Source organism: Fibrobacter sp. UWB11, from assembly GCF_900143015.1.
In the GTDB taxonomy this organism is placed as follows: domain Bacteria; phylum Fibrobacterota; class Fibrobacteria; order Fibrobacterales; family Fibrobacteraceae; genus Fibrobacter.
In genome coordinates, this window is the sequence record NZ_FSRT01000003.1 from 230,686 (window position 1) to 346,028 (window position 115,343).

General features: G+C 46.9%; 85 protein-coding genes and 1 tRNA gene (2 of these 86 only partly in view). 24 read left to right on the forward strand and 62 right to left on the reverse strand.

The annotated features are described in order from the left end of the window. Positions 1-287, reverse strand: the start of a protein-coding gene (locus BUQ91_RS13160) for a DMT family transporter (protein ID WP_074209602.1). The gene continues 640 nt to the left of window position 1, outside the view; 287 of the gene's 927 nt are visible here — the first part of the coding sequence; it begins with the start codon at positions 285-287; its stop codon lies off the left edge, out of view. A 226-nt stretch (positions 288-513) separates the two neighbouring features. On the opposite strand from BUQ91_RS13160, the gene BUQ91_RS13165 reads away from it, so the two are divergent. Both BUQ91_RS13165 and BUQ91_RS13170 read left to right on the forward strand, forming a co-directional pair. Continuing rightward, positions 514-1,791 carry an O-acetylhomoserine aminocarboxypropyltransferase/cysteine synthase family protein gene (locus BUQ91_RS13165; RefSeq protein WP_074209603.1) on the forward strand — a complete coding sequence of 426 codons (1,278 nt, stop codon included), beginning with the start codon at positions 514-516 and terminating at the stop codon, positions 1,789-1,791. A 121-nt stretch (positions 1,792-1,912) separates the two neighbouring features. Further along, on the forward strand, positions 1,913-2,911 hold the full coding sequence (locus BUQ91_RS13170; protein WP_074209604.1) for a bile acid:sodium symporter family protein: 999 nt from the start codon (positions 1,913-1,915) through the stop codon (positions 2,909-2,911). A gap of 163 nt (positions 2,912-3,074) precedes the next feature. On the opposite strand, the gene BUQ91_RS13175 is transcribed toward BUQ91_RS13170, so the two are convergent. Next, positions 3,075-4,739 carry a putative transporter gene (locus BUQ91_RS13175; RefSeq protein WP_072829494.1) on the reverse strand — a complete coding sequence of 555 codons (1,665 nt, stop codon included), beginning with the start codon at positions 4,737-4,739 and terminating at the stop codon, positions 3,075-3,077. Positions 4,740-5,018: 279 nt separating this feature from the next. Here BUQ91_RS13175 and BUQ91_RS13180 point away from each other — a divergent pair, with 279 nt between their 5' ends. From BUQ91_RS13180 to BUQ91_RS13200, 5 genes are all read left to right on the forward strand, one after another. Beyond that, complete coding sequence (locus BUQ91_RS13180) at positions 5,019-5,567, forward strand: NUDIX hydrolase (RefSeq protein ID WP_074209605.1); 549 nt, start codon at positions 5,019-5,021, stop codon at positions 5,565-5,567. Between the two features lie 91 nt (positions 5,568-5,658). Further along, entirely contained in the window at positions 5,659-6,525 is an 867-nt protein-coding gene (locus BUQ91_RS16005; RefSeq protein ID WP_074209735.1) for a patatin-like phospholipase family protein, read from the forward strand. A 152-nt stretch (positions 6,526-6,677) separates the two neighbouring features. Continuing rightward, positions 6,678-7,544, forward strand: coding sequence for a TIGR02147 family protein (locus BUQ91_RS13190; protein ID WP_072829498.1), 867 nt, complete (start codon positions 6,678-6,680; stop codon positions 7,542-7,544). Then, positions 7,541-8,872, forward strand: a complete 1,332-nt coding sequence (locus BUQ91_RS13195; protein ID WP_074209606.1) for a carboxypeptidase-like regulatory domain-containing protein — start codon at positions 7,541-7,543, stop codon at positions 8,870-8,872. Before BUQ91_RS13190 ends, BUQ91_RS13195 begins: the two co-directional genes overlap by 4 nt. A gap of 2 nt (positions 8,873-8,874) precedes the next feature. Further along, complete coding sequence (locus tag BUQ91_RS13200; protein WP_074209607.1) at positions 8,875-9,693, forward strand: class I SAM-dependent methyltransferase; 819 nt, start codon at positions 8,875-8,877, stop codon at positions 9,691-9,693. Positions 9,694-9,793: 100 nt separating this feature from the next. On the opposite strand, the gene BUQ91_RS13205 is transcribed toward BUQ91_RS13200, so the two are convergent. Then, complete coding sequence (locus tag BUQ91_RS13205) at positions 9,794-11,005, reverse strand: hypothetical protein (RefSeq protein ID WP_074209608.1); 1,212 nt, start codon at positions 11,003-11,005, stop codon at positions 9,794-9,796. 82 nt (positions 11,006-11,087) lie between these two features. Beyond that, positions 11,088-12,644, reverse strand: a complete 1,557-nt coding sequence (locus BUQ91_RS13210) for a zinc metalloprotease (RefSeq protein ID WP_254842360.1) — start codon at positions 12,642-12,644, stop codon at positions 11,088-11,090. Between the two features lie 299 nt (positions 12,645-12,943). On the opposite strand from BUQ91_RS13210, the gene hisE reads away from it, so the two are divergent. From hisE to BUQ91_RS13255, 9 genes are all read left to right on the forward strand, one after another. Beyond that, the gene (hisE, locus tag BUQ91_RS13215; protein WP_014545870.1) at positions 12,944-13,204 is read left to right on the forward strand and encodes a phosphoribosyl-ATP diphosphatase; all 261 of its coding nucleotides are present in this window, start codon (positions 12,944-12,946) and stop codon (positions 13,202-13,204) included. Next, positions 13,201-14,040: an ATP phosphoribosyltransferase gene (gene hisG / locus BUQ91_RS13220; protein ID WP_014545871.1), complete on the forward strand. Its 840-nt coding sequence runs from the start codon at positions 13,201-13,203 to the stop codon at positions 14,038-14,040. The genes hisE and hisG overlap by 4 nt, the downstream gene beginning before the upstream one ends. Beyond that, the gene (locus BUQ91_RS13225; RefSeq protein ID WP_072829505.1) at positions 14,041-14,904 is read left to right on the forward strand and encodes an EAL and HDOD domain-containing protein; all 864 of its coding nucleotides are present in this window, start codon (positions 14,041-14,043) and stop codon (positions 14,902-14,904) included. After that, entirely contained in the window at positions 14,859-15,497 is a 639-nt protein-coding gene (recR, locus tag BUQ91_RS13230; protein WP_254794437.1) for a recombination mediator RecR, read from the forward strand. Before BUQ91_RS13225 ends, recR begins: the two co-directional genes overlap by 46 nt. Next, positions 15,494-16,141 carry a ribosome biogenesis GTP-binding protein YihA/YsxC gene (gene yihA / locus BUQ91_RS13235; RefSeq protein ID WP_072829509.1) on the forward strand — a complete coding sequence of 216 codons (648 nt, stop codon included), beginning with the start codon at positions 15,494-15,496 and terminating at the stop codon, positions 16,139-16,141. The genes recR and yihA overlap by 4 nt, the downstream gene beginning before the upstream one ends. Next, on the forward strand, positions 16,122-17,030 hold the full coding sequence (locus BUQ91_RS13240) for an MlaE family ABC transporter permease (protein WP_083579775.1): 909 nt from the start codon (positions 16,122-16,124) through the stop codon (positions 17,028-17,030). Before yihA ends, BUQ91_RS13240 begins: the two co-directional genes overlap by 20 nt. 3 nt (positions 17,031-17,033) lie before the next feature. Continuing rightward, positions 17,034-17,858 (forward strand): ABC transporter ATP-binding protein, encoded by an 825-nt coding sequence (locus tag BUQ91_RS13245; protein ID WP_072829511.1) that lies wholly within the window; start codon positions 17,034-17,036, stop codon positions 17,856-17,858. Between the two features lie 44 nt (positions 17,859-17,902). Continuing rightward, on the forward strand, positions 17,903-18,934 hold the full coding sequence (gene pyrC, locus BUQ91_RS13250; protein ID WP_074209609.1) for a dihydroorotase: 1,032 nt from the start codon (positions 17,903-17,905) through the stop codon (positions 18,932-18,934). A gap of 172 nt (positions 18,935-19,106) precedes the next feature. Beyond that, positions 19,107-19,721: an OmpA family protein gene (locus tag BUQ91_RS13255; protein WP_072829515.1), complete on the forward strand. Its 615-nt coding sequence runs from the start codon at positions 19,107-19,109 to the stop codon at positions 19,719-19,721. An 87-nt stretch (positions 19,722-19,808) separates the two neighbouring features. On the opposite strand, the gene BUQ91_RS13260 is transcribed toward BUQ91_RS13255, so the two are convergent. From BUQ91_RS13260 to BUQ91_RS13280, 5 genes are read right to left on the reverse strand one after another with little or no spacing between them, the layout of a single operon-like run. Then, on the reverse strand, positions 19,809-21,839 hold the full coding sequence (locus BUQ91_RS13260; protein ID WP_074209610.1) for a tetratricopeptide repeat protein: 2,031 nt from the start codon (positions 21,837-21,839) through the stop codon (positions 19,809-19,811). Positions 21,840-21,857: 18 nt separating this feature from the next. After that, a complete protein-coding gene (locus tag BUQ91_RS13265; protein ID WP_074209611.1) occupies positions 21,858-23,504 on the reverse strand; it encodes a potassium channel family protein in 1,647 nt (548 codons plus the stop codon). Between the two features lie 59 nt (positions 23,505-23,563). After that, on the reverse strand, positions 23,564-27,091 hold the full coding sequence (locus tag BUQ91_RS13270) for an AAA family ATPase (RefSeq protein ID WP_074209612.1): 3,528 nt from the start codon (positions 27,089-27,091) through the stop codon (positions 23,564-23,566). A 9-nt stretch (positions 27,092-27,100) separates the two neighbouring features. Further along, positions 27,101-28,372 carry an exonuclease subunit SbcD gene (gene sbcD, locus BUQ91_RS13275; protein WP_074209613.1) on the reverse strand — a complete coding sequence of 424 codons (1,272 nt, stop codon included), beginning with the start codon at positions 28,370-28,372 and terminating at the stop codon, positions 27,101-27,103. Positions 28,373-28,409: 37 nt separating this feature from the next. Then, a complete protein-coding gene (locus tag BUQ91_RS13280; RefSeq protein ID WP_074209614.1) occupies positions 28,410-29,546 on the reverse strand; it encodes a DNA recombination protein RmuC in 1,137 nt (378 codons plus the stop codon). A 110-nt stretch (positions 29,547-29,656) separates the two neighbouring features. On the opposite strand from BUQ91_RS13280, the gene BUQ91_RS13285 reads away from it, so the two are divergent. Further along, entirely contained in the window at positions 29,657-30,034 is a 378-nt protein-coding gene (locus BUQ91_RS13285; protein ID WP_074209615.1) for a hypothetical protein, read from the forward strand. On the opposite strand, the gene BUQ91_RS13290 is transcribed toward BUQ91_RS13285, so the two are convergent. The 11 genes from BUQ91_RS13290 to BUQ91_RS13345 form a co-directional block, all read right to left on the reverse strand. Then, positions 30,031-34,524: an ATP-binding response regulator gene (locus tag BUQ91_RS13290; protein WP_074209616.1), complete on the reverse strand. Its 4,494-nt coding sequence runs from the start codon at positions 34,522-34,524 to the stop codon at positions 30,031-30,033. The genes BUQ91_RS13285 and BUQ91_RS13290 overlap by 4 nt on opposite strands. Before the next feature lie 106 nt (positions 34,525-34,630). Then, on the reverse strand, positions 34,631-34,843 hold the full coding sequence (locus BUQ91_RS13295; protein ID WP_074209617.1) for a Rho GTPase-activating protein: 213 nt from the start codon (positions 34,841-34,843) through the stop codon (positions 34,631-34,633). Further along, positions 34,840-36,240, reverse strand: coding sequence for a Y-family DNA polymerase (locus tag BUQ91_RS13300; RefSeq protein WP_074209618.1), 1,401 nt, complete (start codon positions 36,238-36,240; stop codon positions 34,840-34,842). Before BUQ91_RS13300 ends, BUQ91_RS13295 begins: the two co-directional genes overlap by 4 nt. Positions 36,241-36,326: 86 nt before the next feature. Beyond that, a complete protein-coding gene (locus BUQ91_RS13305) occupies positions 36,327-37,298 on the reverse strand; it encodes a UbiA family prenyltransferase (protein ID WP_074209619.1) in 972 nt (323 codons plus the stop codon). A 24-nt stretch (positions 37,299-37,322) separates the two neighbouring features. Beyond that, positions 37,323-38,699 carry a diguanylate cyclase domain-containing protein gene (locus BUQ91_RS13310; RefSeq protein ID WP_074209620.1) on the reverse strand — a complete coding sequence of 459 codons (1,377 nt, stop codon included), beginning with the start codon at positions 38,697-38,699 and terminating at the stop codon, positions 37,323-37,325. A 468-nt stretch (positions 38,700-39,167) separates the two neighbouring features. After that, positions 39,168-40,073 (reverse strand): hypothetical protein, encoded by a 906-nt coding sequence (locus BUQ91_RS13320; RefSeq protein WP_074209621.1) that lies wholly within the window; start codon positions 40,071-40,073, stop codon positions 39,168-39,170. Between the two features lie 264 nt (positions 40,074-40,337). After that, a complete protein-coding gene (locus tag BUQ91_RS13325) occupies positions 40,338-41,051 on the reverse strand; it encodes a hypothetical protein (RefSeq protein ID WP_139299750.1) in 714 nt (237 codons plus the stop codon). After that, positions 41,051-41,800 (reverse strand): tetratricopeptide repeat protein, encoded by a 750-nt coding sequence (locus BUQ91_RS13330; RefSeq protein ID WP_074209623.1) that lies wholly within the window; start codon positions 41,798-41,800, stop codon positions 41,051-41,053. The genes BUQ91_RS13325 and BUQ91_RS13330 overlap by 1 nt, the downstream gene beginning before the upstream one ends. A 51-nt stretch (positions 41,801-41,851) precedes the next feature. Continuing rightward, entirely contained in the window at positions 41,852-43,441 is a 1,590-nt protein-coding gene (locus BUQ91_RS13335; protein WP_074209624.1) for an ArnT family glycosyltransferase, read from the reverse strand. Next, positions 43,441-45,174, reverse strand: a complete 1,734-nt coding sequence (locus tag BUQ91_RS13340) for an NPCBM/NEW2 domain-containing protein (protein WP_072829558.1) — start codon at positions 45,172-45,174, stop codon at positions 43,441-43,443. Before BUQ91_RS13340 ends, BUQ91_RS13335 begins: the two co-directional genes overlap by 1 nt. Further along, positions 45,164-46,327, reverse strand: coding sequence for an acyltransferase family protein (locus BUQ91_RS13345; protein WP_072829560.1), 1,164 nt, complete (start codon positions 46,325-46,327; stop codon positions 45,164-45,166). The genes BUQ91_RS13340 and BUQ91_RS13345 overlap by 11 nt, the downstream gene beginning before the upstream one ends. A gap of 115 nt (positions 46,328-46,442) precedes the next feature. Between BUQ91_RS13345 and BUQ91_RS13350 the strand changes: the two genes are divergently transcribed. After that, positions 46,443-47,567: an acyltransferase gene (locus tag BUQ91_RS13350; protein WP_074209625.1), complete on the forward strand. Its 1,125-nt coding sequence runs from the start codon at positions 46,443-46,445 to the stop codon at positions 47,565-47,567. On the opposite strand, the gene BUQ91_RS13355 is transcribed toward BUQ91_RS13350, so the two are convergent. Further along, a complete protein-coding gene (locus tag BUQ91_RS13355) occupies positions 47,539-48,843 on the reverse strand; it encodes a M18 family aminopeptidase (RefSeq protein WP_074209626.1) in 1,305 nt (434 codons plus the stop codon). The genes BUQ91_RS13350 and BUQ91_RS13355 overlap by 29 nt on opposite strands. Positions 48,844-48,909: 66 nt before the next feature. Here BUQ91_RS13355 and BUQ91_RS13360 point away from each other — a divergent pair, with 66 nt between their 5' ends. Together BUQ91_RS13360 and BUQ91_RS13365 are read left to right on the forward strand one after the other, a co-directional pair. Further along, entirely contained in the window at positions 48,910-49,899 is a 990-nt protein-coding gene (locus BUQ91_RS13360) for an MlaD family protein (protein WP_074209627.1), read from the forward strand. Next, positions 49,893-50,672: a hypothetical protein gene (locus BUQ91_RS13365; protein WP_074209628.1), complete on the forward strand. Its 780-nt coding sequence runs from the start codon at positions 49,893-49,895 to the stop codon at positions 50,670-50,672. Before BUQ91_RS13360 ends, BUQ91_RS13365 begins: the two co-directional genes overlap by 7 nt. 1 nt (position 50,673) lies before the next feature. Here the strand turns inward: BUQ91_RS13365 and BUQ91_RS13370 are convergent, their stop codons facing one another. The 25 genes from BUQ91_RS13370 to BUQ91_RS13485 all read right to left on the reverse strand — a co-directional run bounded on the left by BUQ91_RS13370 (position 50,674) and on the right by BUQ91_RS13485 (position 82,336). Next, on the reverse strand, positions 50,674-51,519 hold the full coding sequence (locus tag BUQ91_RS13370) for a hypothetical protein (RefSeq protein ID WP_074209629.1): 846 nt from the start codon (positions 51,517-51,519) through the stop codon (positions 50,674-50,676). A gap of 131 nt (positions 51,520-51,650) precedes the next feature. Then, positions 51,651-52,523, reverse strand: a complete 873-nt coding sequence (pyrF, locus tag BUQ91_RS13375; RefSeq protein WP_074209630.1) for an orotidine-5'-phosphate decarboxylase — start codon at positions 52,521-52,523, stop codon at positions 51,651-51,653. Further along, entirely contained in the window at positions 52,523-53,764 is a 1,242-nt protein-coding gene (locus tag BUQ91_RS13380; RefSeq protein WP_074209631.1) for a TrmH family RNA methyltransferase, read from the reverse strand. Before BUQ91_RS13380 ends, pyrF begins: the two co-directional genes overlap by 1 nt. Beyond that, positions 53,761-55,629, reverse strand: coding sequence for a 1-deoxy-D-xylulose-5-phosphate synthase (gene dxs, locus BUQ91_RS13385; protein WP_074209632.1), 1,869 nt, complete (start codon positions 55,627-55,629; stop codon positions 53,761-53,763). The genes BUQ91_RS13380 and dxs overlap by 4 nt, the downstream gene beginning before the upstream one ends. Further along, complete coding sequence (locus BUQ91_RS13390) at positions 55,630-56,517, reverse strand: polyprenyl synthetase family protein (protein WP_074209633.1); 888 nt, start codon at positions 56,515-56,517, stop codon at positions 55,630-55,632. 68 nt (positions 56,518-56,585) lie between these two features. Next, positions 56,586-58,202, reverse strand: coding sequence for a carboxypeptidase-like regulatory domain-containing protein (locus BUQ91_RS13395; protein WP_074209634.1), 1,617 nt, complete (start codon positions 58,200-58,202; stop codon positions 56,586-56,588). Continuing rightward, positions 58,199-59,035: a TIGR02147 family protein gene (locus tag BUQ91_RS13400; protein ID WP_072829582.1), complete on the reverse strand. Its 837-nt coding sequence runs from the start codon at positions 59,033-59,035 to the stop codon at positions 58,199-58,201. Before BUQ91_RS13400 ends, BUQ91_RS13395 begins: the two co-directional genes overlap by 4 nt. Positions 59,036-59,171: 136 nt before the next feature. Further along, entirely contained in the window at positions 59,172-59,540 is a 369-nt protein-coding gene (locus BUQ91_RS13405) for a hypothetical protein (RefSeq protein ID WP_074209635.1), read from the reverse strand. Positions 59,541-59,551: 11 nt separating this feature from the next. Continuing rightward, complete coding sequence (locus BUQ91_RS15925; RefSeq protein WP_254842361.1) at positions 59,552-59,794, reverse strand: GGDEF domain-containing protein; 243 nt, start codon at positions 59,792-59,794, stop codon at positions 59,552-59,554. Further along, positions 59,781-60,842 carry a GGDEF domain-containing protein gene (locus tag BUQ91_RS13410; protein WP_254842362.1) on the reverse strand — a complete coding sequence of 354 codons (1,062 nt, stop codon included), beginning with the start codon at positions 60,840-60,842 and terminating at the stop codon, positions 59,781-59,783. The genes BUQ91_RS15925 and BUQ91_RS13410 overlap by 14 nt, the downstream gene beginning before the upstream one ends. A 107-nt stretch (positions 60,843-60,949) precedes the next feature. Further along, positions 60,950-61,999, reverse strand: a complete 1,050-nt coding sequence (locus BUQ91_RS13415; protein ID WP_074209636.1) for an SGNH/GDSL hydrolase family protein — start codon at positions 61,997-61,999, stop codon at positions 60,950-60,952. Positions 62,000-62,268: 269 nt separating this feature from the next. Continuing rightward, positions 62,269-64,164, reverse strand: a complete 1,896-nt coding sequence (locus BUQ91_RS13420) for a hypothetical protein (protein ID WP_074209637.1) — start codon at positions 64,162-64,164, stop codon at positions 62,269-62,271. Between the two features lie 113 nt (positions 64,165-64,277). Beyond that, a complete protein-coding gene (locus BUQ91_RS13425) occupies positions 64,278-64,967 on the reverse strand; it encodes a hypothetical protein (protein ID WP_072829592.1) in 690 nt (229 codons plus the stop codon). Between the two features lie 301 nt (positions 64,968-65,268). Continuing rightward, a complete protein-coding gene (locus BUQ91_RS13430) occupies positions 65,269-67,989 on the reverse strand; it encodes a helicase C-terminal domain-containing protein (protein WP_254842363.1) in 2,721 nt (906 codons plus the stop codon). Between the two features lie 7 nt (positions 67,990-67,996). After that, entirely contained in the window at positions 67,997-69,724 is a 1,728-nt protein-coding gene (locus BUQ91_RS13435) for an Ig-like domain-containing domain (RefSeq protein ID WP_254842364.1), read from the reverse strand. A gap of 44 nt (positions 69,725-69,768) precedes the next feature. Next, positions 69,769-71,121 carry a signal peptidase I gene (gene lepB, locus BUQ91_RS13440; protein WP_072829596.1) on the reverse strand — a complete coding sequence of 451 codons (1,353 nt, stop codon included), beginning with the start codon at positions 71,119-71,121 and terminating at the stop codon, positions 69,769-69,771. 12 nt (positions 71,122-71,133) lie between these two features. Continuing rightward, positions 71,134-71,898 (reverse strand): LytR/AlgR family response regulator transcription factor, encoded by a 765-nt coding sequence (locus BUQ91_RS13445; RefSeq protein WP_074209639.1) that lies wholly within the window; start codon positions 71,896-71,898, stop codon positions 71,134-71,136. Positions 71,899-71,910: 12 nt separating this feature from the next. Then, positions 71,911-72,294, reverse strand: coding sequence for a copper resistance protein NlpE N-terminal domain-containing protein (locus tag BUQ91_RS13450; RefSeq protein ID WP_254794443.1), 384 nt, complete (start codon positions 72,292-72,294; stop codon positions 71,911-71,913). A 91-nt stretch (positions 72,295-72,385) separates the two neighbouring features. Further along, positions 72,386-73,285 (reverse strand): formylglycine-generating enzyme family protein, encoded by a 900-nt coding sequence (locus BUQ91_RS13455; RefSeq protein ID WP_074209640.1) that lies wholly within the window; start codon positions 73,283-73,285, stop codon positions 72,386-72,388. A gap of 21 nt (positions 73,286-73,306) precedes the next feature. Further along, a complete protein-coding gene (locus BUQ91_RS13460; RefSeq protein WP_254842365.1) occupies positions 73,307-76,675 on the reverse strand; it encodes a hypothetical protein in 3,369 nt (1,122 codons plus the stop codon). Positions 76,676-76,817: 142 nt separating this feature from the next. Next, positions 76,818-77,597, reverse strand: coding sequence for a hypothetical protein (locus BUQ91_RS13465; RefSeq protein ID WP_074209642.1), 780 nt, complete (start codon positions 77,595-77,597; stop codon positions 76,818-76,820). 6 nt (positions 77,598-77,603) lie between these two features. Continuing rightward, positions 77,604-79,520 (reverse strand): tetratricopeptide repeat protein, encoded by a 1,917-nt coding sequence (locus BUQ91_RS13470; protein WP_074209643.1) that lies wholly within the window; start codon positions 79,518-79,520, stop codon positions 77,604-77,606. Positions 79,521-79,540: 20 nt separating this feature from the next. Beyond that, positions 79,541-80,302, reverse strand: coding sequence for a PASTA domain-containing protein (locus BUQ91_RS13475; RefSeq protein WP_072829611.1), 762 nt, complete (start codon positions 80,300-80,302; stop codon positions 79,541-79,543). Positions 80,303-80,319: 17 nt separating this feature from the next. Continuing rightward, a complete protein-coding gene (locus tag BUQ91_RS13480) occupies positions 80,320-81,030 on the reverse strand; it encodes a Crp/Fnr family transcriptional regulator (protein WP_074209644.1) in 711 nt (236 codons plus the stop codon). Positions 81,031-81,052: 22 nt separating this feature from the next. Continuing rightward, a complete protein-coding gene (locus BUQ91_RS13485; RefSeq protein ID WP_072829615.1) occupies positions 81,053-82,336 on the reverse strand; it encodes an adenylosuccinate synthase in 1,284 nt (427 codons plus the stop codon). Positions 82,337-82,545: 209 nt separating this feature from the next. On the opposite strand from BUQ91_RS13485, the gene BUQ91_RS13490 reads away from it, so the two are divergent. After that, the gene (locus BUQ91_RS13490) at positions 82,546-82,980 is read left to right on the forward strand and encodes a hypothetical protein (protein ID WP_074209645.1); all 435 of its coding nucleotides are present in this window, start codon (positions 82,546-82,548) and stop codon (positions 82,978-82,980) included. Here BUQ91_RS13490 and dacB read toward each other — a convergent pair. From dacB to aroA, 3 genes are read right to left on the reverse strand one after another with little or no spacing between them, the layout of a single operon-like run. Then, positions 82,977-85,118, reverse strand: coding sequence for a D-alanyl-D-alanine carboxypeptidase/D-alanyl-D-alanine endopeptidase (gene dacB, locus BUQ91_RS13495; RefSeq protein ID WP_074209646.1), 2,142 nt, complete (start codon positions 85,116-85,118; stop codon positions 82,977-82,979). The genes BUQ91_RS13490 and dacB overlap by 4 nt on opposite strands. Beyond that, positions 85,118-86,722, reverse strand: coding sequence for an extracellular solute-binding protein (locus tag BUQ91_RS13500; RefSeq protein ID WP_074209647.1), 1,605 nt, complete (start codon positions 86,720-86,722; stop codon positions 85,118-85,120). Before BUQ91_RS13500 ends, dacB begins: the two co-directional genes overlap by 1 nt. Further along, entirely contained in the window at positions 86,719-88,026 is a 1,308-nt protein-coding gene (aroA, locus tag BUQ91_RS13505) for a 3-phosphoshikimate 1-carboxyvinyltransferase (protein WP_074209738.1), read from the reverse strand. Before aroA ends, BUQ91_RS13500 begins: the two co-directional genes overlap by 4 nt. 89 nt (positions 88,027-88,115) lie before the next feature. Here aroA and BUQ91_RS13510 point away from each other — a divergent pair, with 89 nt between their 5' ends. Continuing rightward, the gene (locus tag BUQ91_RS13510; protein ID WP_074209648.1) at positions 88,116-88,862 is read left to right on the forward strand and encodes an acyl-[acyl-carrier-protein] thioesterase; all 747 of its coding nucleotides are present in this window, start codon (positions 88,116-88,118) and stop codon (positions 88,860-88,862) included. Between the two features lie 90 nt (positions 88,863-88,952). Here the strand turns inward: BUQ91_RS13510 and BUQ91_RS13515 are convergent, their stop codons facing one another. The 3 genes from BUQ91_RS13515 to BUQ91_RS13530 all read right to left on the reverse strand — a co-directional run bounded on the left by BUQ91_RS13515 (position 88,953) and on the right by BUQ91_RS13530 (position 92,992). Further along, the gene (locus tag BUQ91_RS13515) at positions 88,953-89,723 is read right to left on the reverse strand and encodes a hypothetical protein (RefSeq protein WP_074209649.1); all 771 of its coding nucleotides are present in this window, start codon (positions 89,721-89,723) and stop codon (positions 88,953-88,955) included. A gap of 326 nt (positions 89,724-90,049) precedes the next feature. Continuing rightward, complete coding sequence (locus BUQ91_RS13525) at positions 90,050-91,921, reverse strand: nitronate monooxygenase family protein (RefSeq protein ID WP_074209650.1); 1,872 nt, start codon at positions 91,919-91,921, stop codon at positions 90,050-90,052. Positions 91,922-92,086: 165 nt separating this feature from the next. Continuing rightward, positions 92,087-92,992: a ComEC/Rec2 family competence protein gene (locus BUQ91_RS13530; RefSeq protein WP_074209651.1), complete on the reverse strand. Its 906-nt coding sequence runs from the start codon at positions 92,990-92,992 to the stop codon at positions 92,087-92,089. A gap of 135 nt (positions 92,993-93,127) precedes the next feature. Here BUQ91_RS13530 and BUQ91_RS13535 point away from each other — a divergent pair, with 135 nt between their 5' ends. Further along, positions 93,128-93,484 (forward strand): hypothetical protein, encoded by a 357-nt coding sequence (locus tag BUQ91_RS13535; protein WP_072829633.1) that lies wholly within the window; start codon positions 93,128-93,130, stop codon positions 93,482-93,484. Positions 93,485-93,576: 92 nt separating this feature from the next. Continuing rightward, positions 93,577-93,650 (forward strand) — tRNA-His (locus BUQ91_RS13540). Between the two features lie 306 nt (positions 93,651-93,956). On the opposite strand, the gene BUQ91_RS13545 is transcribed toward BUQ91_RS13540, so the two are convergent. From BUQ91_RS13545 to BUQ91_RS13590, 10 genes are all read right to left on the reverse strand, one after another. Then, positions 93,957-99,107, reverse strand: a complete 5,151-nt coding sequence (locus BUQ91_RS13545) for a M26 family metallopeptidase (RefSeq protein WP_074209652.1) — start codon at positions 99,105-99,107, stop codon at positions 93,957-93,959. 146 nt (positions 99,108-99,253) lie between these two features. After that, entirely contained in the window at positions 99,254-100,198 is a 945-nt protein-coding gene (locus BUQ91_RS13550) for a fibrobacter succinogenes major paralogous domain-containing protein (protein ID WP_074209653.1), read from the reverse strand. Between the two features lie 48 nt (positions 100,199-100,246). Further along, on the reverse strand, positions 100,247-102,292 hold the full coding sequence (locus tag BUQ91_RS13555; protein WP_254842367.1) for a fibrobacter succinogenes major paralogous domain-containing protein: 2,046 nt from the start codon (positions 102,290-102,292) through the stop codon (positions 100,247-100,249). A 40-nt stretch (positions 102,293-102,332) separates the two neighbouring features. Then, the gene (locus tag BUQ91_RS13560) at positions 102,333-104,669 is read right to left on the reverse strand and encodes a fibrobacter succinogenes major paralogous domain-containing protein (protein WP_074209655.1); all 2,337 of its coding nucleotides are present in this window, start codon (positions 104,667-104,669) and stop codon (positions 102,333-102,335) included. A gap of 50 nt (positions 104,670-104,719) precedes the next feature. Next, positions 104,720-107,038, reverse strand: coding sequence for an FISUMP domain-containing protein (locus BUQ91_RS13565; RefSeq protein WP_074209656.1), 2,319 nt, complete (start codon positions 107,036-107,038; stop codon positions 104,720-104,722). Between the two features lie 4 nt (positions 107,039-107,042). Further along, complete coding sequence (locus tag BUQ91_RS13570) at positions 107,043-107,930, reverse strand: TIGR02147 family protein (protein ID WP_074209657.1); 888 nt, start codon at positions 107,928-107,930, stop codon at positions 107,043-107,045. Between the two features lie 186 nt (positions 107,931-108,116). Beyond that, positions 108,117-110,531: a hypothetical protein gene (locus BUQ91_RS13575; protein WP_139299752.1), complete on the reverse strand. Its 2,415-nt coding sequence runs from the start codon at positions 110,529-110,531 to the stop codon at positions 108,117-108,119. A gap of 47 nt (positions 110,532-110,578) precedes the next feature. Continuing rightward, the gene (locus BUQ91_RS13580) at positions 110,579-112,573 is read right to left on the reverse strand and encodes a fibrobacter succinogenes major paralogous domain-containing protein (protein ID WP_074209659.1); all 1,995 of its coding nucleotides are present in this window, start codon (positions 112,571-112,573) and stop codon (positions 110,579-110,581) included. Continuing rightward, positions 112,570-113,424: a TIGR02147 family protein gene (locus tag BUQ91_RS13585; RefSeq protein ID WP_074209660.1), complete on the reverse strand. Its 855-nt coding sequence runs from the start codon at positions 113,422-113,424 to the stop codon at positions 112,570-112,572. The genes BUQ91_RS13580 and BUQ91_RS13585 overlap by 4 nt, the downstream gene beginning before the upstream one ends. Before the next feature lie 234 nt (positions 113,425-113,658). Beyond that, positions 113,659-115,343, reverse strand: partial view of a fibrobacter succinogenes major paralogous domain-containing protein gene (locus BUQ91_RS13590; RefSeq protein WP_074209661.1) — the 3' portion only. 652 nt of this gene lie beyond the right edge of the window; only the last 1,685 of its 2,337 coding nucleotides appear in the window; the start codon falls outside the window, past its right edge; it ends in the stop codon at positions 113,659-113,661.

Below are 115,343 nucleotides of genomic sequence, written 5' to 3' on the forward strand. Positions count from 1 at the left end.
AGTGCCGTATTTTCGGCCCAAAAGTAAAGCGTACAGCCCGTGAGCCCGCACACAAACAAAATCAATTCGTGCTTCCAGTTTTCGCAACGGAACTTTTTATGGGAGGCAGCGAGGAGCAACAAGTACGTCACCACGAACCGCAACGTGAAAATCTGCACCGCCGAAAAGCCGTGATTCAAGAGCACCTTCGTGCTCACGAAGCTCGTCCCCCAAAAGAGGATAGTCACGACAGCGAGAATGTGCCAAAGGGCAAGGCCGCGGGAAAATGTTGCAGAAATCTTTTTCATCGAAACAAAAGATAGAAAATACAAGCATCATTTCCTCTAACGAGCGAGAAATCCCAATTTTCCACCTTTGCTATAACTTTTTTCTATCACTATCTATAATTTTTGACTAATTATGCTTTATTTTTTTCAACCAACCCGCCTAGAGATTCACTTTACCCATAGACTCAGCTATAGAAAGCAACTATATTTCACACCATAAAAAATTTATTAGAAAAAGGAATTTCACATGTCCAAGATCGAAACTCTTTGTATTCAGGGCGGTTGGCAGCCGAAAAACGGCGAACCGCGCGTTCTCCCCATCTACCAGAGCACCACGTTCAAGTACGAAACGACCAATGACATGGCCGACTTGTTCGACCTGAAGGCATCCGGCTACTTCTACACCCGTTTGCAGAACCCGACCAACGACGCTGTTGCCAACAAGATTGCCGCTCTCGAAGGTGGTGTTGCCGCTATGCTCACGAGTTCCGGTCAGGCAGCAAACTTCTACGCAGTCTTCAACATCTGCGAAGCTGGCGACCATTTCATCAGCACTTCTGCTATTTATGGCGGTACGAGCAACCTCTTCTCCGTGACGATGAAGAAGCTCGGCATCGAATGCACATTCGTTGACCAGGATGCCTCTGACGAAGAAATTGAAAAGGCTTTCCGCCCGAACACCAAGTGCTTCTTCGGTGAAACCGTTGCAAACCCGGCCGGCAAGGTGCTTGACCTCAAACGCTTCGCTGACATCGCCCACAAGCACGGCGTTCCGATGATTGTGGATAACACGTTCCCGACCCCGATTCTCTGCCGCCCGATTGAATTCGGCGTGGACATCGTGACCCACTCCACGACCAAGTACATGGATGGCCACGCCATGGCAGTCGGTGGCTGCATCGTCGATAGCGGCAACTTCGACTGGGAAGCAAACCACGACCGTTTCAAGGGCCTCACCGAACCGGATCCGAGCTACCACGGTCTCGCCTATACGAAGGCTTTCGGCAAGGGCGCTTACATCACGAAGGCTACCGCACAGCTCATGCGCGACTTCGGTTCTATCCAGTCTCCGCAGAACGCATTCCTTCTGAACGTCGGTCTCGAAACTTTACACCTCCGCATGCCGCGTCACTGTGAAAACGCTCTCGCCTGCGCCAAGTTCCTCAAGAACCACCCGAAGGTCGCTTGGGTCAACTACGCAGGCCTCGAAGGCGATAAGTACTACGAACTCGCCCAGAAGCAGTTCAAGGGCGGCCTTCCGTGCGGCGTTCTTACGTTCGGCATCAAGGGCGGTCGTGAAAAGTCCATCCAGTTCATGGATAGCCTCAAGATGATTTGCATCGTGACCCACGTGGCCGACGCCCGCAGCTGTGTGCTGCACCCGGCAAGCCACACGCACCGCCAGCTCAGTGACGAACAGCTCATCGAAGCAGGCGTTGCACCGGACCTGATCCGTTTCAGCGTCGGTATCGAAAATGTCGAAGACATCGTCGCCGACCTCACGCAGGCTTTGGACAAGGTCTAAACAATCGTATTACACCTCAATACATCAAAAACGGCGCTGACCAATCAGCGCCGTTTTCTTATTCTCTAGCCACGCCCAGTGTATATGCCTATATTTAGGGTACTAAAAAGAAGGATACACAATGCTTAACTTAATAAGGGCTGTCAGCCGCTTTTTATCGACATACACATCGCTTTTCGTCATCGCATGTGCAGTCATCGCGTTTTTCATCCCCACGCTTTTCGGCTGGGTTCACGGCAACACGAGCTCGATTATTCTCGGCATCATCATGCTCAGCATGGGTCTCACCATCACCATGGACGATGTCCGCAACTTGATGAAACGACCCGGTGACATTTTCCTCGGCGCCGTCGCACAGTACACCATCATGCCGCTCGTTGCTTTTACGCTCACAAAGATTTTCGGACTTGATCCGTATTTGGCAATCGGTATTGTCCTTGTCGGTTGCTGCCCGGGCGGTGTTTCAAGCAACGTCATGAGCTTTTTGGCTAAAGGCGACGTGACCTATTCCGTGAGCATGACGATGGCAAGCACACTTCTCGCTCCGCTTATGACTCCGCTTTTGGTCCTTTGGCTTGCCGACACGAGCATCGAAGTAAACGCAGTCGGCATGTTCCTCAACATCCTTTACGTGACCGTCTTCCCGATTGCAATCGGCTTCACTTGCAACTACTTCTTCGGCAAGCGCGCTGGCTTCAAGGAATTCCAGGCAAACATGCCCGCCGTGAGCGTTATCGGCCTTGCGTTAATCGTCGGTGGCGTTATCGTGACCGTGCGTCCGCAGCTCTTAACGAACGGCATGGGGCTTATCGCGCTCATCCTCGCTGTGGTGTTTTTGCATAACGGCCTCGGTTACGTGCTCGGCTACAGCGTCGGTCGTTTGTTCAAATTCAACACCGCCAAGAAGCGCACCATTTCCATTGAAGTCGGCGTGCAGAATGCAGGCATGGCAACAGTCCTCGCCGGCGCATTCTTCGCCAACCCAGAAAATCTCGCACTTCACCCGGAAGCAGCCCTCTGCGTTGTTCCATGCGCCATCAGCTGCGCCTACCATTCCATCAGCGGCACAATCCTCGCCGGCATCTACGCGCACATGGACAAGAAGAAAACCAACGCTTAATAGCGTTCGAGGATGACAAAGCATTTGAAAAGGGCGGCCCTTTCGGGTCGCCCTTTGTTATGACCAGGAAAACGTATGTCAATACAACAAAACCAAAAATCCTCAAATGCACTCGCGGCACTTTACGAACATTCATCAAGAAGCCGCGCCACAAACCGTTCCGTCAAGATATCAGCAATATCGCTAACACCTGACCACTCAAGATTCTGAGCAACATCGTAAGCGGGTAAACAGATGCGTAACCGATATTTGTTGCTTCGGAATTGCTGAGTCCGTTTGCGAAAGCAAGTGCCGGAGGGTCCGTTGTTGCACCAGCAAGCACACCGCAAAGCGAGAGGTAATTGACCTTGAACACCGCCTTGCCCACAATCGCCACCGTCATTAACGGCACGAACGTGATGATTGCCGAGAGCGCCATGTAGTAAAAGCCATCGCCATTCAAAAGAACATCGAAGAACTTGATACCTGCATTGAGACCCACACAGCTGAGGAAAATCGTAATGCCAAGCTCGCGCAGCATAAGGTTTGCACTATTCGCCATAAAGAAGTTGAGCGGCCCCATCTTACGCTTACGGCTAAGGATAATTGCCACAATCAACGGACCGCCAGCAAGGCCGAGCTTGAGCGGAGTCGGCATGCCAGGAATCGCCACCGGAATGCTTCCGACAATCACGCCAAGGAAAATACCAAGGAATGCCGGCAGAATTTCTGGATGGTCCAGCGCCGTGAGGGAGTCACCCAGTTCCTTTGCTGCAGCCGTAATCGCATCCGGCGTACCCACCACTAACAACTTATCCGCAAATTTCACACGAATATCGAGGCGCCCCGTAAACTTGAACCCGCCACGCGTCACACGGCTTACTGTCACACCGAAACGGTCGTTCAAAGCAAGCTGCTGGATGCTCTTTCCAAGAATTTTCTTGTTCGTCACGAGAATCGTCTTGACAGCCAAATTCGACTTCTGGAGCGTAATCGGTGTTGCCTGCTTTTCGCCAATAATCTTTTCCAAGCCCTCAATCGCCTCGGGCATTCCGACCACATGCACCAAGTCACCAAGTTCCAGCGTCAAGTCACCCTTCGGCATATTGATCACCTGGTCGCGAGCATGGCGCGTCACCACGGCACCCGTCGAAATAAGTCCCGGAATGTCCTTGATTTTGCAACCCACAAGATTTGCGTTATCTACTCGAAGCGTGCAAGACATGATTTCCTTGGACTGTTCCGCAATTTCCTTCTGGTATTCAGCAGCAGCGGTGTCCGGTTTTTGCTTAAAGAACACACGCACAAGAATCATCACGAGGATAATACCGATTACACCGAACGGATAAGCGACTGCATATCCCACACCCGTCAAAGAAGCATCTACACCCGCAGCCGTGAGTGCCGAATTTGCAGCACCCAGCGAAGGAGTGTTCGTCACAGCGCCGCAAAGCATCCCGATCAACACAGGAACGTTGTCATGCATACTCGTCGTAAAGTAGATGAGGACGGTAGCAAGTACGCCCAGAAGGACAATGCTCACTGCGAGAATATTGAGCACCAACCCGTGTCGCTTTAGGGAGTCTATAAAGCCCGGGCCTACCTGCATACCGATTGTATAAACAAACAAAATAAGACCAAATTCTTGCATAAAGTGGAGTACGCTGGGCTCAATCCGCATTCCGATATGACCGAGCAGGATTCCCACGAACAGAGCACCAGCTCCTCCAAGGCTAACGCCTTTAACTTTGATTTTCCCCACCATGATACCAATGGCAGCAGTAAGGGAAATAACCAAAACTTGTTGTCCGACGGAAGGTTTAACGAGTAAGTCAATAAGCCAATCCATATACCATCCTTATTTTGCGCCCCAAATGTAGCATTGGAGATTGATAATGACTAATAGATTATTTATATTGTATTAATAACTAAAAATGATAGATAACGCACTTACGCCATCTGCGCCCCCAACAATGTTATTTACTAATATAATTTAGCCCTACAAAAACGGCAAATTCCATCCACTTTACTTTTAGCAATTCGCCCCTAAGAACGCGAAATAAACGCTACATTTCTATATTGTTTTGCAATTAAACCCGGTACTTTCGGTAAAATCAAGGCGGCACAAATGGCAGAAGAAATGATCGACATTCTGAACAGCGACGGGACTCCAGCAGGATATGCACGCGGTAGAACAGAGGTCCACGCCAAGGGGCTTTGGCACCGCACGGTCCATATTTGGGCATTTGACACCCACGGCAGAATCGTTTTCCAGCTCCGTAGCCACCTCAAGGAAAACAATCCGAACTTGCTCGACACAAGCTGTGCAGGGCACATTACCGCAGGCGATGACAGCCGCAACGCCGCCATTCGTGAACTCCGCGAAGAGATGGGCGTCGAAAAACGTCTGGACGATCTCGAATATCTTTTTGAAGCAACCCACGAGAACGTTCTGAACAACGGAACGTATTTCGACAACGAGTATTACGATACTTTTAAGATTATTTTGTCCGACGAAGAAGCCGCGCATTTAGTTCCGCAACCGGGTGAAGTTGACGATTTCGTTTGGATGACACCGGCCGAATTCCTTGAAAATTACGCTAAAAACCCCGAAAAATTTGTAGACCACCCCAAAGATTATGCTTGGATTCGTTCCATTTTAAATACGCAAAAATAAGCATTAAATAGTTAAAACAAGTCCACATTTTATATACATTTTTTAATGGGTTCGGGTTGATATGTTAGGATTTTTACGGGGGATGGCATCCATGAAGTACAAAAATACAGCCATCGTTGTAGAGGGCGGCGGTTTACGCGGCGCGTATTCCGGTGGCATTCTTGACATTCTTGCAGACAAAGAAATTAAATTTGGAGGTGCAGCCGGCACGTCCGCAGGCGCCATTCATTTGTGCAGTTTTTTATCAGGGCAAATTGGCCGCAACTTTCGCGTCGACACAATTCACTCTAAAAGTCCACGTTACATGAGCTTTAGAAACCTGTTATTCACAGGTGATTACTTTGCGTTCGACTATTGCTACAAACAAATTCCTTACAAGATCGATCCGTTTGAATTTGACAAGTTCACCGAGCAATGCCAAGAGACCGAATTTCATGTTTGCATGACAAACGTGGAAACAGGCCTAGCCGAATACCCACGCATCACCGACTACCGCAACGAAGACGAGATGAACAGCATCCGCGCGTCAGCAAGTCTACCGATTCTGAGCAAAATGGTTGAAATTCACGGGAAAAAATACCTGGACGGAGGTGTTGCCGACAGCATCCCGTTCGAGTGCATGTTCAAGAATGGTTTTGAACGCGTCGTCGTAATCCTTACACGCCCGCTCGGCTACCGCAAAAAAATCAACAAGGCGCTCCCGCTTGTAAAACTCGCCTACCGCCATTACCCGAAATTCGTCAATGCGATTGCCACGCGCCACATCCGCTACAACCAGGCACTGGACAAACTCGCGAAGCTCGAAGCCGAAGGAAAGGCGTTCATCTTCCGCCCGAGCAAGCTCATCAAGATTTCGGATATTGAATCCAACAAGAAGAAAATTGCAGAACTCTACGAGCTTGGGAAACAGGACGCACACGCAAAAATGCCGGAACTGTTGAAATTTTTGGAAGACTAGGGGATTTTTCAGCCCCGGTCCGAGACAAAAGTTCCCATTTTTTGCACTTATTTCGGCATTTTTCTCCATTTGTTGAACATTTTGCAACAAAAAACAACGTTTTCACAACACCAATTCACAACATTCAGGCATTACTATGGTAAATTTATAGTATGCCCGAAGTATTAGACTATCTGGAATACCGCGAGTACCTGAAGGACTGGTTTGTCGAGACTAAAAAAGACAACCCGTTCACCTCGTACCGCTATCTCGGCCAGAAAACCGGCGTGGATCCGGCCTGGCTTGTCCGCGTTTTCCAAAAAGAAGGCCACCTGAACGAGAGCACGCTGCCCGTGTTCATCAGAATTTGCGGCCTCGACGACAGACGGGCAGAGTATTTCAAGACACTTTACAGGTTCAACAAGACCAAGGCAAAGCAGACGCTTTCCGAGCTTTACTACAAGCTTTTGGAACTCCGCTCGCTTGAAACACGCGTGCTTTCTGAACCGGAACTCGCGTATTTTGGCAGCTGGGCATGTGCAGCGCTCCGCGCCCTCATCGGCATTACGAAGGACACGAGCGACATCGCAAGCCTCGGCAAGCACTTGAACCCGCCTATTTCGCAGGATGATGCCCGTAATGCGCTCGGCATCTTGAAGCAACTTGGGCTCGTTGTGCCGGACGGCACCGGCGGTTGGAACATCACCGACCAAATTATCAGTACCGGCGGAGAAGTAAAAAGTTCCGCAGTCCGCAGTTTCCACAGACACACGATGGAACTTGCACAGGAATCGCTGGACCGCCACAAGCCCGAAGAACGCGACATTTCGAGCGTGGTATTCACCGCTGATGAATCCGACTTGCCCGAAATCAAGCACAAAATTGAAGAATTTCGCCGCGGACTTTTGCAGTTTGCCCGCAAGAGCGAACGCGCCGACCGCGTTTATGCACTGAATATCGCTATGTACCCCCTCTCCGACAAGGTAGCCGACCCGGCAACAGGCCCTACCTCGCCAGAAAACAACGGAGGTGCAAAATGATTTTCAAAAAGAAATTATATATTAAGGGTATGGACTTGAAGCAGAACAATAACAGACGCATGATTTCGCTGATTGCACCGCTTGCAATCGGGTTTTCACTTTGCGCCTGCGGTTCTGACAATGTTGCTGGTGGCGGCCCGAGCGGCACAGAAGCCGGAAACGCCATAACTGCACAGATCCTTATTGCAGATGCACCGGCCGCCAATGCCCGCATCAAGCTCGTCGAACATAATAGCCTTGACGGTCAAGGCTACACGGCAACCACAGACTCGAACGGTTTTGTCTCTATCGAGCACGTCGCCATCGGCAACTACACGATGGAAGCATCCCTCAACGAATCCGCACTTGCACTCCAGATTCCTGTGGATGTCAAGGACACCGTAAGCGATGTCGCATTGGGCCAGCAGAATCTGCAGAAGTCTGTCTTTATCGGCGGTTCCATTGCCGACTTTATCGACGACACGACTGAAAGCCTGAAGAACATGAACGGTTTTGTCAAGTTCCGTGGTCTCGACCATTCTACCGCCATTACAAACGGCAAGTTCCAGGTATTCGGCCTCCCGGCAGGACACCTGAACATGGTGTTTATCCCGGCTGAAACCGTCGACACGGTAAAAGTCGCTGTCGAAACGGACGCAGGGGATTCCATCACTACGCTCAAGCCGAAAACTCCGGAACCGGAAAAAGAAACTCTCGTCATAGATGATTTCGAAGATGGGGACTTCTACCACAATCTGGCCAAAGAATACACAAATTTCATGTTCGGCGGTGGCCAATGGGCGATAATGAACGATCCAGCGGTAGTAAACGTCGATTCAGTGCCAGGCTCATTCAAAATTACCCCAGTTGCAACATACACCCCGTTCGGCGGTTCTCCTTTTACCGCAATCATTCAAGATGATGGAAACGGAGGCAAGGAAGTCCACTGTACAATAGAATTTCCAGACACATCCGTGTACAAACAGGCCAGCATGATCATGAAAGTGGATATCGGAAATGCGGGCACAGCCTATGACCTAAGCCCGGTCGATACGATCGCTTTTGATACATGGGGTCAGGGTACTGTGTATTTTGCAATACTTGATATCACTCAAACAGATATAGATCCAACACTTGGCGGTGCCGCATATACAATCGGCAAAGCCCCGATTGAACTCACTGAAGAAAAGAAGAAATACAAGTTCGCTCTCGCCGACATTCTCCCCGACGAAGAAAAACGCAAGAAAGTATCGACAATTGGAATTTCATTCCGCTACAATACGGAAATCCATTTTGACAATCTTGAATTCATCGGCAATAACTTGCTGAACATCTGGAAGCGGCAGTAACAATGCCGGGTGCAAATTCAGTAACATCGAATCAAGAGACTCTACACAAAGATCTTGAAGAAGTTGTCCGCAAATATGCGCGGACAACTTTTTTGCGTCCTATCGCAGACCACACACGCGAGGCATTTGCAGAAGTCGAGACTTTTGTAGAGAAATTTTACGGGAAAAATGGTGACCCCGGAACAGCGTCCGGGGTGACAAATGCAATACGCGATGGCGCCCCCGGTGCAAATGCGGAGACTGCGCCGCAAGCTGTAATTTTAGATTCTGGTTGCGGCACGGGTGAAAGTACGATTCATATCGCACGTCGCTTTCCAGGCATTCCCGTCATCGGGATAGACAAGTCCTGCGTGCGTCTCAACAAAGCAGGTAATCCATCGCAGACAGCAGGCGAAGAAGTCCCTGCAAACGCATTCTGGATTCGAGCAGAGCTTTTGGATTTCTGGCGGCTCGCATTGGAGCACGTCAAGGCCGACAAGTGGACAATTCCGTACCATGCGGTTTATTACCCGAACCCGTGGCCCAAGCAGAGCGAAGCCACGAGGCGTTTTCACATGCACCCGATTTTTCCGACACTCCTTGCGCTCGGAGAAACGATTGAACTCCGCACGAACTGGGAAATCTACGCCCGTGAATTCGCGGAAGCCGCAAGAATTGTGTTTGAAGAAAACGCTATCAACGAGACTGCCGCACATCTAGAGGTCCAACCGCAAATCACCTGCGAATCGTTCGACCCAAGCGCCCCCGAAACAGCCTTCGAGCGCAAATACAAAGAAGCCCGCCAAGAGTTATGGCGGGTGCTCGTGGCGTTGCCACAGTAGTTGGCAGAACTGAGAAAAAAGGCGATTCCGGCTTACTTCGACTTCGCTCAGCACAGGCTCCGGCCGGAATGACAATGCAACGTTTTCTAAGCTCTAAGTTCTACTTTCTATCCTTCATCCAGTTGGCGATGAACTTCAAGTTTCTCGTGAACTTGACATCCATTTCAGCACCGGGCACCACGATAAATTCGGTAAGCCCATACTTTTCACCCCTGCTCCCCCAGTCATACGTATAACCCAGGCGCGTCCACGGGCGGGCATCTGGCCCTTCATAGCATTTTGACGCATGAGCATCAAACCAGTTCTTGAACCACATTACACGTTCAGTAACTTCGGCATCGTTTCCGTATTCACCTTCAAACGCTGTACGCATGTCATAAGCCTTCACATCGGGCACATACGCCGGTCGCATCAAGTCGTTCGGGCTCACCCACAAGAATGCCATGTGCGTATAGTTCGATGTCCTCGGTTCACCAAACAACTGCTTGAACCTCAAATCCCAATTGCGTACACCTTCCTGATGGTCATGGAACCAAAGCAAAAGTTCCTTTTCGTTCACAACCCAGACTACGCTATCGGACTTGACTAGTTCACCATCTTTGTAGGTCTCGGCATCAGACGTAAGCGTTACCACGAGGAGTTTTGATTTGTCAGCATTCCATGTAACCTTATCGCTGTATTCATCAAGCGTCACAACCGTGAACTTTTCTTCTTCAAGAGCTTCGGATGCATCTTTTACGGCTGCAGCAAATTTCACATCCAAAATAGAATCTCGATTGACCATAGCGATCTTTTGGCCCTTGTTGTCAAGGATATCGCAATAAGGGATGCTATCGGTATTTACAGCGACTTCGGCCTTGGCAAACTGTTCTCTCAAAAGTTCACCATTATAGGTGAACAAAGTATCGCCATCCATAAACGAAATCACAACCTTGCAGAATCCCTTATCCGGAATCACGACTGAAGTCGGGAAACGTTCATTTCCGGCACCAGCCGTATCGAGAGACATCGTATTTTCGTTTTCACCGCAAGTGTATTTGTATTCCGTAAGCGTTGCAACACCCGGTTTCATTTCGCTAAAGAACACGTTTTCTTGTTCACTGCTGAAAGCGGGCTTTACCACGATGGACGTACCGCCAAGCATAACCGTGTGCGGAATGCCCTCGCCACAATAATAGGCAGGCTGGCGGAACACACCAATGATACCCGTTTTTCCTTGAAAGTTTTCAACCTTGGAAACACCGCTCTTTGTAAGCGAACAACCAAACAATGCAAGAGCAATAGCGCTCCCCAGTATATAAATGTTCTTCATCCTATTCCTCATCCTGATATAACAACGTCAAGCGTATTTCAATCGAAATATAGTTAACTCGTTTCTTTTTTCAGGAAAACGTCTAGCGGAACTGCACGCGTTTTGCAAGCAACATTCGACCATTTACGTCAAGTTGGACAAAGACGGAACGATTTTCCCCAAAAATATCCACCGATGCAAACGAGCCTTCGAACGTATGCAAACCGAGAATGTTTCCCAAAGCATCGTAGAATCGGAGAGACTTTTTACCCGACACAGGAACTTCAACATTCAACATTCCGCGAGATACATTCATTTGCACTCGATGTCTTTCCTTTTGCACAATCGAAGTGATGCCACTGCTAGACGATACAGAACTCGACGAAGCAATTGAACTTGAAGATGCGATAACTTTTTCAGGGCATTTGTCAAGTGATTTGGAACTTTTCACCGTAAAGCAAACACGGTCATCGCCATCAAACACGAGATTGAAAATTCCATCAATCTTTGCCTTGCCACTTTTGTTCACAAACTCAAAATTTGCAAAAGAATCCTGATTTTTGCTGAGCACCGTACGCACTTCGACTCGCTGGTGATTTAAATCGCCATTCGGGTCATTACTAAAGAACACATCGTAATCATAATCGATGTACCAAATCAAAACCCCGTTCTTGCCTTGTTTTCCGCTATAAGATGAACTTCCTATCTTGGAATCAAATCCCACTGCCGGACGATACTCGATTAAAAAATACTCATCGCGTTTATTCGGGTTTGATACCGCATACGCTTGCATTCCCGAAAGATTTTTCAGTTCGTAGACGCTATCCGTATTTGTAATTTCAGTCGGTTTGAGCCACCCGACCGCTTCACGTTCAAATGATGAAAATGTCGGCGGATAACCGCCATTTCCATTACGCAACCCTAAAGCCATCACGTCATACGGAAGCGGGCCAATTGTTGCATATCCCTGTTCATCAGCGCTATATGTATCTTGAAGTCCAATCACGTGGCTAAATTCATGGACGAAGGTGCCAAGCATATTAACATCTTTTGAACTCGTCGATGAAGCCTTACCTTCGGCTTTCTGCGATATAAACGCGTAGTTGTTAAACGTGTAGCCGTTCTTTGTGTAAGCTCGCTTGGCGCTATATTGCAACTTGTACTGGTGATTAAAAAAACTACTGTTTTGCGCAATCGCCTTTTCTCTCGAAAGCGGATGCAAAATGATAAACGGAATTTCTTTTTCGTATTTGCTTGCGCGAGCCTTAAAATCAGAACGTTCGACAAGGATATCGATTGCAGGTAAAATAAATTCGCTATCGCTATTGTAACTGCTAAATTTTTTCGGAAGCGTTATAGGATAAATATCAAATGTCGGTTTAAATTGTCCGGCGGAGCTTTCAACAAAGTAATCATAAGCACTACCGTAATTACCATTGTCCTTGAAGCCCTTTTCATTGAACATCCTGTGCATAAAAGCAGAATCCAAGGCCTTGTAATCTGATGTTGAAACAAGCATCACCGGGAAATAGCGTTCACCAGAAGAATAGACTTCGGCATCGTTGCTGGAACGGATTTTTGACATCCCGTTCGGAGTGCGAGCAGGGAGCATATCATCGGTGTAGATGATTTTTTCCATCACAATGTTGTCTTCGGACACAACCGACTGCGCCCACGCCAAAGACGTGGAAAACAAGCAAATCCCAAACAAACCCATCCCAAATGTCGAACGTACATACCAACTCATAGTAATGAATATAAAATTAAATTCATCAAAAGGAGAAGCCCACACATCAGCGGGCATGACAAATCAACGATATTCTCATCATTTTCACTAAAAGCATCGGCCACGGGCCACGCCCGCATGATATACATTTTGGCGTTCAAAAAGCAGAGTTTCACAAGCGAAGCTAATTAAAATTTTTATCTTTGGGCTTGTAAAACTAAAGAGGTCTAATTATGACGTTTGAAGAAATGTACGCACTGGCCTGCCAGCGCAAGAAAGACATGCCGGAAGGCAAGGGCACCACGGAACTCTTCAAGAAGGGTCCGCACGGTATCGGCAAGAAGCTCGTCGAAGAAGCTGCCGAAAGCTGGATGGCCGCTCGCTTTGAATCGCGCGACGCTCAGTGCCTCGAACTTTCTCAAGTGCTCTACTATGTTGCCGTCATGATGGCAGAAAAAGGTCTCACCCTCGAAGAAGTGTACGCTAAACTATGATTAAGGTAGCTCTCCCCAACAAGGGCATGCTCTTTGAACCGACCCAGGAACTCCTCAAGGCCTGCGGTTACAAGGCATCCAAGCCCTACAAGACTTTGACCCAGATCGATTCCAAGAACGGTATCGAATTCTTCTTCCTCCGTCCGAGCGACATCCCGATGTACGTGGGTCGCGGCATCATCGACGCTGGCATCACGGGCATCGACTTCAACGCCGAAGCGAAGAGCCCGGCAGTGAAGGTTTTGGACCTCCCGTTTGGCGCTTCCAAGCTCTGCGCTGCAGTCCCGAACGAAAGCCCGATCCAGAGCCTCGCTGACCTCAAGGATGCAACAATCGCAACAAGCTTCCCGAACATCGTGGAAAGCTACTACAAGAAGAAGATGGACTTCGTGGTGCTTGAAGGCGCTGTCGAAATTTCCGTGAGCCTCGGTGTTGCAAACGCCATCGTAGACGTTGTCGAAACGGGTACGACGCTCAAGCAGGCCGGCCTCCGTATTATCGGCGAACCGCTCTTCCGCTCTAACGCTGCCATTTTCTGTAACCCGCAGAAGACGGAACTCGAAGAAGTCAACACGCTCATCCGCCGCATCCAGGGCAAGCTCGTCGCCCAGACGTACATGATGATCGAGTACGACTGCCCTTCCGAACTCCTCTCGAAGGCTTGCGAAATGACTCCGGGTCTCGACGCCCCGACAGTGACGAAGCTCCACGGTCGCGAATGGTACTCCGTGAAGGCCATGGTGCCGCGCGAAGAAGCCAACGCCATCATGGACAAGCTCTGGGACGCAGGCGCAAGGAGCATCCTCCTGTTCGGCATCGAAAGCGCACGTATCTAAATGCAATCTCTCGCTTACTTGGCACGTCAACCGATTCTTGACCGCGAGGGCAAAATCTTCGCGTACGAGTTGCTTTTCCGCGACTCGCCAAGTAGCGATACCGCAATAATCGCAAGCGACTTGCAGGCGACCGCCCAGGTGCTCGAGAACATCTTGAACAGCATCGGGCTTACACGCCTCGTCGGTGAAAGCAAGGCGTTCATCAACTGCAGTCGCGAGATTCTTCTCGACAACTTGTTCGGGCTTTTAAACCCCGACCGATTCGTTCTCGAAATTCTTGAAGACGTTACAGTAGACGAGACACTCATCCAAGCCATTCAGCGTCACAAGTCGCTCGGCTTCGAACTTGCGCTCGACGACTTTATCATGAACGACGAATACATTCGCCGTTTCGAACCGTTGTTCGGACACGTCTCTTACGTCAAGATGGACCTCGTCGACAATTCATCCGAAGACATCGCCAGGGCGGCACAGTTTTTCAAAGCAAAAAACATCAAGTTGCTCGCCGAAAAAGTTGAAGACGAACCGACATACAAACGCTGCAAAGATATTGGCTACGATTACTTCCAGGGATTCTATTTTGCAAAACCCGAAATCGTAACAGGCCAAAAGATAGACGCCACCTCGGCGGCCATCCTTGAAATCATCAAGCTATTGCGCACGCGCCCGACACTCGAAGTCCTCTGCGATGAATTCGACAAGCACCCGGACATTTCAGCGAACCTTTTGCAGTTCGTCAATTCCGACGTACGCAACAAACCTGTCATCGAAAGCGTCAAAGGCGCCATCGCCTGGGTAGGCATGAAGCACACTCAGGAATGGCTGACGATCATGCTGTACGCGCATTTGGACACACGCTCATGAACGTTGAACCACAAAGTCTGGAAAACCTGATTTCAGAATTCGCTTCCCTCCCGGGAATCGGCTTAAAGACGGCTCGCCGCCTCGCCTACCACATGCTCTCGCGCCGCAAGAGCGATGTCGAACGCTTTGCCGACAGCTTAATGCAAGCCGCCGAAAAAGTTCACCCGTGCCCACGTTGCCATGCATTCACAGATGAAGAAATCTGCCCCACCTGCAGGGCCCGCGAAGGCGCCAAGTCTATTTGCGTTGTCGAAAAGAATTCCGATATTTTACCATTTGAACGTTCGTCTGTTCACAAAGGTCTTTACTTTGTCCTCGGCGGCGTGATTTCCCCGCTCGACGGCATCGGCCCCGAAGCACTCCACCTGCCACAGCTCGTGGAACGCATCAAGCAAGAAAACATCGAAGAACTCGTTCTTGCCTTGGGCTCCAGCCCCGAAGCCGATAGCACAGCCCTCATGATTGACCGCATGCTCGACGGCGTAAACGTCAAGCGTACCCGCCTCGCCCGTGGAATTCCGATGGGCAGTGACCTAGAATTCATCGACGAAGTTACCATGCTTCGCGCATTCGAAGGGAGAGTTTCCTTATGAGTACAAAAGAAAACATTCACCAGGCTCCCGTAGAAGTGGGTGGCTACACCATCCGCTCGGCAACGTTTGTCAAGGCCGCAGTGAACCTCAAGGGTCTCCCCCAAGACCGCCTCCCGCAAATCGCTTTCCTCGGACGCTCCAACGTGGGCAAGTCTTCGCTCATGAATGCACTCATGGGGCAAAAAAAACTCGTGAAAGTGAGCTCTACCCCCGGAAAAACGCGTGAAATTAATTTTTTTAAAGTCAATGACGAATTTTTTCTTGTAGATTTACCAGGTGTAGGGTTCGCCAAAGTCAACAATGCAAAGCGCGACCAGATGTCCGACTTTATTCGTGAATACGTCGAAAAGTGCAAGGACCTCAAAGGGCTCATCTACCTCGTAGACATCCGCCACGGAGGGACACCTATCGACATCGAAACCGTCGAAAGCATCCGTGCAACAGGTTGCCCCGTCTTGATTGTCGCAAGCAAGCGTGACAAGGTGAACCAATCAGAACTTGCCAAAGGGCTCAAGGACATCCAGCAGCGACTGGATCTGGACCACAAGCCACTTTGCGTAAGTGCTCTGAAAAAATTTGGACTTGACGAACTCTGGACGGAAATTCTAGAAGCAATTCACAGTGATGCAAGAGAAGCAACTTAAAAACTGGCAAAAGATGACTCCCATCGGGCGTTTGTTCCACACGCTCGGGATATTCATCTTGAAACGGAAAATCGGGCAACTCATCGCCTTGTTTTTTCGTACAGTTGCATCTCTCTTCGACAAAAGCCACAACTTCAAGAGCGATTCTCGCAATATCATTATGCAGACGTTCTTTACCGGCGTCGAGATATTCGTCCCGCTCTTTACCGTAGCTACGTTGTTTGGAACAATCGTCATTATCTACGTGATCTCCCTTATGGGCAGGGTGGGTTTTTCGGACATCGTCGGGGACCTCATGGTGGTGGTTATCATCCGCGAAATGAGCCCGATTATCACGGCGTTCCTGATTGCAGGCCGTACCGGTTCCTCGCTTACCACCTACATCGGCAGCATGGTTATTGATTCCGAAGTCGACGCCCTTGCCACCATGGGCATAAACCCCATCCGTTACCTTGTGATGCCAAGCGTTATCGGCGGTGCCATAGCAACCGTCATCATGAACATCATCTTTTGCACAAGCGCCATTGGAGCCGGATTCCTCGTCACGAAGGGGCTTATCTTTGTTACCGGTTTTACATCCAAATTGCAGATGATCAACATAAATGCGTCAGACTTGCAGATTACCTGGAGTTACCTATCCAATGAAATCTTAAAGGCACTGACCTTATCGGACTTTGTCTTTGTCATCTTAAAGCCTTTCGTCTTTGGAATCATCATCACGACCAACGCTTGCTACCAGGCATTGAACATTAAGCGTGATATCCGACAGGTTCCGAAGGCAACCTCCCGTTCGGTCATTACATCCTTCCTCTACATCGTTCTTGCTGACGTCGTATTCTTGATGTATTTCCTTTCTACTTACATGCAAAACCTTTCAACGATCATCTAGAATATGTTAGACGAAGCCTTGAAACTTGAAGATGTGTACCTCTCGACAAGCGAAATGTCGGGAACGCCATTCTCGGTACCAAGCGCAGTAAAATATTTTGAAAATATAAGGGCTAGCGAAAGTAACGAAGACCAATCGCTCATTGCAGGGGCAAACCTTACCTTGAAACTGGGCGAAACGATTTGTATTGGCGGCCCTTCCGGAAAAGGGAAAAGCGCTATTCTTCGTCTGATTGCAGGGCTCGCACGTCCACTCAAAGGGCACATCTATTACTTTGGCGAATACATTCCGGCAGAACGCCTCACAGCACTTGAAGTGGCAAAACGTCAAGTGGGTTACGTACTCCAGAACGCAGCGCTGATTTCAAACCTGAGAGTCATAGATAATATCGCCCTCCCGCTCCGTTACCACAAAATAGGAACCGAGGCCGAAATCAACAAGAAAGTCAACATGGCAATGGACTTGATGCGTGTCCGTAATTTTGCGACCATGTTCCCGCACGAACTCAGCGTAGGCATGCAAAAACGTGTCGCCATTGCTAGATCCTGGGTGAGAGACCCGAAGCTCCTTCTTATGGACGAACCGACCGCAGGGCTCGACAACTACAACCGCAGAAATCTCATGCCGTTGATCGACAACATGCGAACCATGTTCAAGACGTCCATCATCATCGTCACGCACGACCTTACAATTGCGAAGGAACTGGATTGCAACCTCGTATTTTTGCACAAGAAAAAGCTTACCGAACCGCACTCTTTTGATTACTGGCTCCACTCGGATAGCGAAATTTCCAAAGACCAGTTCCGCGACCTTCAATCCAATGTTTAGTTCTGAATTCAGATTTCAGAACGGACATTTTTTAGAGAAACCAAATGAATTCTTCGACTACAAACAACACCGAACTTACCCTTCCTTTACCAGACGATTTCCATGCGCATTTGCGCCAGGGCGAACTGATGCCCGGTTATGTCCGTGATCTCGTAAGCCAGTTTGGCCGCGCCATCATTATGCCGAACACCGTCCCCGCCATGACAAGCGCAGCGGCAATTGCAGATTACAAAAAGCAAATTCTCGAAGCCGCAGCCCCTGTGCGCCCGGATTTCGAACCGCTCATGACATTCAAGCTGAACCCGAACTACACGGAACAGGACTTGAAAGACATGATGGCCATAGGTGTTGTCGCCGGCAAATACTACCCCGCAGGAGTCACTACCAACAGTGCCGACGGTATCAGCGATTTTGAAGCAGTATTCCCCGTTGTCGCCATGATGGAAAAACTCGGACTCGTCCTTTGCGTTCATGGCGAAGAACCAGGTGAATTCTGCCTTGACCGCGAACCCGCATTCATCAAGCGCGTCGAAACGCTTGCCGAAAAGTTCCCGAAACTCCGCATTGTATTCGAGCATTTGAGCAGTGCAAAGTCTGTCGAAGCCGTCAAGCGCCTCCCCGCAAATGTTGCCGCCACATTCACGGTGCATCACTTGATGATGACCTTGGACGATATCGTCGGCGATGCACTGCGCCCGCACCACTTCTGCAAACCGCTACCCAAGCGCCCCGAAGACCGCAAGGCAATCCGCGAAGCGGCCTTCAGCGGCAATCCAAAATTCTTCCTCGGCACCGATTCCGCCCCCCACCAGCAGGGCAAAAAGGAATGTCCGTGCGGAGCCGCCGGGGTCTATAGCGCCCCCGTCGCCATCCCGCTCTTGGTACAGGAATTTGACCGCGCAGGCGCTCTCGACAAACTCCCGAATTTCATCGCGGGATTCGGCGCCGACTTTTACGGTCTACCGCGCACAACAAAGCAAATCAAGGTTGTCAAGGAATCATGGACTGTTCCTGCAATCGTGAACGGAGTTGTGCCGCTCGCCGCCGGACAAACGCTCGAATGGAAACTGAAATAATGACTTAAACCGCATTTTTCATGCAAAATGCGCAAATTTCATACAAAAATTCGTCTGAAAAGGCGAATTTTTTTTGTACATATAAAAAAATTTTTCCTTATTTGCTTTTTTTACTTATATTAGAAAAGCTAATCCAAAGGAATCATACCATATTTCAATCGGAGGTTTCATAATGAATTTGGTAAAAACAATTGGTCGTTTTCTTCCGGTAGCCCTCTCCCTCGCAGTGCTCGTAGCCTGCGGCGATAAGAAATCTGAAAAGCCAGCTCCAGTCAAGCAGCCCGAACCAGCAAAGGTCGAAGCTCCGGCACCGGAACCAGAACAGCCGGCTCCGTTTGACTTCTCCAAGTTTGCAGCCATCAAGAACAACTCTCAGGTATACTTGACCACCCGTGGCGAAGTTGAAGCATTCCTCAACGACGCATTTGCCAAGGTCGAAAATGGTCAGGCTTCTGCAATCGAATTCCCGAACGTCAGCAGCCTCTTTGAACTTGCTAGCGCAGAACTCAGCAGCGAAGGCCGCGCCATCATCGCTGAACTTGCACCGAAGTTCGCAAAGACCAACATGGAAGCCTCCATTCTCGTTGAAGGCTACACCTGCGACCTCGGCGGAGTTGCTTACAACGATGAACTTTCTCAGCGCCGCGCCGAAACTGTCAAGGCAGAAATTGCCAAGTACATTCCGGCATCCAAGATCACTGCTAAGTGGTATGGCAAGCGCATGTTCAAGAAGTTCAAGTACGGTTCTAGAGAAGAATACCGCCGCGTGAACATCCGCATCCAGTAATTCTTCTTTACGGATAAACATCACAGTTTGAAAAAGTCCCGCTCATTGGCGGGACTTTTTCGTTATAGAAATTAAAGGAAATTGCCATCAATATTTAAGCGATGACATCTTGGTGATATTTCCATCAGCATCGAATGTTATATTGAAATAACCTTTACCTTCAAGAGTGCTTATAAAAAGCGGAACTGTCTTCGATGCAAAAGAGGATTGCTTTTCAAAAGAGACATCAATGTTTTCGCCATTTAAAACAACCGACGACGCAAGCACCGCATCTTTGCTATTCAGTTCCCCGAACGAGAAGAACGGATTTAGCGCCACCAAGAATCTCGGGAAATGGAATACCATTTTCTTTGAACCAACGACACTACTCAACAGACCTTCTTTTTCTTTCATTTCGTAAGAACAGCCCGTAGTCAACTGAAAGAGCGTTGCCTTGCTAAAGCGCTTACCGCTCATCTTTTTCGAAATATTCGTACGCTTAATTTTGTCTTCATCGACCCAGATAATCAAGCTATCCGTCATGATAATCGCTCTTGCAGAAACAATATCTTCAACGCTGTTCTTTTGCTTTCCGTACAATTCGTAATTCAATTGGAGTTTTCCGAAATTTGCCTTAGAATAAGGTTCGATGTTATTGATTGTTGTTTCCATCTTTTTGACCAAATAATCATCGGCATACATATCGGTCAGGTGCAAGCAAATAAACAGGCGGACATTGGAAAGGCGCTTATCGGAGCGGTTTTCAATTTCAATAGCAAGTTTATCCGAGAACGAAAGTGTCGGATTGTACGTTTGCAAATCCAAGAAAGAATGTTCCTCGAAAATCATGTCCAAGATTTTGGGCATATACTGTTCGACAAACTTCATGTCAGAAATCAAGTAATCATACACTTCCTGATTTCCACGACGGAAAAAGTGCTTTAAAATTTCTTCTTTGGCAGCGGAGTAATTTTCTTTGTTGTAGGCGACCATTGCCTTTTGGAAGTTCGGTGAATAGAATCCAAAGCCTTCCATCATGGACTTGTAATGCTTCAACACGACATGGCCTTCTTTAGACTTCAGAATATAATTGCGGTAATTGTAGGAATTGTACATGTCCAATAATTTTTCCGCTTCACGAGGATATTCTACAGAAGACTGGTCAAACAAAGTAGCAGCTTTCGCGTTATCGCCTTGCTGCGTGTAATAAGTACCAAGCAAAAGTAAAGCCGGTGCAGCTTTATCAGGATGTTCTTTTATGTATTGGTTCAGAATGTCGCGGGCGTTATCCGCATTATGCACATCACCGGAAACGTCTAGACCCTTTTCTGCTTTATAAAGCAAGCAAAAAGATTTAAGCAGTTGCGATTCTGAATCGGTAGGATACTTCTGCAGCACAGCATTGAGCGATTCAAGTGCACCATCGATATCGCCATTGTTAATTGCAAGATACGCCTTGTCACGCAACAAGCACATTTCATTCCACATCGCCAAATACTTCAAATAAAGTACAGAGTATTCACTCAAGTAATTCAAATACGCATCTTTATTTTCTTCCAGCGCTTTTTTGGCGCTCTTTTCTATTTCATCATTCTTCAAAATCTCGTTATAAAAATTTGCACCCGAAGATACACCTACCGTTGCAAGCGATAAAAATGCAGTAGGATCAAATCCTCCCGTTGCAGCAATTTGAGCAATCGGAGATGTCACATTCTTAAGATCTACAGATTTTTTTATGGCGTTCCAATAACGTTTCTTTTGCGTTTCGTTCAAATCATATTCTGCCGAACGGATTCCCTTGTACAACGGGAGCAGTTTCTTTTCTGCTTCAAGGACTTCATCCGGGATTCCGCTGTAATCTTGAGTTGCCAAAAATTGCAAATACTCAAACATGCTCTCGGTCGTCGAATAGCCATCGTTCAAAATATGGAACAAGCGAATTGTCTTTTCGAGATCAAGCGGTTTATCATCACGCTTTTGAGGAATACTTTGTTCCTCTTTTTCTGCATTTTCAAAAACAGTCTCTACAGAATCAATTTCTTTTTGAATTTCAACTTTTTTAGAATGATGCGACACCAAAAGATACGCGACAGGAATCGCGATAACGATAACCAAGAATAACAAGCAACCTTTTTTCATTTTTAGCCTTTCGAAATATTATCCGTTCATAATGTATTCAGCATTTTCAAGGATATAAGAATCCTTCATCTTCATGTCTTCAGGCAAGCGATCAAAAGGAATGATATCGTGACGAGTAAATGTTCTTTCGTCGGTCGGACCAGAGCGATACCCCATCAAAAGCATGGACATCATCCAACGGCGATGTTCAGCATCGCGTAATAGGGAATCGTCATCCGTGATTTCAAAGCAGCGTTTGCGAAGGGGCAATGCGTTTGCACAATAAATCGATGCGGTCTTATCGGCTTCACTCAAACGATACCACAATTTTTCTTCGGTATCGCGCGTATCGGGATTCAGATGGCGTTCGCGAACATAGTTAGCACGTTGCCCGCGTTCTACACGCCTAGAATGTACAAACTCCTTCATTTCGTCAATGTCGCCCATAATGCGCACATAGCCGTACATTCCACTTTCGTTGATGTTCTTGATGATTTCGTCATTGGCTTCACGCCAGTAAACGGCGATGTCGGCATTGTCATAAACAGCACGCGGCAAATGCACAAGTGTCGAAATCGCCTTGGATGCATCTTCCTTACAAATGCACACCACAAGACGTTCCTTGGGGCTTGCCGCTACGGCCGCAATAAAATTACGAGCCAAATCCGCTTCGCAGTATGCATCTACAAAATTCCACTCCACATCAAGATAGTCGCCACGCGATGTTTCGGGATCATGAGTGACTTTGTTACCATTCGCGTCGACATAGGTGTATTTGGAGAGTCTAAAAAGTCCCATGCGAGAAACAACTAGACGGTCTACCCACTTTTCACAATCTTCATCGACAAAGGTTATGCACGTTTTTAAATTTGTTCGTTTAAAATTAGGATAATGGCACACGTTTGCAACAGCAAAAGCAACCGCCTGAGCAATGGGACCCGTGCCAATCAGCACCACATGCAAACGTTCATTTTCGGCTTCGCGGATGGTCGGCAAAAAATCCGTTCCGACAAGCAACTGTTCCGACATGAATTCGTATTCATTAAATACGTCGACCAGCAAATGACCTTTATTCTGTTCCGGCGCCTTCAAGTACCACAGCACTTCCGAAGTCGAAGGTTCGCACAAAAGCAAATGGCAATGGATATCGCGCATCGCCTTTTCGCTAATGGTGCGCAACACCTCAATGCAATGCAAGTTACGGGAATCACGTTCCGGGCCATCTTCGCCAATCACAAGAATCATATCGGCCAGAAGCGCACCCGCATAAAGCAAATCTTCTTCGCTTTCGTAATCTTTTTTATAATGGATAAAATGGCCATCAATATCGCGGCGGCTCATGACAACAATCGGACGCTTATCGCCTTTAAGTGCCCGCAGAATACTTTTGAGCTGGTGACCCGCGCCAAGCACAAGCACATGACCGCGAACATCGACATGCTTTTTGCCTTCACGCATCGATTCCGACGTATTCTTGAAAACATTAATCATGACGCTGATAAACAGCACCGCAAAAACAACATAGCCCGATAAAAAGCCCTTCCAGCCAAGTGACTTTTCGCCAAGCACCCAAGAGCCAAGCATCACACCGGCAACAAAAATAATCAGCGACAAGCCCAGCAAAATCAAAAGTTTCTTGGCGATTCCATTCGACCATGCGCCTTTTATTAGACCTTTAAAATTCATGATACGCCCCTGATAAATCCAATAATATTATTATAGCTAATTTTTTCGAGCACAACGCTTTAGCACTTGACGCCAGCACCACTGAGGACGCTACGGCCACCGCACGGAGTAACTTCTATATGCGTAGGAAGTTCGCTCTTGACCAAATCCACATGCGTGATGACTCCTAGAAGTTTGCCTTTTTCCTGCTGCATTTTCTGAAGCACAATGACCGTCTCCTGGAGCATCTTGGAATCAAGCGTTCCAAAGCCTTCATCGAGAAACATCGAATCAATGCGCACATTTCTGCTTGCAAGCGTCGAGATTCCAAGCGCAAGCGAGAGACTTACAAGGAATCCTTCGCCACCAGAAATATTGTCAATCGGGCGCACAGCATCGCTGTTGTCATGATCGACAAGCTGAATATTAAGTGTATTCGGTTCAGTAATCATTTCATAACGCGGGAACATATCGCGCAGATAGCTATTTGCAATTTTCAGCAAATTACGCAGCGTAATCGTCTGGATAAAGCGAACAAATACATCGCCATTGCCCGTATCAAGCCTATTGCCGTTAAACCAGCGTTGCATCTGTTCCCAGTCAGCGCGTTTCGACTTGAGTTTTGCAAGTTCCGCCTGCATGTCATTGAACCTTTGACGAAGCTGAGCGTCATTTTCCTTTTGCGCAGCCCAAGTGGCAAGATTTACAGTGCACTCATTCAGTTTAGCCTTAGCCGATTCGCTATTGTGCTTTGCCAAATCTTCGGATTCTTCGAAGTTTCGCTTCTCTAAATGTTTGGCGAGCTGATCATTAAAATTCTTGACCGAAGTCTGTGCAGTTGTTAAATTGTCTTCAACATTCTTTTGTATTTGCTGAAGCGACTTGCGTTCGGCTTCGGGAAGTTTTGCAGCAATAAACTCTTGTTCATCCGCAAAGGATTTTGACGATAGATTTTCAAGGAACAGTGTTTGCGTTTGTGCAAGTTTCTGTTTTGCATCAGCAATACGACGTTCCAATTCCACAATAGAATTGTCTAGCGCAATTTTAGCTTCACGCATTTGCTGTTCTTTACGGAGCGATTCACTGGCCAAGGCTTCTGCAGACTCACGTAAAGTTCGCGCCTTATTACGTTCTACTTCAACTGATTTCTCGCCAAAAATTTCCTTGCGTTTTGCATCAAGCGTATTCAGATTTTGCTGAATTTCATTTTGCTTGGCAGAAGCTTCTTCCAACCGCACCTTTGCGCGAGCAAAATTGTCTTGATGTTGGACTTTAGCAGAATGGTCCATATTCAAATCATTCTCAACTTTGACCTTTTTCTCCTGCGCTTTTTTCCACCAAGAATTTTTCTTTTCCAACTCAGCAACCAAAGTGTCAATATCTTCCATGCGGACATTCGAAAACCATTCTGCAAAAGCAGTTTCAACATCCTGAGAAATTTTCTGCAATTTGGATTGAGACTTTTTAAGCGATTCTTCTACGGCATTTGCTTCGCTAACAATATTTGCACGATTTACTGCAGCTTGATTTACTTCGTTCTGCAAAGATTCGAACTTTTCTTTTTTCTGCAGATAAACATTCTTCAGTTCAGAAACCTTTTGTAGAATTTCGCGTGCTGTTTCAATTGATGCCGACAACTTCCACGATTCGAGTTTTACATTCAATTGTTCAAGCGAACGCGATTCATCATCCGCGCTTTCGTTCTTTTTGCGCAGACATTCATCAAGCACTTCTTCAAAATATTTCTGCTGCGTTGCAAAGCCATCGAGCGCACGCTGGACCAGTTCCATTTCACCATTGATTTTGCGCAATTCATCTGCAAAATCATTCAAGCGGTCAGCTCCATTTTCAACCTTTTCGGCATTTTCACAAGAAACGTGCTCTCGAGAGCCACAGACAGGGCAAGGCTCGCCTGACTTTAAGTGATGACGCAATTCTGCAACAACAACAGGAATATCGTCCTGAATAATCCTTTCTTTCTCTTTTTGCAAAGACGATATTTTTTCAAAAGACTGAGCACTCTCCGCCTTTACATTATCAAGTTGTTTTTGTTTTGCATCTATTTCGACTTGCAAACGTTCAAGTTCCTTTCGCTGACGTTCCGCATCATCTGCAAGGCGATTCATTTCAGGAAGTATATTTACAAGTTCTGCATCGACTTGATGTTCCGTCAAATACTCCTGCAATATTTGCAATTCCCTTTTCTGCGTTTCAAAATCAGCATCAAAATTTTGCAGGGATTTTTTAAGATTTTCAAGTTTCTGGATTTCATCAGATACATTTTCGCTTTCAGATTTCCATTCTGCAATCTGCGATTTCAAAAGCGAAATTTGTCCATCAATCAATTCATCTTTCGAATTTTCTGCAATGTACTTCGTAACTTTTTCCAAAGCCTGTTCATTATCAGAAATCCGTTTATCTGTTTCACCAATTTTCTTTTGAGCGTCCTCGGATTCGGCCACAGACTTTGCAACAGAATCGTTTACATTTTGGAGTTGACCTCGAGCATTTCGAATATCAACATCTAGCGACGAAACTTGTTCCCACACCGTTTCATTTGCAGAGTAATCCGCTTTGCACTTTTCAAAAGCAGCCTGTGCTTCGCGATTTTTCACAGAAGCCTGTTCAAGATCAGATACAGCAGCCGGAAGCTTTCCCTTATTTTCTACAAGTTGCGATTCAATGCGTGCAAGATTTTCACGTACAGAATTAAATTCGACAAAAGACGATTCCACTTCTTGAGCATGCAAAGCGCGTTCTAACTTATTGCGATTCGGTTCAAATTCTGCTTTTGCACGTTCCGCATTTTCAAGCTGTATTTTTGCATCCGACAAAAGCTTTTCAAAGCCATGCAGATTTTCAAACCATGTGCAAATATAAAGGAGACGTTCTGCATCTTTTGCAAGCGTTTGCTTTTGCAACTCCGCCGCAGAAATTTTCGTATTCAAATCCGTGAGTTCTTCTTCGCTCAATAAACTCACATCACCCATTTTACGTTCAACATCTTCGACAGCTTTATCGGCGCTTGCATACAAATCATGAACAGCCACTGCAATTTTTCTATAGATACCATCACCCGTAAGCTTTTCGAGAATCGCGGCGCGTTCATTTTCATTACACTTCAAGAACTTATTAAATTCGCCCTGCGCAAGCATCATCGACTTTGTAAATTGGCCAAAATCAAGACCAATCACGCGAGTCATTGTAGCTTCAATTTCAGACTGTTTCGAGAACGAACATTCTACCGTTTGTGCGGTCTCGTCCGTCAGCACCCAAGAATACTTTTGAAGTTTATTCGTTCTTGCAGAACGGTGTTGTTCCCAACGGGCAGAATAAATAGTATTGCCACATTCAAAAAACACCTTTGCATAGCAATTCTTGGCGCCATAAGTCATCACTTCATTGGATTCGCCCACAATGGCACCCAAGCGAGGCGTTTTACCATACAAGCCAAGGCAAATAGCATCAAGGATAGAAGTCTTTCCAGAACCGGTCGGACCCGAAATGCAAAACATACCGCTTTTTGCAAAATCCGGGGACTCAAAATCAATCGTCCATTCGTGAGCAAGGGAGTTAATATTGCAAAATTCAATTTTCTTAATTTTCATCGTACACCCCTATGCTTCGTGCGCCTTGCTTACCGCTTCATTAAACAAACTAATGAACTTATCGTACTGATTTTTTACTTCTTCGGATTCGTCATTTTCTTGAAGATTCGTGGCAATCAACATTCTAAAGTAGTCTTCTTTCGTGTACTGTTTTGTTGACTCCACACAATCATCAAAGCCTTTTACACCGCGTAAAACATCTCGCGAAATGCGATGACGCTTGACCACAAAATGCTTGCCCGATTCTTCGGCTTCCAGGGCGTCATTCAAGCTCACAAAATCACCCGATGTCAAAAGCAAATCGACATAGGTTTCCATCGGCTTGGCAACAAGTTCTTTTTCCAAGTTGCGCAATTTCAACTTGAGCGTTTCGATATCGCCTTTGAACTGTTCAAAGCGAACCGCTTTCGGGACTTCTATTTTTTCGACAACAGGAACCATACCTTGAGCAACATCAACAGTAAGCACATAGCGTTTGCAATTCGCTTCATCGAAGCCCATCACGAACGGAGAACCGGAATAACGCACTTTCGGATTTTTTGCAACCATCGATGTGTAGTGAATATGCCCTAAAGCAACATAATCAAGTTCACTCGGGAACGTAGTAACATCCACATTTCCAAGCGTACCTACAACTTCTCGAACACCATCATCCACGGAAGTTTCAGGAATCACTTCATTTTCGCCAGCAACTTCAGCATCGCGACCAGAAAGATTGGCCGCATACAAATGACCTGTTGCTATAATAGGAATGTTACGATTACCGCGCAATTCAACAGCATGGCTATACACATCTGCATAAAGGCGCTTTAACAAATCTTCGTCTGAACTGGCACCTTTATAAAACTGTTCCAGTTCCAAATTGCGCATGAACGGCACGGCGCAACAGATACCGATAACATGACCTTCACCATCTTTCAATTCAATAACCAAATCATCAACTTTACGATTATTGATAGAACCGATGACTCTGATATTCAAAGCATCAAGAATCCCCGCAGGTGCATCAAGCAGCGTTCCCGAATCGTGATTACCCCCCACCACAATAACATTGGAGCACTTTGTCGTAAGGAGTGAAGCTAAAAATTTATAATACTGCGTCTTTGCAATATTCGAAGGATTTACCACATCGAAAATATCACCCGCAATAACAAGCGCCTGTGCACCAATCGTTTCAATTTCGGCTTTCAGCCATTCTAAAAACGCACCCGTTTCTCGCGTGCGATCAATATCATGCATTGTATTACCAAGATGCCAGTCTGCGGTATGGATAAACTTCATTCTAAAACACCTCTATTCTACACAATAATAGTTTTTTCTACTTTAACTTTTCGTTGACCGTCTTTGCGCTTGCAATCCCAAGCTGTTTCATGGTTTCAAAACGGCTAAGGATATTTCCCTTGCCATCTTTCAATTGTCCAAGCGCATCGGCATAAGTCGTTTGCACCACATTCAGCTGGCGTCCCATCTTCACAAAGTTATCCGTAAAGCCGCAGAATTTTTCATAAAGTCCTTCGGCCGTTTTCATAATATTCACGCAATTTTCTTCTTGGCGCGTATTCTGCCATGTCAGCAAAATGAGATTCAACGCAAGCATCAAATTCGTCGGATTGATAATCAACACGCCCTTACGATAAGCCTTTTGTGCAATGGCCGGATCCTTATTCACCGCCAAGATGTAGCTACCTTCATTCGGCACAAACATAAGCACATACGGAACCGCATGCGGAACGACCTTCGGGTAATTCTTATCTGCAAGTTCATCGACATGTTTTACGATGCTTGCCAAATTTTCCTTGCACGCGATTTCTCGCGCTTCGTCATTTTCTGCAGAAACATAATCCGTATAAGCTGTAAGTGAGACTTTCGAATCGACAATCACGTTAGAGCCATCCGAACATTTCACAATAACATCTGGGCGTAATTCATGACCGTTTTCATCCGTGTAGCTTTTCTGCGTAAAGTATTCCATATTTTCGCGCAGGCCGCTATCGCTCAAAATATTCGAAAGCACTACTTCGCCCCAGTCGCCCTGCACTTTGCCTCGATTCTTGAGGGCATCGGCAAGATTTTCCGCATCCATCCCGAGTTTGCGCGATTGTTCGACCATCGTTTTGATAGCGCCATTCAGTTCCGCAATATTCTTGTCGTTCCCTTCTTTTGCACGTCCAAGCATTTCGCGCATATTATCGAGTTCTTTGAGCAAAGGCTTCGTAAAAGTTTCCATGTGCTCACGGTTTTCGCCCTTGAATTCCTCACTGCGTTCCTTAAGCAATCGCGCAGAAACAGCCTCGAATTGAGATTTCATTGCCGAAAGTTCCGCATTGAATAAAGCCTCGTGATTTGCATGAGCAGAACGCCCCAATTTATGCACCACAAGAGCCCCCACCAAAACACCAATAGCAAAAGCCACAACAGCAACCGCCGAAATAATCAAAGAAGTCATGTCCATCATTTCACCTCAGTCCAAATATATAAATAGTTAATGTCTAATTCTGACAATTTTGATAGTCAAAAGAGCATAGTCAGTAAAACTTTCGAACTAAATTAACTATCTTTATTGCAATGGATTACGAATACAGTGTCATAGGTTCTATTTTCTGCAAAGCAGATATTCTTTCTGCCGCCGCCGAGAATTCTGTTTTTACGTATAACGGCTACAATTTCGCGCTCCGAAAGTTCAGTGACTGTATAAGCGTAAGTCTCCACGGCACCACCGATGACACATCCAGCAACATCAGTGAAATTTGCCACAACATCTCCGAAAAAGATGTTTCAGATGTTTGCAAGTTCCTTTCCGAAAAATACGCCTGCAAAGTTTCCATGCGCAAAGGTTACGAAGTTTACGGCAATGCCAATGTTTTCAACGGAGGCTCCGATTACGAAGTCATCGAAGAGAAATGGTTTAAGGTCCAATTCGAAAACGGAATTCAAGTGGTCTAACGAAAGAATTTTGCGAGGGTAGCGCAAAGGACTTCAACGTCAACAGGCTTTGCCACGTGATCGTTCATTCCCGCATCCATTGCAGCACGCTTATCTTCATCGAACGCGTTTGCCGTCATTGCAATAATTGGCACGTTCGAAATATCCTTATCCTTCATCGCACGAATTTGACGCGTCGCCTCATAGCCATCAATTCCCGGCATCTGGATATCCATCAAAATAGCATCATACTTGACCGATGAATACTTGAGCTTTTCTACAGCAAGGTCACCTCGTTCCATTGCAGTTACTTCAACGCCACGATCCTCAAGGATTTCCGTAGAAATTTCACGATTGAGCGCATTATCCTCAACAAGCATCACCTTTCGGCCAATAAAATCATATTTCTTAGGTTCACTCAAGTGCGTTTCAAAATCAATCTTCGAACCCGATGAACCACAGAACTTCTGCAAGATGCAATGCAAATCCGACAAGAACAACGGTTTTGCAAAGAACGATGTCACGCCCGCTTCAAACGCTTCCTTTTCAATATCAATCCAATCATACGATGTCAGCACGACTATCGGCACAGCCGTTCCGACAACCTTACGGATTTGTCGCGTAATCTGGATTCCCTTCATTTCGGGCATATTCCAGTCAATCAAGAACAAGCGATAATCGTCGTTTGCTTTGTGCGATTTTTTGATACACGCAAGGGCTTCATCACCCGACATGCACAAATCATAGCGCAAGTTTTCCTTCTTTAACGCAGCGGCTACAGTTTTACAAATATCCGGTCGATCATTTACAATCAAGCAATGCAGCCCTGCAAATTGTTCACTTGCAACAGAAACAGGCGATTCTTCACCAAGTTTGAACTTGAATGTCATGAGGACTTCAGTCCCCACTTGTTCCTGGCTCTTAATATTGATTGTCCCGCCCATCATATCCACGATATTCTTCGTGATGGACATACCAAGGCCAGTTCCCTGAATACCGCTCACCGTCGAAGAATTCACGCGAGTAAACGGAGCAAAAATTTGCTTCAAGAATTCTTCATTCATGCCGATACCATTGTCTTTCACCAAGAATTCATAAATGGCATAGCCCGGTTCAGCAGAAACTTCCTTAATGTTCATCGAGACAGCACCCTTTTCAGGAGTGTACTTGATGGCATTAGAAACAACATTCAACAAGACTTGATTCAAGCGCAATTTATCGCACATGATCATTTCGTTGTGAACATTTTCAAGTTCAACAACAAACTGCTGCTTACGAGAGCGAACATCCGAAAGAACAATTCCCTTTAAGGTATGGATAATATCCGAAAGGCTTTCCAACCGATTCGTAATATTCATCTTTCCCGACTCAATGCGGCTCATATCAAGAACGTCATTGATGAGCGAAAGCAGATGCTCCGAAGATTGGCTGATTTTCGAAAGGTAGTCAGCCACCTGTTCCTTGTTGTCGATATGTTCTGTGGCAAGGCCCGTAAAGCCGATAATTGCATTCATCGGCGTACGAATATCATGGCTCATGTTGTTAAGGAATGTCGTCTTTGCACGGCTTGCAGAATTTGCCATCAAGAGCGCTTGTTCCAAAGCCTCTTTATCTTTTTTCTGCTTACGCGTTTCTTCGTCAACGCTATGGAAACCAGCAACAATTTGCACCGGATTTGTCGCCGTCAACACAAATTTAATTTGCCAATATTCAACATGTCCAAAGACATCCGCCTTGAAATTCACATAATAAGCATTCTTGTTTTTGAGATTTTCAAGAATGACATCTCTACGAGTAGATTTCAAAAACAGTTCGTAGTCTTCTTTGCTTACAAACTTTTCAACAATTACGCCAAGGCGTTCGTTAAAGCCCTTGATTTGCGGCCACTCCGGGAATAAACGCGGGAATAAATCCGTACAGCGATAAACATTTTCTCGCATGGAAACCGCATCGATATAGCACACCAAATCGAAGTCTTCGGCAAGGCCCTGAATCACGGCTTGCTGTTGAATTTCCTTGCGTAAAATATCGTCCTTGTCGGCAAAACCAAGTGCTGCAAATTTCGGATGGTTCGAATCGCCCACCTTCACGAATTTCATCTCGCAATAGCGATTCAAGAAATTCACGTACATGGTTTCAAAACTCTTTCGAGTCGAAAGTTGCTCACGGATATTCTTGATAGAACCGGCCTGCAACATACGATTCTTGTAAATGCCACTAACAAACTTATCTACATAAACAGAGTACGCCGTAGAATATTTGACATTACGTTTAAACGTTTCACCAAACGAATTCGCAGTTGTCTTGTTCATGGAATAAGGCGTCATTTCTTCCGTTTCAAGATCGATGTAATAAACCGACGTGTATTCCGCAGAAAGCGCTTCGATAATGGAAATATTGCGTTCCAGTTCTTCTTTCTGTTCCGCAATTTTCTTGTTCAACTGGATTTTTTCGGCACGCTTTTTATCGATTGTTGCAAACGTCATAATGACAAGAGTTGCAACGCCGTTTCTGCGTTCCACTACCTGCATTATAAAGCTCAACCATGGATTCCTGAAGCACGAAGCCTTGAAAATCAATTCACGGCGATCATCATGGGCAAGCAATCTTTGAATATACTGCGGACTTGCAAGACGAATCCATTCATCCTTGTATTCGCTATCGACAAGCTGCACCATTCTAAAGGCGCGATAAGAACAAGTGCTACGTTGCCTTTTATCGCCAAAATCAACCGCCTTTGATGGTAAAATTTCACGAGCCGAATCGTTTGACAAATCGCAAAGAAGAACAGCCTCGTATTCCGCCATAATCTTGTCATAAACAAAGCGGGCGCTGACTTCATCGTCGCGGTCAGCAAAGGCTACAACCATGGCGGTTGGCTCTTCGGTTTCAGCATCAACCTTCACGAACTTCATTTCGCTGTAGCGCACTTGCCCAGCAAAATTCGAACGGAAAAGAATCACATAAGTCTTATTGTTTCTAAGGTAAGCCTTGATATTATTGATATCACCGGCTTCAAGCATTTTTTCTTTATCGGCATCATAAACAAAGTCATTTACAAATCGCAAATACGCGTCATTGTACTTCGATCCAGATTTTATCATGACATCGTAATAATGCTGCGACATGTCGTTCATGGAATACGGAATCACTTCATCGGTCAAAAGGTTGATATACATAACCGATGAATATTCTGAAGCAAGCACATCGATAATCGAGAGGTTGACTTCCAGTTCCTTCTTTTGCTGGGCGAGTTTTTCACTCAGGCACAGCCTTTCGGACTGGTCCCTATCCACAGCGGCTGCGGTCATGACGAGCATTGCTGGGACACCGTCAATCCTATCCAGAACACGAAATACGTTGCGACACCAAAAATACGAGCCATCTTCTGTCAAATGCTTAAAGACTATTTCTCGTCTATCCGTTTTCGCAAAAATCCGTTTTAATTTTTCGACACTCCCAAATTCATTCCACTGTTCACGAAATTCTTCATGAACAAATGCAGACGCATTTTTGAAGCCGACTTCAAAAGGAAGAATATCCTTTTCCTTGACATCGTTGTAATACTTCGACCTACGAACAACCTGTATTATGTTTTCTTCCAAGTTGATAAGGTCTATGTTTGAAAATTCTTCACCGACTTTTTCGTTGATTTTTTTGTTAATTACTTCATCGTTTTTATTGACAAAGCCCACCAAAAATTCATTATCGTCACCGATATCAAAACGCATCACGCGCACTTCGTACCAGCGGGCATATCCAAGGGCAATGTCGCGGAACAGGTAGCGGAAGCTATGTTCACGGGAAAGGCGACTGATGATGTTGTCCATCTCTAGACCTTTCAGCATCATCTCCCGATCAGCAGGGTGGATGATATCCATGGCCACAAGGCCCCTCGCGCCATCCATCTTGCCTTCGAACGGGAAAAATCCCTTCAGTTCTTCTTTGCAGTAAAGCGTCCTGAACGTGTTCTTTGTCGGATTGAATACAAAAACGGATTCCACCTTTTCGCCGAACTTCATAACGATGCTCTCGTTCAGGTGGCGTTCGAGTTCGTAACGTTGCTTGGAACGGATATCACGGTCCACATTGCGCAAGCGGAGTACAAAGCCCTTAAGCCCTTGTTCCCCGCGGTCGGCAAAAAAGCTCATTTGGAAATAGACTTCCGTACCGTCGAAAAGGCACCTGAAAGGCACTACATACTGCGAATTTTTCTGGAGATTCTGGACAATGACATCGCGAAGAGTACTCTTATAAAAAATATCGCGGTCTTCATCACAAACAAAATTATCACGGATTAAAACAAGGCGCTTACGGAGGTTGCATTCTCCACGAAGTGCTGGGACACGAGCCACAAGAAATTGGCTAGCATGGAAAATTTCAACATCTTCGTCTTCTGGAGTTTTCGTCAAATCCACATAGCAAACACAATCGAATTCATCAGCAATGGAATCAATAATCGCATTGCTTTTTTCGATCCGAGACTGTTGATTTGCATTGTTTTTTATCATTTGTGCCCCACCCTACAAAATATATGAAAAAATGCAAAAATGTTATTTTTTCATGTCAGAACATGAGATAAACATCACAAATATGCGCATGTCGGATTTTTATTTCTTAACAATCCATATTTTCTAACATTTTTTCGTCACTATTCTCTTCTAAATGACGTTCTGCAGTCTCTGCAATTTTGGCACTATGGCCACGCAATGCAGCAAACGGGCTAAAAATTTTCGCCCGGTTAGCAACGGACATCCGCGGGTGTTTCATCAAGAAATTCCAATCATCCCTCGGATAGGGCAAATCAATTATGTCTTTGTAATCGTTCACGCTTTGTGCCCTCCGATTTGTTCATTGCGTTCGCGGGTGGTAGCGCCTTCCTGCATATCCATTCCCTTGAAAATTGCATTTTTCCCAAAGCGCTTTTTTATTGCAATTTGCGCAAGCATCATTTTCTTTTCACGTTCTACTTTTTTCACATCCGTGAACAGGTCATAACTTTCTTGCGTTGCGCTTAACACATTATTCGCAGTCAAGTTCAAGCGCTTTACCGTAAGCAACGGATTCATGATGCGGTCTGCAAGTTTCATCACCGCATCGGCAATCGTCGACACCGAAGACGTATAATTTAACAATGGTGCAGTCCCGTGCGCAGGTTTTGGAATCGTGCGTCCATAACCATCCACTACGGTTTCGCCATGATAAATTCCTTTATCCACATTTTCACGGTCATAGCCCACATGGAGCGTAAGCCCGTTCGTCACAAGACCTTTTTCCACAAGGTCGAGCGCAAGCGTTTCGACCATTTCGCGAATGACAATTTTCGCCTTGGCACACTCATACGCACAGCTCAAAACTTGTCCGCCGCCAATACTGTGCGTCTTGGATTTATAACGCTTGATTTCGGCAATGCCGCATGGCTCATAGCCCCACGCATGGTCAATCAGGATTTCCGCATTCACACCGAACATCTTGTACAGCGCATCAGGCTTCTTGACGCTAGCACGCGCAAGATCGCCCATCGTATAAATACCACGGCCATTGTTCAAATAGCAATGTTCCAAGCGCTCCGCAATTCCACGCCCCAATTGCCAAAAACTCGTCAACGGTCTGTGATTCCAAAGTTCCTTGCGGTATGTCATTTCGTCAAGTTCCGCAATGCGAACGCCATCTGCATCTGGCGCCACATGCTTTGCCATCACATCCATCGCGATTTTGCAAAGGTAAAGGTTCGTCCCGATGCCCGCCGTTGCCGTAATTCCCGTCGTTTCAAGCACATCGCGAATCATGTCCTTCGCCAATTCACGCGCCGACTTTTTGTACATCGAAAGATAATGCGTCAAGTCAATAAAACATTCGTCAATCGAGTAAACGTGAATATCCTCTTCGCTTACGTATTTTAAATAAACTTTATAAATGCGGGTAGAATATTCCACATACTTCGCCATTTGCGGAGGCGCAATGATAAACTGGACATCTTCCCCCGTTCGGCATTTCACCTCTCGCAACTTCTGGTTGACTTCGAACAAACGTGCTCGTCCAGGAATTCCGTACGCCTTAAGGCTCGGCGTTACGGCCAAACAAATAGTCTTCTCCGTACGGCTCGCATCGGCAACCACCAGATTCGTCTTCAATGGGTCAAGACCGCGAAGTACGCACTCCACAGATGCAAAAAACGACTTCAAGTCAATGGCAACGTAAGTACGGGTTTCGCGGGGCAGTCTCATATTCTAAATATACGAAATTCACTGCTCATAATTTCACTTAATCTTTAAATGCTGGCATCAAAGGTGCCGCAATAAAACACAAGATTCTACAAGCTTGCGAGAAGCGCAATCAACCCCAAGAACATCCCGATTTTCACGGCAGTTTGGGCACGCCTGTAATTTTTCTTGTGCGCCTGATAAAGCACATAGGCAAAGCAAGGCGTGAGCATTATAGCTGTAATATACAAGAACAGCGGTTGCATGCCCAAGAAGAACACCGGGATAGGTAGAGAAATCCAAGTAAAGAGGACAATCGCTCCAGCAAGACGCCTTGCAGTTGCGGCACCTGCTATAAGCGGGAACGTCATAATGCCCGCCTTGAGGTCGCCGGTTTCGTCTTCCAAATCCTTATAAATTTCACGAGCCAACGTCAGCAGGAAAGCAAAACCAATTGCAGGGAAAATACCGGAAACAAAATTCTCGGGAAACGGGTGCAAAAAGCTGTAGAAATACAGTAGAGCAAAGAACAAAGGAGTGGTGCAGAGAATCGCAACCGTCATATTCTTTATAAGCGGAATATGCTTGAGCCACCTGTTGTAAGCAATCAGGAGCGCACCGAGAAGCACGAAAAACCAAAGTGGAGATGTAGCGGCAACAAAGCCGTTCAAAACTTTATCGGAATTGTAGATAACATTTAATTTATCAATCTGAATCTCGATTGTTCCGAGATTCTGCAAAATAGCATTAAGGAGTCCACAGAATAACATCAACGCAAGCATGGCAATCCAAGCCCTGCGCGCAGCCTTTACCGAAACTTTCCCAGTTACAAGCGGACGTTCCGGACGGTTCATCTTGTCACTTTCCAAATCCAGAATGTCGTTCTGGATATTCGCAAAGCCAATGGCAAAAGCAAAACCAAGCGCCTGCACTACCCATCCAAGGCGAAATTCGGATTCGCCATACGAAACCATTACAAAGTAAGGATAACTCGCCCCAAGCAATTCATAACCGATAAGCAACGTAATCACGGCAATTACGATATTTACAGGGCGGGTCATTTTGAGAAGGGCTGCAAGCATCACCTACAAATATACAAATATTGCTTATCTGTACTTCAATTCAGGGTGCGCTTCGTAGTACGCATTCTTAAAGGCATACATGCGCTCATCGGCAAGTCGCATCGCCTTGCGAATGTCCTTCTTGCCATAACAAGAGCCTATCGAGAAACGGACATCTTCTGTTTTTCCCGACAAGAAATGGACTCGAGCAAGACGGTTCTGCAATTCGTCTTCTTCAATTGCGGGGATAAGAATCATAAATTCGTCACCACCCGCACGGTACACATCGCCATCATGGAATACTGCCTGCAAAATCGAGGCCGCCGAGCACAACATTGTATCGCCAGCACTATGGCCTTGGTCGTCGTTCACACGCTTAAGCCCATTCAAATCTGCAAAAAGCACAGCCACCGGCACAGGTTCGTGACCTGCGACAATTTCGTCAACACGGTTGTTCATCACATTTCTGTTCTTAACGCCCGTCAACGAGTCTATTGTACTCATAATTTCAAGTTTGTTCAAAAGCTGATAACTTGCAATTTCAGAAGCAAGGAAGAACGTCGTCACTTCGAGAGTTTCCTTAATCTTCATTACATCGTCAACATTGAAATTGATGACCCACATGTAACCGAGATGTTGTTTACCATGCCGGAGCGAGAAAAGCACCACACTATGGACTCCGGCCTGTTTGAGCGATTCTGCCCAAATCGGGTTTTGCTCACGCAGCTTTTCCATATCGCGTTCATCTTTTATGATAATACACGTGCTACCCGCAAGCGTATCCGGCCACGTTTTAGCCACATTGTAAAAGTCATTGATGTAGCGCGACATCGGGAACAAGCCCCTCCCTTCGCGAAGCGATTCCGCAAAGTTCGTACAGCTACGCTTTTCATCATCCACCAGCAAAATGCAGCAATGGCCGGCACCACAAATATCGCAAATGTCCCCCACAACTTCCTGGAACGCACTCCTCACGTCTTCCGAGCCACGCAGTTTGATGCAAGACTTCAACACATTAGAGGCCGTTTCCGCAGACAGGTCCGCCATTGCAGAAGAATCCGCCTTGGGGGCGACATCATAACAATAAAAGCAATAACCAATATTTTCTTGGTCAGAATCCAGCGGCAACAGGAACATATTGAGCCACAGATTCATCATGTAGAGATTGACATAAGCATGAAGCGGTCTGTTTTCACGAATACAGCAGCAGCAATGCTCTTCAAAATTCGGATTTTTCGGGAAACATGCTTCATACGGACAGCCAGGCACAAAAGGATGATGTGTCAAGGCTTCGATATCTTCACAATGCGCCTTGTTGCCAGCAACAACGCGGATATTCCCATAGGAACCGTCTGGGAAAAACTCGACCGAAACGACACAGGCCTTCCCTCTGTGGTGCGATAATAAGCTATCAAAATCCATGTGGATGTCCCCTCTTTAATCGACAGGTATTTACTAATATATATCTTTTTATTTAGAATATACCGCCTCGCAGACGCCCCTAAGCCCAAAACACGCAATTTTGGCCATATTTTCGGTGTTTTTTCGACAACACATCCTTTTCAAACAGGCAAAAACTATATTCTGCACATGAAATTTGCGGCAATCCTCGTATTAAGCCTCTCGCTACTGATCACAAGCACATTTGCCGTGTCGCTTACACCTCCGCAGGTTTATGCCGTAAAAGAAGACCGCTCGATGGCATCGAATATAGACACATCAAACACATTCTCCCCTTTAAAAGCTTTAGTTGCAGGAACCTCTATTGGACTTACTATAGGCGGACTCGGGATGATGGGCCTAGGAATTACCGGCATGGTATGGTCATTCTAACAAAAAAAGCACTCCGCAATTGCGAAGCGCTTTTTTACATTACTTGTTTGTTGGAGATTATTTGTTGCCGCTACGGAGTTTAGAACCAACAGCGCGGAGAATATCCTTGACCTGTTTTTCGCTAATCGTAGAAGTTTCGCCACTCTTAGCAAGGCCCGTTGCGTTGTGGAAATTCTTCAGCACATCAACGCACTCTGCCGATGCAAGAATATCTTGGTCGTAAAGTTCGAAGTTAAAGAAGTCATCCGTTTCGCCACTATCAAATTCGTCTTGATAATTCTTGAACGCCTTAGAGCAATCGGCCTTATTATAAGCATAAAGGAAATCATGCTTGACAGTGCAAGTCTTGCCCGCATAAGAAAGCGTGTAATTAATGGATGTTTCCGAATGGGAGACATAAGCCATTTCAAGACCTTGGATGCTAATCTTATCGCATTCCATCTTCACAGAAGACTTCGGGACCTTGGCGATTTGAGACATCGTTTCTTGCATTTCGCCAAAATTCTGGAATAGACACGGCGTGTTGATATAAATAACTTCATTATAATAAGGATCTTCGAGCACAACGCCTTCGATGAGCGCATTGTTCACAGTCGAGGCCTTATAGAAGTTTCCATTCGGGAACGATTCCCCTGCAATAGTCTTAAAAGCATAAACGTTTGAACCAGCACCATCGCCCAAATCAATTTGCGCCTTATCATCATCGGACTTTGTTATAGAACCACGCTGAGTCGTCGTTTTCCATACAGGCTCATTTGCATATGCCGTGCAAGACGCTTTAACAATATCCAAAGTTCCATCGGCAGCATAATTAAATTCGCCCATTTGAGTTACAATGAAACCTGTCGGGAGAGTCGGTGTCGGAGGGCCCGGGACTGCCGCCGTAGCGCTATTATCAGAAGATGATAAACAACCTGTCAATGCTAAAGTTGCGGCGGGAAGGAGAGCCAAGAGCTTTTTCATATAATCCTCTTTATTAAATTGTCTTTACCAATGTATATTAATTTTATGATTCCCGTATCAGTTTGATTGTATTTATTCTCAAAATACAATCTTTGTCTGAAACAGACCATCTTTTGCCAAAAATTTTTGCATAAAAAGTAAAACCCGCACTAAGGCGGGTTTTAAAGTTTGTTTTCGCGACATTCGCCTTACCAGCTTTGCGCAGGCGCAAGACTCTGCGCCTCGGTCATGCCGGCAAGCAAGCTTGCCGTCGCGACTCTCGGCTTACCAGTCTTTGGCAGGGCGGACTTGGCCGCGGACGGGTTTCCAAGGCTTGCGTTCGCCGTTTTGTTCGTCAAAGTCCTTGAGGAGCTGGGCAGCTTCTTCAGGAGTCAACTCACCAGGCGCAAGCGGCTGCGGTTGTTCTTGATCGGAACCGTTGCTATCGCTGGAATTGCCTTCGGACTGTTCGGGCTGTTGCTGTTCACCAGAACCGCCATTGCTATCGGAACTTTGCTGTTGGCTGTCGCTAGATTGACCATTCTGACCTTGATTCTGTTGATCCTGATTTTGGTCATTCTGGGCGCTAGAAGAACTCTGGTCACCATTTTGATTCTGGTTCTGATCCTGATTTTGGTCCTGATTATTTTGGTCTTGATTCTGGTCGTTCTTAGGATCGTTTTTCTTATTTTCGTTCTTCTGCTCATCCTTCGCTTCGTGAATGCGATCGAGGAGCATCTGCAATTTTTGATCGTTCGGATAATATTGCAAGCCTTCGTTACAAGTAATTTCTGCAGTAGGCAAACGATTTTCAATATACTGGAACGCAGCATCGCCATAGTATGCAGAAGCCGACTTCGGAGCCGCGAATGCAACCACCGCAAAAAGCAATACAAAGCCCAACGCTACAGAGATCCTTCGACTCCGCCTAACGGCTCCGCTCAGGATGACACAATTCTCTCGTCTCTCGTCTTTCGTCTTTCGTCTCAGCATAGCCATTAGATCACCTCCAAATCGTTGTCGGTGTTGCTAGCGTCAATCTTGGCCTTGGGCTTACGACCGGCCTTGATTTCAATAATGTCATCAATGCGTTGCACGTGACCGCTCAACTGGCTTGCAGTTTCATCTTCAGCAATCAAGTTCTCGAGCATTTGCTTGCCTTCGGCATACTTGCCATCCTTGCAAAGCTGGAGAGCACGAGCCAAAACTTGTTTTGCCTTATCGCTCAGCGGAGGTTGTTTCTGGTCGTTCTGATTCTGGTTCTGGTCCTTGTTTTCTTTTTGCTTGTCGAGTTCTTCCTTGAGCTTGCGCTGGACAATTTCGACGTTCTTCTTTGCATTTTCAAAATCGTTGTCGAGGTCAATCGCCTTTTTCAAGTAAGCGACAGATTCACGCCAAGCGGCAATGCGGGCACTCGGTTCTTGAGCTTTTTCGCCAACACGGAAATGCGTATTCGCCAAATTGTAGGCAGCCTTGGCGGCCATTGCCTTATCGGGCATGCGCACGGCACTTTCGAGTTCCTTCTTGGCCTCTTCGAAATTCCCGAGCTTGTACTGGCACGTCCCAATGTTATAAAAGAGCAATGGATTTGCAGGTTCCTCTTGCCTAGCTTTCATATATTTTTCAAGCGCACCGGCATAATCACCAGCGGCATAAAGCTTATTGCCATCGTTGATAGGTCTTGCAAAACCCACCACGACCATAAGCATCATCAAAGAACATGTCTTAAAAACAGTAGAAATTCGCATATTCAACTTCTTCGGCTTTTTTCGAACACCAATATATCAAATTTCAACTTCTCAGAGTAATTTTGCAGGGGCCGCAACAATATATTTTCCAAAATTACGTACAGTAAACCCTTGCTGTTCAAACATTGAAAGTCTGGAATCCTTATTTTCCAAGAGATAAATCGCATGACTATCCACTCTGTTCATATCAAATGTAAAGACATAGCGATCAAATTCGTGCACGTAGAGGAACGCACTCGGGAAATTGATATAGCGAACCGTCGATAGGTACGAATTTAAATCCACCTTGCCATAAAAAAGCACACGGGGATAGCTCACGTTCGGGTCTACATAAATTTTGCCACCGGGTCTCACCAAAGATTGAGCAAAGTCCATTGCATCGCCAACGCCTTCGCAGAAATTCGAAGCAATTTGATCTTTGTACTTTGTAAAATACTCCCTTTCGAAATTTGCAAAGCTCAAGAGGTACGCCACCAGCGGCACGTAAATCATCTTGGGATGGATATAGCTAAACGCCAAAATAATCCCCTGTGCAGCCATTACAATTATCGGGATGAAAATCAGGTTTACGCGGTTCACATTGACACTGATTAAAATGCCAATAGCAAATGCGGCAAGCAACCAAGCGAGCATAAAAACAGATAGTCCCAACTTGCGCGCACAAACATCACGGACCGCCTGCCAAATGTTTTCCACAAGTCCGACAAAGAAAAACGCAAGCGTTACCGGATAGAAAAGCCCGAAATTTCTTATATAATTCCAAGGAAGTCCATCCGATTGATTTTTCAAGATGTTCCAGAGATTCATGAAATTTTCGGGAATCTTTTGGAACGAAATTTCGCTTGCTCTGAAATAGACCAGCTTGGGAATACTAATGAACGGCAAACGAATTTCGGCAATGACGCCCTTGTTCACAAGCATGAAAAGTATGAGCGGTAGCGCAAGCATGGCGAGCACGCCAAGCGAAATCCACGTGTAACGATTATTGTTTATTGACTTTGTCCAAAGCCCATAAAGTACGTTTACCAAAACAATAAACGGAACTGCAATCCAGATAGTCGCATACGCATAAAGTGAAAGTCCATAAAACACAGCCGATGCAATCAGGAACTTTGGCTTTTCAAGACCTTTCACAAAAAAGAAAAGTCCGAACAGCACAAATCCCGGAGCCAAATTTGATTCAAGCGCCCAACGCGAAAGCATCACATGCCATGGAGAAATAGCAAGCAAGAATGTAGCCGCCAAAGCAATGCGAACGTTCGTAAAGCGGCGCATCAAATAGAAAACAGCCACAAGCGATAACAGCCCCACCAAGAGCATCGGCATGCGAATCACCCAGACATGCATGCCGAAAAGCGCAACAAACGGAATCATCAAATACGATTCAAGCGCATTCATGCCGGAACCCCAGGCAGTCAAATAAACCGGCAAGCGGTAGCCGTAAGAATCCGCCGCATGGTGCAAGAGCGTGTAGGCGTTATAAGCGGCAAAAGCCTCGTCTTGGTTGATATCGCCTGGCACAGAGCCAAACATATAGACTCGAGCAAAAATGCCAAGCAGCAAAACAATCGCCAAAACAATTTGCACAACCGTAACTTTGGCAACGTCGAACGATTTCAGCCAACCAAGAACTTTGTTCATCACTTCCTCTTTGTCACGATGATGTTCAGCCAATCCGCATGGTCATAAGCGTTATCGCCATCAGCATCGGCCTTGAGGATAATCGTCTGCTTGCCGCCAATATAGACCTTACCCGATTGCGGCTTTTTATTGCCAAAGACCACATCACCTTTCCAAAGCGTTTCTTCGGGAGTTGCAACAATAAAGCGAACAGAACCACCGCCACCTGCTTCATCATCAACGGCAACAACAAATTCCAACGAATCAGCATCGGCCGGCATCTTAAAGAACAATTCAGAATTGGCGTGCGTGCCAATACCATTCTTGTATTGCTGACCACGAACCGTAAGCGTTGCACCGTCGACCGAACGTCCCTTTTTCGGGCTACCGTACTGTTGCGTGTAATGGTCAATCGGCAAATCCGTAAGGTAGAACTGGTTATCACGGAGTTCCACATTCACCGGCATGAGTCCCACAATTTCAGCGATGAGCATCGGGAAGAGGAACAGCGCAAGCACTACGTATGGTGTAAAGCGCGGGAACGGAATACGGGCAAGTTTTTCAATCAACGCAGGGAACGCCTTCGGTGCAAAATTATGCACAATGCCGGCCACAAAAACAAGTATCGCAATCCCCGAAACTGGGACCCACAAATCAGCGCCCTTGAAGCCGTTGACCATGGAAATGTTCATGGCACAAACGGCAGTCACAAGCAAAGTCCAAATCCAAGCCTTCTTTGTTTCGAGAACCATCCACACGCAAGCAAACGGAACTGCGTAAATCAAGTAACGTTCATGCATGCCCGGCAGCACAAGGAAGAACGCGAACGCTTCCCAAGTTGCAAGTTCAAACGTGCGGCGGAGCGTCTTTGCAAAAAGAGCACACTTCAAAATATATGCCGAGACAATCACGAATAAAATCTTTCCAATCCACGACGGCGAAAGCAAAAAGCCGATTCCTTCTGGAGAAAGTCCAAAAAGCGGATTTGCATCGCGACTCGTATTGCCGACAAAGAACATCCAAATGTTAGCAGCATTGTAAGTCGAGAACGGGTACTGTTCCGTCGTATTCAAGTAAGCGTGAGTCAAAAGCCCCGACAAATTCCCTGCCACAAAGAACGGCAAGAGCACAAGTACAATTGCAACCGCCATGAGCGGGAGACCGCGCCAGGATTGCTTATAGCGACGGAGGAAAATGCCGCCGAAAATCGGCAAAAGCAAAATCATCTGGAACTTTGCCAAGAGCGCAAGCGCAAAGAACATCGAAGCGTATTTGAGCAAGCCGCGGAAATTGATGCAATAAAGAGCCGCGATTCCAAAAATGCAAGGGAACAAATCTACCTGTCCCCAAATCGGGCCATCGAGCAAAAGCGCCGGATTCAAAGCCACAAAGGCGAGAGCCAAATGCGCAGAAAGTTTCGGCAAATTATAACGCGCCACCAAACGGCTCGCCAAATCTACAAGCCCCACATGGCCAAAGAAAACAGGCCAAAGGCAGAAGAACTTGATGAGCGTTCCCTTTTCTATCGGGATGTTCGCCAAGTTATGAACTTGCGCCACGATCCACAGCCAAAAAACGTAAAGCGGAGGATAGTTGCCGTTAAAGCGCTCAAGCCCATTTTTTGATAATTGCTTGACCCAATCTACCCAATAATTCTGGTCGCCACCAAAAGCGGCCGCATTCGAGCAGAACAAGTTCGCAAGGAGACAGATAACACCCCATATCAAAAAATATTGAATAGCCTTATTTTTCACTGGACACTCCCGAACGTTTAAAACTGATCTTTATAGAATTGCCTTTTTGGTAAAGAATACCAACTCCTTTCCAGAAATATCCCAAAAGAATCGAAGCGATATACGTCATCACAATAAGGGTCACAAGGGACGGAATAGCCAATCCCGTTGCTGTGACAATCTTTGCCGGCAATCCAAAGTAGTAGCAGAAGAACGAATGGATAAGCCACATATAAGTGCTTTGACGGCCAATATACCAGATTCCCTTTTTCAAGAGTTTGGTGCGATTCAACAAGTCCATGCTTGCAACAGTCAAGACTGGAATAAAGAAGATATCAAAGATATCGCCCACTTCATTTTGACGCATGGCAATAACAAGGCACCAAATAGCAATATCCGTCAAAGGAGTCAAAAGTCCATGTTGCTTTGCAGAATTATTCAAACGATCAAGAAGTCCGTTTCTCGCAACAATTGCCCCCATCCAGAAGCAAGCGGCATAAGGAGCAATCTGGCAGAAGAATCGAAGGTACATGTGGCTATTTCCGAGAACGCCAAGAGCAGTCACCGTTTTCAAGCCAGGGAAAATATGAGCAAACAGCAAAGCAACGACAACCGCTAGGAAAATATTGACTCGTGCAGAGAATCGGTCGATAATAGCCCTGATAAACGGGAAAGTCACCAAAGCGAATACATAACTTATCAGGAACCACCATTCCCTGTTATAGGTCGATGTAAAACCTAAAAAGTTCGAAATCACCTCCCTATGTACAAACCTACTATATCGCGTATAAATAAACGGATCCGCGCAATAAGGGTCTTGCGAAGAAAAGAAGAGAAAACCAATCGGAATAAATACAAGGAAAACGCTCCAATAAGTGAAATAAAGTCTCTTGAGGCGCCCTACGATATCGTAACGTTTCCCAAAGGAGCTTTTATACACGCCATAACCGCCAAAGAAGAAAAACATCGGAACGCAAATTTTGCCAAAAATGCCAAAATAAGTGACCGCCGGTATATTGAAAACGGTAAAAAGGCTATCGAACCCGCCACCTGGAATTCGAACAGGGAAAAACCAAAGATGATGGAGAAGCATCCAGATGATTGCGATTCCCTTCATGATTTTGGTATCGTCGGGCGTCAAAAAATTATCTATTTCTTTTGAGATTTGTTGCATATTAAGTCTTTTTGGTGAATTGGTCTACGAATTATAGAAATCTTTTAAACGCTTGCCATTTACATTGTTCCTATTTTATAAATTTCAGCGCATGAATAAAGGAGAAGGATTAAAGATGCCCCAGATAAAGAGCAAAGACCATTCCATTGAACTCGTCAGAATTATCGCATGCTTACTCGTTATTATGGCGCATAGCCAGCTAGGCGTTGTAGAAAACAGTGCCATTGTAAGCGGAAGGCTTGCATTTTCGACATTTATCGCAGACGATGTTCCGCTATTTCTCTTGGTCACGGGTTTCTTTTTCTTCGGGAGAATCAAAAGCGATTCCGACATTATCCAAGTATTCCCCTACAAGGCAAAATCCTTCCTGTCGCGCGTTTACATTCCGACTGTTGTCTACATTCTGATTAGCATTTTCTACCGCTATTTCACGGAACATTTGCCGTCTATTGCAAACGCAGACTGGGATTACCTTGGACGATTCATTTTCAGGCTCGCTCCAGGAGACCATCTGTGGTACATTTGTACTTACATGTCCTTTATTTTCTTTTTCCCGATGCTTGCATTTGTCTGCCAAGACAATCCGCAAAAGAACAAATTAAGACACATTTTGCTTGGAATCGCCATTGCAGGCGCCGTAGTTGGCGACATTCAGTATTTCTTTAAAATGAGCATGTTCGATCTCGACAAATTCCTTTGGGGCTACTGCACCATATTCCTCATTCTCGGCTATGAACTTTCGTTGTTCATCCGCAAGTTCGACAATCGACAGAAAAAACTTTTTGCAATTGGAATCGTAATTTACTTACTCGGATTTTTCATCAAGTTCGGCCTGCAAAATTACATGTTCTCCGAATACGGCTATGTCAACAATCGCTTCCGCTGGCTCCAATGTTCGCCTTGCTTTATCACGGCAACAGGAATGTTCATCACCGTCTATGGATTGGGCAATTTCATTAAGGCAAACAACATTCCAACCCGCATCATCAATTACATCGGGTCGTGCACGTTTGCAATTTACCTATTCCACATGTTGGTCATCGGAGCCACAAGACCATGGCAACGAGAACTTATTGGAAAGTTCGATAACGCAAAGACATTCTTCGATGCCGCAGCATACTACATCAGCTACGCGCTCGTCGTCTTCGGCATTTCGTTAGTTGTCGCAATAATCTTTAAATACGTTGTCGAAAAGCCTGTAGCAAAGCTCTTTAGCAAAAAAGAGCCTCGACAAGCTTAATCATGTCCGCGTGGTCGCTTGCGGCCATCATCTCGCGAATGCTGTGCATGCTGAGCATGGGTTCGCCGATATCGACCGTCGGTATTCCGAGATTTGCAGAAACCGTCGGGCCCACCGTACTGCCACACGGCATGTCGTTTCGCGTGATGAATACCTGCAACGGGATTCCCGCCTTTTCGCATAGCAGGCGAAGCTGCGCAGAACTCATCAAGTCACTCGCGTAACGCTTTTGTGCGTTAGTCTTGAGCACAATGCCCTTGCCCAACAGCGGGGCGTGATTCGGTTCGTACTTTTCCGTGTGGTTCGGGTGTTCCGCATGGGCCATGTCGATAGAGAGCGCGATGGACTCTGCAAGCGTTGACGAGAGAGGCGCTTGGGCCCTATCGTGCTCGCGCACTCCAGGGTGACAGTCATTCTGGAGCGAAGCGATAGAATCCAAAACACTTTTCAAGAAATTGCCAGCAGCTCCTTCGCGGGTGGTAGAACCGACCTCTTCGTTATTGAAGAAGCAAGCCACAAGGCAATCGTTTTCAGCCGACTTTGCACCCACAATCGCTTCGGCAATGGCATGGCAGCTGCTCAAGTTATCGAGCCTTCCCGAATAAATCCATTCATCGTTAAACCCGCCACGATTTGCAGGCTGGGCATCGAACAACTGCACATCGAAATCTATCAAGCGCGCCTCTGCAGGGAGTTCCTTTTCAAGCGCCTTCACAAATAAGTTCTTGCGATTTTCAGAAGCGCTACAATTCGAAGCGCCCGCCCACAACGCATTAAAATCTATTTGCGGATTCACCTTGAGGCCATCCTGATTCACACCACGATTCAAGTGAACTGCCAATTGCGGAATCCTGAAAAGTTTTTCACCGCGGAACAACTTCGTTTTGAGCGTTTGGCCATCAGCTGCATCCACATAAGCAAGCATGCCCGCATATCCCAAGTCGCGATCGAGCCAGCTCGTGTAAAGCGGAGAACCGTAAACCTCCGTATGGAGCGTACAAACGCCCGCATTCATGCCATCTGGATTCGGGGAAATCTTGAGCGTCGGGAAATCCGTATGCGCAAGTGCAATCCTGAACTTTGAAGCCTCGCTCCATGCTTTAGGCGTGCGGAAAGCTATGATAGACGCGCCACGGCACACGAAATACGCTTTTCCAGGTTCAAGAGCGCTACCACAATCAAAATTGGCAAAGGAATTCTCTCTGAAATACGATTTCAAAGCATCCACCGTATGGTACGGAGTTACTGCAGTATTCAAAAATTCAAAAAATTCCATATTTCCTCGAAAAAATTCAATTAAATTCAATTTGACAATATAATCTATTTATATTTCACGAAAGTAATGGCATTTCAAAAGATAAAACAGATTAACTGGATGGAAATGTCCGGCCTCTTGGTCGGCGTTATTAGCACTGTTGCCATTATGATTTTTTCATTGGTGCTTTACCATTACCTTTTTAACAGAGTTATCAAGGTCAAGGAATATAGGCTCCACAGTACTTTCGAAAAAGCACTCGGCCTTAGACCGGGAACTCGCGTACAGATTAGCGGTGTCGAAGTCGGGCAAATCACCGACATGCAGATTAACGACGATGGCATGGGCGTGCTCATGGAATTTTCCATCCGTCAAGAATTCCAGAACCTGATTACCGACAGTGCGACCGTTTACGCCATCCGCGACCAGAACTTAATTTCGGCTCGTGTCGTCAACATTGACATTAAAAAGGGCAAAGGCCGCGTACTGCAAGACGGGGACTTTATCATTGCAGGCAAGGCACAGGACATCGAAACAGTCCTTGAAACAACCAATGAACTTTTGGGACGTGTAAATACCCTTATCGATGCAGCCAACACACTCGTCGATATGGCGCTTGATACCGGAACCACCATGGGTGCCTTGTTCGGTTCCCGCAATCTGTACGACAACTTAAACCGTCAGTTGTACCGCCTCGACGAAATCACGTTCCTCGGCAAGAACGTCCTGAAAAAGACATCCTATTTGCTGGATACAATGAAAACGGATGTACCGCAACTAGTGAGCCGAGCAAACGAAGTCACGAACAACGTAGGCCTTTTACTTGAAGATTTCAAGCCTCTCCCGAACAAAGTTACAACGCTCCTGAATTCCATGGATTCTACCGTCGGACGTGTAGACCACCTCGTCACAGACTTCGGTACGGTCACAACTGGGCTGCAAGACTTTATGAACACGACGGAATCCACATTGCAGAGTGCAGACGACCTAATGAACGGCATGTCTAAGATGTGGCTCCTGAGAGGCAACGTACCCACGCATGATTCTGTGCCCTTTGTCGTGGAGACGCTATGGTAATGCAAAACGCCTTGAAACTCGCTCTTTGCGTTGCGCTTAGCGGAACCGCAGTATTCGCCTCGGAATCCGGAAAGCTCGCGGCCCGCGCACAAAAATCCTTGAAAGCAGGGAACTTTGCCAAAGGCTATTCGCAGCTGGATCGCGCGCTCATTGCAAGCCGCAAAGAAGCCGACAGGCGCTCTGAAGCACGCATTATGATTGCCATGGGGCAAGTCCGAACCAGAAGCCTTGATTTCAGCATGGCTGATTCGCTCTTGAATTACGTCGAAAACGAAGGCTTGGACCGTTCAACAAGGGCAATGCTCGTCAAAGCGAAAATGGCCTTGAAAAACGACACTGAAAAATATGGCGAAGCGGTGAAACTTTGCGAAGGTTTCGACGAAGACGTTCTAGACAAGCTCGATGACCAATTGCAAGGAGCATTTTATTCGGAATGTGCAATTGCCTATGCTGGCAGCCAGAATGGCGAAAAAGCAGCCCAAGCACTCAAGATGGTCGGCAAGAGCACCGATGATGATACGGGCATTTACTACTGGACTGAAGCTCGTTTAGCAGACATGCAAAAATCGGGAAATGCCGATTCGCTCTACCGCAAAGCCGAAGCAAAATCTGTCGAAGCAAATACACCTTTTGCAACAGCCAACATTCTTTACCACCGCGGAAAGGTTTTAGAGAAAACTAACCCCACCGAAGCAAAAAAAGTCTTTGCCCGTTGCAAGACCGCCTTCGAACTCATGGGACTTGAGAAAAATTCCAAGAGATGCGGGGATTAGATTATTTCTTTTCTAAAGAATCCGCGGCATTTACTTTAGCTGTATCAGCAGCAGCCGTAGTGTCTGCAGGAGCGGGTTCCTCGACTTTTTTCATTGCGAGGAGCTGGTTATAAACAATAACAGGTGGAATTTTCCCTTCGACCATGTTATCGACAAGGGCTTTGACCTTTTGGTAATTTTCGTCCTTGTTGTAATCCACAATTAAGCCCTTGTAACCAAGAAGCCTAAGAATTTTGGCATAGAAGCTTGTGCGGAATTTTTTGAAACGCGGTTGGAACACATCGTTCAAAACTGTTTCGAGAGCCGTCTCGGTCTGCATGGAATCAAGTTCAAAGCTGCGGTAAATCGTGCGGATATGATCAGGAATCGTCGTATCCGGGCTATCGAAATACTTGCGCATCACATTTGCAGCTTCAGTTTTGTTGGGGTATGGTCCACGACCAACGCGCAACGCATAATAAAGGGCAAGGCGCCAATTTTCAGGATAAACGCGAGTTGCCCTGCGCAATACAGAAAAATCAGAAGTGTCGGGAGCGTCAATCGGAGTTACGCCACCGACAAAATAATACGGCGTATAGAACAGCGTATCAAGGCTCGTCGAAAGTTCGGCAACATGGCCGAGATACGCATATTCCCTGCCAGAGAGGTAGCTTTCACCAAGTTCGGTGAGGCCCTTGATCCAAAAGAGCCCCGCTACCGATGCATCATGCCCTGCAGCCACATAGCGAACAGACGAAGCCTTCGGCAAGAAGGATTCGTCAAAGTTCGTGCCCGGTAACGGCTTTGCGTAATGGAACGCAAGCGCAATCACTGCAACGGCAACTATGAAGCTAAGGACATATCGCATATTCATCTCACCACATCATTCTGAGCGAAGTGCGTAGCACGTAGTCGAAGAATCCATCAAGTAAAGCCCTGGATCCTTCCCCTATCGCTACGCTCCAGGGTCAGGATGACGTCTTAGAAGAATCAATATAATTATAGTTGGCAGGCCTCTGCGAGTTTTTCGAGTGCATCGACACAATCGTTCGCATAGTTTGCCGGCGTATCGTTACGCTGCCATGCAAAGTTAAGGCCACTGCTCGAATTGAGCACATGGAACTTACGTTTGCCGCCACCGTTTTGAATAGCCGTAAGCACGGTCTTTGCATCGCCGCCCTGACCGCCCGGCACGCCCGGAATGGACACGCCCGGAATGAGGAACGGAATTTCGTACTTCTTTTCTTGCGACATGTAGCGCGTGATGTTTTCAAGTTCGCCCGGATTGGTAGCACCGACAACAGCACCGAGGTAGCCCTTGCCAGCGTCCCATTCCACAATTTTGTCTGCAACGGAGTAGAATGCTTCTGCAGCGTCGCGGATCGGAAGGTCCTGGAAGTCATGAGCGCCCTTGTTGCTCGTGCGAAGGAGCACGTAAGCACCGTTTTCGCTATTTTCGCGGATGAACGGACCGACAGAATCGGCACCCATCCACGGAGAAACGGTCACGGCATCGGCACGGTAAACATCGTAGGCGGCGTTAGCGTAGGCGGCACTAGACTTACCAATGTCACCGCGCTTTGCATCCAAAATAACCGGAATGCCAGCGCTTCTGTAATCGGCAATGAGTTGCTGCAAAACGAGCATCGACTGCACACTCACGCATTCGTAATAAGCGCTGTTCGGCTTCACGACGGCAGGCTGCACATTACGCTTGAGGCAGCATTCCAAAATGTCGGAATAGAAGCGCTTGATGCGGTCTTCGGGAGTGCCTTCGAGCGGAATAAGCTTGAGCACAGGGTCCATGCCCATGCAAACCGGGTTGCCGCACTTTGCAATACGCTGTTCAAGGCGATCGTAAAAGCACGTCATTACTTCAATTCCTCCTGAATCTGAGCGGCTTCGTAAGAGAGAATGCCATGTGCGACAGCCACATTCAGAGATTCAAGTTCACTGCTCATCGGGATCTTCACCGTTTCGTCGGCAAGTTCGATGAAGTACGGATTCGTGCCAGCGCCTTCGTTACCCACGAGGAACGCCATCTTGCGGAGCTTATGCTGCGGAATCTGGCGGAGGGACTGCTTGGCGTGCAAATCCGTTGCGATGATGGTGTACCCCTTGCTGCGCAAGAAGTTGATCTGGTCCACGAGATCTACGTCGAATTCAAACGGAACGCGGAGGAACGTGCCCGAGGAACCACGCACAACCTTCGGGTTGAACGGGCTCACGGTACCACGACCAAGAATCATGCCCGAAGAATTGAAACCGAGGCTCGTGCGGAAGAGCGTGCCGAGGTTACCCGGATCCTGAACAGCATCGACGAGCGTAAGCACGCTGCGGCTCGTTTCGTAAACAGGCTTCTTGCTTGCGATGTTGCAGTAAGCGATAATGCCCTGCGTTGTCATCGTCGAAGAAAGGCGCTTCATCTGTTCTTCAGTGAGAGTGTGGAGCGTAATTTCGGCATCGTTAATGGCTTCGATGAGTTCTTCGTTTTCGAAACCTTCGACAACGTAAACAGAAATCACGAGTTCGCGATGATGCTTCACGAGTTCTTCGACAACGTGAACGCCTTCGCCAAGGAACTTGCCTTCGCGTTCGCGACCCTTTTCAGTCGTGCAGGCGATAAGGCGCTTGAACCAAGGAGGCGTAGAACCGGCATCTTCAACAGCTTCGATCTGAGCTGCACGAGCTTCGAGTGCGGCTTCATCCAAGTTCTCGTCAACCGCTTCCTTTTGTTCCGGACGCTGGCGATAAACAGGAGCGTTCACGGCACCATCACGGCGCGGGCCACGGTTAAACGGCTTGTCACCAAAGCGGCGCGGGCGGCGGTCGCGATCAAAGCGTCCACCACGGCGTTCTTCACGGTTGAACGGGCGGTCTTCGCGATTGTCGTCGCGATCGAAACGGCGTTCACCACGATCAAAGCGACGGTCGCCGCGGTCGCGGTCAAAACGACGGTCGCCACGATCGCCACGGCCAAAGGGCTTGTCGCCAAAGGAACCGCGGTCGTCGTCGTTACGACGAGGGCGGCGTTCAGGAGCTTCGCTGACTCCAAATTTGCGGTCAAGCGTCATTCTTACAGTACGCTTCGGTTTGTTTTCTTCTTCACTCATAGTTTTTCCATCAACTGTTTGGCGACGGATTCCCCGTCAATTTTCAAGATCTTGTAGAGAGCTTTGATTTCTCCCTGTTCAACGAATCTGTCCGGAAGACCAAACCGGTACAGTTTCTTGTCCGTATAGCCGAGGTCGGACAATAGTTCCGCAATAGCTGAACCATAGCCACCTACGAGCGTGTTGTCTTCCAAGGTCACAATGACATTGTGGCTGTCGAACAACGAACGGTAGCATTCCTGGTCGAGCGGCTTAATAAAACGGGCATCCACAAGCGTCGGGTTGTATCCGTTTTCACGAAGCACGGAGGCTGTTTTCTTGAGTTCATTTGTCATGAAGCCAGCACCTAAAAGCAAGATGCCAGAGCCCTTCTCAAGAATCTTGGGGCTTTTATAATCAAACGGACCTTCCGAAGGCTTGAGTTCTGCTTCAAGCGCAGTGCCTCTCGGATAGCGGATAGCCACAACGCCTTCCATGTCAATTGCAGCTGTAATCATATCGCGCAATTCATTTTCGTTGGAAGGAGCCATGACTGTAATTCCTGGAACCGTACGCAAGAACGACAAGTCGAAAGCGCCATGATGCGTCGGACCATCCGCACCGACAAGACCGGCACGGTCAAGCACGAGCACCACATGCAAATTCTGGAGTGCAATGTCGTGGATAATCTGGTCGTAGGCGCGCTGCATGAACGACGAGTAAATCGCGACCACAGGTACAACGCCATCACAAGCCATGCCCGCCGCAAACGTAACAGCATGCTCTTCGGCAATGCCCACGTCAATCACGCGGTCCGGGAGTTCCTTTGCGACGATATCCATGCCGCAGCCCGTAGGCATTGCAGCCGTGATACCCATAATGCGCTTGTCCTTCTTAGCAAGGTCCAAAAGCGTATTGCCGAACACGCTCGTCAAAGACGGATTCGGATTTCCCGGAGCAAGCGGGAGACCACTTTCGGGGTCGAACGCACTGCAACCGTGATACTTTGTCGGATTCTTTTCGGCAGCGTCAAAGCCGCGGCCCTTTTCCGTGAGCACATGGACAAGGCACGGGCCTTGCTGGTTCTTCACGCGTTCGAGAATCATCACAAGTTCATCGATATCGTGACCATCAATCGGACCAAAATAACGGATGCCCAAGTCTTCAAAGAAGCGTCCCGGCTTCACGGCATTCTTCGCCGCATTCTCGACCTGCAAGAAGAGGTCACGGAAACGGGAACCCAGAATGCCCGGCAAACGATTCATCACGCGATCCAGGTCGGTACGCATCTTGTTGTAAACCGGATCCGAAATAACGCGGTTCAGGTACTTGCTAAAACCGCCAATGTTCGGAGCGATACTCATCTTGTTATCGTTCAAGATGATGGTCATGTTCTGCTTGGAGGCGCCAACGTTATTGATAGCCTCGTAAGCCATACCGCCCGTCATGGAACCATCGCCAATGACAGCAACAACATTGTTGTTACGGTTGAAATGGTCGCGTGCAACTGCAAAGCCAAGAGCTGCCGAAATCGAGGTCGTCGCATGCCCAGCCCCAAAACAGTCGTAAACGCTTTCGTTCCTCTTCAGAAATCCGGAAATACCGCCCTGCTGGCGCAAGGTATCGAAGCGGTCGTAACGGCCGGTCAATAACTTGTGCACGTACGCCTGGTGCCCCACGTCCCACACGATTTTATCGTCGGGTGCATTGAACACGTAGTGAAGCGCAAGAGTCAGTTCAACAACGCCAAGGCTCGATGCCAGGTGACCGCCATGTTTGGCCACCTGCCCAATAATGGTTTCGCGAATCTGCGAAGCCAAGTGGTAAAGCTCTTCAACAGAGCAGTGCTTCAAGTCCTGAGGCGACTTTACGTCTTTCAGTTCCATTTATTTCACTCGGGTAATGATGTATGCAGCAATGGAACGGAGGATAGAGGTATCGCACTTGAGGCTGTCCAAAGCCTTGATGGATTCCTCGTAAAGTTCCCTTGCTCGTTCCCTTGACTTTTCCAGTCCAACGATGGACGGGTAAGTAGCCTTGCCCTTTTCGATGTCAGACCCGGCATCCTTGCCGAGTTCTTCGGTCGTAGAGACAATGTCCAAGATGTCATCCACAATCTGGAAGGCAAGCCCGATAGAGCGGCCATAGTTGCGGATGATTTCCATATCACTCTCGCTTGCGTCTGCAAGCATCGCACCCACCAAGAGGGCAGCTTCAATCAATGCTGCGGTCTTGTGGTAGTGAATGTAATCGACAATTTCGAGATCGACAGTCTTGCCTTCACATTCGATGTCGGTCATTTCGCCACCGATCATGCCGTAAGTGCCGAGCAAGTGAGCAAGGAGTTCGATAGCCTTTGCGTTACCGGTCTTGCCCATCATTTCGAATGCGTGAATGCAGAGAGCATCGCCCGCCATCACGGCTGTCGCTTCGCCAAACTTCTTGTGGCTCGTGAGCTTACCACGGCGGTAGTCATCGTTATCGACGCACGGAAGGTCATCGTGAATAAGGCTGAACGTGTGGAGCATTTCGAGAGCGCTCGTCGCAAGCCAAATCTTGTCTCCCTTGCCGCCAAACATGTCGAACGTGGCCTTGGCAAGTCCCGGGCGCAAGCGTTTGCCGCCTGCGAACATGGAATAGCGCATAGCCTCGTGCAGACGGCACGGACGGTCCTTTACTGGGGGGAGATGTTCATCAAACTTCGCCTCGGCATCTTTAGCGATGCGGGCGAGATATTCCTGGGCAATTTTTGCTTCTGATTCAATAGACTGCATGTATACAAAGATACTTAATTCAGACCTATCTTAAAAGGGCATGCTATTAAAAGTATGGTTTTTAAATCTTAGAAAAGCGCGCCGTAGAGCACTATATCATCCAAATAGAATTCAGATCCGTTGCGGACGAAGAAATGCAACTGGCGGACATCGTCCTTAAGCGAATTCCATGTGAAATAGCAGTTGCTTACATCCTGGGAATTATAGCATAGATCACCGGACTTGATGACATATCGCGTCCACTTCTGCGAATTCAGATCTATCCATTCCGAGGCGGCTTTGAGCGAAACCCCTTTCACTTCCGATTCTTTATCCCAGTTTTCGAGTGACACGCGGATCTGTCCGGAACCCTTCGCATAGAACGCAATGGAATCAAGCGAAGAGAAGTTCCAGCCTTCAGAACGAAGCAACGTACCCGTTACAACCCAAGCATAAATGTTGTTCGTCCCAATCAGATTGTACTTGCCATGGAATACCTTTGACTTGCGGTCCTTATCAGTTTCAAAAGCCTTGGACAAGACCTTGGAACCAATGGAATCCACGCTAAAGTACCAACCTGCCGTATCGCCTTCAAAATCCTGCAATACAATAGACGGGTAGTCAAATTCAGCGGAGCCTGCAGAAGGTTCAATTTTCTTAGTTACACATAAACTATCTTTATTATCAACAACATAAAATTCAAGCGTATCCGTTGTCGGGAGCATCGGAAGCGAGAAAATGCCTTCTTCGTTTGTCTTCGTCATGACATCCAAACCATAGACGCCCACCCAAGCATACTTATCGCCAGCATGGAGTGTTACGCGGCTCATGTAGTTTGAAGTCTCTTGCAACTTGACCGTATCGAGCTGGGCAATTTGCTTTGCCGAGAGCACCTTGGAATAAGAAGAACCCGACTGCACAACCGTCAAGCGGTAATCGCCGTCACTCAAGGAATCAATTGCAAACACGCCATTCTTGTCCGCATAAGCATCCGCTTTGACGATAACATTGTTCACATGCAAGGAATCTACACGAGCATTAGCCTTACGGATTGCCAAGGATGCATAAGGCACGGGCTTGCCATCGGCAACGGCAACAAACGTAATCATGCCTTCGTACGGATTCGGCAGCAAGTCAATTTCTTCGTTTTCGCTCGGATTCAATTTTACAGACAAATCGCCATACACGGTATTATTGTCACCGCGCAAGAAGTACACCTGCAACGAATCATTGGGAGGCAACTGCGACAACTGGAAGCGGCCAAGCGAATCCGAACGCACCAGCACGTCCATACCGCGCACGCCGACCCAAACAAAGTTGCAGCTATCAGGCACATCGGCATAACCGCCAAGAGAAGCCGTAGGTTCCAACTTCAAGGAATCAAAGTTCGCATCGTCATCCGAAGAATAAAGCCCTGTAAAGGCAGAACCACCATGCACAATCGTCAGGCGGTAATCGCCCTTCGGCGCTTCAAATTCAAAATATCCATTAGCGTCGGCATAGAAATCTGCGTTAACGATTTCATTTGTCGCATTGTCAACGGACGTCGTGTGGTCAACATTTCGAATAGCAACTCTTGCATACGAAGCAACACGGCCATCGCCAACATAGGCGAATCCGCAAATGCCGTTCGTCGTCTCGCTGCCAGGACCGCCCGAGCAGCTCCAAAGCAAGAGAGCTGAAATTATACAGGCTAGCCGTTTCATTTTGACTTCTCCTGTAATTTCTTGGTAAACGCAAGCGGGAACAACTGAACATTCAGCTGGAACACGGTATCATCGCCAGTTCCATCCTGCGACAGACGGAGCAGGTCCGAACGGAACTCCTTGATTTTTTCGCGGATGAGCTGAATGTCGTTCATGTTGAACGTCATCGTCACGGTACTGATATCGCGAAGAGGGGGCGCATGGCGTTCAAGCGATTCACCCGCAAGGCGAATCGTTTCTTTCTGGAATGTCCGAACAGCTTCGGATCTCCAGTTGCCACCTGTACTCACAAACGTATCATTCACTTTCCAGTACCCGTCCTTTCCCTCAGAAATCATGTTCAGGTCGTGGAGGAGCTTGATAGCATCCTTGGCCTGCTCCACCGTGATTGCCGGCGTGCAAGACTCCGCGAGCCCTTCATAATCATCTTTAAAATTACAAATACCGATTACGGAACGGATAGCGTTATAGTACCAATGACGGTAAAATTCCAGTTCTTTTTTGGCAAGACGCTTCAAAGGGATACCTTTCAAGGCCTGCATCTTCTCATAATGGTTCAACGCTTCCTGGTCGCTCTTTGCACGTCCGAAGTACACGAGTTCCGACCAGTAGGCCGCTTCCTTTTCGTCAAGCTCGAAAAATTCAGCCATCGGCTTGATGAAGTTTACCGCAAGGTGAATCTTGCCCTGCGAAATACGGAGAAGATTTCCTGGATCCGCACCGAGTTTCATAGCCATGTATCGCCAGGATATAACGGTCTTACGCTTTTTGAAATCTTCAAAAGCATCTCTAATCCATTCGCGATAATCAGTATATTCAAAAATCGGTTTCACAGAAAATCCTTAAGTCAAACAGCACCTCGCGCCATCTCAAGACAACATTCCTTTTCTCATCCAACACGAGACAATGCGGGCGGTTTGAACCATCATAAAGATATCTTTATACACATCAATAGGTTAGTGCACAGATTTATCGTTCGTTGTGAAATTTTACAACGGAAGCCGAACCGGCAGAGCAGGTCGCCTGCCAAGAACATTCCTGCAAATCGCTAAACCGTTCGTCGCTACAGCGGCCATTAAAGGCGAGAGCGCCGTTTTCATCAATGCGGTAAGCGACATCGTAAGAAATTTCAACAAGCTTGGACTTAGTCACTACCGGATCGCGCATCACCAATGAAGTGATTTCAATCACACAATTGTCTTTCGATTCCGAGGCTTCGGCAGCCTGGTCAACCGGATTCCAATGGAGCTGGATTTGCTTGAAGTCGTCCACTTCTGGATGCTTGGTACAAGACACAAGCAAAGTGACCAAAACTGCAAGAAGAAGCCAGCCACGCATTTTCGAAATCCTTAATGGTTACGCCTGAACGTTGCCACGGTAACGCGGTTACGTCCACTTTCCTTCGATGTGTACAAGGCCTTGTCGGCACGGGCAATGAAGGACTTCGGATCTTCGCCCGGAACCATCTCGGTCACGCCAAAGGAGCAAGTCACCTGCTGCTGCGTAATGAGCGTTGACGATTCAATTGCCTTGCGGAGTTTTTCAGCAAGGAACGCGGCATTCTGGATGCTCGTGTCGTCACTCAGAATCACAAACTCTTCGCCCACCCCAACGCACGAGGGAATCCGTATTGCGGATCATGCCCTGCACAAGCTTTGCAAGGTTCACGAGGACTTCGTCACCAACAAGATGACCATAAGTATCGTTCACTTCCTTGAAGTGGTCGATATCGAAAATCATGAACGACACAGGGCCGCCCGTCCTGTTCAGCTTTTCCTGTTCGCGGAGGAGAACGCCGCTAAAGCCAGCACGGTTGAGGCAACCGGTAAGCGGGTCTTCCCTACTGGACTTTTCATACTCGCTCTTCTCGATTTCCAAAGCACGGAGGTTCTTCTTGAGTTCTTCCTGCTTCTTTCTGTTAATTGCGCGTTCGCGGCTGTAGTCAAAGAACCTGATAATCAAGATGATAAGGAAGGTGACGAACCAAAGAGCGACAAGCGTCGTCACGAGGTCCACCTGCGAAATCTTCTTGCCCTTAAAGCGGAGCCTGTTGATTTCCATGCCGCCATAACCGAGCGGAGCGTTCGTACCCGTCTGGATTTCAATCAGCGGAATATTCGAAAGGTCTACACGCGCCTTGTGCACGTTGATTTCGTTCTGGGAAACCCACCAACCAGCCACGCGGAATTCCTGCGGGACAAACACGGCCGGGTACGGTTCCTTGGTCGGAGTAAATTCGATTTCGTTGAACTTGAGGGAAGTCTCGTCGTTCTTACGGTAGAGACCGCTGTCGTAACCACGCATGTAAAGGCGCACGGAGCCTTCGTTACGCGGCTTGAGCCATACGAAAAGGCTGTCGTACTTGGAAAGGTCAAGCCCCTTGGACTTACCATCGCCCAAATAAATCTTGATGCCCACATACGGGTAAGCATAGCCTTCACGGAGTTCATACTCGATAACGACAGAACTGTCGGTACGCATCATGGAGATTGCCGAAGTACCACCATCTACGGAGTCGGCACTAGCAACTACATAAGGATGTTCACCGAGATTGATGTCTAAAATATCGTCCAAGAAATGCCTATATGCGAACATGGCTACGGCGGTCACCACCAATAGCACAACAATCAGGAAATTCATCCTGAAAAGGGCATACACTTTTCTCATAACCTTTGAAGACATAATCACATATCCGTTTTAGACCATGACATTCTAAATATACAAAAAAGGACGTTTTTAACTTGAAATTATCTTGAAAGCCACCCTCCAAGTCGAGCGATTATGGGCCTCAAGGTATTCGCGAGTTCTTCCTGGGAATGAGTGTCGGGGTGACCATGCAAACCGACATTCGATGTAAAGACGTGTTTGTAGTCCAAGTCCTTGTATCCAGCGGCAATTTGTTCATCGTAAATAGACTTTATTGTCGGACCAAGGTCATCATTAGGCCAAACTTTCGTAGAAACAAGCAAAAATTTCACACCTGGGTGAGCTTTACGGAGCTTTTCAAGCAATTTTGCATACGCTTTCTTGAATTTTCCTTTATCTGCATACGGCGGATTCCCCTGAAAATCGTTAATTCCCTCGAAAATCACAATCACTTGCGGGTGGAACTTTTCCAAATCCCAGCGTTCCGGCTTTGAATACGAGGTCACCGAACCCATGACCGTGTAATCATAGAGGCGTTCATACGTCCATTCGGGTACCATATTGTCGTAGTTGCGCACAAGACCGCGTCCGCTGTAGGCATTCACCTGGTAGTCGGCATTGAAACCGCTCGCAAGGAGGTAGGCATAGCTCTTGGAGGCATTTGTCTTGTCGAACTCGGGAGCGTCCTCTGCAGAGGAACCCTCGCAACCGTAACCAGCGGTAAAGGAATCGCCGATGAACTCGATGCGGCGACTGGACGGCTTGGGGGCTTCACCAAACTCGCCATCGACAGAAATGCCGTAGAACTTGATTTCAGGAACACCGCTTTCGCTAATCTTGATAAAGCGGTACTTGCGGAACGAACCGTCGTCCTGCACTTTGATGGTTCGGTTTTCCTTAGAATCGACTTCGAACTGTTCAATCTGCTTGCCGTCACGGTCAAGGCGCCAGCGAGAATGGCCTTCGACCGTAAACGTAATTTTGGAGGCCCTGGCGTTAAATGTGATGGATGCGGCAGGCGCACTGGCACGGCTTACACCGCCTGCATGGGACCAACGGCCATTGAACAACAGATTTTCCATAGTCGAGGAAGCTCCGAACGAGAACGCAGCAAGCGCACTCAGCAAAAGGAATATGCGGACAAGATTCATTGAAGGAATGATAGAAAAAATTGGGCTACCGCCCAAAACCTATTTTAAAATTCATTATTAAAAGCACGTCATGCGGGCGGGGCCCCAGCTCGGAGTTGACGCCTACGGCGTCAGCGGCTTCACTCGGTTATGCCGGTCTGCAAGCAGCCCGTCGCAACACTCGTTTTGCACGCAACTGCGAAGGAATAGCCTTGGCCGACGCTTTTTTTCAAAATAAAAAGGTCACCCTATCAGAATAGGATGACTGTTTTTGCATTTAATTAGGTTACTTACGCTTGCGGGGCAGTAGCCTTCTTGCTTAAAACCTTGATTTCTTGAATAAACGAAAGGTCGAGCGAGAACTTTTCTTCCTTGCCGCTTTCCTGGATTTCGACCATCGACGGGGACTTTGCCAAATGGAGCGCATGCACATAGAACATCTTTTCTTCAAGCTTTGCGTTTCGCTTGGACTTGTCCATAATTTTTGCAGCAAGCGGAGTGCCCACCGTCTTTGCATAGCGCAAGACCTTCACAAGATCGAACGTGCTCAGTTTCTGATAAACGCTACCGTACTTGGTAGAATCCATCGTTGCCTGGGCAGAAGCTTCGTCAGCCTCGTCTCTCAAATCGTAGTCGATTTTCTTGGATTCCGGCCATGCAATCGAGAATTCTGCCTTCCATTCGTCTTGGGCAGCGGGCGTGCGATTTTCGGTCGATTCGCCAGCATACGGGAAGAAGCCGTAGTTCTCGAGGATTTCGAATGCGCGAGATTCCAGTTCAGGATTCAAAATGAAGCCGTAACCCGGGATGTATTCTTCGGTGCATTCCATGAACTGCGGGAAGCGAGAAAGTTCGCTAAGCACTTCGGCACTTTCGACCTTGAGGAGTCGAGCCGTGCGCACCTTGGCACCGTAGAAAGAAGCATTCCATTCGGCAAGTGTCGAAGAAACGTTCTCAGGCGGCTTGAGCCAGTTGCGAAGATTTTCAACTTCGGATTCGGGGAAACCGCACTTGAGGCCAGCAACGTACGTTTCTTTTTCGAGCGTGAAGCAAAGGAACGTTTCGTCGTTCTTGACTTTAGCAAGGCATGCGAGAGAGTAAAGCACACGCGGAGCCATGCCGGTAGAAACGACCAAGTCAAAGTTCGGGAGCGCCGTAAGGTTTGCTTCGGGTATAGACGCAATAGACGTATCAAGCCAATCCCTACCCGACTTGCTCAGAACAACAGAAGTAATTTTACCTTGAGCCATGCGGAAATCGACAAGGCCCAAAATCCAAAGTTCGCAAAGCGGACGCGGCATGAATTCCCAAGGCAACACCTTGTTCTTTTCTTGAATGCGGTAAGACGGATCCATCACCCAGAAGAGGAGAGCTGCATCAGCTGCGGAAAGGCCTTCGCCCAAGCCGCTCAGCAAGCGAGCGCAAAGATTACGGTCGCCATGGAAGCGTTCCTTGATCCACCAAGAAATTACATCTTGATGCAAGCGGAACCCGTTCTTATGAATAAAATCAATTGCGGTTGCCGACGGAAGCAAGAAGGAGTTTTCGCGTTCAAGCCAACCGTTCTGCACGAGAAAACTAAAGATAAGCGAAATTTCGTGTTCGCAAGCCTTTTCGGAAACATGACGAGACGAAGTAAACGCTTCGGCGCAAATCTGGCGGCCACGGCGATGGAGCGTCCCGTTCGCGTTGATGCGGAGTTGCTTTTTCTTGGCGTTCGCAAGCACAATGCAAATATGCCAATCCAAAAGGTTCTGGAAAGAAATCAACGGGGATACCGTGTCGATTTCGCCTTCGGGCTTGATGTCAAAGCAACCGACAAAATCGCCAAAGCCCATGTAAATCGGGGTGCCACCTACGAAAGAGCGGTAAATCACGTATTCACGGCACATCGTAAGGAGGAACGTCTGGAGTTCGCGATTTTTGCTTACAGGGACCGTCAGTCGAAGTTCGTTAAATGCAAGTCCTCTAGACCCGCTATTATAAATCAAATTCAGGCAGCGGCGCTGCCACATTTCCATCTTGGAAAAGAGTCCCGCAACGCGTTCCTTGTCGGAATAAAAAGACAGTGTTTCGGACTGGATGAGAGCATTGTTTAAAAGTCCCTTTTTGCCGAACGCCTTAGCATGGGCGTTGCGAAGCAAGGGCTTGGACATACCATCAAAAAAAGCGTTTAAATCAAACATTATGCACCTTAAAGCAGGGTGCCAAATATAATAAAAAATGGGCCGTTAGTTAAGGGGCTACACACGTGAACAGGTATTGAACAATGGGGGAGGGTTCCGCCCTTAGGGGTATGTTAATCATTGTTCAAAGGTCCACAATGCAATTCAGGATTCTTTTCCTTTTTTTCCCAGCATTTTAGCAACTCAATTTTCTTTTTTACCCGAATTTCATCACCTCTGCATCTACCAGCGTACAAATCTTTTAGATACGCATAATAATCTTGTTCAGACCTAGGACTATAGTATATATTGCTGACAATAATGAAATCAAAATGTTTATTTTTCGAGGCCCCGTATTTTCCACGCCATAGCAACAATCTACCCATATATTCTCCTGTTACAGGTTTTTCAGCAGATTCTGCTATTAGTTTTTTCTCTAGGCTATCAATAATTTTTATTTGCTCTTCATTTAATTTTATATACGATTCACAATAATCAGACCATAGTATATCACCACCAATTTTATTTTTCGAATAAATAAACGATTTACTACCATATAAATAAATCAACAAATCATCCTTTAAAGAAAAAACACTATCATTAGCTGCATAAGTATTTAAGAAATCTTCTATTGCCACACCCATATAAAATTTGAAACGTTCTTTTTCATATTTGCAATATTCAGGCAAATCCCCTTTTGTAAAAAAGCCATGTTCCTTGCATTCTTCGTTTAGAACCTCTACATCTTTTTCGCCACATCCAGCAACAAATAGAGAATTAAACAACATAACAATAAAGGCAAAAAGTCTAACTGCATTCTTCATTTTCTATCCACTTTAAATATTCAACTACTTTTTACACATTCATTTTAACAAATCAATATACAAAAATTCGTTTTTCCTACAAAAAAGGCGATGCCGCAACAAGTGCGGCATGACAAAGCAGCAGGAATATGTATGACAAAGTCAGCGCGGTGGCCGGCATGTCAAGTCACTGGATCCTTCGACTTCCCCTATCGCTACGCTCCAGGGTTCGCTCAGGATGACACCTTGCAAAGCATCCTCGATTTACTTCGACAAGCTCAACACAGGTCGCGAGGATAGCTGCTTAGGATAATGTTCGAGATTACTTCACGAATCTTTCGATATCGGAGACGGAGCCTGCGATGCGCTGCTTGAAGTTCCAAATGCGGGAGAAGGTCTTGCCGTAGCGTTCGAGGATAACACGGTTATCCAAAATAAGGACCTTGCCGGAATCGGAATCGTTGCGCAAGAGGCGCCCCATACCCTGACGGAGTTCGATGTAAGCTTCAGGTACAAAGTAATCCTTGAAGAAGTTCTTGTTGGCAGCCTTCATCTCGTTCGTGATACCAGCGACAAGCGGATCTGTCGGGTTCGGGAACGGGAGCTTCGTAATGACGAGCAACTTGAGCGCATCACCCGGGAAATCCACGCCTTCCCAAAGGCTTTGGCAGCCCAAGAGGCAAGCGCCACGTTCCTTGCGGAACATCGCCACGAGACCGTCAAGCGAGCCATCGACATGCTGGCAAAGCAAAAGCTTGTTGCGTTCGGCAAATGCCGGAGCAAGTGCAGCCTGCGCCTTCATCATCGTTGCGACACTTGTGAAGAGCACCATCGTATTTTCTTCGACATTCGGAAGCACCTTCAAAAGCGTATCGTTCAAGGCATCGCCAAATTCCGGAGCCGAAGGCTTCGGGAGGAACTTTGCGACCATCACAGAGCGGCGTTCATTCACATCGGACTGTTCCGTATAAACGCGAACAAACGGCTGTTTTACCCTGAGCGTATCCATACCCATTTTCTGCAAGAAGTACGAAAGGTCTGCCTGCACAGAAAGCGTTGCAGACGTGAACGTCGCAGACTTGATCCACGGGTAGAATTTTTCTTTCCAGACTTTACCGGAGTGGAGCGGAACTGCATGCAGCTTGATGGTATGCGGATTAAACGGCTCTTCCATGTAGAAGACCCAATCATTGCGGCCAGCCTTTGTGACAAATTCAAAGTCCGAAATGAAATGTCCAATTTCGGCCATACGGCCATCGAGGTCGCTCACGACACCCTTGAGGGCCTCCATGTTCGCAGCCGCGGCAACGAGCTTTTCAGCAAAGCCACGGGCATTGTTGTACTGTTCGAGGAACGTAGCCGGGTCTGCTTCGTATTCAGCGAGAATGCTATTCGTGTACGTAAAGCCGCTACGGCCATTCTTCTGTTTGGCAAGCTTTTTGCCAATCTTCATGAAGAAGCGGTGCAGAGCCTTTTCAGCTTCGGCCAAGGATTCAGAAAGTTTGTCGCAAAGTTCGTGAAGTTCCGGCTGTTCTGCCGGGATACGGCTTGCAATTTCTGCAATGAGGCCATCGCCACCAGCTTTGGAGGGTTCAAGCGTTTTCGCAATATTTCTGAATCCGAAGAACGAGATAGAACGACCAAATATCTGGTTGCTGATTTCGGGCAAGCGGTGCGCTTCGTCAAAGACGATGTGCTCGTAAGACGGGAGCAACGCAAAATCAAGTTGCAAGTCCGAAAGGAAGAGCGAATGGTTCACGAGCACCATGTTCGCATTCATGGCCTTGCGCTTTGCAATGAGCGCCGGGCAGTTTTCGTGACACGAGTGATTTTCGCCATTGCAGCAAGAGGCACTGCACGAAAGCTTGGACCAAAGCACACGATTGCGGCTCTGGCTAAAGGAATTACATTCGTTGATGTCGCCCGTTTCGGTTGTGAGCACCCATGGTATCAGAGCCATGAAGGAATCACGTTCTTCAGCGGAGAGGAGCGTTTGCGGATGCATCAACAATTCTTCGAACTTGCGAAGGCAAAGGTAATTGTCGCGGCCCTTCAAAATTGCGGGGCGGAGCTCGCCATTGTAAATCTTTGCAATCTGCGGGATAGATTGCGTCCAGAGCTGTTCCTGCAAAGTGCGAGTTGCCGTACTGATTAAAACACGTTCGCCAGTAATAGCCTTGTTCGCTGCGGTAATCAAGTACGAGAGTGTCTTGCCAGAACCGGTCGGAGCTTCGAGCACGCAGAGGCCGCCCTTGTACATGTTGCGTTCCATGACCGAGGCAAAATCTTGCTGGTTGTGGCGCGGCTTGTAATCATCGACAACAAACGAAATGAATCCGCCTTCCTTGAAGAACTCACTCACGCGCGGAGCCCTGGACTTGGGCAAAGCTTCCGGAGCAGGAGCGGATGGCAGCTTGTACTTCGGAGCAGCAAGTTTTTCGACTTTTGAAGTGAAAAGCGTCTCGTAGCCAGAGCCCTTGGCAACTTGAGAAAGAGCATCGTAGATCCACGGGTCCATCGTAGAAATCTTTTCAAGAGCCTTTACAAACAAGCGACCGCATGCATCGGCATCGGGCAAAGCGCGGTGAGCACGGCTACGTTCAATATCGAGTTCCTGCACAAGAGTATCAAGGCGATGGTTCGGAACATCCTGGAACGCAATGCGCGAAAGCGTAAGCGAATCCCAGAACACATGGGAATCGTAAGAAATGCCGACCTTTGCAAAAGTCTGCTTGAGGAACTTGGAATCAAAAACGGCATTATGGGCTACAATCGGAAGATCCCCGACAAACGAGCAAATCTGCCCTGCAACCGTTGCAAAATCCGGAGCACTTTCCAAATTTGCCTTGTTAATGCCGGTAAGCGTCTCAATAAAGGGACGAAGTTCTGCAGAAGTCGGCTTCACCAGAAAATCGAGATTTTCCTTCGGTTCGCCATTTTCAAAGCGAACTAAAGCCACCTCGATGATTTCGTCTTTCTCGAAATCAAGTCCGGTCGTTTCCAAGTCTAGCGCCACAAATGCGGGAATTTTTTCCATCTTCATCCATCCTTTAAGGCAATGCCGGCAAGTTCGGCATCAGTTGTTCTAAATCGTTTGCACCACTCTTGATTTTCAACGTATCAATCGGGGATCGCCATGCAGAGCCAAAGCTAAAGGGATTCAAAGAACCGCCATTGGGAAGTCCAGTCCCTTTATCTGCATAATAATAATCAATAATGTAACCACCTTCAACAAGGTCGTTAAAGGAAAATACTCCATAAGAAGAGCACTTTGCATATTCAAACTTGCCAGTTTCTACAGACTTGAGGCGGACAACAGCACCCGCCTTTGCACCAGGAATTCTGCCAGCCATCGAAGCAAGCTTCAATTTGGAAACGGATTCAAACGTAAGTTTGTTTTCGTACTTTGTCTTGATTACTGTATCACGGACGCCATTGCTATCGGCCTTGGCCAAAGTCGTATCGGCATAGCCACGCAACAAGTTGAACTTGGAATCTGTCGGCCACGGGGCATCGCGCTTTACAAGGTAGCGGACCGGATCGAGCTTTTTCGCAGCAACTTGAACGGTATCCTTATTTTCGACAATAAAGAACATATCCTTCAAGGAATCGACAACAGGCTTGTTGTAAATAACAATCAAGGAATCTTTCGGGAATGCATTTTTAGCCTTTCCTGTAAGCTGAACAGTCTGGATTTTCGGAGCAAGCGTATCACCCTCCATTTCTTTCCATTCAATTTCAGCATAATTTCGAGCGGTATCCAGCACATGATTCAAAGAATCCTTGCCATTGGAGCAAACAAACTTGTACAAAACCTCGTCTTTCGGCTTCGGGTCAAAGTAAAAGCGCGGAGCGCTAGATGTGCTGAGATAAACAAGTCGAGGATAAAGCGTATCGCCATCCTTCGAAGACAAATAGCAATTGGAGGTATCCGCAAAAGCAGAATCAAAATAAACACGGCGCGTGAAATTCGCTTCGAGCACATCCTTAAAAGGCTGCGTTACGTTGTCCAGTTCCATTAAAGACGTATCTTGGTTCGCAAGCGCAATCCACAAAGTATCATGCACCGTTTCATTCAACTGCAAGTCCGAGACCCAAACACCGGCAAGTTCTGACGAAGGTTCAATCTTGTGGTTGCCATTCCCATCGACAAATGCGACTACGCGATAATGCCCAGCTTTAAGCCCCGTAAACGTAAAGTTTCCAATGCTATCAGCCGCCGTGATGTAAAGCGGTTCTTCTTTTGTAAGCATCGGGAGCGAATCTAGCACATGCGTGACCGTATCGCGGTACTTTTCAAGATAGCGCTTGGATTCACGTTCAGCACCCATCAAATAAAGCCCTACGCTCGGATAATTCTTTTTGCGGACAAGAGAATCCGGCACCATCACTCGGCCCGAAAGCGTCAGGGAGTCAATGATAGCCCCAGTCGAAAAAACAACCTGGAAAGGCTTTGCAAGTGCATTACCGCGCAAGTCCTTGATGCCGCCCGCAAAAGTAACCGTATAAGTCGTACCGGTATCGAGTTCCGCACGCGAATAAACTTCGAGCATTTTGCCGTGAACTTCGTAGCGCAATTTCTTTTCAATCGGAGGCGAAATCGAAATTGCACCACGCGGAATCGAAGCGTTAATCCATTCGTCGAATTCCAACTTCACCGACAGTTCATTCGGATGGTTCGTAGTCATTGGCGCCGGAGACACCGCCGCGACACGCGGCGGGAGCTTGTCTTCGGGTCCACCCGAAGGAGCCACCTGCGTTGCGCAAGCAGCTATCATCAGGCATGACGCCAATAAATATGTAACCTTCGAGAACTTCATTCTCACTTAATCAAATCAATAATCTTGCCAATGCGGGTGAATCGAACACGGAACGGAATGCGCCACCAAGTAAGCGGATTGCCGAGAGCAAACTTTCCATCATCATTTTCAAACGAGAAGTAAATGATAAATGCCTTTGCACGAATATTGCGCAGCGAAACAAGTCCCCAATAACGGCTATCGGCGGAATTGTCGCGATTATCGCCCATCATAAAGAATTGCGGATACTTAACAACATAGCGGTCAATTTTTTCGGAACCCAGATAAAGGTTGCGCTGGATTTCAAAATGGTTCTTTTCTTCAACTTCAGTAGAATCCGTAGAATCAACCGGTGCCGGAGGCACCATGTTAAGGCGCTTCACGTTACCATCGAGATCCTGAAGAATAGAGCCTTCAAAAGACACATAGCTTACAGGGCGCGTAAAGCCGCGGTTCAAATCAGGATCGTGCGGATCGAGCATCGGCAAAAAGCCAATCTTCGCAAGTTCCCTGAAATAGTTGAACGGCATCGCTCCGGACAAAGAATCGCCAAGAGTGAGACGCTGCTGGAGCACGGTCTGGTTTCTCGAAAGCATCGCATTCAGCAAGAGAGAGCGATCGTTCTCGACCGGGAATTTGAAATCATTAAACACGTAATTGTTGTTTTCACGGCCATTACGCAAAAGCGAAAGTTCCAGGCGCACAGAAGAATCCGGATTTTCCTGAGCCACAAGCGAACGTAGCCACCAGAGTTTAATCATCGGGAGAGAATCTACGTACAGCGTATCGCCAACGGAGGGCACCACAAATTCTTCGACTTCGTCTCTCGGCGAAAGCGTGCGAACGCTAGCGGTCCACTTTCCGAATGCGGGGAGCGAATCCTGACGCTTGCCGTTCAAGAAAAGTCTGCCACCATGAACAGCAACGGTATCGCCACTTACAGCAACACAACGTTTGATGTAATCCTTCGGGCCATCAGCGTAATGCACCAAGTGCGGCTGTCCATTTTCGGGGGCATGGTCCCAATAGTAATTGCCCAGCATAAGTGCGTTGAACAAATGCGTGTAGCGCTTGGGATTGTTATCGGGATATTCCGGTTCGCCCGGATAGCGGAAAATGACGACATCGCCATGTTTAGGCACTGCGTATCCCGGGAAATTCTGGTTCGAGAACGGAATCGGCGAACCATAAGTAAACTTGAGGCCAAGCAAAAAGTCGCCAGTCTTGAGCGAATCTTCCATGGAGCCGCTCGGAATCTGGAATGCCTGGATAACGTACTGGATAACAATCAGTGCAAGGATAACCGGTACAATAACTTCACGTGTAAATGATTTAAGAAACTTCTTTACGTTCTTTTTTGGAGATGTCTGTTCCATCAATACTCCCAATTACAAACTCTTGACCGTCTTTACAAAGTTACGGCTAACGGTAATCTGTGTTTTATTCTTGTCTCGAAGCACAACGCAAAGGCGGCCACTGTCCGTCTTACGTATTTCGGAGATATAGTCAATTGCCACCAAATGCGCACGATGCACGCGAACAAACTGGCGCGGGTCAAGCCGCTTTTCCAATTCCACAAGCGTAAGGTCAATAATGTACTGCGATGTGGTCGTGTATGCGGTCGTGTACTTTTCTTCGCTCTGGAAACGAATCACCTCGTCCATGTTCACAAGCAAAATGCGGTCAGGTTGCTTGACCTGCAAGCGCTGCATGTAAAGGCCGCTCGCGCTCATCATTTCCTTGAACTTGTCCCACGAGAAATCTGCCGGAACGCCTTGTCCGCTTTTGTGCGGCATGCGCTTATGGAGTTTCGCCATTGTCGCCTGCAAACGCTCGGGATCAATCGGCTTCAAAAGGTAATCAACGACATTTTCTTCGTATGCACGGAGCGCAAAGTTGTCGTAGGCCGTCGTAAACACGATGAGCGGAATATCATCTTCGTTCAGAGACTTCAATACTTCGAAAGCATCCATATCCGGCATCTGGATATCAAGGAAAATGACATCCGGATCGAGTTCATGAATCTTTTCAATCGTCTGCGCGCCAGAAGCCGCTTCGCCCAGGATTTCAATTTCGCCCGAATAAGCTTCGAGCAGGGAACGCATGCGTACGCGTGCTAGAGGTTCGTCATCGGCAATTAAGGCAGTAAACATATCGATAAGCTCTTACTTTTTAAGTTTTTTATAAAAACGAATTAGCACAGCCTTCATGCCATCAGAATCACGATAGACATCGCCAAGCTTCATAAAGGCAAGATTCCCTACCCTATCACGCTTGAACGCCCAATTTATCGAATTCTCCGACAAGCTGACCTTAACAATACTATCGGCATACACGAACGTTCCGCGGAGCGTATCGACTTTCGCGGAATCTTTGAGGATAGTCTCGACAGCAACAACCTTGCCGTCATTGAACAAGTCCATATCTACAACACGCTGCCTGCAATCATCACAAGGCATTTTTCCTGAATAAAAGCCAAAAACATCCGCAGGAATTTCTACGGGCGGCAAATCAGGAAGCGGCTCCGTTTTTTGTTCGGAACATCCCAAAAAAAGTCCACACAGCATTACAGTTAGCGCATAGGCATACTTCATGCATAATAATCTAAAAAAATTCAATCAAGACAAAAGGAAGGCTGCTTTAAAAACCGGTAGAATAGACCAGTCTAAAGCCAATCGTCACTTTGGATTGCGCAGGATTTAGCTTTTCACGTTCCTTTGGTGCAAGTGCGGTTACCTTGTCCGACCAGCCACCACCGCGGATAACGCGAAAATCACCAGTTTTGGGGCCCGCGTAATTATTGCTCCCGTTTTTCGGATAAGTGTCATACCAGTCATTTACCCATTCAGCAACATTACCGGCCATATCGTAAAGACCAAAAGCATTCGGCAACTTTTGAGCCACTTCATCAGGACCCGTAGTTTGTCCATAATACGCATACTTTGTTGCAACGTCGGTATCCCAATAATACGTCGTCGAGGTACCACCGCGAGCAGCCACTTCCCATTCATTTTCAGTCGGGAGGCGGATGGATGCAACGGAGTAATTGATGGTCAAATCTACTAAAGAAGAATCACCGGCAATGGACTTGTAAACATAGGCCGTATCAAGCCCAACAAGCTTTGAGAACGCATTGCAGAAGAGTGCTGCACGGAACCAGTCCACATCCGAAACGGCGCGATTTTCGCCACTCTTAAGCTGTTTCGGCAAACTGTTCATGACAAATTCATAGGTCTTTTGAGTCACTTCCGTTGTTGCAATTGCAAACGAATTGACTCCAAAAGAATTCACACCACGGGTAATCGTTGCCTTGGGAATAGTCGACCATTCGAACATGGTAAAGACCGTGGAGTCCACCTGCGGCGAACCTTTACTCGAAGACGACTGATTCACGGGGGACGAACGGCCATTATCACTAGGGATAATAGCTTCGCCTTCGACAGACTCACCACTAGCCGTGCAGGCTCCAAGCGCAAAGCACATTCCAAGCGATAAAACCGCTACCGACACGCCATGCGATAAAATCTGTTCCAGACGCATAGTTCACCCTCCGTTTATCGACTAACGAACGACACCCACGCGGTAAAGTTTCTGTTTCGTCTTGCCGCTTTCGAACTTGACCTTCAGTCGAGCGGTATAGATATCGCTACCGAGATTATGCAAGTCGAGGTTAGCTTGGTTCATGCCAGCAACGCCATCCGGGATATCCTTCTTGAACACGCACAAACCCGTAATGTCATAAAGTTCAAGCTTTATCGAGCGCGGCTTAGCACCAAGTCCCATGCGGACCTTCGCTTCGCCACCGCGAACCGGGTTCGGGAAAATGAAGAATTCCGAAATTTCATCCTGCGATTTTACAGCATCGACATCGCCAAGCTTGGATGCATCGAAGAATCCCGTGCGTTCATTGCCCGCAGCCGGGAGTGACCATGCCGACGCAGCCTTTTCGGCGCCATCGGCGGCCTTGTCCAAGCGGAACGCAGTCACGCGATTCCTGTGGAATGCGTAAAGTTCAGGGCCTTTGGAATTCTTGACCGCATCCGTTACAAAAATGCTCATCGGCGCAATCTGCGATACAGAATCGATTATTTCAAAGCCGCCTGCAGCAATCGGGAAACGGTCAGAAACGCGTTTGCCCTTGCCCATGTATGCGTAAACAAGGCCATCGCTTGACGGCACCAGAATTTCAGGAATCTTATCGCCAGTCACATCGACCACAAGCGGGTCACTATGGAATCCGTAAATCGGAGTACCACGATTAATCGTTACCGGGAAACCATCAATCGGGAGGCCAAAGCGATCAAGAGCATAGACCAGATTGTCGCCCAGGAATACAATTTCCGGATAAGCATCGCCATTCAAATCGCCAAAGGCAATTCCAGAATTTTCATCATAGAGACCACTTGTACCAGAAGCCCCGCGCTTATAGACATGCGTCCATTCGGCAGACTGCTTACCACCTTCACCAAGTTTAAAGCTAGCCACCGTACCGCGACTGCCAAGCATCACCGCTTCAACTGTTCCATCGCGATTCAAGTCCGTACATGCCACATGGAACTTTTCATTCTTGGATGCATTCACCTGCGCAATTCCGGCATTTTGCTTGCTAAAGCTCGGCTTTGCATCGGCCTTGTTTTCGAGCGAGAACTTGCGCATAAAGATTTTGCCATCTTCACCAACAACAACCGCGAAGTAATCTTGCTTGTCCACCTTGCAAAGAGCCATGTCTTGCGGGTGAGCGATATTTTCGGTCGAGGTAAATGAGCGAGTCATTTCGTCAGTCAAGTTCACAGTCCAGAATCCCGAATCTGAAGCAAAGAACAAGTGCGAACTTGCAACAATCGGGCCAACCAATGCGGACTGAATTGAAGGAGCGCCCGAAACGGATTTTTGCAGATCCATCACGTCTTGCATCGGAACGCCAGAATTAAACGATGTACGCACCAAATGCTTTTTGTGCAAGGAATAAACGCGTTCGCCATCGCCTGCAAGCCCGACAAGAGGACCATAGCTCGGGCCCAAGCGGTACAGCGGCACATCTACAGTCTTATTCTTTTGCGAGACCTGCTTTTGCACCACAGACGTATCCGAAACAAAAAGCGTATCGCCAAGTGCGTTCAACGCCTGGAGCGTTCCATCTTCAGAAGCAAACACAACAGCCTTGCCCGTCGATTCATCTTCGTAATTGACGAACACGGCTCCGCGCACAGCACTTGCAAGCCCAACATTCTTCGGGAACTTCGAATTTTCGATGCTGCCGTCATCAACGCTAATCGTCACACGAATAACAGGCGCCGCAAAGTTAATGACACTATCGCCCATGAACGCATTTGCTGTCTTTTCGACGCGAGCGTCCTTCGGAATTTCCACAGAAATCTTGAAACCGGTATAACCACCCTGCGTTGTCGCTGTATTGGCATAACCTGTCGGCAAAATCGTCTTGACCGTATCAAACTTCTTGTCCTTAGCGTAGCGCAAATGCGGGAGCAAGTCCGCACCACTACCATAATCCTGAGTATCTTCACCAATTGCATTCTTGAACATTTTTCCAATGCTCAAAACATTGTCCGATTCCACAAGCGTAAGTCCAAACTGGTGATCGCGATTGAACTCGCCACCCCACTGGTTTGCAGACCCATAGCGCAACGATTCGCGCAAATACCAGTCATTCACCTTCCATACGGCAATCCCGCTCGCCGGGAGGCCCGCATCAAAGCTGTTCACGCCAAGCACAAGGCCACTTGCCTTTTTCTCATTGCGCTTGCATTTGCCATCGTTGCAAATACTATCCTCGAACACCGTATAGAGGCTATCTACAAGAATAGACTTAAAAGTCGTATCGTTATTTTGCTTTGCCTCGCCAAGATAAACCTTTACCGAGCCATCCTTATTCCAGGAACGCTGGCGGTTTTCAATCAAGATGTATTCGCTTGCACTCAAAGGGACCTTCACAATTTCGGTCCCGAGACCGCTACCTGCAGCAGCAATATCGACCGTTACCGGATGCCCCGCCGTCGGGCGGACCTCCTTGACGTTGGACCAGCCCATGTATGCGCGTTCCCAAGCCGCAGGCAACACTGGGAAGAATCCGTTACCCGCATTGTAGCCCGCAAAGTCCATAATATCAAAATAACCGAGACGCGATGTTCCCTTGACATCGTCGAACGTATTGGGCAATCCGAGTTCGCGACCGATCTGGTTCACCACGATACCGTTGATACCCCAGTTAAGCCCATCCTGCGAAGCCGTTTCGCTCACCACCATCATGGACTTAATTGTATCAACCGCGGCACCTTTCAGCACAATACCGTTATTCACGGAATCCTTTGCAATTACGACACCCGGGAGAGTATCCGGCAAAAAGACCCATTCGTTACGTGAAATATAGACGTCAAAAAAATCACCCGGCGTATTCGCACCCTTCGTACCCATACTGCCGCCATCCAGCAAGCTACTGGAACCGGCATGTGCAATCATGAACGCACGCTTGGTATTCGGATTCTTGGAAAGCGGAATATTGAACGGAGAACCGTTTTCGGACTTGTGCGCCGCCATCACGGCATCATAGACAAAGCGCAAGTAATCGCAACTGCGAGCAGAATCGTACTCGGCCGTTTTTTCGCCCTTCATCTTTTGCGTGCGGTTATAGTCAATCATCTGCTTGTCGAGCGTGTAGACCGTAGGAAGGATGCTATCCTTGATGATAAGCTCGCCACCGCTTGCCGCCTTGTAATAAGCGCTAGCAAAATTCAAATGCTTTTGCCAATAGTATTTATTGCCGCGGCTTTCGGACGGATCCAGGTTGTAAGTCCCGGTATCGGAGCCAAAAACACCCGTACCCGTAGTAAGCGAGTTGTCGGGAGATTCTTTCTTGAACTGCACGCGCAGCACGAAAACTTCAAGCGTGTCAGCGGCATGCGCCAACGACATTAGGGAGAATACACCTAAAAACAATGCGAAAAACTTGGCATTCAACTTCATGATTATAATTTACAAAAGTAGGCCGTAAGCAGTAGGCTGTAGGCAGAAAAAAGTTACTCGTTAATTGTTATTAACTAATAATTTTTAGGATTTACTCACCGATGAGCTTATAACTTCTCGGGATATTGAGGCGCCAGGTACCCGAGCCAAAGGGTTTTCCGCGATTGACTCTTCTCACATCCAAGTCGAGGAAGGTTGTCGTATCACGAACAAAAGAAATTTTCGACGGAGTTTTGACACCCTTGAATTCCTTGTATTCCCCGATAATAATCCGTTCGCGGCTCCCATCGCGGCCAGGCATTTCGAGCCACTGCACTTCGCCATTCTTTTCGGCATACGCAAAATGGCGGCCCGACATTTCACGGGCTTCGACAATTTTCATAGCGACAGAATCGGCGTCAACGGTATCGCGCGACGATTTGACTTCGAACTTTTCAGGCAAAACCTTTCCGTCAAATAGCCCCGCCACCTGATGAATATGTACCAGCGGAAGCGACGGATCGTTCAAAAGCCCGACCATGTAGCCGGCGCCCTTCGTGTACATCTTTTCTATGGGGAACACCATCTGCCAGCCATCCTCAAGCCACAAGAGCGAGGCAACGCCAATGCCAAGCGTGCCCGTCAATTCCATGCGGTAGCGCTTATTCGGGACAGAAAAGAGGACAGCATCCAAATCTTGAGTCTTGCCATCCGGCAAATAAATCGTGAGCGAGAAAAAAGCCTTCAAGCTGTCAGCAGGGGCCTCGGCACCGGGAACAGCAGGAGCAGTCGATTGCTTTCCGCCAACGCATCCGGTCAAAAGAAGCGACAGCAATAGCAGTAAAAACAATCCCCGCACAAGGGCAGAACATTTCGCCACATTGAAGGTCATACGAACCTACTTCTTTTTGCCAAAGAACTTCAATACAGCGGGGTGCTTCGGATTCAGCTTTTGCAATTTTTTGTACGACTTGCGGGCTTCTTTCTTTAAGCCAAGAGCTTCTTGAATTGCGCCCAAGTGTTCCCAGAACACATCGTCGCGGCTCATTTTCTTGCTGTCAATCAATTGCATCGTCTGGTAAGCTTCGTCAAAGCGGCCCATGCGGTACAAGCCCCAAGCCTTGGAATCCAAATAAGCGTCCTTGCCTTCGCCATCTTTTTCAAGCGTGAGCGCTTCGAGCACAAGCTTATATCCCTTCTCGACTTCGGCAGGAGTGCGGTTGATTTCGATTAACGAATAGCCGTAATAGTTCAAAGTCGAAGCCATTTCGTGCGGCGAGAATTCAGGCAGTTTCAATAACGCTTCAAAATGGCGGAACGATTCGTCATAGCGCTTGAGGCGTTCCAAGTTCATCGCCATCGAAAGGCGCACGCGGCTATACGAAGAATCCTTTGCGAAGAACTTTTCGAGCATGGATTCTGCTCTTGTGCGGTTTTCAACTGCACGAGCCTTTTTCGCAGAATCGGCACGCAAATCCTTTTCAATGTCCAGAGCTTCACCGATAAGCGCTCTCGAATAGATGTCCAAAACCTGCAAGTACTTGATTTGCGCTTCGTTCTTCATCTGCACGAGATTTGCAGAATCCACAACGCCAGGGAGCGGTTTCCACGTTTCCCAAAATGTCATGAGAGAATCGAGCAGCGGGAAAGCCTTTTCGTATTTATCGGCAAGAGCATACACGGAAGCAAGCAACATTCTGGTATCGCCGTTCGATACGGAGTCGGACTTTTCGGCATACTTGATAGCCTCTGCATAATTCTGCTCGCTTGCGAAAATATTCACAAGTCCAAGGTAAGCGCGGTTTGCATATTTCGGCTGCCCTTGCAGTTTATCGACAGATGCGAGCAAATGCACCTTCGCGCTGTCGCGCATGTCGATATCGTATTCGTACTGGCCTATAAAGCACAAAACCGCAGGCGTACGCACGCCATCTTCGTAATACTTCTTTTTAGCAAAGGCATAGGCGCTGTCCCCAGGAATCGAAGAAAGTACCATAATCGTCATTTCTTCATCTTCGGGTTTTGCACTTGTGAGCGTATCGACAACAGCAACAGCTTCCTTAAAGCGCTTCATTGCCATGAGACCGCGAACTTTCTGCAAGAGCATTTGCTTGTCGCCAGTAGCATCATGAGCCTTTCCGAAAAGTTCTACAACTGCAGAATCGCGACCCATGTCCAAAAGGAGCGAAAGCTGGCGCTGGAACAATGTGGAAATGTAATTGACCTTGGGCAAAAGCAAGTCGTAAACGCGAACAAGTTCCTTTTCATCGCGAACCATTTCAAGGAACAAGCTATAATCATAAAGGAGGCCCATGTCCTGATAGCGCGAGGAATCAAGGCCCATCACAAAATACTTGCGGCAAGAATCAACTTCGCCCGCCTTTACATAAAGACGTGCAAGCAAAGCATACTGAGCAGCAGTGCGTTTACCCTTGAGCTTGGAAGCCTTTTTTGCTTCGACGAGGGCAAGCGAATCTTCGCCCGCGGCAACTAGACGTTCGGCAACGCCAAATCCCAAATAGCGGCTTGTCGGATCGGCCTTGTAGGCCTGTTTCCAAAAGAAATCCGCCTGGCGATGTTCACCGCGCATTTCCATGGTTTTTGCAAGGAAGAAAAACTCATGGGCGGCTTCGAGATCTACCTCGACCTTGGGCTGCTTGGAATCGACATCCTCGGCGACTTTTTTCACCAAGGCTGAATCAGCTGCGGTTAGAGTTTTTGTATCAACGTCACTCTTTTTGGCAGGAGCAGAGCTACAGGCGCACAAAGCCGCCATTCCCAAAGAAAGCACCCACGAAAAAAGTACATGACGCATTACAAACTCCCAAAAATATCTTAGTCAGCAATAATAAAGTTTACGCGAGTACCCGGCTTCAGATAGTCACCGTATTTCGGAGACGTTTCGATAACAGAACCAGGACGTGCGCCTTCTTCATTCTTTTGACGCTTTACAGAACCAACCTTAAAACCAAGCCTATCCATTTGCGGATAAACTTCATCCATGAGAATTCCTTCGAAATTGGGGAGCAAAATTCGACCTGTCGTAACGCCGGCAGAAATCACGACCTTCACCGTATCGCCAACACGAACGGTATCGCCAGCAATCGGGATTGTACGAATCACGACACCGCGCGGAATACTCTGGTGGGCGCCCTTCACAATTTCACCTTGAATAAGGCCAGCTCGGGCAAGCGAAATATCGGCTTGCTTTTGGCTCTTGCCACGCAAATCAGGAATAACAACCTTGCGGAGACCGAGGCTTTTCGTGAGCTTTACCGTGCGTCCAATTTTTGCAGTGCGGCCAGCTTTGGGCATTTGCACAAGCACCATACCTGCAGGCACCTGCGTGCTGTAGCGGCCTTCTTTTATCCATTCGTACTTAAAGCCAGCCGAAGTCAAAGCCGCTTCTGCAGCTTTTTCGGAAAGGCCTTCCAAATTCGGAACTTCACCTGTACGGGCGAATGCACCTGCAAATGCAGGCATCAAAAGCTTATCGACCATAAAGACAAGCGCGACAACAACAACAATCCAAATGACGAAAGCCTTGAAAAAAGCTGTTTGCCTTATCTTATTCCAAATCGATTTTATTTTATTCATAACAATTCTTGTCGGGCTTAGCCCTTAGTAGCTTTTTCTTGGAGCGCATCTTCGTCAAAGATGACAATATCCTTGCCGGTCATCGCAATGGCGTTCGCCCTGACAAGCAAGGAACAAATGCGGCTTACCGTTTCGCGAGTCGTTCCCGACATATCGGCAAGTTGCTGCTGCGTCGGACGGTTATGGATAACAGTCACCATGTTTCCGTTGTCCGTATGGATGCGGACACCGCGTTCCTGCATCAAGTTCAGAAGCGTTCCTGCCACGCGGCCGGATACAGACATTGTCGAAAGCGAGCCAATCTGCTTGTTCGCCTTGCGGAGTCTCTTGCAAAGTTCGCTCATGAGCGCCATTGCAATTTCGGGAGTCTTGCGAATCAAGCTAAGGAAAGATTCACGGTGAATGACAAGCAAAGTTGCATCAGTCACCGTACGGACGGAGGCAGACCGGGGTTCGCCGTCAATGAGCGACATCTCCCCGAAAAAGTCCCCGCGTTCAAGGAAAGACAAAATGGTTTCGCGGCCATCGATGCCCGTCATATAGACTTGCACGGAGCCGGTGGCGATTAAGTACAAAGCCTGTACGGAATCGTCACCTTCCAAGACCACAGTCTCATCGCGATTGAAGTTTTTAACGATTACCAGATTGGCAATCATTCCCAACTGTTCTTCGTTGAGCTCCGAGAAGAGTTCAACTCCCTTCAACAAATCAACTGCGGTCATATCCATTTTATTTTCCCCTTTTTTTGTTTTAGTCCAGATCAACGACGATACTCTGGTCGCGCTTAGCACCGATAGAAATCATACCGATCTTCACGCCAACAAGTTCAGCCATGCGATCGAGATACTTGCGAGCGTTAGCCGGCAATTCTTCGAGCTTACGGCACTTGGTAGTATCGCACTTCCAGCCCGGCATTTCTTCGTAAACCGGCACGCAACGTCCGACCTTGGAAAGCTGGTTCGGGAAGTTTTCGATCTTTTCGCCATCACATTCGTAGTGAGTGCAAATCTTGATGGTATCGAACGTATCGAGCACGTCGAGCTTGGTAATTGCGAGGTGCGTGAGGCCATTCACCATGGCAGCCTTGCGAACCACCGGAGCGTCGAACCAGCCGCAGCGGCGGTTACGACCGGTCGTTGCACCGTATTCGTTACCGATCTTGCGGAGCGTGTCGCCCGTTTCGTCCAAAAGTTCCGTCGGGAACGGACCGTTACCCACGCGGGTCGTGTAAGCCTTGACGACACCGACAACCTGGTTGATAGCCGTGGGGCCAATGCCTGCGCCGCAGCTTGCATAACCGGCAACAGTGTTGCTGGAGGTCACGAACGGGTAAGTGCCCTGGTCGACGTCGAGGATTGTACCCTGAGCACCTTCGAACACGAGGCGCTTGTTTTCCTTCAAAGCCTTGTAAAGCATTTCGCTCACGTCGGCAACGAACGGCTTGATCTTCTGGCCTAGTTCGAGGTAGTCCTTGATGACCACTTCCGGATCGATTTCCGGAACATCGTACATCACCTTGAATTCTTCGTTGTGAACCTTGGCCATGGCTTCGACACGCGGACGGAGTTCGCGTTCGTCCATGAGGTCACCCACGCGCACGCCAATGCGGTTCACCTTGTCGCTATAGCACGGACCGATACCGCGACCCGTTGTACCGATAGCAGCCTTACCAGCCTTTTTTTCCTTGGCCTTATCCAAGGTGGAGTGGTACGGGAGCACGACGTGTGCGTTGTTAGCGATGAACAGACGACCTTCCGGGTTGATGCCCTTCGTGTGGAGGTCTGCAATTTCGTTCAATGTCTGGATCGGGTCGAGCACAACGCCGTTACCGATGACGCAAATCTTGTCCGGGTGCATAATGCCCGAGGGAATCAAGTGGAATACGAACTTCTTGTCGCCTACTTCCACGGTATGGCCGGCATTTGCGCCGCCCTGGAAACGCACGATAATATCTGCATCGAGCGTTAAGAAATCAACAACCTTGGCTTTTCCTTCGTCACCCCACTGGGAGCCGATAACAACACGATTTGCCATAAATCCTTCGTTTTATTCTTTGACAATCGAAACGGTTGCCCCAAGGTACTTCCCTGGAGCCCTTTTTCGCCATAAAGATAAAAAAGTGACTAGTAAATAGTGGTTAGCAGTCAGGACATATACCTTAAAAATGCATCCAAAACAAGCATAATTTAAGACTCTCCGTTCCGCGCCACGTCTGTAAAATACAAATTTCTTATTTTTTGACCATGCCTGAAGAAATAAAAACGCTTATCAAAAAACTCGCACCGCTTCTCGATGAAGATTCGGATGTTTTCCGCGAACTCACGACATTCTTTAGCAAAAGTGCAAAAATCGACATGCACCATGGCGACCTAGCAAAATTTCTTAAGGACAACAGAACGTACCAAGTCATCCGCGTGAACGGAAAGAGCTACAAAGACTGCGTTTACGAACTCGTAGACAACTACCCCGAAATGATGGACAGCAATGGCATGCTGCGCTACTACAAGGCGCCCGCCGGAAACATCAAGTGGGAAGAAGTCGAAGCCGCCGAAATCGCAATGGGCAATGAACTCACGATGAATGCCTACGGCTGGGAACCGGACGCATGGACGATTTTTGAATCGGACGAAAGCGAGCACAGCCTCGTCGCCATCGTCGCGCTCGATTCACTGCTCTAGTGCTGTATAAACTTGAAGTAAGTAACGCCGGGGATTTTGCGGGTTTGGAGGTATTCGGCGAGCGGAACTTCTACGACCTGCTTCTTTTGCGATGAGGCGTGACGCAGCACCGGCTTTTGTCCCGGATAGAAAATCACAAAGCCCGTATGCGTCAAGTCAATCTTGTCGGACGTCCCAACAATCCCAACGCCGAGAACTTTCATTGTTCCTTTGTATGTTTTCTTCGCCATTTCAATAGCCTTGTCCAACGGCATATAGCGAATCTTGATCGGAGTTTCCTTGCCCGTGTACGTTATGTTGTGATTCTTGAAAAATTCCTTCTTGGGCATGGTGCGCGTTACCGAGACCTCGCCTTCCATCGGAATGACCTTTGCATACTTACCTTCGCCAACCCAATCTTCGAGCAGGTAATGTTTACGCGTCAAAAAACTCACCTTGCTTCCTTTGTAGCGGAGGCGCTGCAGCTGTCTGTACAAGGACTTTTCACTTTTTGCCATCGCAAGGGCAACAACATGTTCCAAGTACGTCACGCAATCGACTGAGTCAAGATAAACTAACGGTTTATCTTCAACCGTATCTAAATGACCTTCACCCATCGGGCCAAGCTTGTAAGGAGTTCCAATCAAACGCTTCGAGAAATAATCCAAACGCTTGTTGAGTCCGCTAACACCTTGGGCATCCAGCCACAAGTTTTTCATTTGCAAAAGGGAATTGTAATTATTATTGGTATAACTAATCAACCGCATCCAGAGCGTATCAAGGACATCCTTGCTCTTGGCATCTGGATTGGTGTTCGTGCCGTTCAGGTACATGGATGCGGTAAGCGTATCGCCATCTACCGTATAGATATAACCTACCAACGCATGGACTTCGGCAATGTAGCCCGTCTTGAATCGCGTGAGCCATGGAGCTTCAAGATTCAGCATGCGCTTTGCACCGGAGCCCACGCCAGGACTTGCAAAACTATTGATATAATAATTGCCCTTCGGATGGCGAGCCATTTTCGCAAGCATCTTCGAAACGGTAGAAGGCTTTACCTTGTTTTCCGGAGAAAGGCCGCTTCCATCCCAGACATCAAAATCGGTCGGGTTGAGATCCATATCCAAAAGGAACTTGCGTTCGGCCTTGCGGCCACCTTCGACACTGCCTTCGCCAGAAATTTGCGCACCAAGATTTCTGAGCAACGTTTCGGCATGGAAATTCTGACTACGCTGATTGATTTCATCCAGAATACTCAACAAAGGAGCAGACGAGAACGAGAACTTTTTCAATTCCGTATTCGACTTCGATTTGCCTTCCTTGAAAACGATTCCGCGGTTCTTGAGCGCGTACATGAACGCCGCCCTAAAATAGCCAATCGGGTTGCGGATCGGGAGCACCATGCTTGCCGAATCCAAATCTTCGCCCATCGTTCCGCCAAGCGTAATGATAGACTTGTCGGGGTCAATTCCATAGACCCATTTCTTTTTCTTGCCCTTGACCGTTTTTAAGTTGTTTATAACCTTGACGTAGCCTACATCGGGCTGGATAGAAACAACCGCCGTATCGCCACGGAAATACCCCGGCCAAAAACGAATCGTCACACAGTTGTCATTGAACCCGAGCGGACCAATTTCAGCTCCATACCAAGAATCATAAAAGTTGCGGCGCCAGTTTTCAGCTTTCCACGGGCCCTTATAATAACTCGTATCCAAATCAATTTGGCCTACGATGGTATCTATATCCATCGCACGAACGGAATCCACCATGGCATTCAGCATGTAGAACGGGTCATCGTAATAGCGCGCCGAAATGTTCGGGTCACCTTCGCCACGAATCTTGAGCGAGCCGGTCAACGTGCGCTTTTTAATGTCGCCAAATACCGTTATTTCGGTTTTCGGTTCGTAATTGAGCGGTAAAAAATGAATTGCAGCGGCAGTCGTCAAAGTCTTGAGCGTACTTGCCGGCGTGAACATTTCATCGCCATTGATGTTGCCGATTTCTTTGCCCATTTTCACAGAGCGCAAAGACATGCCAAATGTAGTCCCCGGAAGAAGTGAGTCCACATAGGTCTTAAACGAAGCCACATTCACATGAGCAAACAGCGGTGCAACCAAGAACGGCAGCAACCCAAAAGCAATTTTAAGCACCTTATTCATCAGCGAGATTTATTTTTCCTTCGTCTTACAACGCAAACAACAATTACACAAAGTACTAAAAATCCCGCACCAATAGAAGCAAACAAGAATTTAGACGAAACGAATTTATACTTAATTTCATCGGCCGTAGGCATTTCATTTCGTCCAATCAAGTTCGCCGCATTTTTAGGATAAGTTTCTTTGTAATCTTCCAAGAAGAAACGCTGGACCCAATGGAGTTTTTCGGCATAATTCAAGCTATCGGAATAAGCAAGTATTTCATTAATCCGGGCATTTGCATCATAAACTATCTGGGCTAGAGCCGCACTGCGTTTTTTCTTATGCTTTGTACTTGCAAACAAGGCACCCATTTTATTTGAAAGGTCAATCAAGACATTTTCAATCTCGCCCCATTCTGGAATATTCGGAAAACTGCGGCTATGTTCCAATTCTGCAACAAGCTTAGAATAGCGGGAATCGCGGTTCCAAATGTGGAGGATACTTCTGTCTGCAGGCAAGAATCCAACCTGGCGAGAGAAGGCATCTATGTTATCTGCACGGAGCATGTAAGCAAGCAGCTGTTCTGCAAGCGCGTACTTTGACGAATCCTTTTTATGGCCAAGCGCCAAATGGCTACCGCCCATGAACGAGAATCGACCATGCGTGCCCGACGGCAAATTCAAGACCTTGATACCATCTTTTGCAATTGCAGAATTAGCAAGGCCTCCGACTTCTACCGGATAATCCAATTGCTTAATCAGTTCCGATGTACCATAATGAATGACGCGTTCCGCACGCACAAAGCCATCGGCATTGTCCGAGGAATTTTCATACAAGCTATGGGGCGCCATCTGGGCATCGCCCATAATCGTTGCATAAAGAGCAAGCCCGACAAGCGTATTCGAATCCAAGAGAGCACTGCGATAGCCCTTGCCTGCCGGCACTACGAAATCACCACCATGACTCCACACAAACGGAGCCATGCACTGCTGCCCCGCCCAGTCATTCTTGCCGGGGAGCGCAAAAGGCGTGACCTTGACACCAGCTTCAGTGGTCAAGTCGGTATTTGCAATCGTCTTCAGAACGCCAAGGAAATGCGAGTACGATTCAAAATCAGAATCATCGAAACCCAGTTCCTGCCAAATACGTTCGTTCACAAAAAAGCCGCGAACATCAATGAACCACGGCACAGCGTATGTTCCGGGGCGCCCTGAAATATGCGAACTGCGAAGACCTTCACCCAAGAATCGAGCCGAATCAATTTTCGCCATCATGAAATCAATAGGGCGGATGTAGCCAATCGACGCAAAATGCGGAACCCACGTGGAACCAAGCTGAATGACGTCAGGAGCAATCTCGTTCGAATCCGCAAACGTGCGCGTAATTCTGTTGAACGCCTCGCCCCAGCTCAAAGAAGTCAACTTGACCGGAATACCCGTCTCGCGATAGAACTTTTTCACAAGCCGGTTCATTGCATTTTTCGACCCGAGCCCATTGTCCATGACCCAAATCGAAAGCGTATCTGCAGCCGCGGCCTCGGTCGTGAAAGCTCCAAGCATCAAGCCCACACAAAGTGCAAGCCGTGCAAAACCAGCATGTCCTATCTTCTTGACGAGTCCAATCATTGAGCGAGTCTTCCGAAGTCTTCAAAGAAATGGGGATAAGTCTTATTCACACACGCGGGATCGAGAATCTTCATAGGCACACCACCGAGCGAGACAAGGCTAAAGCACATGGCCATGCGGTGGTCGTTGTAGGTTTCAATCGTTGCCGGTTGCAACTGTTCGGGCGGTTCAATCGTAATCGTATCCATGTCGGCCACTACGTGCGCGCCAACCTTCTGAAGTTCCGCCGAAATAGCGGCAATGCGGTCGGTCTCTTTCACGCGCCAACTGCCAATGCCACGAATCGTAGTCGTCCCCTTTGCAAATAGCGCAAGCACAGAAACCGTCATCGCCGCATCAGGAATGTCGTTCAAGTTCATGTCGAGGCCCTTGAGTTCACAACCGCGGCCGTCACATTCAATCCAGTCCGGACCAATCTCAATCTTTGCGCCCATCTTTTCGAGAACTTTCGCAAAGCCGACATCGCCCTGATGGCTCTGGCTACCCACGCCAAGCACGCGAACCTTGCCCTTGGCAATCGCAGCAGCCGCAAGCGGATAACTTGCAGAACTGGCATCGCCTTCGACAAAGAATTCGCCAGGAGACTTGTAATGACCCTGCGGCACATAAAAATCTCTCAAATCGTCGTGACGGACAACCACGCCAAAACGTTTCATCACATCCATCGTAAGTTCGATATACGGAGCGGAAATGAGTTCGCCTTCCACATGAATGTGGAGCGGAGTCTTGCAGTACGGGGCACAAATCAAAAGCGCCGTAAGATACTGACTCGAGATGTTTCCGCGAACACTCACGTCACCGCCTTCAAGACCATCGGCCTTGATTCGCACCGGTGGATATCCTTCGGATTCCAGATACTTGACATCTGCACCAAGCGTGCGGAGCGCATCCACGAGATCGCGAATCGGGCGTTCACTCATACGTTCTTCACCACGCAAAATGAACTTGCCCCAACCGAGCGAAAGCGCCGCCGTCAACGAGCGCATTGCAGTACCGGCATTCCCGAGGAAAAGTTCAATTGCCGGGCTCGGACCGTCAAACGGACCACCATGGCCTTCGACAACTGCATCCTTGTAATCGTCCGTAAAATCAATTTTCACGCCCAGACGCTGCAAAGCCTCACCCATATAGCGGGTATCATCGCTCTTGAGCAAATTTTTAAGATGGGTCGTCCCCTCGGCAAGTGCAGAAATCAAAAAAACGCGATTCGTGATGCTCTTGGAGCCGGGCAGGCAAAGAGACCCCTCAAAAGAATGGTAAGCTGGGAGCTGAATAAAACTAGGGCGAAATTGAAAATCGTTCATACGAGAAAAATTATACATTTTTATCATACACTGTTTTTTCGGACGCATCCAAAGCGGAGCGAAAAACAAACAACAACGTGAGGAACAACATGGAACCGGAAGTCACAACCAAAAATTTTGAAGTACGTTTCTCGGACTGCGACCACCACAGCCGACTCAAACTTTCAAATCTCTTCCTGTTCATGGAAGAAACCGCTATCGCCGATGCCGAACAGAACGGCTTTGGCATTTGGAAAATGATGAAGGCGGGTTACACCACAGTCATCACGCGTATGAAAATTCGATTGCTCCACCACCCGGTCTGGGGCGAAAAGCTCTCTATTTCGACATGGGCAAAAGAAATCATCAAGGATAAAGTTTGTCTTAAAGACTATTCTATTCTCGACGCACAAGGACATTCCATTGCGCAGGCCACCTCTTCGTGGCTCTTGGTAAACATGAAAACTGGCAAGGCCGAAAATCCAGCCAACTCGCCATACCCCATTCCGCTGATTCCGGGCAAGAACGCACTCCCCGAAATGATGGATATTCTTGATCCGCAAGTGGAGCCAAAGGTTATCGCCCAGGAAACGGCAAAATACAGCGACCTGGACATGAACAAGCATGTGAACCACTGCCGCTATGTAGAATGGGTAATGGACTCACTCGATCCGGATGAACTCAGAACAAGAAGGATCCGTTCGATACAGATAAATTACATCACACAAATTCCGCTCGGTGGAAAAGTGAATATCGTAAGGTTCAAGAACACGAACCACCACGCCTACTTTTTCGGAATGAACGCCGATGACATGACACAATGTCACTTCCAGGCAAGAATCGGATTTGCGGATTAAGAGTTAGGGATTAAAGGCTAAAGATTAGAGGCTAGAGATGTCATCCTGAAGCCTGTAGGGCTGAAGGATCCAGTGCTATTTTTTACGACATCAATTCTCTTTGAGTTGAAGTGTGGGTTGGTTGTTCTTGATGATAATGTTTGACGAGCCTTGTGATGCTGGGGTGCCGTTGATTTTATAAGAAGGCTGATTTGCAAAAAAATTCTTTAACGGCTTACGGACAGGAAGCATTTTTTGATAATACATTTCACAAAAATTTTCGGGAACAGCTCTAAAATCTGGTAATTTGTCAAAATTTAGTGTTCCATCATCTTGAAATTCACATTGGATAGCATACGATTTATCCCCTGTCAGCATATTGCACAAAGCATTGTATTCAAACCTATCGCTGTATTTTTTATAAATAAAATATATTCCCTCATCTCCATTATAACAAAAATTATCTAAAGAATACAGCAACGCAAAGTCATTGATTGAAAAATTTTCAAATGAAAATTCCTTTTTCACAACCTTATGTTCTAATGAATCATATACTAAAGAATCGTTTAAACAACTTATAAAAAAATAAATAGAATCTCTTGTTGGAGGGTAATAATTTAATTGCAAGAAATTCAACATTTCACATGTTAAACAGAGCCCAAGTACATCAAAATTAAATTCAAATCCAGAATTTTCAAAGTCCTGAAGTTTCCCCATATAAGGGAACGGTTTTATCCATGGATCGCCTTTATCGGTCCACTTATGGTCCGGGAACCAGAAACCTTCTGTAACACCATGACATACTTGTAAATCACCTTCCCAAGTTTTAGCAAAAGCGGTGAAACATAAAAGAATCAACAAAGTAATTATAATCTTTCTCACATTTCACTCCTTTTTCTGGTACGGCGGAAAAAGAACTTGCAGCACCCTCTTATTAACCAATTCAAGCCCTGTACCGTCCAACGCCTTTGTACGCCATTGTATATATTGAATTCCCAGAATTTATCAAAAGTTTTCGAGTCTGAATCATAGCCGTCAATCATATCTAAAGCAGCCTTGGCATCAATACGCCCCCATCCCGTCGCAAAATCCGGCCCTTGCGTGTAGGGAGTACTTTGTCTTTTTTGGAATTTTTGAAACATTTCACGGCACACAAAAAAAATATGATAATTCAGGGGTGAAAGGAACATCAAATCGCAAAAATAGCTTTACATTTTTAAAGTTACTGATTTCAAAATTTTTTCTTCGACCTCAAATGCGCTTGGTTTGTCTTTGGGAGTCAACCGCGGACCGGTACCGTAGAGATGACGCATCATTTCGAACAGCGTATATTCGCGGTCAAAATAGCCAATGTCTGGATTCGGGCAAATGGTGACCGGTTCGCGAGTGCGAGCGGGCTGCGAGCCACGAGCGACGGCGACACATTCCGGCTGGTAATGGAGCGAGGGATTTTTCTCACGAATTTCTTCGCGGCCGGCATTTCCGAGGAATCGGCAGATGCACTCGCGAGAAAGAGTCTCGCGACGGAGCGCATTGTACTTTTCGTGAATTGTATGGATTCTATCGGTCGCGACGCTCCCTCCAGAATGACAGTTCGTTTGTTCGTTATTGATTCTATCGGTCGCGACGCTCCCTCCAGAATGACAATCCTTTTGATCGTCAATTCCGCACGTCATCCTGGAGCCGGAGGCGATAGGATCCAACGACGAACGACAAAATGCCGCGAGTTCTTCCTTTTCCAAGCGGTCAATTTCCGCGAGGCGCCACACAACATACTCGCGGGAAGCTCTGCACACGGGATGGTCAAAACCCGGAATCTTTTGACAAAGATAATGTTGACGGCACGGGAATCCCGGCTTCAATTCCGGCAATCCAAACTTTTCGCTTTCTGGCGCAAAAAACTCTTCGACTTTTTTACGGCAAAGTTCTGCTGCTGTCGAAGTGCGCAAATTCACAAACGGGATTCCGAGCGGTGATGCATGGCTGATGTACACATCTTCCGGCGTCGCGGCCGCAAGCATGCGGCGGGTGGCTTTGTCCATGCTTGTCGCTTGGGGTACAAGTAAGAACGGAGTTCCGACACCAACGCCATCAATCCCAAGCGACATGATTTTTTCAATGTCTTCGGGGGTACAAAGCCCACCCTGCGCGGTAATCCGCGCCGGCGCCGCCGGCGGAACAATTCCCTGAACAGGCACATTCGAACCTGCAGACCGTGCGGCAGTTTCATCCGCAGAAAAAGTCGCATTTTCAGCAGACTGCGCAAACTTCGCAATCATCGAGCGCGTGGTTTCAAAAAGTTCCTTGCGCTTTTCAACAAATTCTTGAACAACATCAAGCAACAACTTCTTGGACTCAAAAAACGCATGACCACCGCAGTTCACGCCCGATTCAATGCGGTATTCGTAAACTTCCAAACCCTTCTTCGCCAAATAGCGCCCTTGCACAAGCGCCGAGCGGTAATCCGAGACTTTCAGAATAATCTTTTTCGTTGGAGCCTTGTCACGAGTTCTATAAAAATCCTTATACTTTGCAATTTCCTCAAACACAGCCAAGTTCACGCCCGCACTCAGAACAAGCGAGCCCTTCACCTTCGAAACCGCAAAACCGCGAACCGCATCGAATGCAGCCTCGTCATGATTGAGGCCGACCATGATGTTCGCCTGGATTTCACCCGGTTCCATTTTTTCGGTAAGTGCCGCCTCGGCCGCAATGCGGGCAAGCCCCGTCTTTGCAAAGATGCCATCATACTCTACGCGGAGCCTTGAATCTAACGGGAGCATCAAAAAATAAAGGTCCTTGTCGCTACCGCCATCAAAACGTTCCGCACAAAGTCTCGTAAACTTGCGATCCACTTCGTCCGCCACAAAATCCAAATACGAACGAATGCGCCCAATGCGGGTTGTCTGCGGGGAGCCCAAATCAAGCCCGAGCCGTTCTGCATAAGCCATGCGGTATTCTTCGAGGAGGCCATCATCCACAAGCGAAATCACGGAGGTAATGCCCAAATGCGCCACGCGAACAGGCGTATCGGCCGTGTAGCAAATGCCCATCACCGGAATGTGAATCTTGTGAACCATAACCCTCGAAAATCTCGCGAATACCCAAAATGCGGTGAAACAATATAAAAAATAACTAGATCCTTCAGTCACTTCGTTCCTTCAGGATGACGAATGCGGAATGACATGCTCATTCAGGATGACGAGATGGCGATTCCCGCTCGGTGGCGGGAATGACATGTACCCCTACGGCACAAACACACCCATGCTAGGCGAGAGCTCGAAGCGGATGGAACCTTGCAAATCAGTGCGATAAAGCCTTGCAGAATCCCCGAGCACCAAGTTCAGTTTACGAACAACAGATGGCACCGGATGTCCATAGCGATTCCCTGCCCCGACGCTCACAAACGCATATTCCGGTGACACCCGCGATAAAAATTCTAATGTATTGCTCCCCGCCGACCCGTGATGCCCCACCTGCAAAAGTTCCGCCGAAAGCGTCGGATTCATCTCGAGCAGTTGCCGTTCCCCCACCGAATCCAGGTCCCCCGTCAAAAGCAACTTGCCTACGCCCAACCGTCCAAGCAACACCATGCTCGCCCGATTCTCGCCAACCCGCGTGTACCGTGTTGGCCACAGCACATCAAACCGCGGGCATTCATCAAGTGCACATTCCGCCCCTGCAACAACATTCCCGCCAACAGTCAAGCCATTAACCCCCTCCCCAAAACTTACGCTCTCGCCTCGCAATAGCGTATCTATCAAGCTCCCCATCGAACGCGCCACCCGCAACACACTGTCGCAAAAGAAACCGCAAGACGTGTCGGCCCCCACGTAAAGCCGCCGCACAAATACGCCCCGCCCCGGAAGCTCCATAAAGCCCCCAATATGGTCGCGATGGAAATGACTCAGCACTACCCAGTCAAGCGTATCGACCCCTCGTGCCACAAGCGAATCCACCACGCCAACCGAATCGGGCCCGAAATCGTACATGGCGTAGCGACCGTCCCATTCCAGAAGCACCGCAAGCCCCTGCCCTACATCGATTGCCGTAACATTCAAGGTCGACTCCCTCTCCGCCGATTCACTCACGTACATGCAGCCGCCGAGAACCATCGATACAGCCACAACCAAAGTCCAAAAAAGATTCATAAACGCTCCTTTTTACCGTTTCTACTTATATAACACGCTTTTTTCGCAAATTTGGACTAAAACACCCCTCACAAAAACGAACTTTTTTACAAAGCCCCCATTTTTTTATTATCTTTACAGCTAATTGAGGTCACTATGCAATTACCTAAGTACAAAAAGAAGAAACGCATCAAGCTCAAAGTCTGTCAGGAACCCGGTTGCGGCCGCGAATTCTGGGGACACCCGATTGCGAAGTATTGCGAACTGCACCGCGACATCAAGCAGCGCCAGAAGCAAAAGAAGGACATCGAGAACATCGAATCCAAGAACATCATCTTCCGCCACAACTATACGGAAGCCATGGACCTCGAATTCAAGTGCTGCCTCGATGGTTGCGATAACACCTTCACTATCCGCATTTTCCCGAAGCAGTACGTTTACCCGCGCTTCTGCATGGAACACAGGAACGACTTCAAGCGTGCCAACTTCCTCAGAATCATGCAGAAAAAGTAACTTTTGCACCTAAAAACAAGTTTTTTGGAAAAAAAGTTGTCGCCATCCCTTGAAATTTGGGATGGCTTTTTTATATTTGGTCTCGCTACATGGTGGATGTAGCTCAATTGGTTAGAGTCCCAGATTGTGATTCTGGATGTTGCCGGTTCGAGTCCGGTCATCCACCCGCAAAAGACCCCGCTTCGGCGAGGTCTTTTTTTTGTTTTTGATATTGCCCACGCTCCAAATCGCAGGAACATCTCATAAAAAAACAAAACCGGCCACAAGGACCGGCATTTAATTCACTAAAATGAGTTTGCGCTTACGCTTTCGCCAACTCCATAGACTTATCAAAATCGCTCATATCTACAGTCATAAGATACCTCGAACTAAAATTACTCAATTTGACCTCACTTTGCAATATCTTGAAAAAAAGACCCGCAGGCTATTTAACCCACGGATCTATCGAATCGTCAATCAAAAAATTAGAGAACTATTTTTTCAGGAGCATCACTTTTTCGGTCGCCTTGCCGCCAACCTGCAAAATTCCTATGTAACGCCCGTGAGCAATTTTCGCAACATCAAGCGTTTCGAAATGCGAGCCAGTCGCACGACGGCCAAGGTCGAAAGCCCGCACAACACGCCCCTGCATATCGACGAGCGAGAACTTTACATTACCCGATTTCGGCAATTCGTAGCGAAGCGACACAAGATTTCCATTGAGAGCAACATTAAAACGACCGCGAGATTTCTGTGCAATCATTTTTACGGAGCCATTCAAAGTAAGCTTTGTCTGCGCAGCATCACTCCAAATAGTATCGCCCGCAAATACAATCCCCACGCGATAATCAATATTGAAGTTCCCTGAAGCGACAGCCCCTGCCTTTTCCAGCGAATCAAGGCATTTTTCGCTCGTTGAGTCGAACTTGACAACCAAAGTATAAGATGGATCGAAGACAATCGCATTTTTCTGCAAATCAGCACGAACCGCACTAACCTTAAACTTATCTGCATCGTACTTCAAGTCAACTTTACCTGCATAAAACACGTTTGGCAAACCGCGCAACATCGGATAAGTAATTCCTTCCTTAATATCCCAAATTGACTCAAAGTCAAACCCAGTAAAATTATTTTTCGTTCTTATTCCGATAGAATCAAGAGCTTGGCCATAATATTTTTCATCTTCGATATAACAAAATTTTGAAGATGTTTCGAAAAATACGTTTTCAAACGTTTTTGAATCATTCAGGGCGTGATAATTAAATTGACAGGAATTGCTAGCAATAAAGCTATTCTTGATACCATCCTTCTCATTTTCAGGTCTATTGGTATAAACAAAATATTGCAACCCTATAGCATAGCAATTTTCAATGGATTTATTGTTTTGATTGACAAAAACATCGTTTTCATATCCAATGATATAAGCTCTATCAATAGTCCCATAGTTTTCGTAAACCAAAGCATCTGTTGAATCAATCATAGCGAACGATTTTATAATAGTCCCCTTGTTAGTATCCACTAAGCCGCTTCTTCTCCCTCCATGGAAAATAAAGGCTCCCGTAGTATGGCAGTTTTCTATAACGCCGTTATTTTCGTAAACAAGGGCTGCACCACTTATGGAGCCTTTAACAACAGTAGTCGAACTGTTCACGATAGTTCCATTATTCTCGAAAACAAGACCCGCTCTTTCTATAGGACCTTTTACATGGACCGCATTAACAAGGCCATAATTTTTTTGAGCAAGTATCCCAAATACGCGAGAACTGTCCGTAAGCACAATGCTCAAGCTGTCAACTTTCGCTTCTTCGCCAATCGTTCTGAACAGTCCCACATTACCCATATGCAAATTCTTTATCGAATAGCCATTTCCATGGAACACGCCCGTAAAAGTCGATTCCCCATCACGATCGTACAAAGCTCCAAACAGCTTACGACAATTATCTCGATAAGTACCAATAGTCGCAAATCCATGCCACACAGAGCACCGAGAAGACCCATCTGCATAATGTATATAATACTCTTCATTTAGCGATGCAGACGCATCAATGTCATTTGCAAGGCTATAGATTGCAGACATTTTATATTTTCCATAACCAATAACCTTTAAATCATCGTATGTTTTAACAAGGAATGGATCCTTTTCTGTACCAGAGCCTTTCATTTCATATTTTAATTCACGCTCACCATCTCGTACAGGACGGACATCTGTACCAGCCCAAATAAGTCGTGGATAATAATCTGCATCTTTTTTTGTCCATACATTTTCAAAATCCCAGTCCTTATACGAGGAAACATCCAGCATTTCTGCGGTAGTCAAAGCTTTACCAACAGAACTTTGATTATACTGCCAAACTTCCTTATCGTAATAAACAGAAGTAAAAGTTGAACCCGAACTAGAACCAACTAGATTTCCCGTTTTAGAATTCCCCTGTACATGACTAATAGCATAAAGGTTTTTATATGTAGATGCAGAATCTATTCCAGAAATACCTCCAACATAAGATTCGCCTGTCACCGTTGCCATAGCAATATCATTCATATATGAAGCTTTTTGAGATTCTCCAGCAACTGCCCCTACATATTTTTCGCCTATAGCATTTCCATCCGCAATAACTTGACTTGCGGAGCCACCCTTTTTGGAACCAAAAAGCATCCCAACATAACTATTTCCTTGAATTGTAGAATTAAAAATCCACACACGTTCAATCGAGGCTCCCTTGTCAACGCCAGCCAAACCGCCCGCATAGTTTTTGCCCTTGATAACCAAAGAATCCAACATCAAGCCCGTTACCTTGGCCTTCGGCGAAAGCGAACGGAAAAGTCCCACAGATTCTTCATCTGGACGATTGATATATAGGCCTGTAATCATTTTATTATTGCCTATAAAGACACCACTAAATTCAGGAATCGGTTTAAAGCCCTTGCATTCCGTTCCGTCACTGTTGCAGTCTTCTCTCTCATTTTCCCATACATAAATATTATCTGTAAGTTTGTAATAAAGGTCTGTTTTGTACTCATACTTGCCAATATACTTGAGGTCATCGTAACTAGAAATAAGATACGGACTTTCTTCTGTACCTTCACCAAGCAAGAAATTTACAGAACCATCATCCTTAATCATGCTCGGCAGCATCGGGTCCATTCCCTTGAAGTACGGGTAAGATTTTCCTTCCTGGATTTCCCACACAGTCTCGAAATCATAGTCCTTGAATGTCGCCTGCTTGAGCATTTCTGCAGTCGAAAGGCCGTTCATATTTGCGCCGCCATCGGCATCAACGTGTCCAACAACAGTGCTATCAAAGAAGCAGTTTGTCGAATCCGCAGCTCCAGTCCACATATTGGCAAAGCCATAGCCTTCGTATTCACCACTATTATCTTCAGGAGTCTTTACGATACTTGCAGAATAAGAACGATGAATTGCAGGGTCTTCGACATAATACCTCAAAGCAACAAAACCGAGAAGTCCACCAACAACCTCACGCCCCTTTACAATGTTAATCGAGAATGCATCATGCAAAACAGAATAATGGAAGTTACCAACAACGCCACCCACATTTTTACCACCCTTGACATTTCCAGTAGCGGCAATCACGTCAAGGCTATCCTCATAAGACAAACCAATCAGGCCACCCACATTTCTTATTCCATGCGCTTCGCCGTTTAACGAAACAACATTGGTCACTACGGAACCATACATTTCGCCAGCCAAGACACCGACATTCCAAGCCCCAGAAACTTTTGCATTCTCGAACCTTAAGTTCTTAATCGTTGCGCCCTGCACATAACCGAATAACCCCACCGAGCCATAGCTCGATTCTATCGTCAAGTTCTTGATGGTGTGATTCTTTCCGTCAAACGTTCCTAAAAACACCGCAGTCTCGGAGCCAATAGGTACAAAGTCTGATGCAGAAGCATCAATATCATCCGCGAGTTCGTAATTAGCCCATAACGGGTGACTAGCTTCATTGCCAATTTTCTTCAAATCATCTAAAGACGCAATTTTGATGATATTCGGAACAGCCATGTAGCTTGTCGTACCCCACACCGTATCGGAGCCATCGACATAGCCAATTCTATAACCATAGTAGATAGAATCTTTCTTATCATTCAATCGGTTCCAACGCAACCACGTTCCAACCAGTTCATGCCCCACATCGTTTTTTGCAGCCACAACCGGTTTTTCCGTCCAGCAATCAGCACTAGTGGGGATTGCAATTACACCAGTACCAAAATTGCCAGCAACATGTTTCAAGTAAGGGTATGATTTACCTTCATCGATACCCCAGACTAGCGTATCCCAGCCAACAAAACTCGCAAACTTCATCATCGCAGAATCAGAAAGCCCTACACCACCAGCGCAAGATTCCAGACCCGACAAATCAATATTCCAATAAGAAGCACTATCGGCATCTCCATCACCAACCAAGCCACCGACCCTTTTCAAGGAACCATTCGAATTAACTTCAATCTTTCCAACAGCATAGCTAGTAAAAACATTTCCGCCACTTCCGAGCAAACCACCAATGTCAAAATAATCCACATCTGACGCTAATCTCGATTTCACCATTCCTATTGCATAAGAATTGATGATGCCCCCACCATTGTTGCGTCCAACCAATCCACCTAAATCCGTCTTTCCTGCAACACTACCCGTTGCAAAAGATTCTTCAATGTGTGATTTATTTATTCCAACCAAGCCTCCGATTTCATCACTAAACGCACAATTTCCGTTTGGAGATTCACCAATATCTACCGAAGCATAACTTCGCCAAATGGCCGAGCTATTATACCCAACAAGTCCACCAACTTGACTAATACTCAAACATTCCATCGGTACAATAATCCCGGTCGCATGGCATTCTTGTAAAGTTCCGCGACTTTCACCAACAAGTCCACCTATTTTTTCGCCATAACGAGAACGATCTAGACTTTCCGTATATGCATAAATCTCGACATCAGCAAAACTCTGGGAAATAAGCGCCGACGAATATCCGACCAAGCCCCCCACCTTTCTTTTACCCTTGATTGCGCCTTGATACGAAGAATGACGGATGTCAGTATGGTCTCCATCATCAATTTCGCCAACAAGCCCGCCCACATAGCTTTGTCCCTGAACTTGAGCACGTGTAATATGGACATTGGCAATAGTACTATGCGAAGCCTGGCCCGCCAAGCCACCAACATAATACGAAGTCGGGTCATGATCATCATCGGCACCACCAAGAACACTCAAACCATCAAAATTCAAGTTCGATACAGTTCCTTTCAAGACCGAAATAAAACCGATTTTATGTACGCAAGGGAGCCAAATCCTTAAGTCACGAATGTTATGTTCCTTACCATCAATGCTTCCGGTAAATTCCGAATTACCAGCAGCATCAGCGTTCAAGCCAATGGAAATAAAACCATTGCAACCATCCTGATTGCACATTTCTTTCTTCGAAGCAGACGCATCAATATCTTTTGTCACGATGTAATTTGACGAATAAAGATAGGCGTTCTTGCCTATCGCCTTGAGGTCTTCGTAATCCTCAATCTGGAAAGGATTTTCAGCAGAGCCATCGCCCTTCATGGAGCCATTTGCGGCAAACGCAGGCACCGCAAGCACGGTCAACAAAACTCGAACAACATTTTTTAAATTCATATTATTTCTCATCCAACTTTAAATTTAATCCTTGATACAACGGATAGAGTATCCGGCACTCTTTTCATACGGCAAATAAACAGGAGCATAATCACTATAATCTAAACAAAAACCAATTGCACCATCAACTCCACCTTCAGCAGCACTTAAATAACGCCATCGTCATTAATGCAGCGAATAGACAAAGACCGAAGCTTAAGATTGTAATCTATCTTAGCCTCATCGGTATGAAACCCCAATCTTAAAGTCTGCGCGCCCACGGAATAATATTCAGTAACACTCCAAAATTCCGTAGTCAACCCTTCACCACGAAAAGTCCCAGGCTCATCAAATCGTTCGCCTGCCGGCATCGCCGAAAAACCAACCCTATCAGAACCATTTCCTCCATTATTCCAACCAGCCTGAGACTTAAGGACTTTTCCCGCAGCAGAAACGCCTCCAACAGTAGCAACTAAAGTATCAAATTCCGCTTTTGTTGGTAAATGCCAACCATTTGGACAAATCCCCTGATAATTATTGGTAAATGGACATACTTTACCATCACCGCAAGCGTACTCACCAGCCTTCGCATGACCGATCGAATCCATAGCAACAGCCCAAGTATAAAGACGTCCAGAGACATCACAATGCTGCTCAATTCCATGACACGTAGCTCTATAACTTAAATCCGAAGTAAAATAATTCAGATTCTGAGCCATCCATACTTGATTGCCAATTTTCACGGTTTTATAGACTTGACCATCACGAGAATCCGTCATTTCACCATACTTAATATCGGGATTCAAGTAAGCTTCTTTTGGAATACTCCAATCTAGGCATTTCTCAAAACAGTATAACGACGAAGCAATCACCTTGCTACTACTAGAAGGTGATCCCGGAACGGAATCCGGGATGACAGCGCCAGACGAACTGCTACTGGATTCCGCCTTGCTGCTCAACGTTACCGAACTACTACTAGATTCAATTTCGGAACCGGATGAAATTTCATAAGCACCAACAATATCGTTGCTATCGGAGCAAGCCCAGAACATAGCAGTAATTGAAAAAAACGCAAAAACTTTATCCCATTTCAAAAACAAATAATTACGCATATTAAATTTCTCCTTTTTAAACACTCTAGATATTTTCCTTTTTTAATTTCAGTTCTTGACACAACGGACAGAGTAAGCGTTATCCTTAAAACCATCACTAAAAGAATCAATTCCATCACTTGCAATCATAATACTGTAGGCGTGAAAATTCCTTTCTGCATTTTCTGTAGAAGTCCAAAGGTAAGCCGTACTACCAACAACATCATACGTGCCACTGCGATACAAAAAGCCACCCGGCAAAGCAGAAAAACCATAATCATCAGTACTTTCAAAATAAAGCCAACCTGCTATTGACTTGAGTTTTTTACCAGCAGTTTCCCAGCCTCCAACAGCCGTTATCAAAGTTTGCCAATCTGTTGTATCTGGCAAATGCCAACCTGCAGGGCAAACTCCCTGCACCGCGTATTTCGGCGAGCACATAACGCCATAGCCACAGCCTTTTGCACTATCGCTCCACACGCCAGCGCTATCCATCGCAGCAGACCAAGTATAAAGGCGACCATATTTTCCACAATAACTGATGCTATCGTTATAGCAATAACTGTTATCCGTTTTGTAATTCAGATTTTCAGCCATCCAAATCTGACTGCCAATTTTTACAGTCTTGTAAGTCCGTCCATCACGAGAATCCGTCAAGGTGCCATAAATTTCTTCTGGTCCATTTTCGCCATCCTTGAGGCAACGGATAGAAATTCTGGAATTTTTATCATGGCAACCTATTTCCGTAGAATCAGAAGCGCCAATCAAACTCATACTATTCGCACAAACATCTAACTTTTCAGATGAACTCCAAAAATACGCAAACGACTCGACCTCGCTAACGTCAATACTATCATAGCTAGCACGAATTGCAGAAAATCCATAAGCATCCGAGCCATTGAAACCATCGTTCCAACCATTAGTAGACTTTAGCACTTTACCAGCTATCGAATCACCGCCCACAGCCGAAACAAGTTCTCTCAACTCAATATCCGTAGGCAAATGCCAACCAGAGGGGCACGCATCTAAAGCAGCAGACCAATCGTAATTGCGACCATATTTAGTACAGTTGGAATCCTGATCTTTATAGCAATTACTGAGTTCTGTTTTGAAGTTCAAATTTTCGGCCATCCAAACCTGATTGCCAATCTTTACGGTCTTGTAAACTTGTCCGTCACGTTCGTCGGTAAGTTCTCCATATTCGCACGTGTCCGTGCTATCGGTTTTGCAAGGAGTCGCAGCAACAACGCCATTAGACCCTTCGGCTCCGCTCAGGGTGACACCAACATTCTCAATCTGTTTTTCGAACGACGGGATTTCATCGGTGTATCCCCAGCTTTCGATGTTCTTGCGAATGGAATCAAGCTTACCACTCGTCGTTGCAGCAACAGCCCAATTTGCAATTTCTGTTTTTATCTCGCTATCATTCCATTCACCGTCTTCAGCAAAGTCATCGGCAAACTTCTCCAAGCGTTTCACAAGTACACCCACATCTTCATCTCCCTGCAAAAGAATACTCACCGCCAAAAGTGCCGCATTTTCTTCGTCTTTTTCAAAGATATTCAATTCTTCGAATTTGAGATTTTCGTCCATCGCACTCGCCATACCGAACGACATGAGGACTTCTTTTTCGGCTTGCGCCTTCGCCTCCGCAAAAGACATTTCTTTATCAGCAGCAAGGTTCATCACGCGGTCATATTCCAAATGAGTGAGCACGTTGACGTTTACGTTCTTGCGGTCTTTGAGGTTTGTAATCGTCCGAAGTGTTATCTTATCCGCAGATTTCACTCCTGTAACTTCGTTGAGGTAGTATCCGGAAATTTCAAAAACGGCACATGGCGAAGACAAGTTTATACTTGAAACATCATAGTCGCCCTTGTCACTCTTGACCGTACTTTCAAAACGTTCGCCTGTCAGTTCCATCGTCTTACAGTCAATCCCCTGCACAGTCACGGCAGAACCTTTAACAAACGGTCCTTTTTGTGTAACGCCCGCTACGTTCAAATCCGCGATAATTCCCGCATCTTCTGTAGTGCCGCCAGCAGTTTTATCGCCGTCGGAACAAGCCCAGAACAGGGAGACGAATATAAGAGTAAACAGTTTATTCCATTTCATACGCATTTCCATCTAATGACCATTGACCAACCACTACTTACTAATTCTTTATGCAACGGATTGAAAAACCGCTATCCTTGAAGTCACCCGTGTAACCGGTACCACCATAAAAAATTCTGAACGTATAGCCCAATTGCTTGTCACGCGTATTCTCAGTAATGCTCCAAAAAAAGGCAGTCCGGTCATCAGGAGCGAATTCTGAAAAATCATAATCACGATACTTATCCCCAACAGGATACGCCGAAAAACCATAATCATCGGTGCCGTTAGCTTCTTCAAACCAACCGACACGAGAAGCGAGCTTATAGCCAGCTACACTCGCATCATCCGAAACTTGGAAAATCAACGTACGCCATTCCGTTGTATCGGGCAAATGCCAACCTTCAGGGCAAATGCCTTGATACTTCGCGGGGAAATTACAATTCGTCCGGTATCCACAGAATTGCGGATTTTCGGCATCGTTTGCGAGCTTTATAGAATCAACCGCAGCAGCCCAAGTATAAAGGCGGCCACCAAACTCACAATTTTCAGGCTTATCACCATAGCACCAATTTCGCTTCAAAAGGCTCGGAGTATTTACACTATCCGCATAATTCAAATTCTGGGCCATCCAAACCTGAGTGCCGATTTTGATGGTCTTGTAAACTTGCCCATCTCGTTTATCCACAATTGAATCGTATTTAATGTTCGGATTCAAGTGATCTTCTTTAGGAATGCTCCAGTCAATTTCATACGGAGACACAAACGCTTCACCACTGCTACTACTCAAATCAGCATTGCTAGAAGAACTTGATAACGACACAGCAGCCGGTTCATCTCTAACGCAACGAACAGAATGGCCATTGTCCTTAAAGCCACATGAAAACCAAACAGAAGCATAAAAGAAGTCTGCGGAACAAGAAGAACGATTATCTTTCGATTCTTCAGAAGCTGTCCAAAAATGAACATCTCGGCTATCTTCAAAGAAAGATTGATCTCGATACTTTTCGCCAGCAGGGAACGCCGAGAAACCAAAATCATCAGTACCAGAATCTTCATACATTCCAATATGCGATTCCAGTCTTTCTCCGGCAATATCATCACCACCGGCAAAAGAAATCAGGGTTTTCCACTCGGTCGTATCCGGCAAATGCCAACCTTCAGGACAAATGCCACGCATCTTTTCTGTAAACACACAAGATTCCCCAAAGCCACATTTCTGAGGCTTTTCGGAATCTGTTGCAAGCTTCACCGAATCAATAATAGCAGCCCATGTGTACAAACGTCCTGCGACATCACAATTTTCAGATTTGTATGCAAAGCACCAGCTACGTTTCAAAAGACTTGGAGTTTTCACACTATCGGCATAATTCAGATTTTGAGCCATCCATACTTGAGAGCCAATCGTCACCGTCTTGTAAACTTGTCCGTCACGGCTATCCACAATGGAGTCATACTTTATTTCAGGATTTAAGTACGCTTCCTTAGGAATACTCCAGTCAATATAAAAACCACTATAATTTACTGAAGGATACTTAACAAGCGCCGTTTCACCGAAGTTCTTTATGAATGATTCAAATGAAGGAATTTCACTTGCAACGCCCCAACTTTCAATATTCTTTCGAATCGAATCAAGTTTACCATCGGCAGCGGCATCTTGAGCCCATTTCGCGACTTCAAGTTTTGCATAGGAATCATACCATACGCCACTCTTTGCAAAAAAATCGTTGAATCTTTCAAAGCGTTCTCCAAGAGGCATGTCATCAAATTCCGCCTGCATCATCACACTTATAGCCAACAATGCCGCATTTCCGTCACCTGCTTCAAAGATGTTCAGGTCTTCGGCTTCTTCAAAATCACCCTTGATATTGAACGCTGCAAATATTTCTTTTTCAGCCTGTTTTTTCGCATCAGCCAAAGACATCTTGTTCACAGTAACCAAGTACATCACGCGTTCGTATTCCAAATGCGTGAGCACGTTGATATTCACGCGATCTCGATTCTTGAGATTCGTCACCGCACGGAGTGTTAACTTTTCGGAAGAAACCGCTCCTGTAATTTCGCTCAAGTAATAACCAGAGACCTCGAACACGGCGCATACCGAGGACAAGTTAATATCATCGACCTCATAGTCACCACCATTACTCTTGACAGTGGTTTCATAAGATTCGCCTGTAAGCTCGAATGTTCTGCAATTAATACCTTGCACAGTCACGGCAGAGCCCTTGACAAATGGGCCCTTTTGGGCAACGCCTGCCACGTTCAACTCGGCGATGATTCCCGCATCTTCCGTAGTGCCGCCAGCCATGCCCTTATCATCAGAGCATGCCCAAAGCATCGCCCCGACAATCAGGGTTTCTGCAATTTGGAACCATTTCTTAACCAACCACTTATTCATACTAATCCTTCTCTTTTTTCCAAACACGAATTAATTTTTATTTGAGCCTTCTAGTTCTTGATACAGCGGACAGACCTTGCATTGTACTTATACGACCAAGCCAATTTTGCATATCTCGAAGAATAATCCATTGCAAGCGCATACCCATCATCATGATCGCGACTCACAATACTCCAGAAATACGTCAAACCTCCGGCGTAATCGAAATGAGGATTGATGGAGCGGTCTTCGTCTCGGTAATCATAACCACCGGCGGGTAAGGCAGAAAAGCCATACGGATTTTCATAGGATACACCCCAAGCCTCGTTCGCCTTCAACTTTGTAGCAGAACTATCGCCTACAAAATTGAGCAGCTCTCTAAATTCCGTCGTGTCAGGCAAATGCCATCCACTCGGGCAAACACCGCGAACTTTCCCTTCAAATTCGCAGACAACTTCATTACCGCATCCTTCTCCATCTTTACTGAATTGTGCAGCAGAATCCAGAGCCGCAGACCAAAGGTATAGACGTCCATACTTACCGCACGAATCCGGTTCATTTTTATAGCAGAAACTAGAAGCCGACCCCGATCTAGTCTTTTGTTCATATGCATAATTCAGATTTTGAGCCATCCAAACTTGATCGCCAATTTTTACAGACTTGTACTTCTGATTATCGCGATCATCGACAAACTCTCCATACTCAATTGCAGGATTAAGGAAATCGAGTGCCGTTTTTGGAGGTTCCACACTACTACTGCTTTCTGCACTAGACGAAGAAGCTACAGAGGAACTAGAAACGGCTGAACCCATGACGCAGCGGATTTGACTCATGCATATTGAGGGAGAAACCGAAGTAAAACCGCCCCCAGAAATTCCAATAGCATAATACATAGCACCATCGCCATCGAGAGAATCCGTCCAAAAGGTAGAAAGTCCATCATAACGGTCCCAATAACAATCTTCATACTTTTTTGAACTATCCTCCATCAAGGGTTCATAATACGGTAACGTCATGGAAAATCCATATTCATTAGTATATCGGTCCCACACCTTACTAGACGTAAGTGGACTAATAAGATCCATGTTGTGCTTATTCCATACATAACCGACCAAAGAATCCATTTCATCATACGAAGGAAGATGCCAGCCGTCAGGGCAAACGTTCACAGCCTCTTCCCATGTGTAAATAAGTCCATGAACTGGGCAAGATTTTTCAGTTGCAGAAGGGCAAAGTACACTTGATGCATTGGGAGTCGCATAGTTCATGCTCTGCGCCATCCAATTTATCCCATCTATTTCTACATACTTATAAGTTTGACCATCACGTTTATCCGTAAATTCACCATAATCAATATTCGGATTCAAGTAAGCAGTTCTCGGATCCTCGATTGTAGCCGAAGAAGAGGGGCGATTCCCGCTCGAGGCAGGAATGACAGAGCTGCTACTGGATTGCTTCGCTTCGCTCGCAATGACGTTACTAGAAGAGGATCGGCTTTCACTGCTCAGGATAACACTGTCTCCATCCGCAAGTGCCTTCACGTACGTTTCAAATGCAGGTACAGAATCGGTGAGGTTCCAGCTTTCGATGTTCTTGCGGATTGTATCGAGTTTACCGGTAGCTGTAGCGTTTGTAGCCCAGTTTGCAATTTCCGTTTTTACTTTATCATCCAATGAACCATTCTGTGAAATTGCAACTGAATATTCATCCAAGCGTTCTGCAAGTTTTGCCTCATTCGCATTTGCCTGCACCATCACACTCACTGCCAAAAGCGCGGCATTGCCATCGCCCTTTTCAAGGATGTTCAGGTCTTCGGATTCTGCGATACCACCCTTAATGTTGAACGAAGCAAGCACTTCTTTTTCAGCCTGCTTTTTCGCATCATCAAAGGACATTTTCTGAGCGGTCACCAAGTTCATCACGCGCTCGTATTCAAGTTCTGTGAGCACGTTGATATTTACATGCTTTCTGTCCTTGAGGTTTGTCAGCGCATGGAGCGTCAACTTCTCAGAAGACTTCTTGCCATTAAGTTCGTTCAAGTAATAACCTAAGACTTCAAACACCGCACATGTAGATGACAAAGTAACATTATCAACAACAAATTCACCTTTATCGTTCTTGACAGAGCCTTCAAAAGTTTCATCTGTAAACTTGAGTGTTTTGCAATCGATTCCCTGCACTGTCACAGCAGAACCCTTTTCAAACGGTCCCTTCTGCGTAAGGCCGGCCACATTCAAATCCGCGATGATTCCCGCATCTTCCGTGGTACCGCCCGCAAAGCCGCCATCATCATTAGAACCGGTGCAAGCCACAACAAAAGCCGAAGCCATTGCAAACGCGATTGTCTGAGCGAGCACGCCCATACTCTTTCCGAGCACTCTCTTTTTCATTTTATCAATCCTCATCCCTAACATTTTTATTTGAATTCAAAAAAACTTCCGCATTTTCACTGCGGTCAACGCGGTTATCAATCCGTTCACTTACAGGAAATAATTGCAAATTCAATCGGTAAACTTGTTCTGTTTCGTCATCTTCACTCGCTATTGCCACAATGCGACGGCGACAATCAGCAAGTTCCTTTTTTATTCGTTCGTAGGCACGGCGCGTAATGCCCATCGTAAGCCCCGACATATCACGTTCCGATAGCGGCAAGTCCAATGCCTTGACCGCAAACTCTCCCATTTGGCGCTGCATATCACGAGCCGCCACCGGAACCGCGTCTACATTACCCATCGAAATAGACTTATCCGTCTGGTAATAGTTACCGCTCTTGTCCTTCTTCAAGAGATTTGCCTTCACCAAAAAGTCCAGCGTTTCAGAAACTTCTGACGCTGAAATATTCGGTTTGCAAGCACGCGCTATTTCGAGAGGTTTTGCACCCGGCATGTGAGCAGCAAGCTCACGAATCACCGGGTTTTTCCACGATTTGAAGTAATCGAATTCCTCGTTCCCCAACACTCGGACCTTGTGCGCCATTGCAAGCGCACAACGTTCTTCGAACGCCGATCTCTTCGCCTCGTCGTTTTTTGCATGGGCATAAGAAACCATCAGGACAAAATAATCGTACTCAAAGCCGACGAGCCCCATGGCACCGGCAACCGACCCTGCGGAGCCGATGCTCAAATTCTTCTTACCCTCGCAAACGTATTTCAGGTAAATCGGCGACGTAAAACCAGCCTTTCGAGCGAACTCACGCCACGTAAATGCCGAACAGCGCTTACGTTCATCGTAATAATCCTGGATGAACTTGCGATAATCGGTATATTCTACGATCTCCTTCATGTTTACAAATATAGATACTTTTGTACATTTTAGAATACAGATTTGGCGTTTTTAGTTAAATTTTACCACTTTTGACGTTTTTACAAAAATTTATGCAATTTAGAATACAAACATGTATTCCAGGAATACAAAAAAAAGCCTCACCATCTCTGGCGGGCTTTCCTTCCTCCCTTTTCCTAACAACAATTACTTATCGTAGATGGTAATATTTATTCTGGCCCGGAACAGGTAGCCTTCCGCGCCGAGATTGCGGTAATAATCAACAACCGCAAAGACCTCTGCCTCATAGCGGAATTTTTCGACTTCTTTCTCGAACCGGTAGAATGTCAGTTCGCCGTCATAATCCGATTTTGTATATTCCGTATATCGCATAGACTCAAGATCGTCTATGGTGAGCGTTTCCTGGCTCTTCAAGGTAAAGCCGTGCGCTTCCATCATCAAGGCGTATTCATCGGCCTTGGCCTTGGCTTCATCGAAATAGTCATCATTACTAGCGCCGACACTAGAACCGAGTCGGGTATAAGCATTCCAAGACGTCCACTTCTGGTCATTCGAATAGTACCTATAATGGTACTGCGTCGAATCTAAGACAAACTTCAGGTCTTCGGGGATTTCCCTGTACTTGGGAGAATCATAGTCCTTTTTAGTTTCCGTCGGAATCTCGTCAACCCCTTCATCGCGAACGACGAGCTTTACGTAGAACATCTTCGATGGCATGGTTATGCCCATCGGCGTCCAAACACGGACCTCGCCCTTCGTAATCACAAGCGTATAGACTTTGCCGCCAGACGTTTTCGTGTAAACATACGAATCCTCGGTATAATCGTTATCCAGTGAATCATTGGAATACGTCCCCTCATATTCGAAGCCCTTTCCCCCGGCTTTGTTTATCAGTTCCGTCGCAATGGAATCACACCCGCTTCCAAGCGCAGGACTCTGGCCCCGCCACATAATCTGGGCACCATCCGCATATTCCTTGTACTCCGTTTTCTTTTCAAGGAAATCCTCGACGAAGGCCAATTCTTCGGGCAAATCCGGCAGGGTGTCCTTTTTAACTTCCACGGAACTTGAAGACGAAGAAACAAACGGGCTATAGATGGAACTCGAAGAAGCAACACTCGATGATGAAATATGTATCGGCAAATCTTCGAATCCTTCCTTCATCACGAATATGGCGACATCGAACATGAAGGCTCCATAGCCAGCCCCTGCCGGAGAGAGAGTCTTCGTCATCGCAATTTTATAAACGAGATCACCCTTCTTCGCAGAATAGATATAAGACAAACTATCATAGAACGAATGCAAATAGAACGATTTCAACGAATCACTCAACATCGTCTTTTCAAAAACAAATCCTTTCGCGCCCAAAGTATCCACCAATGCGCTCGCGGCAGAATCTCTTGTCGCGGTATCATGGACATTTGCCCAAGATGTACACGTCCACACCCTCTGTTCGCCATCGCCATAAATCACCGGCCCGCGGGCACTGCAGAACTCCTCAAAAAACTGAAGTTCTGGAGGGAGCACAGAAAGCGAATCCTGCGAAGCCGATGAATTAAACGGGTTATAGACGGAACTCGACGAGGCAATACTCGAGGAAGATTCGTCCTTGCCGCTACTCGAACTCGATTCAGGCTCGTCGCCCGGAACATGCCAGCGGCCTTTTTCGCACACAAAGTATTCATTGTACAGTTTGCTCAATTTGTTCACATTACGCTTGGTTTCGTTTTCACGCTTGTCATTGCAAACACCGAGACCGTAATTGTTCCACCAGAAGTTCGTCACGAACTTTTCAAATACAGGCGCGGAATCTGCATACTTCCAGTTTTCGACATTCTTGCGCACATTTGCGAGCGTTCCCTTGAGATCTGTATCGCAAGCCCAATCCGCAATCGCAGTTTTGGTATCGGCATCGTCCCAACTGCCACCTTCTGCAAGTGCAATGCTGAATTCGCCCATGCGTTCGGTAAGCCCAGCCACATCGACATCGCTTTGCATCAACACGCTTACCGCGAGGAGTGCTGCGTTGCCATCACCTGATTCGAAGATGTTCAGGTCTTCGGATTCTGCAAAGTCACCCTCGATAGCAAACGAAGACAAGATTTCTTTTTCGGCTTGCGATTTCGCATCTGCAATTGATTTTTTCTTCTCGGTCACCAAATACTTCACGCGTTCGTATTCCAAATGCGTGAGCAAATTGATGTTCACCGTTTTGCGGTTCGAAAGATCCGTAAGCGCACGAAGAGTCACCGTTCCCGACGACTTCTTGCCAGAGATTTCATCGCGATAATAGCCATTTGCCTCAAGAATCGCGTACTGCGATTGCAAATTGATGTCCTTGATAGCAAAGTCACCCTTGTCGCTCTTGATAGTTCCCTTGAAACTTTTGCCTGTTTGCTTGAGCGTAATGCCGTCCAGTTCCTGCACGGTCACCGCAGAACCAGTTACAAACGGGCCCTTCTGCGACACGCCTGCCACATCCAAATCCTTGATGGCGTAAACGCCCGCATCACCTGAAGCGCCACCCGCAACATCATTATCGGAACACGCCCAGAACAAAATTCCAAATGCAAAAACTGGTAAAATTTTATTCAGCGTCATATTCATTTATCCTTATCATAAAATTAATTTAAGTATTTTCTAAAATTCTAATCCTTAACGCAACGGACTGCATAAGCATATCTTTTATTAAAAGTCGTACTCAAAGCAGCATCGTCATCCATAAAAAACAAATGTATATGGGCAGCGTATCTTTCATTCACTTCTGTCGAAGTCCAAAAACCTGCAAAACGACCTTCATTTTCATAATCATTAAACTCATCTCTATCACCAACCGGAAGGGCAGAGAAGCCAAAACTATCCGTACCGGCGCCATCATCATTCCAACCATTGACAGATTTGAGCATTTTTGCAGCAGTATCTCTACCTCCTACTGAATAGTACAAAGTCATACCCTCGTTTTGCGAAGGCAGATGCCAGCCAGTAGGGCACGCATTCAACGCCGCAGACCACGTATAAAGGCGGCCATACTTTGTACAGTATTCGGCTGAATCATTATAACAATAACTTTCGTCCGTTTCATAGTTCAAGTTCTCCGCCATCCACACTTGCTTTCCAATTTTCACGGTCTTGTATTCTTGACCATTACGCTCATCCGTCAACATTCCGTATTCGCAATCATCTGTACTTTCCGTCTTGCAGGCAGCCACAGCCGAATCTTCCACAAGAATATAAGATCTCAACGAATCATTTTCACCCTGGACACAACGGACAGAAAACGCATTGTACTTTCCTTCGTCCATATCCAATGATACTGTATTGAAGTTAGCGCCCACATGCATCACATACGCAAATTCGACTTTACTCTCTGTAGAACTCCAGAAATCCGCAAGCCACTCCTTGTTTATGTATTCTCCACTTGCAGACCTACCACCAATGGGAAGCACCGTAAAACCGTAATCATCTGTACCATTGAGATCGTTTAACCAACCACTCGTGGACTTGAGTTTACTTCCTGCCATCGCAGAGTCTCCTAATGCATCCACTAAAGTTTTAAAATCAGCCAGAAGAGGCAAATGCCAACCTTCAGGACAAGCTCTCATCGCAGCATTCCACTCGTAAAAACGTCCATACGTTGCGCAATATTCCACGGAATCATTATAGCAATAACTTTTTTCGGTTTCGTAGTTCAAGTTTTCCGCCATCCAGACTTGATTGCCAATCTTAACAGTCCTATATGTTTTTCCATCACGAGAATCCGTCATCGTATTTTGCGCAGCATCCGGCGAATCGGCGCCAAACTTTTCCACATACTTTTCAAAAGCAGGCACTTCGGCAGCAATTCCCCAGCCTTCGACATTTTTGCGGATTGAATCCAGCAGTCCGTCAGCAGCAGCAGAAACCCATTCCATAATCGCAGTCTTCGTACTGGAATCGCTCCACACGCCTTTTTCAGCAAACGAGTCATCGAACTTGTCCATACGTTCCACGAGAGCATCAACATCGGCACCGCCCTGCATCATCACGCTCACAGCAAGCAAGGCTGCGTTACCATCGCCCGATTCAAAAATATTCAGGTTCTCAAACGCTTCAAAACTGCCCACAATGTCAAACGCAGCAAGCACTTCTTTTTCAGCTTGTTTTTTTGCCTCAGCAAACGACTTTCCCTTTTGGGTCACGAGGTACACAATGCGCTCATATTCTAGGTTTGTGAGAATGTTGACATTCACTTTTTCGCGATTTTCAAGGTCTGTCAATGCGCGAAGAGTCAGCTCGCCATCCGTTTCCTTTCCAGAAAATTCGCTACGATACTTACCCGTCGCCTCGAACACCGCACACGACGACTTGAGCGAGACGCCTTTCACCGCAAAGTCGCCCTTGTCACTCTTGACCGTACCTTCAAAACGCTCGTCTGAAAGTTTCATCGTCTTGCAGTCAATTCCGCGTACCATCACCGCAGAGCCCTTGACGAACGGCCCCTTCTGCGACACGCCTGCCACATCCAAATCCTTGATGGCGTAAACGCCCGCATCACCTGAAGCGCCGCCAGCAACGTCATCGTTCGAGCACCCCGCCAAAAACGATACCGCCACAAAAGCCGAAGCCACAAATCCGTTCTTGAAAAATTCGCACACGTTTCTCATTTTCTCTCATCCTTATTCAAAACTGTTCCACTTTTATTCAACCATTCGCTCATCGGGAACAGTTGCACATTCAAGCGATAAACACGCTCCGTTTCATCTTCTTCCGTCGCAATCGCGACAATGCGCCGATAAAACTCATCCACTTCCTTTTTTATCCGTTCGTAAGCGCGATGCGTAAGGCCGAGCGTATAGCCCGACATTACGCGTTCCGAAAGAGGCAACTCAAGTGACTGTATTGCAAACTCCCCCATTTGGCGCTGCAAATCGCGAGCCGCCAAAGGCACCGCCTCCACGGGAGCCATCTTAATTGCCTTATCCGTTTGTTGGTAGTTTCCGTTCTTGTCCTTCTTCAAGAGCTTCGCCTTCACCAAAAAATCAAGTGTCTCAGAAACTTCTGCCGCCGAAATCTTCTGTTTGCAAGCACGCGCAATTTCGAGAGGCTTTGCACCAGGCATGTGCGGAGCCAATTCTCGAATCACGGAATTTTTCCACGATTTAAAGTAATTGAATTCTTCATCACCGAGAACACGCATCTTGTGGGCAAGCGCCAACGCACAACGTTCCTCGAACGCGGCACGTTTTGTCTTGTCATCCTTTGCATGAGCGTACGAAACCATCAAAACGAAATAAGTCTGTTCGAAGCCGACAAGGCCCATGGCACTTGCGACAGAACCCGCAGAACCAACACTCAGGTTTTTCTTTCCTTCGCAAACATACTTCAAATAAACATCCGACGAAAAACCCGCCTTTTGTGCAAACATATGCCAAGAAAACGCCGAAGTGCGTTTACGTTCGTCGTAGTAATCCTGAATGTACTTGCGGTAATCCGTATATTCAACGATATCCTTCATGGTTACAAATATAAATGAATTTCTCCATTTTAGAACATAAAATTGGCGTTTTTGCGCAGATTTTACCACTTTTTGAGTTTTTATTAAAAAATCGCAAATTTAGAACATGACATACATATTCCTGGAACATGGAGATTCCCGCCTTCGCGGGAATGACAAATAAAAAAACGCGGGAATGACAAAAATTCCCCGCGACGTTTTTCGTCGCAGGGACTCCCCTTACATAAAATTACTTTATTCTGCGTCTTTCACGCAACGGACACTTTGTCCATAATACTTGTAATTTTGATACGTATAAGTTTGAGTATAAATGTTGTTTATATTGAAATATCGACCATCATCGGCACTGTATTCGGTGGCGCTCCAGTAATAAACATCCGAACCCACCTTTTCCCAACTAGTTGCAGAAAGCCTTCTTCCGGTCGGAAGTGATGCAAAGCCATATTTATCAGTACCGTTATTGTTAGGCGTTCCGGCATAGTCCCACCCGCTCAAAGCCTTGAGAGGCTTTCCACACGTACTGTAATCCCCTATAGCCTCACACAACAAACTCCATTCACGGAGTGTCGGCAAATGCCAACCATCCGGGCAAATTCCCTGAACACTATGATTGAGTCCGCACGTCTTGCCATAACCGCAATCCAACGGTTCCTTCGGATCGTTCGCCAAGGCAACAGAATCGATTGCTGCTGCCCAGGTGTAATAGCGGCCACCCACATTGCAATTCTTTTCATCATTATTGTAGCACCAGTTGCGGCCCTTCAAGCTCGGAGTCTTGACGCTATCGGCATAGTTCAAATTTTCTGCCATCCACACCTGCGAATAATTCGTGTCTGGCACGTCAATTTTCACAACCTTATACACTTGCTTGTCACGCGGGTCGACCATCGAGTCATATTTGATTTTCGGATTCAGGCGTGCTTCCTTGGGCACATCCCAGCTCCACCCTTCGGTATCACTAGAACTTGAAGAAGGTCTTACCGGCGCAGTCGAAGGATCCCCTTTGACGCAACGGACACTTTGTCCATAAGACTTGCTATTCTGATACGTATAAGAATTGGTATAAACGTTGTTTATATTGAAATACCGGCCATCATTGGCACTGTATTCAGTAGCGCTCCAGTAATAAACATCCGAGCCCACCTTTTCCCATTTAGTAGCAGAAATTCTTCTTCCGGTCGGGAGTGCGGCAAAGCCGTAAAGATCCGTACCGTTGTTGTCAGGCGTTCCGGCGTAGTTCCATCCAGTCAACGCCTTGAGTGGTTCACCAGATACAGGGGCATTTCCTAATGCCACGCTCAATAGGCCCCATTCATAGATTGACGGCAAATGCCAGCCATCAGGACAAATTCCCTGCACAGCGCGATCAAGTCCGCACTTTTTACCATAGCCGCAAACCAACGGTTCCTTCGAATCATTCGCCAAGGCAACAGAGTCAATTGCCGCCGCCCAGCTGTAATAACGACCGCCCACCTTGCAATTTTTTTCTTCATTATTGTAGCACCAGTTGCCGCCCTTCAAGCTCGGAGTCTTGACGCTATCGGCATAGTTCAGGTTTTCAGCCATCCACACCTGCGAATAATTCGAGTCTGGCACTTCAATTTTCACGACCTTGTAAACTTTCTTGTCGCGCGGGTCAATCATCGAATCGTATTTGATTTTCGGATTCAGGCGTGCTTCCTTAGGCACATCCCAGCTCCACCCTTCGGGGATTTCCTGTGCCACATTGATTTCTTCTATGGCCTTTTCAAAATCGGGAACTTCGTTTGCGAATCCCCAATTTTCCATATTCTTGCGAATGGAATCCATCACAGCCTTCGCCACGGCGTTTGCAATCCAGTCGATAATTGCTTTTTTCGTATCATCATCATTCCACGTGCCGCTTTCCGCAAAGGAACCATTGAATTTATCCATACGTT

Bases quoted from the DNA above. Each gene is read 5' to 3' on its own strand.
- BUQ91_RS13290 (WP_074209616.1), bottom strand. From the start codon at position 34,524: ATGATAAAAAACAATGCAAATCAACAGTCTCGGATCGAAAAAAGCAAT.
- BUQ91_RS13425 (WP_072829592.1), bottom strand. From the start codon at position 64,967: ATGAAGAATGCAGTTAGACTTTTTGCCTTTATTGTTATGTTGTTTAAT.
- BUQ91_RS13165 (WP_074209603.1), top strand. From the start codon at position 514: ATGTCCAAGATCGAAACTCTTTGTATTCAGGGCGGTTGGCAGCCGAAA.
- BUQ91_RS13585 (WP_074209660.1), bottom strand. From the start codon at position 113,424: ATGAAGGATATCGTTGAATATACGGATTACCGCAAGTACATTCAGGAT.
- pyrF (WP_074209630.1), bottom strand. From the start codon at position 52,523: ATGACGTGCTTTTACGATCGCCTTGAACAGCGTATTGCAAAGTGCGGC.
- BUQ91_RS13335 (WP_074209624.1), bottom strand. From the start codon at position 43,441: ATGAACAAAGTTCTTGGTTGGCTGAAATCGTTCGACGTTGCCAAAGTT.
- BUQ91_RS13570 (WP_074209657.1), bottom strand. From the start codon at position 107,930: ATGAAGGAGATCGTAGAATATACCGATTATCGCAAGTTCATCCAGGAT.
- pyrC (WP_074209609.1), top strand. From the start codon at position 17,903: ATGAATTCTTCGACTACAAACAACACCGAACTTACCCTTCCTTTACCA.
- BUQ91_RS13460 (WP_254842365.1), bottom strand. From the start codon at position 76,675: ATGTCGTTGGCGCATGCCGCTGACACGCTTGAAGTTTTCGTGCTGCGC.
- BUQ91_RS13530 (WP_074209651.1), bottom strand. From the start codon at position 92,992: ATGAATCTTTTTTGGACTTTGGTTGTGGCTGTATCGATGGTTCTCGGC.
- hisE (WP_014545870.1), top strand. From the start codon at position 12,944: ATGACGTTTGAAGAAATGTACGCACTGGCCTGCCAGCGCAAGAAAGAC.
- BUQ91_RS13205 (WP_074209608.1), bottom strand. From the start codon at position 11,005: ATGAAGAACATTTATATACTGGGGAGCGCTATTGCTCTTGCATTGTTT.
- BUQ91_RS13195 (WP_074209606.1), top strand. From the start codon at position 7,541: ATGATTTTCAAAAAGAAATTATATATTAAGGGTATGGACTTGAAGCAG.
- hisG (WP_014545871.1), top strand. From the start codon at position 13,201: ATGATTAAGGTAGCTCTCCCCAACAAGGGCATGCTCTTTGAACCGACC.
- BUQ91_RS13430 (WP_254842363.1), bottom strand. From the start codon at position 67,989: ATGAAGATGGAAAAAATTCCCGCATTTGTGGCGCTAGACTTGGAAACG.
- BUQ91_RS16005 (WP_074209735.1), top strand. From the start codon at position 5,659: ATGAAGTACAAAAATACAGCCATCGTTGTAGAGGGCGGCGGTTTACGC.
- BUQ91_RS13455 (WP_074209640.1), bottom strand. From the start codon at position 73,285: ATGCGTCTGGAACAGATTTTATCGCATGGCGTGTCGGTAGCGGTTTTA.
- BUQ91_RS13310 (WP_074209620.1), bottom strand. From the start codon at position 38,699: ATGGATTTTGATAGCTTATTATCGCACCACAGAGGGAAGGCCTGTGTC.
- BUQ91_RS13485 (WP_072829615.1), bottom strand. From the start codon at position 82,336: ATGGCAAATCGTGTTGTTATCGGCTCCCAGTGGGGTGACGAAGGAAAA.
- BUQ91_RS13270 (WP_074209612.1), bottom strand. From the start codon at position 27,091: ATGAAAATTAAGAAAATTGAATTTTGCAATATTAACTCCCTTGCTCAC.
- BUQ91_RS13575 (WP_139299752.1), bottom strand. From the start codon at position 110,531: ATGACGCTGAATAAAATTTTACCAGTTTTTGCATTTGGAATTTTGTTC.
- BUQ91_RS13465 (WP_074209642.1), bottom strand. From the start codon at position 77,597: ATGACCTTCAATGTGGCGAAATGTTCTGCCCTTGTGCGGGGATTGTTT.
- BUQ91_RS13320 (WP_074209621.1), bottom strand. From the start codon at position 40,073: ATGAAAAAGCTCTTGGCTCTCCTTCCCGCCGCAACTTTAGCATTGACA.
- BUQ91_RS13490 (WP_074209645.1), top strand. From the start codon at position 82,546: ATGCCTGAAGAAATAAAAACGCTTATCAAAAAACTCGCACCGCTTCTC.
- BUQ91_RS13560 (WP_074209655.1), bottom strand. From the start codon at position 104,669: ATGAATAAGTGGTTGGTTAAGAAATGGTTCCAAATTGCAGAAACCCTG.
- BUQ91_RS13475 (WP_072829611.1), bottom strand. From the start codon at position 80,302: ATGAATAAAATAAAATCGATTTGGAATAAGATAAGGCAAACAGCTTTT.
- BUQ91_RS13415 (WP_074209636.1), bottom strand. From the start codon at position 61,999: ATGAATCTTGTCCGCATATTCCTTTTGCTGAGTGCGCTTGCTGCGTTC.
- BUQ91_RS13480 (WP_074209644.1), bottom strand. From the start codon at position 81,030: ATGGATATGACCGCAGTTGATTTGTTGAAGGGAGTTGAACTCTTCTCG.
- BUQ91_RS13265 (WP_074209611.1), bottom strand. From the start codon at position 23,504: ATGAATTTTAAAGGTCTAATAAAAGGCGCATGGTCGAATGGAATCGCC.
- lepB (WP_072829596.1), bottom strand. From the start codon at position 71,121: ATGGAACAGACATCTCCAAAAAAGAACGTAAAGAAGTTTCTTAAATCA.
- BUQ91_RS13305 (WP_074209619.1), bottom strand. From the start codon at position 37,298: ATGCTTGCAGCCCTTCTCAAAATGACCCGCCCTGTAAATATCGTAATT.
- BUQ91_RS13545 (WP_074209652.1), bottom strand. From the start codon at position 99,107: ATGAATTTAAAAAATGTTGTTCGAGTTTTGTTGACCGTGCTTGCGGTG.
- BUQ91_RS13200 (WP_074209607.1), top strand. From the start codon at position 8,875: ATGCCGGGTGCAAATTCAGTAACATCGAATCAAGAGACTCTACACAAA.
- BUQ91_RS13550 (WP_074209653.1), bottom strand. From the start codon at position 100,198: ATGCGTAATTATTTGTTTTTGAAATGGGATAAAGTTTTTGCGTTTTTT.
- BUQ91_RS13420 (WP_074209637.1), bottom strand. From the start codon at position 64,164: ATGTTTGATTTAAACGCTTTTTTTGATGGTATGTCCAAGCCCTTGCTT.
- BUQ91_RS13405 (WP_074209635.1), bottom strand. From the start codon at position 59,540: ATGCGTGGCTGGCTTCTTCTTGCAGTTTTGGTCACTTTGCTTGTGTCT.
- BUQ91_RS13170 (WP_074209604.1), top strand. From the start codon at position 1,913: ATGCTTAACTTAATAAGGGCTGTCAGCCGCTTTTTATCGACATACACA.
- BUQ91_RS13360 (WP_074209627.1), top strand. From the start codon at position 48,910: ATGGCATTTCAAAAGATAAAACAGATTAACTGGATGGAAATGTCCGGC.
- BUQ91_RS13365 (WP_074209628.1), top strand. From the start codon at position 49,893: ATGGTAATGCAAAACGCCTTGAAACTCGCTCTTTGCGTTGCGCTTAGC.
- BUQ91_RS13280 (WP_074209614.1), bottom strand. From the start codon at position 29,546: ATGATGGACATGACTTCTTTGATTATTTCGGCGGTTGCTGTTGTGGCT.
- BUQ91_RS13245 (WP_072829511.1), top strand. From the start codon at position 17,034: ATGTTAGACGAAGCCTTGAAACTTGAAGATGTGTACCTCTCGACAAGC.
- BUQ91_RS13395 (WP_074209634.1), bottom strand. From the start codon at position 58,202: ATGAAACGGCTAGCCTGTATAATTTCAGCTCTCTTGCTTTGGAGCTGC.
- aroA (WP_074209738.1), bottom strand. From the start codon at position 88,026: ATGAACGATTTTCAATTTCGCCCTAGTTTTATTCAGCTCCCAGCTTAC.
- BUQ91_RS13580 (WP_074209659.1), bottom strand. From the start codon at position 112,573: ATGAGAAACGTGTGCGAATTTTTCAAGAACGGATTTGTGGCTTCGGCT.
- BUQ91_RS13345 (WP_072829560.1), bottom strand. From the start codon at position 46,327: ATGCAACAAATCTCAAAAGAAATAGATAATTTTTTGACGCCCGACGAT.
- BUQ91_RS13410 (WP_254842362.1), bottom strand. From the start codon at position 60,842: ATGAATTTCCTGATTGTTGTGCTATTGGTGGTGACCGCCGTAGCCATG.
- BUQ91_RS13470 (WP_074209643.1), bottom strand. From the start codon at position 79,520: ATGCGTCATGTACTTTTTTCGTGGGTGCTTTCTTTGGGAATGGCGGCT.
- BUQ91_RS13350 (WP_074209625.1), top strand. From the start codon at position 46,443: ATGCCCCAGATAAAGAGCAAAGACCATTCCATTGAACTCGTCAGAATT.
- BUQ91_RS13240 (WP_083579775.1), top strand. From the start codon at position 16,122: ATGCAAGAGAAGCAACTTAAAAACTGGCAAAAGATGACTCCCATCGGG.
- BUQ91_RS13525 (WP_074209650.1), bottom strand. From the start codon at position 91,921: ATGGTTCACAAGATTCACATTCCGGTGATGGGCATTTGCTACACGGCC.
- BUQ91_RS13370 (WP_074209629.1), bottom strand. From the start codon at position 51,519: ATGCGATATGTCCTTAGCTTCATAGTTGCCGTTGCAGTGATTGCGCTT.
- BUQ91_RS13325 (WP_139299750.1), bottom strand. From the start codon at position 41,051: ATGGCTATGCTGAGACGAAAGACGAAAGACGAGAGACGAGAGAATTGT.
- BUQ91_RS13330 (WP_074209623.1), bottom strand. From the start codon at position 41,800: ATGCGAATTTCTACTGTTTTTAAGACATGTTCTTTGATGATGCTTATG.
- BUQ91_RS13445 (WP_074209639.1), bottom strand. From the start codon at position 71,898: ATGTTTACTGCCTTAATTGCCGATGACGAACCTCTAGCACGCGTACGC.
- BUQ91_RS13285 (WP_074209615.1), top strand. From the start codon at position 29,657: ATGGATTACGAATACAGTGTCATAGGTTCTATTTTCTGCAAAGCAGAT.
- BUQ91_RS13190 (WP_072829498.1), top strand. From the start codon at position 6,678: ATGCCCGAAGTATTAGACTATCTGGAATACCGCGAGTACCTGAAGGAC.
- BUQ91_RS13260 (WP_074209610.1), bottom strand. From the start codon at position 21,839: ATGAAAAAAGGTTGCTTGTTATTCTTGGTTATCGTTATCGCGATTCCT.
- BUQ91_RS13300 (WP_074209618.1), bottom strand. From the start codon at position 36,240: ATGAGACTGCCCCGCGAAACCCGTACTTACGTTGCCATTGACTTGAAG.
- BUQ91_RS13390 (WP_074209633.1), bottom strand. From the start codon at position 56,517: ATGCAGTCTATTGAATCAGAAGCAAAAATTGCCCAGGAATATCTCGCC.
- BUQ91_RS13555 (WP_254842367.1), bottom strand. From the start codon at position 102,292: ATGAAATGGAATAAACTGTTTACTCTTATATTCGTCTCCCTGTTCTGG.
- BUQ91_RS13565 (WP_074209656.1), bottom strand. From the start codon at position 107,038: ATGAAAAAGAGAGTGCTCGGAAAGAGTATGGGCGTGCTCGCTCAGACA.
- yihA (WP_072829509.1), top strand. From the start codon at position 15,494: ATGAGTACAAAAGAAAACATTCACCAGGCTCCCGTAGAAGTGGGTGGC.
- dxs (WP_074209632.1), bottom strand. From the start codon at position 55,629: ATGGAACTGAAAGACGTAAAGTCGCCTCAGGACTTGAAGCACTGCTCT.
- BUQ91_RS13380 (WP_074209631.1), bottom strand. From the start codon at position 53,764: ATGAGTGAAGAAGAAAACAAACCGAAGCGTACTGTAAGAATGACGCTT.
- BUQ91_RS13175 (WP_072829494.1), bottom strand. From the start codon at position 4,739: ATGGATTGGCTTATTGACTTACTCGTTAAACCTTCCGTCGGACAACAA.
- sbcD (WP_074209613.1), bottom strand. From the start codon at position 28,372: ATGAAGTTTATCCATACCGCAGACTGGCATCTTGGTAATACAATGCAT.
- BUQ91_RS13355 (WP_074209626.1), bottom strand. From the start codon at position 48,843: ATGGAATTTTTTGAATTTTTGAATACTGCAGTAACTCCGTACCATACG.
- BUQ91_RS13510 (WP_074209648.1), top strand. From the start codon at position 88,116: ATGGAACCGGAAGTCACAACCAAAAATTTTGAAGTACGTTTCTCGGAC.
- recR (WP_254794437.1), top strand. From the start codon at position 14,859: ATGGCTGACGATCATGCTGTACGCGCATTTGGACACACGCTCATGAAC.
- BUQ91_RS13180 (WP_074209605.1), top strand. From the start codon at position 5,019: ATGGCAGAAGAAATGATCGACATTCTGAACAGCGACGGGACTCCAGCA.
- BUQ91_RS13255 (WP_072829515.1), top strand. From the start codon at position 19,107: ATGAATTTGGTAAAAACAATTGGTCGTTTTCTTCCGGTAGCCCTCTCC.
- BUQ91_RS13225 (WP_072829505.1), top strand. From the start codon at position 14,041: ATGCAATCTCTCGCTTACTTGGCACGTCAACCGATTCTTGACCGCGAG.
- BUQ91_RS13500 (WP_074209647.1), bottom strand. From the start codon at position 86,722: ATGATTGGACTCGTCAAGAAGATAGGACATGCTGGTTTTGCACGGCTT.
- dacB (WP_074209646.1), bottom strand. From the start codon at position 85,118: ATGAATAAGGTGCTTAAAATTGCTTTTGGGTTGCTGCCGTTCTTGGTT.
- BUQ91_RS13435 (WP_254842364.1), bottom strand. From the start codon at position 69,724: ATGATAGCTGCTTGCGCAACGCAGGTGGCTCCTTCGGGTGGACCCGAA.
- BUQ91_RS13535 (WP_072829633.1), top strand. From the start codon at position 93,128: ATGCAATTACCTAAGTACAAAAAGAAGAAACGCATCAAGCTCAAAGTC.